Below are 99,535 nucleotides of genomic sequence, written 5' to 3'. Positions count from 1 at the left end.
TTTGATTGGGGATTTTTTTTTGCTTTGATGCGGGGTGCGAGAAGCGAAATTCAAGATTTAAAATTCAAAGTTCAAGATGCGGGGTGCGGGATCAAATTCAAGACTTAAAATTTAAGTTGGATGCAAGATTAAGGTTAAGATTTGCAATGCTGGTAGGAATGAAAGTCATAACTGGAAATACAAAAAAAAGTATAAAAAACAACCTTAACCACGCTTTTGATAAAAAAATGATAACGTCTCAGGCACCCATCATCCAACACCCAATATCTTGCATCAATCATTACCCATTACTCATCTCTTTTACGAGATTACTTTCACAGTAGTTCGCTACCCCAGCCCTGAAAGTTCTAGCTAATCAATAAAGAAATAATGGTTAATTAAGAAACTGTGAATGTATTCCTGTCAAATAAATGATAATGTCTCAGGCACCCATCATCCATCATCCATCACTCAACATCAATCATTACTTATAAAACTTTTGTTCTCAGAAATAAATATTATTCCTATCGCCTTTCCCTAGCCCTGATAACAGCGGAATCCTTTTTTGTCTTTGAGAAATAGGTAAATTATCTATAGGAGTCGGCAACAAAAAAGATACAACGGATAGCAGGAATCAGCTCCTAAGAGATCTCATTTTTATCTTTAAAATCTTGTTGAGTCTCTTGCTCCCAAGCCATTCATTTTTAATCCATATTTCCATTGGACGTACGCGAAAACCTGATAGAGTCTGTACTCAAACTTGATGCCGTATTTTTCTGCTGGATCATATTGTATTGATGATTCTATAACATTTCTGTAGCGACCTGATGTGAAGTAAGAATTCCATTCGGTGACGAGAAAGGTGTTTCTGTTTTTCAGATAGCTTTCAGTATACTGTGAGATTGGTTGAGCAATGGCGTTTAGAAAATAATCATACTGGGTATCAATTACTGTAAGTTCCCATTCTCCATCGTCATTTTTTTCCGGTTTCATTACCGATTCTTCGTCTGCTTTTTGTGGTTTGCTCTGAGTAAAATGACTAACCGGGAAAAGTGCGAATGCCAAAATAATTATTAAATTTTTCATTGTGATTCTTTTAAATAAATAAAGCACTCCAATAAGAGTGCCTTTTATGCTGTAAAATAAATTTTTTGTTAAGGTTCTTTTTGCAGAACTACAAAAGCGGGGAAGTGATCACTGTAGCCTCCCGTAAACTGGTCTCCATTCCAGGAGCGGAATGGATAGCCACGGTAATTTCCTTCTTTATTGACTAAATAGGGTGGTGCAAATACCTCCGTTTTGTACACAGAATATTCTTTGGTTACTTCTTTTGAAATAACATTTTGAGATACGATAATCTGATCAAATAAGTTTGGCGCATCCTGATAAGCTAAAGATGCCACCCCTTTTTTATACAAAGGATACATCAAATTAAGATAGGGAGTACTGTCGCTTAAATCTTTTACGTTGGCTTGAGCTTTTAGATTATTTTTCAGGCTTGAACTTACCGGATCGTCGTTGAAATCGCCCATTGCAAAAAGTTTTACGGTAGGATCCTCTGCTCTTACGCTGTCCATTTGCTTTTTAAGTAATTGTGCTGCTGCATTTCTTTTTGGAAGTGAAGCTGCCTCGCCGCCTCTTCTTGATGGCCAGTGATTCATAAAAACAGTGATTTTTTCGTTATCAAGAAGTCCGCTCACAACAAGAATATCTCTTGTATATTCTCTTTTTCCTTCCTCATTAAAAACCTTAAGTTCTTTTTTTACTGAATTGGTCACTTTAAATCTTTTTTTCTGATAAATTAATGCAACGTCAATTCCTCTGTAGTCATAAGAATTGTAATGAACAATTCCGTAATCATATTTAGCTAAAGTAGGATGTTTTACCAAATCTTCGATGACCTGACGGTTTTCTACCTCGATAAGACCTACCACTGCAGGGGCTGTTTTTGTATACTGCGCTCCCAATTCGGAGATTACTTTGGCTTCGTTGGCCAATTTCTGTCTGTACACTTTTGTGTTGTAGTTTTTCCCGCTTGAAGGTGTAAATTCGTCTGCTCCGCTTTGGTAACGTACTGCTTTTTTTCCTTTCAAAGATTCGTCATTCCAAACCCCTTCATATTTTTCTGATTCAAGAAATTTTATACTGTCTAAAGGAATGCTGCGATGAAAAGCAGGGTTTTTTATGTCTTTAGTTCCGTCTATATAATCCGCAGATTTTATCGTATCCCAAAGGTTTTCTACGTTTAGAAAACCTACTGTAGCAACTTTTCTAAGCTTTCCCTGCTGTGCAAAACTAAAGGTTGTGATTACCAGCATTAGTATGCTCAATGATTTTTTCATTATAGATATTACGTTTAATTAATGTGCAAATTTAAATTATTTTAAAACACTGCGTTTTAAATATTTGTAAATTTATACCGCAAATTTTTATGACAAGGTATACTGTATTATTAAAATTTAACAATGTTAAGAAAAAGTAACATTAAAATAATTTTTAAATAAATAATTTAATTAAATTTGTGCCCCCAAAAGTTTTTAACTATTTGAGAATTAAGCTAGAAAGTATTAAAAAAGTATATACATGTTTAAAAAGCTATCATTAGTCTCTTTATTTACTTTACTTCCCGCATCTTATTATTTTGCGCAGACCACAGTCTATGCATATCTGAAAGATGCCGATGGTAAGCCTGTCGAAAAAGCAGAAGTAGACCTTAAAGGGAGCGAAAATGATGTAACGGCAGACAAGATTGGATATTTTCAATTTGTAGATCTCATGCCGGGACATTATCAGGTGGTCATCACAAAACCAAACTACGAAACTAAGGTGGTAGATTTTGATGTGACCAGTTACGAAAAACGAAAAGATCTGGGTGTAATGGTTCTTGGTTCTGCTCTTACGGGTGCAGATCAGGGATTGGCAATCATCGACAGTGATGACGATGAAGATTCAAACAGCCAGGCATCTACAGTGGGACTTTTACAGTCTTCGCAGGATGTTTTCAGCAGAATTGCTTCTTTTGACTTAGGTTTCTACTGGTTCAGACCAAGAGGAATTGATGGGAGAATGGGAGAAAATATGTTGAATGGTGTTTCTATGGTGAAATCTGATAACGGAAACGTTGATTTCGGAAACTGGGGTGGTCTTAATGAAATTACAAGATACCCTGAAATCTCTCAGAATCATGCTCCTTCAGAATATGCCTTCGGTGGAAATTCTTCTGTAATTTACAAGAATACCAAAGCGAGTGAATACAGAAAAGGATTCCAGGGGACTTACTCAATCACCAACAGAAACTACAGAAACCGTTTTTCTTTGAGATATACTTCAGGGATGAGCAAGAAAGGTTGGGCATTCACTATTATGGGTGCAAGAAGATGGGCAGAAGAGGGGATTCAGGAAGGTACTTTCTATGATGCTTACGGAGCTTATCTTGGAATTGAGAAGAAGTTTAATGATAAGCATACGATGACTTTCAACTTCATTGGTGCGCCTTACAGAAGGTCAACTTCGAGCCCAAGTACACAGGAAGTTTATAATTACAGAGGTGTACATTACAATTCTTATTGGGGATATCAGGACGGCGAGCAAAGAAGTGAAAGAGTAAGAAGAGGCTTCCAGCCGATTTTGCAACTTCAGGATTTCTGGAAAATCACTCCTAAAACCAATCTTTGGACTTCAGTATCTTATCAGTTTGGTAAAGATAAAGGTTCACGTTTAGACTGGCAGAATGTTCAGAATCCTTCTCCAACATATTACAGAAACCTTCCGAGTTATTATGATTTTTTAAATCCGGATGCATCAGTTCCGATTCCTGGAGGGACTGATGGTACAACAGCACAGCAGGCGTTTACAACATCTTTAAATGCATGGCAGAACGGCGATGCTAATATAACTCAGATCAATTGGGACAGACTTTACAGAAGAAATATGTCTCAGGCACCTGGTAATTACTATGGTCAGATAGGTAAAAGAGCTTTGTACTATATGGTGAATGATGTAAGTGATGACAAAATTTTCAACGCATCTACTCACTTAACGCATAATTTTAATGATACTTCAAAATTCATTTTAAACGTTTCTTATCAGAATTACCGTACTGAGCAATACAGAGAGGTTAATGATCTTTTAGGTGCTGATTTCGTTTTAAACAGAGATCCTTTTGCAGCGACAAATCAACCTGGGAAGTCTGGATTATTTAACGAGCTTGATGATAATGTTGCGAAAAAAGTAGGTGATAAAATGACCTACGATTATATTTTCAGAAGACAGGAATTTAAAGTAAATCCTGGTTTTAAATTTACTTCAGGAAAGTTTGACGTATTTGTTTCTGCATTGGCAGGATATTCTTCTTCAAGCAGAGAAGGTCTTTTCAAACATTATTTATATAACGATTCTTACGGAAAAGGTAAAAACTACAACTTCTTAAATTTTGGTTTGAAAGCTCAGGCAATCTACAGAATGAACGGAAGAAACTTCTTCGTTTACAACGGTGCAATGTATAATCAGGCTCCATTCTTAGAAGATCTATTCTTCAACCCAAGGGTAAATGGTTCAGTTGCTCCAAATATCAAGAGTACAGTAGTAAATGCTAACGACTTAAGTTATGTAGTAGCAACACCTTTCGTTAAAATGAGACTTACAGGTTTCTTAGTTAATACCGAAAACGAAACTACAGTACAGAGATTCTTTGCAGATGGTCTTCCATTAGCAGGTGTAGATGCTGACGGTAATGCAACCAATGTGCAGAGTGCATTTGTAACGCAGGTAATGACTGATGTGAAAAGAAGAAATATGGGTGGTGAATTTGGTATCGATGTAAAAGTTTTACCTACACTATCTCTACAAGGGGTTGCAAGCTATGGTCAGTATACTTATCAAAATAATCCTAACGTTTACTTTGGTTCTGATGCTATTGGAGCTTTTGCAAATGGTCAGTCAAGTACAAATCTTGGTAAAGCTTATATAAAAAATTACAGACAGGGAGGTACTCCACAGCAGGCTTATTCATTAGGTTTAAGATACAATTCACCTAAATACTATTGGATTGGTGCCAACTGGAATTTTCTTGATGATAATTATCTTGATCCTGCAGCTTTGGTGCGTACAGAATCATTTGTTCAAAACGGTACTGCCGGAACACCTTTTTATGGTTTGACGAATGACGAAGTCAGAGACGTATTGAGACCAAACAAATTGCCATCAGCTCATTTCTTTAATGTAAATGCTGGTAAATCTTGGATTATTGGTAAATACTACGTTCTTATTTCTGCCTCAGTAAATAACGTATTTGATAATACTAAATACATTACTGGAGGATTTGAGCAGGTACGAAATGCTAAATTTGATACTTACCAAGAAGACTTTAGCAGAGAATACACTCTGTTTGCACCAAAATACTGGTACACACAGGGAAGATCATATTTTGTAAATTTACAGTTTAGATTCTAACATTAATTATTTTAAAAATTACGACAATGAATATAAAAAAATACTTAAGTCTGGTAACAGGAGTTGCGTTGTCTGCAATTGCTATTACTTCTTGTACACAAAAAGATGAGTGGGAAACTCCCCCTATCAATTGTGAAAATAAATTTCCTAATACAAATACTACTTTGGCAACATTTAAAGCATTGGCGCCAGCTTCGGGATATTTGTTGATTACAGATGATAAAATTTTCGATGGTTACGTTGTGTCTTCTGACGAAAGTGGAAACTTTTATAAAACAATTTCTATCCAGGATAAACCTGAAAATCCCACTGCCGGTATTTCAATAGAAGTTGATAGAGCAAGCAATTATGCAGATTTTCCAGTGGGATCACATGTTAGAATCAATGCAAGAGGATTAAGATTGGGTCTTGACAGAGGAACTGTGAAAATAGGTTCGGTAGATCCTACTTACAATATCGGTAGGATTCCTGCTTCACTTTTAAGCAGATATATTGCAGGTGTTTGTAACGGAAACGGTCTTGAAGTAGCTACAATCAAACCATTAGAGTTGGCTGATATTAATGCTGCTAAAAACGAACAATACATCAACATGTTGGTAAAAGTACCCTCAGCTCAATTTACAACCGGAGATCTTTTCCCTGCACCAAAAACTTTTATTGACTATGTAGGAGGTGCAGGAGTAGATACTGACAGAACTATTGAAGATGCTTCAGGAAATTCTGTAGTAATCAGAAACTCAGGGTTTTTCTCTGAAGGTTCTAAAAAACTTCCTACAGGAAACGGTTCAGCTACATTCGTAGTAAGTAGATACAATTCAACATGGCAAATGCTAATCAGAAATTCTGCAGATCTTAACTTTGGTGGTGCAAGAGTAGACTCTGCTCCTCCTAAAGGTGGAACTACAATTGCATTTTCTGGTACTTTCCTTGAAAATTTTGAGAGCTATTCAGCTACCAATCTTGAGGTATATCCTAAATATATAAATGATCCATTGGTAGGGAACAGATACTGGCAGTTGAAGACTTTCAGTGGCAATAAATACATCCAGCTTTCGGCAAATGCAGGTTCTGGTGCTTATGTTACTTACTTTGCTGTTCCAATTGATTTTACTGCAGCAAGTCAGTTCAAATTTGATGTAAATGTTGGCTTTTTTAACGGCAATGTTCTGAAAGTTTATACTACAACTAACTACACGGCATTAAGTGATATTTCTACTGCTACAAAAACAGATATTACATCTAGTTTTACTATTCCTCAGGCTCCGGCAGCAAATTACGGAGTATTAACTCCAGCTGGAACATATAATATTCCTGCTGCACTTACCGGAAATGGGTATATTCTTTTTGAATATTCAGGTAATGCATCTGGTGCATCTACTACAATTCAGTTAGATAACATTCAGGCTTTGTAATCAAGGAAAGATTTAAATATAATAAAGGAATCGTTCGAAAGAATGGTTCCTTTTTTTTGGATAATATTTGAGCTTGTTTAAATTTAATTTTAATAAAAATTTGAATACCTAATTTCTCGGATAAAATATGTTTAGTGCCTGATGAAATAATAATTAATGTTGTATTTCTTCTAAGTTAGTATTTATGAAATAGTAATTCTGCTGCAAGTCTCTCTATAATCATTTTTATTCAGATTAAAACATAAAAAAACCACTGAATACTCAATGGCTTTATAGTTTTAAAAGGGATATTAAAATTTAGAAATCAACTTCATTAACCTCTTTGCCACGTTGGAAGTTCATCGTTTTCTGACTTCCTTTGTAGGCGATGTTTACAAGATTGATCTGTTTCGGAAATGCTCCGAGTAAGATTGTATTCTTTATTTTAAGTGTATTTACATCCGAAACACCGTTCGCTTCAAAATATACCCAAACTGTTTCTCCGCTCACCTGACTCCCTGTAAAAGTGAGTGTTTTTGGTGATCCGTTGACGTACACATCGAAATTGTTATTTACATATTTCTTTACTTCAGCTTCAAATCCGGCAGTGTTTCTGTTGATCTTAATGGCATCAGAAATATGACCCGTATTTATTTTTGAGGTAAATTTTAATGTTTTACTGCCCTCGATATAATCTGCTTTGGTCATTGAAGAGTAAAAGTCAAAGACTGCGAAACTCATCAAGGAGAACAAAGCTAAAAATCCTGTTAAATATAAAATTTTTCTCATTTCAGTTAATTATTTTTCCGATCATTTGTGTTTGGTTTAAAATCTCAAATTATGTGCCAATCAGAAGTTTACGTTTACAGAATACTTGTCGTAAAAAGCTTTAATATGTGCAACAGCCTCATCAGCAGTGTCTACCACACGGTAAAGATCAAGATCAGGCTCAGAAATCATTTTTTCTTTAAGTAAAGTTTCTTTAAACCAATCTAACAGGCCACCCCAAAATTCAGAACCAACCAACACGATTGGAAATTTGCCGATTTTATTGGTTTGAATTAATGTTAAAGCTTCTGTAAGCTCGTCCAAAGTTCCAAAACCTCCAGGCATCACAATAAATCCTTGTGAATATTTGATGAACATTACTTTTCTCACAAAGAAATAATCGAAATTGAGAGAATACATTTTGTTGATATACGGATTAAAATGCTGCTCAAAAGGCAAATCAATATTTAAACCGATAGATTTTCCCTTAGCGTTGAAAGCACCTTTGTTTCCGGCTTCCATAATTCCTGGGCCGCCTCCAGTGATTACCCCAAAACCAATTTTCGTGATCTTTTCTGCAATTTCTACTGCCATGTTATAATATTTGCTCTCCGGCTGCAGTCTTGCTGATCCAAAAATAGAAACACAAGGTCCTATTTTCGCCATTTTTTCGTAGCCATTCACAAATTCCGCCATTACTTTGAAAACCATCCAGCTGTCTTTGGTAATGGTTTCATCCCAGGTTTTATCTTTCAGGCTGTCGTGCAATTTTGTTTCGTTGATATCCAATTCAGGGTTTTGTAAACTTTCGTCCCTGCTTCCTTCAATTCCCATTATTTCTTCTTATTTAAAATATTTTTCGGCTTCAATTACAGATTCCGGTCTTCCTACATCTATTAAAATGTTGTCATGCAAAAATCCGTGAATTTGCTCCGTCTGCATCAGATCGAGATATTCTTCCATTACTGAAAACTTTCCTGTCCTTTTGATTTTATCAAAAATTAATGGATTTATACAGTGAACTCCACTAAATGCATAAGGTTTGAACCCTTTGTTGAATTCAGCCAAACGCTGTTCTCCGGTTTGTATATTAAGCCATCCTCTCAGTACAAAATCATCATTAAAAAGCAGTTTTCTCGAGCTTTCTCTGTCTGATACCGCTAAAGTAGCAAAATCTTTCATCTTTTTGTGATATTCTACCAAATCATTGATGTTGATTTCCGTAAGAATGTCTGCATTCATGATGATAAAATCTTCTCCGTGATCTAAAAATCTTTTGGCAAAGACCAATCCACCGCCGGTTTCAAGAAGTTCTTCAGACTCATCAGAAATTTCAATGTTTGCCTTAAAATGATCATTGAATTTTAAAAAATCTACAATCTGATTTCCGAAATGATGTACGTTGATCACAAAATCATTGATGCCGAAACTTTGAAGATACTTAATATTTCTCTCCAAAAGTGAAACATCATTTACCTTAGCCAGAGCTTTCGGATGATGATCTGTAAAGGGTTTTAAGCGGGTTCCTTTACCTGCTGCAAAAATTAGTGCCTTCATTTTATGATTGATAAGTGATGATTGATAATTGATATTGGAAGTTTTGCATGATCATTCATAGATTATCAATCATCATTTATTATTTAGTTGATGTTGCTCGTCATGGTGCAGGCTTATTTCTACCTGTTCACCATATTTTTCTTCGATGAAATGAGCGATTTTTATAGCAGAATACACCGATCTGTGCTGTCCTCCTGTGCATCCGAAATTGATTTGGAGATTTTCGAAACCTCTTTCCAGATAATTATCAATATTAATGGATACTAGATTTTTGATTAATTCTAAAAACTGAGGCATTTCAGTTTTTGTTTCAAGATATTCCTGAACGCCGATGTCGTTTCCGGTTTGAATTTTATATTCTTCTACTCTTCCGGGATTTAAAATTCCCCGGCAATCGAAAGTGAAACCTCCGCCGTTACCGCTGTCATCTTTGGGAATTCCTCCCTTTTTGTACGAAAAACTGTGAATGTCTATGTGTAGCATGTCTTTATAATTTATGATTGATGAATGATTATTGATTTAAAAAAAATCATTCTTTACTTTAAAATTTGCTCGACGTTTGTCGTTCCGTAGGAATCTAACCTTATATCATGCTGAGATTCCTGCGAAATGAAAAGTGGATGTTTTTTATATTATTTAATTGAAACTTAATGGTTTATTATTTCTTCAATTTTAAATTTCATTCGCTCTGAATTCAATTGTCGGATTACATTTTTCAATTCAGGGTAATTTTTCATCTCTTCCCATCTTTCTGAGAATTCTGTGATGTTTTGAATTCCTTTTTCTAAGCTTGAGATGAAGTGTGATTTCCTCTGAACCAATCCTCTTAAACCATACGCTCCCAAAACCTGCAGAAATCTCATCATTTGAATTGGTTTTACCGAATTTTTTAGTTCAAGACTTGTTTCTTGATTGTCAAACTGATTAATGTAGAAATCAAGCATTTCATTTTTAAAATTCTCAGGGAAATTCGCTTTTGCCTGAAATAAAAATGAAATAACATCATATATCAACGGACCTTTCATTGCAGACTGGTAATCAATGAATGAAACTTTTTCTTCATCATTCACCATAATATTTCTTGCCTGAAAATCGCGTATCATCAAACCTTTTGGCTCAAGATTTTCGATAAGTCTTGCAATTTCTTTAAACTCTTTCAGCAAGGTTGATTTGTGATATTCCAGGTCGAGAACGTCTGCGATGAAGTTTTTGAAATAATACAGATCATGCATTACAGGAAGTTCATCGTAGCTTTCGTACTCAAAAGTTTGCGTGTAATCGATTTTGTCTTCAGTTTTAATTTGAAGTTTAAAAAGCTTTTGAAGTGTTTGCTTTACCAAACTTTGTACTCTTTCAGACAGACCTTCTTCAGCAATAATTTCAGATAAGGTTTTTGTTCCTAAAAACTCCTGAATGTAGAGCTTTCGGTCGTCCGAAACGGCAAAAATCTGAGGCGTATTTAAATTTGATTTCTGAAAAACATCTGAAAAATACAGAAAGGATTCGTTTTCTCTAAGATTTTCGTTGAAGGTAATAATATACTCTCCGCTGGGGTTTGAAGCCTTGAAATTAACCCTTGCAGAACCGCTTTGAGCTAAAATTGTAAAGTCATCTGCGGGCTGGCCGAAATGGTTTTCGAAAAAAGATTTTGCTTGTTCCTGAGTCATAATAAGGTAACAAATATAATGATTTACCGCCGAATATTTTATCTTTGTGCTATGCTAAAGGACTTTAAACCTGTACTCGGGATTCTGCTGCGTTTCATCATTATTTATGTGGTGTTTATTCTGGTGTATCAGTTTTATCTGAACAGTTTTCAGGCGGAAGGTCTTGATCCTTATTCGCGTATGGTTGCCGACCAAGCTATGTGGATTCAGAATAAGCTAAGCTACCCAACGCTCCTTTACAATGATGTTCCGAACGAGCAGGTGTGGTTTTTTGTAAAAGAAAAATATATCAGCAGAATGGTGGAAGGCTGCAACGCAATTTCCGTTATTATTCTGTTTATGGCGTTTGTTTTTGCATTTTATAAAGGAGTGAAGACATTTGTTTTTGCACTGGCAGGTTTTGTTTTTCTTTATGTGATGAATGTTCTGAGGATTGTAGGACTGAATATTGTTGTTAGAGATCATCCGCAGTACAGCAAGATTGGACATGACTACGTTTTTCCAGCGATTATCTACGGCTCAGTTGTAGTTCTTTGGATGGTTTGGATTAAATTTTTTGCTTTAAAGAAATGAAAGTTTTAAGCTGGTTTTTTGTTTTAGCAGGAATTGCGGGAATTGTTTCCGTAAGAATTTTTGAAGAGTCACTTTTCTATGATCCTTTTCTGAATTACTTTCACGACGCTACGAAAAATGCAAAGTTTCCGGATTTTGAATGGACGAAATTGATTTTAAGTCATCTCTTCAGATTTATTTTAAATCTTATTTCATCCTGCATTATCATTCATTTTATATTTAAAAATAAAAGCTGGACGGTTCAGGGAGCGATTTTGATCACGATTATTTTCGCCATCACTTTTCCGATTTATCTGTATTGTGTTTCAGACAGATTTGAAACCGGCTATCTTTTTTCTTTTTATATGCGACGGTTTGTGATACAGCCTTTGATTTTACTTTTGATTATTCCGCTTTTCTATTACAGAAATCAAATTTTGACACGAGAGCAATAAACATCTCTAAATTTCATTTAAATTTAAAGGTTTAAACTTGAGATTGGATGTTTAAAACTTATAGTTTCAGCCTTAAAACTTCTATTTTCACATGTAAAACTTTATTGTAGATGTATTATACTTAAAATTAAAACCTTAAAGCATTATTAAGGTAGTATAATACTTATCTTATGATGTATTCTGCTTTATTAGAGAATGTTTATACTTGTTTATTATAGTTTGAAATTTAGAAATATCGATATTGTATCTGTAATTTGTTTATTTTTAATTAATAATTAAATACAAATGGGCGACAGAAAATATCTAAAGGAAAGTGCATTTCCTTATCCACACATCGGAAATTTGGTCTACAGAGTGATGAGTAATAAACGGATTTCGAAGGCTGAACTGTCCCGAAGACTGGGCGTTTCTACTTCTACAGTTTCACAGTATGTTCAGCAGCCGTCACTTCAGTTCGGGATTTTGTGGAATATTGGCATTGCCTTGAAATATGATTTTTTAAATGAATTAACCAATTTTTATCCCTCAACAATTTCACTCAATGAAAAGTCTAAATTGGTTTTGGAATTAAATGAAAAGATCAGTAAAATTACAGATCTGGAAAAGGAGATTGAGATCTATAAAGCTGCATTAGCGATCAAAGGTTGAAAATTGTCTTAAATTATTTTTACAAAATAAATATTTGAATAATGAAAAAGTATCTTTCTACAATCAAGCTGTTTTGCACTTTGTCAATACTGTTTTTGCTTTGCGGATGCAGTATACAGACCAATATTTATGTGCAGAATCTTACGGATGAAATGAAAGTGGTTACCATCAAATACAAAAGAAAGTTTGCTGAAATAAAAAGACCTTATCGCGAATTGAAATATATTGACAGCATCGAGCCTGTAAAATTTTTTAAACCTAAGAACGAAAATAAGCTGAAAGTGCTCGAACAAAAAGTGAGTGATTCTATGATTGTTCTCAATTTACCATCAAGATCTACGAGCAGGATTGAGCAAACATCCAATTACAACTGGCATTCAACTATAGAATATGTAGAAATTGACGATCACACATACAGCGTAGAGGAATTAGACCAAAAATTAGGGAGTGTGAAGAACGGAGATCTTCTGAAAATTGAGTAGGTTTTTTTCTAAAATCATTTGAGTTCGGCTTAATGATGTGCTAATATGGTTCTGATAGCAATTGTGTCGGGCTTTCCTTAACGTCCGTTATCCCGAACTCAGGTTAAAAAATGTAAAAAAGTACTTCCGTGTTCCTAGCCCAGATCGCAGCGGATACCCCACAGCAAGCGTTGGGGAGTTGATGGGCCTCAGCGGTGGAGAGGGAAGGCGCGAGGAGTATGAGCGGAGAGCTGGAAATAGCTCCTAAAAAATCTACACAGACTTTGATATAATTGAAATGTTTTTATTTAAATAGTATGTTTGTCCACGCTCGTCACGTTTTCCGGCGTCCATTTTACGCGCTGTACGAAAGGTAATTCCCGCACAGGGCAGTCGAAGATCTGACAAACCGGACAGGAAATGGTTTTGCAGTCATCCATGTGAAAATTAAATTCAACGGTTCTTTTTGTGTTTCTTGCTAAGAGAAGAATTACTTTTTCCATCTCCTGATGGGCCTCACGAAGGCTGTAATAGTAGGGAAGTGTGATGTGTGCATCGATGTGAAGAGAGGAACCGAACTGCTGGATTTTCATGTTGTGAATGTCGATCCATTCGGTATGTCTGTTTTTTTCCAGAAGGTCGATGATGTTTTGGAGAAGTTCAGGATTTTGTTCATCCATAATCCCGCTCAGTGATTTTCTCACAATTTTGTAGCCTACGAAAATGATGTAAAAGCCGAATATCAGGGCAACGACAGAATCAATCCAGTAAATTTTGGTAAAATAAACGATGACCAAACTGATGACCACGCCTAAAGTCGTAATCGTGTCGGACTGTAAATGCTTGCCGGATGAAATAAGGACTAATGAATTTTCTTTTTCACCTTTTTTGATGGAAATATATCCTAAGATATAGTTGATGACAGCGGTGGCAGCGATGATGGCGATTCCCCAATCGATGCTTTTCAGAATTCTTCCGGTCACCAAACTGTTGATGCCTTCGTAGATGATCATGATTCCGGCAATGGCGATGAGGGCACCTTCAATTCCTGCGGTAACGAACTCCACTTTTCCGTGGCCGTAAGGATGATCTTCGTCTTTTGGTTTTGAAGCCAAATACAGGGAATACAGTCCCATGAAGGCACTGATGACATTCACGATGCTTTCCATTGCATCAGAAAAGACGGCGTCTGAATCTGTGAGTTTCCAGGCAATGATTTTTCCGACAAAAAGAACAATTCCGAAAACCGCGATGAGTTTCTGGAAGCCTATTTTGTCTTTGTTGTTGTTTATAGTTGTCATTTCTTCAATCTTGAATTCTTCATTTGCTATATTCTACCTGTTGGGTGCTTTGTAACAGGATTTCATCCGGTCCTTCTGTTGTTGGTGTGTTTGATAGGATTTTATCCTATCCTTTGTTAGGTCGTCCCTTTGGGACTTTTACAAGATGTTTTGTACGTAAGAAGCTAAGAGCCAAATGCCAAAAGCAAAAAGAATCTCAACAGAGATTCTTTTTTGTTAGCTTATACTAAGTTGTTTGCAACAAGGTATTCTGCAATCTGCACTGCGTTGGTAGCAGCTCCTTTTCGGAGGTTGTCTGCTACGATCCAGCAGTTGAGTGTTTTGGGCTGCGATGCGTCTCTTCGGATTCTTCCGACGAAAACTTCATCTTTTCCTTCTGAGTAGAGTGGCATTGGGTATTCGTTGTTTTTGACGTTATCCATTACAACCACACCTGGTGTTTCAGATAAGATTTTTCTTACTTCATCGAGATCAAATTCGTTTTCAAATTCGATGTTTACACTTTCAGAATGGCCTCCCTGAACTGGAACTCTTACTGCGGTTGCAGTTAAATTGAATGTATCGTCACCTAAAATTTTCTTAGGTTCTTTCATTAGTTTAATCTCCTCTTTAGTGTAATCATTTTCTGAAAATACATCACAATGAGGCAATGCATTTTTGAAGATTTGGTAAGGATACACTTTAGCAACAGAATCGTTGCCTTCAATTTCTCCATTCAACTGGTCTACGGCAGCTTTACCTGTTCCTGTTACCGATTGATAAGTAGAAACGATTACTCTTTTTAAGTCGTATTTTTTATTTAAAGGCCCTAAAACCATTACCAACTGAATGGTAGAACAATTTGGATTAGCAATGATTTTATCTTCTTTCGTTAAAACATCAGCATTGATTTCCGGAACGACTAATTTCTTGGTAGGATCCATTCTCCATGCAGAAGAATTGTCGATAACGGTAATTCCGGCTTCGGCAAATTTCGGAGCGTATTCCAGAGAAGTGTCGCCACCTGCAGAGAAAATCGCAATATCCGGTTTGGCAGCTATAGCGTCGTCGATGCTTACGATAGTGTAATCTACCTGTTTATACTTCACCTGTTTACCAATAGATCTTTCAGAAGCTACCGGAATTAATTCAGTTACAGGGAAATTTCTCTCTTCGAGAACTTTAAGCATCACTTGTCCAACCATTCCTGTTGAACCTACTACAGCTACTTTCATTGTTTTAATTAAAAAATTTAAAGATTAAAATATTTCAAAATTATAAACACTGTGCTTACAATTTTTAATTAAATTCTATGCTCCGAAGACTCTTGCCCAAGGGAACGCATATCCGAATAATGCAACAGCAATTAATCCCATTACCATGATGGCAATAGACATTGTTTCTGCTGTTTTTAATTTTTTGTTGACGATGGTCATTAAAACCGCCGCTACCAACATTGAAAAAGGATGTTCTACATACTGAAATCTCATGGCTGAGTTTTTCATTACTTCACCCATGTTTACACCTTGGTTAAAAAATGTAACCAATAAAATAATTCCCACCAAAAACTGAATGTGGAAAAACACCATGGTAAAAAGTGTTGTTTTTCTTAAAAACTTATTTACTTTACCGCTGAAGCCAAACATTGTTGCCAAAAGAGCGATAACGAAAAGAACTACAAAAAGGAGTTCTAAATATCCAAAACCTTGATGAGCTTTGATTAAAATGTGTCTAAAATCCATTGTTTATTTATTTCTAATTTTTCAAGCACAAAGATAACAAAAAAACCCAGCTGTGAGGCTGGGTTTGTATGTAATAAACTCTGAATTTAGAATTTGAATGCAACAGAAGCTGCCCAGGTTCTACCGAAACCGAAGTAAACAGTGTTTCTTGTATCTAAACCTTTATAGAAGTTTAAAGGGTTGTTGATATATGCATCATACTTTTGTTGTGCTGTAGTAGTAACACCTCCTGTAGTTGTAGTTGTAAAATCTGCAAGCTCACTGATGTGTGTTGAAGACTTACCGTCAGAAATGTAAGTAGTGTCAAGTAAGTTGTAAACGTTTCCTGTTAACACCAATCTCTGTCCGTTTCCAACTTTGAAAGAATAAGATATACCTAAGTCAAATAGATTATAGCTAGGATATTCTAAAGCTCCTTTCTGAGCATTTCTAGATATTGAACCGTCATTTCCTACCAAGTAATCACCATTAAAGTTTACAAGACCGTAGTAATTAGAATAGTAATTCCAGTTTGCAAAAACGCTCAGGTCTTTTACAGGCTTTAAAGTGAATCCCAATGCAGCTGTTGTTTGAGCAGCATCAGATACTTTTACATCATCAAATGCAAGAGTTACATCATTTTTGCCGTTAAATAAAATTGGAGTTCCATTCTCATCAAAAATATTTCCAGTAGGATTACCTTTATAACGCCAATCTCCTAAAGAGAACATACCGTTAAAGCTTAAATAATCAGTAACTTTTAAATTACCTTCAAATTCAACTCCCATGTGAACTTGCTGAATTCCTGTAACGTTTGCAAACGGTCTGTTGTAAACGTTTGTTCCTGTTGCGGGAAGAGAAGGGTTTATAGCAATACCAGGAAGGTTTGTAAATCTCTGATATCTGTCTTTCCAAGAAGTGTAATACAGGTTTACGTTTGCTGTAAACATTCTGCTTCTGAAACCGTATCCTAATTCTGCAGAAGCAATTTTCTCATTAGTTAACAATGGATTTACAATCTGCTGGCTGCCAGTTGCTCTACCGTCGCTTAATGGACTTGTTGGATTAGCTGTAATTCTTGAAGTCAATGGTGCGTTAAATACTGCGTTAAATAATGGTTGCTTAGAGTAGTACCCAACATTAGCAAATACATTGTGTTTGTCATCAATGTTGTAGTTAATACCTCCCTTTGCATTAAATCCGAAAAGGAATTTAGTATCAGTTTTAGTATTTACAGTTTGGCCTTGCTGTACTGTTACGCCATCTATGATCCAGTTATCAATTCTTGAATATCCCTGCTCTGAAGCAGAACCCTGAATAAATGCTGAGATTTTATCATTAGAATATTCCAATTGTCCGAAAACTCCACCCCAAAGAACTTCGCCATCGAAATTTCTATATGCGATTTGATTTTTGTCTTTAACAGATTTTGCAAAAGGATTTGCAGATGGAGCAGCATTTTGAACTAAAGTTACATCGTAACCTCCAGGTACATTCATGTTATCCTGCTCAATATACTTGGTGTTTCCCCACAAGTCTGTTAATACACCAGGGTGATACCCGTAGTAATATCTTAAATCAATACCTCCTGAGAAATTCCAGTTTTCATTAATTTTATGCTGGAAATTAGATAATAAACCGTACCAGTCGTGAGAATTAATACTTGCCCTTCTTGCAAGACCGTTTCCGGAAGCCTTAGTGATAGAACCGTTTCTTAGTACTACACCTGGCATTGTGTTATTAGCTCCAAAATCAGCAACGTTTCCACCTTGATTCCATCTTACGATATCATCAAATCTGATTAAACCATCAGCCGTTTTTGGAAGTGAATTAATATTGAAATTATTAATTCCTCCAATAACTCCGGTACCTCCACCTCTACCCCATGATCCGTAAAGAACTGAAGATAATTTTGATTTTTCAGATATTTTCCAATCCCAGTTAACAGATGCTACTGGTTTGCTATAGAAGTTAACAGATTGAGACATAATGTCGCCATCCAAGTAACCCCAGTTTGAGTTGTATCTTCTGTTTGGCTCATCTACACCATTTCCATATTTAATAAAGTTTGCAATTGAGCTTTGGAAGTTCTGCATGTGTTTCTGAGGAGCTCCTGTGAAAGTAAACTGGAAATCATGCTTCTCATTAGGCTGATAACCTAAAGCAAAGTAATAGTTATATGCTTCGAATTCTGATCCGTCAATGTAAGTTGAACCTGCAGTTCTAGACATTAAGAATGAAGTTGACCAACCTTTAGCTGATTTACCTGTGTTGTAAGAGAATAAAGTTTTTAAGTAACCATCGTTACCAACACCCACCATTACGTTTCCTTCTCTTTTCTTGTCAGCAGCTCTTGTCACAATGTTTACAGTTCCTCCTACAGAAGCAATTGCTAATTTAGAAGAACCTAAACCTCTCTGAACCTGCATCGCTGAAGTTACGTCTGAAAGACCTAACCAGTTACTCCAGTATACAGCACCATCTTCCATACCATTTACCGGTACACCGTTGATCATAACAGCAGTATTGTTTGTATCAAAACCACGAATATTCATACGGCCATCACCAAAACCACCACCTCCTTTCGCAGCATAAATTGATGGTGTTGATTTTAAAATTTCAGGAAACTCCTGGTTTCCTAATCTTTCAACAATTTGTGCTTCTTTAATTGTTGAAACAGCAACCGGAGTTTTTCTGTCTTTAGCAAGATCGGCAACACCAGTAATAACAACAGCTTCGATATCTTTCGAGCTTTCGTTTTTTACAGTGTCCTGTACCTGCTGTGCATAATAAACACTAGCTGTTGATAACGTGATCAAGACAGTTAATGTAGATTTGTTGATTAATTTCATAATCGTAGTAATAGTTAGAATTAATTTGATGCAAAATTCATAAAATTATTCGTATCTATTGTTAACGTAATGTTAATTTTTAACCAATCAAAATACTGTGCAAGCCTCTGTTTTTCAATATTATATAAAGTTTTTGAATTTTAACGTGAAAAAAATCATATTATTTAATTTTTAACAAATTAGCGATGTTTTTATTAAAAATGTAATGTTTTATTTAATTGCTTTCAAACTTAAATCTATATTGTCTGCCGAGTGGGTAAGGGCTCCGGCAGAGATGTATGTCACTCCGGTTGATGCAATTTCTTTTAATTGCTCTCTTGTAATTCCACCTGATGCTTCACTTTCGCAAACTCCGTTGATGAGTTTTACAGCTTTTTTCATTGTCGCAACATCCATATTATCAAGCATAATTCTGTCAACTTTTGCGTTGATGGCTTCCTTTACTTCATCAAGATTACGGGTTTCCACTTCAATCTTAAGTTTCTTCTTTGATTTTTTCACATAATCTTTCGCCATTTTTACGGCGTTGGTGATGCTTCCGTTGTAATCGATGTGGTTGTCTTTTAGCATGATCATGTCATATAAACCATATCTGTGATTTGTTCCGCCACCGATGGCAACTGCCCATTTTTCGCAAACTCTGAAATTGGGCGTTGTTTTTCTTGTGTCTAAAAGCTTGGTTTTTGAACCCACCAATCTGGAATCCCAATCCTGCGTTAAAGTCGCAATGCCACTCATTCTCTGCATGCAGTTTAAGACTAATCTTTCGGTAGAAAGTATGGATCTTGCACTTCCGGTAACGATAAATGCTACGTCGCCCACTTTTGCCAGCTCGCCGTCTTTGATGTAATTTTCTACTTTTAATTTTTTATCAAAAGTTTTGAAAATAATTTCAGCCAATTCAACTCCAGCCAGAATGCAGTTTTCTTTCACCAAAAGTTTTGCACTCTGCTGAAGGTCTTTTGGGATTGTTGACAATGTAGAATGATCGCCATCCTGAATGTCTTCCTCCAAAGCATTTTTGATGAACTGTTTTAAAACTTTATCGTTTGCGTAGTCTGGTCTTTTCATTATTGTAATTTTTTTAATTCATTTTCAACCTCTTCAATTGATGGAAGATGAGATTTGAAATTTTCGGGGAGTGTTTGTAAATCTAAAATTCAACGGATATTTTTCATTGCTTTTTTGCAGCATTTAAAAATTTACTGAAAATTCTACATTTCGATTTGAGAATTATTAAAAAATAATCAATTATGCCTGCACTAAATCTTTATTGTAAAATGCTCCTTTATTTTGAGTCATTTCCATAGATTGGGTGATAATTAAATGAGCAACTGTGGTTAAGTTTCTCAATTCTGAAAGTTGTGGTGACAAAATAGAGTAGTGATAAATTTCATCAACAGCGGCAGCGATTTCTGCATGTTTTTGCAATGCCATTTTCAGTCTTCGGTTGCTTCTCACGATTCCAACCAAGTCACTCATCATTTCCTGAAGCTGTTTTCTGAGGTAGGAAACAATCACCATTTCATCGATAATTTTCATTCCTTCTTCATTCCATTCCGGAACAGCTTTCAAATCATCGAAATCAAAATTGTTTTCCTTTAGTAATTCTATGGTTTTGATGGCGGCATTATGACCAAAAACCAAGCCTTCGAGTAACGAATTTGAAGCCAGTCTGTTCGCTCCGTGAAGTCCGGAATTGGTACATTCTCCAACAGCGAAAAGATTATTTAGAGAAGACTGTCCGTCTTTATCCACATCAATTCCACCCATTAAGTAATGGCACGCCGGAACTACCGGAATCAATTGTGTGAAAGGGTCAATACCTTCATCCTTACATTTTTTATAGATATTCGGGAAATGTTCCAGGAACTTTTCGTGGTTCATATCGCGGCAATCGAGACCAACGAATTCGTCTCCCGTAACTTTCATTTCGGCGTCAATCGCTCTTGCGACGATGTCTCTTGAAGCCAGTTCTTCACGCTCATCATATTTGTGCATGAATTTTTCGCCTTTTTTGGTTCTCAGTTTTGCTCCGTCTCCGCGAACGGCTTCGGAAATTAAAAACAACATCCCGTCAAGTTTGCTGAATAAAGCTGTCGGGTGGAACTGATAATATTGCATGTTGCTCACTTTACCTTTAGCACGGGCAACAAAAGCGATTCCGTCTCCGGTTGCGATAACGGGGTTTGTGGTGTTTTTGTAAACGTGTCCCGCTCCACCGGTGGCAACCAAAGTGATTTTCGAAGTGATTTTTTTTATAGATTTCGATTTTTCATCTAAAATATAGGCACCGTAGCAATTGATTTCACCTTCATTCAATTCTTTGCCAGGAACATGGTGTTGGGTGATGATATCGATAACGTAATGATGATCTAAAATCTCAATATTCGGGCTGCTTTTGGCGGTTTGAAGAAGAGCTCTTTCAATTTCAAAACCTGTGATGTCTTTGTGATGGACGATTCTGTTTTCGGTATGACCACCTTCTCTTCCTAAAGCAAATTCGCCGTTTTTCATATCGAAATTAGCGCCCCATTCCACGATCTCGTTAAATCTTGCAGGAGCTTCCCGAACGACCATTTCCACGACGTCTCTTTTATTTTCGCCATCTCCGGCACGCATGGTGTCTTCGATGTGTTTTTCGAAATTATCATTTTTAGAATCGGTAACTACTGCAAGGCCGCCCTGAGCGTACTTTGTGTTGCTTTCGTCTTCATCAGACTTGGTAACGATGATGATTTTGGCATCGGGAAACTGCTCTGAAACTTTTATGGCATAAGAAAGTCCGGAAATTCCCGAACCGATTACTAATACATCCGCTTTTATCATATTCTTGCTTTAAGACAGTCGTCTAAAATAATTAAATAAATTTAAACAATTTATCGTTGGGTTTTCTTACTTTTTTCATGTGCTGAAATTCGTCTTCATCAGATCTGTAGCCTAAAGCCAGCGTTACGGTTACTTTTTCATTTTCAGAATTGATATTTAAAATTTCTTCAATCAACTCCTGTCTGAAACCTTCCATCGGGCAGGTGTCGATATTTTCAATCGCTGCGGCATACATTAAATTGGCCAAAACAATGTAAGATTGCTTTTCTGCCCAGTTCAGAATATCATCATGTTCACGAGTGTTGAAATGTTTGGTAATGCTTTTTCTGAAAGGGTCTAAATTTTCAAGTGGATGATTGCGAACTTCGGAAATATGTTTAAAGTAGCCATCAAGATAAGCTTCTTCAACATTTTTTTTTGAAACTAAAACAATGAGATGCGAACAGGTAGAAATCTGTGACGGATTGTAAAAGGCCGGAATGAGTTTTTCTTTCATACCGCTGCTTTCCACGACCAAAATTCTGTAGGGCTGAAGTCCCTGCGAGCTTGCAGCCAGTTTTCCTGACTCGAGTATATTTAAAAGCACATCCTGTGGAATGCGCATTTCTGGGTTGAATTTTTTTACAGAATATCTTCTGCTTAAAGCTTCCAAATAATTCATATAACAAATTTAAGAATTGAATGCGAATAAACTGTCTTTTAAACGAATTATCTATTTAGAGCCTGTTTAAAATTTTATCGATTTTCAGATTAACATTCTTGAAATTAATCTTTGCTCAATTTTAATGCCCTTTTGAGCGTATTTTTCACTTCTTAATTTTGATTTAGCCCGCTAATCTGAAAATGTGAAGCAAAAAATTCATCTCAAAATAGCTATGAAAATTTTTTGAAATAAAATTTGAACAGTCTCTAAGAAATTGTCTAAACAAAAAAGCCGCTCCTTTTTAGAGGAGCGACTTCGCTAATTAAGTATGAAAAAAAATTATTCTCTGTTTTTCACCACGATCCATCCTGAGAATTTCACTGGTGTTCTGTTTTTGTTATTTTCTGTCCATGTTACAGAGTACCAATAGCTTCCTGTAGGAACTTTTCTTCCATTGGCAGTTCCGTCCCATTTGTATTGATTGGTTTTGTCTCCCTGATGGATTTTAGCACCATATCTGTCGTAAACATTGAAGATCAGATTAATCTTGTTTCCTAAGGCTGAATAATCAATATAATCGTTCATTCCATCAGCATTTGGAGTAATCACGTTAACAAGATTTGGTACAGTTACTACAACCTGAATCGGCTCACATAGATAAGCATCTCTTACATAAACTGTATATTCTCCACGGGCAATATTTTTAAATTCATTAGAATCCTGCCAATTGATATTGTCTAAAGAGTATTGGTATGGAGGTGTTCCTCCGGCAACATTTACAATGATGGTGTTGTTTGAAATTTCAACATAGTTAATTACCGGTTGATCAGAAGGGAAGATTTTTACCGTCTGAGTTACCCAGCAGTCACCTGTTTTTAATTTTACCCAGTAAGTTCCTACACCAACTCCGCTGATTGTTTGTGTAGTTGCTCCCGTGCTCCACTCATATCCGTCGAAACCAGTACCTGCATCTAATGTTGTTTTACCTTCAAAACAGATTACTTTATCTTTTAAAACCGTAGAATAAACAGGAGGAATAACCTGTAATGTAATTTTAGCAACTGCATAGCATTGATTATTGTCACTAACTCTTACATAAACTACTCCCGTAGGTGCAACGTAATTGTTGATTAATGTGATTTCATTCGTATCATTAATAGCATCTGTGAGTGATGGGTAGTAATTTTTAACAGTGCCAAGTTGTAGTGTTACAGATGGTGCAGTTAAATTGAAAGTTCCCATCGATGGATTGGTCTCAATTGAGCATGATCTGAGAGAAGCGTCATTTACAACTACAACAGGGTAGTGGTTTAAAGTTATTTTAGCATTATCAACACAGCCTTGAGGAGTAGTTACCTGTACATAAACTGTAGTTCCGTTTGCTGCCGGATATGCTGGCCAGTTCATTATTTCATTTGTTCCGGCATTCAGAGCAGCTAAAGTTGGGAAAAAGTGTTTCGTTACACCTTGTACAGTGGTTACTGCAGCATCATCAAGATTAAAAATTCCGACACCTGCATTGTTGTTGTTACATTCTGTAAGTGTGACATCAACTGCGTCAAAAGGTTGTGGGTTTAATACAATTCTTCCGTCTCCATTGTCGCAAAGTGTTGATGAAGGGTCACTTACGATTACTGTGATATTTGTTGGTCCTGTATATGTGAAATTCGTTGGATTGGGAATAGGAGTTCCACTTCCTGTTACATAATAAGTAATTGTGTAGTTTGCAGGATTGTTTACAAACTGTGATGCGTAACTTGTAAGATTTATTGCGCCATTTCCTGTGCTTGGATTTATACAAACGAAAGGAGTGATTGTATTGGTAAAGATTGGAACTTTATCTACAAATATTTTTACATTTTTAATAGATTGTCTGGCGCTTGCAGCTCCCGTTGCTGATGAGAATCCAAAATATCCTGTAGTCATACCGATTGCACCACCAGATGGAGCGTAAGATTGGTTGGTAATGGTTACGCCATCGATTTTGATGTGAATAAGCCAGTTGTTTGGATTTGCGGGATCGGTTTCGCCGTTTACTTCAACATGTTTATAGTTTGCGCCTACAAATGGTTGTGTAGGATTTAGATCATTTGAATGAAAAGTGCTGTTGGCGGTTGTGTTGTATTCAATATTAGGATTTCCTGCAGGTAGATTGTTGGTTCCGTACAATAAGTGTACTTTACTCATCTGTCCTTCTGTAGAATTATTGAAAATATCGAATGCAACCATTAATCCGTTGGCGTTGGCAGGAATTCCCAGTCCACCTCCGGAAGTAAATCCTGTAGGCGGATTAGAAAGGTACCAAAATGTCAATCCGTCACCTCTTCCATAAGCAGTGGTTCCGTTTCCGTCGATTCTAAAATCAAATTCAACTTTCCATTTATCGCAATATTTCAGATTGATAGGGTCTGAAAGCTTGATGGCGCCAAACTGGCTGGTCTGATCAGGTGTTAATCTGATGAAATCTGTGCTCACGATTGCTGCCGAAACAAGATCCCATCCGGTAGTCACTACAGGGTTTCCTGTAAGCTGATACGTCTGAGCTTTGTTAAGATTAAATAGAAAGAATGAAATGAGACTAAAAAATAATAAAGTTTTTTTCATTTAATTATTAGATTTTTGATTAGGTAAATGTATAGGTTTTGTCAAACAATAAATTGTCTGAAATAATTTTAAAGTATCAAATGTGTAGCTGAAGGGCCTCTTTCAATGGTACAGAGGCAGTAATAAAAATCACTCCTTGCGATAAGGAGTGATTTTTTTAGGGATTACTCCCTGTTTTTTAATAAAACCCAGCCGTTGTAAACAGTCTGTGTATTGTTTTTGTCGTTTTCGTTCCAAGAGATAGTGTACCAATATGTTCCTGTAGGAAGTTTTTTGTTGCCTGAAGTTCCATCCCATTTATAGTTTCTGATTTTGTCGGCCTCAAATTTCTTGTTGCCATATCTGTCATAAACAGTAAAGACAAGATTTTTTTTGTAGGCAAGTGCTGTATAATCAATCACGTCATTTACATTGTCGCCGTTCGGAGTGATAGCATTAACAAGATTTGGTACTGTTACCTGAATTTGAACTGGCTCGCAATCATAAGAGTCTTTTACAAAAATCTTGTTTTCGCCTCTTGGTAATCCCGTAAATACATTAGATGTCTGCCACGTAGTACCATTTAAAGAATACTGATAAGCCGGAGTTCCACCAGATACATTTACAGTAATTGTGTTGTTTGTAATATCTAAACTTGAAATTGTAGGGTTTCCGGCTGCTCTCACAGCAACAAACTGCATGGTAAAACAAGCTCCGGTCTGAAGTCTCACCCAGTAGCTTCCCACAGGAACTCCGCTGATTGATTGCGTCGTGGCACCAGTGCTCCATTCGTAGCTTGCAAATCCTGGTCCTGCATCTAAAGTGGTTCTGTCTTCTATACAGATTATTTTATCTTTTAAAACTGCTGATCTGGTAGGCGGTATTACTACTAATGTGATTTTTCTGATTACCCAGCAAGAATTCGTGCCCGTAATTTTCACATAAACAACTGAGTTTGTTGCATCATGGGTAGTAGGATCAGCAATAGGATTGGTATTAGTTATAGCGTTGTCTAATGTTGTATAATAAACTTTTGTAATCCCTGTTCCTGAAGAAACGTTTGCCGTTGTCAGGTCAAAGGTTCCTATTAAACCAACTTCGGTTTTAAAGCATGTTTGCAAAGTCGCATCTGTAGCTACTGGAAGTGGGAAGAAGGCTAATGTAATTTCAGCATTTCCTGTACAGCCTTGTGGAGTTGTTACTTTCACATAAACTTTCCCTGGAGCAGAAACATACGAAGCCGGATTGGTGATTTCGTTTGCATTATTATTCAGATCCTGAAGAGTTTTATAATATTTTTTTGTTGCTCCGGGAGTAGATGTTACTGCGGCCGATGTAAGATTAAATGTAGCTGTTGTTGCATAATTATTATTACATGTCGTCAACGTGACATTACTTGCGGTAAAATCTCCTAAAGCAAGTTGAATTCTTCCGTCCGCATTATCGCAAAGCAAACCTGCGTTATCCTTTACACGAACTATAATAGTTGTTGCTGCATTGTACTGAAATGTTGCAGGGCTTGCAATCGGTGTAGGATTCCCCAAAACAAAATAAGTGAATGTAAAGTTCGCTGGGTTTGCTACAAATTGATTGTTGAAAGATGTTAAATTCACTGTCGCAAAACCGGTAGTAGGATTAGGGCAGTTGGATTGTGAAATTGTAGGCTGAAGAATCGGAACTTTATCAGTGTAAATTTTTACATTTTTGATAGAATGTCTTGATCTGTTTCCTCCTGTTGAAGCCGAAAATCCAAAATATCCCTGCGTCATTGCTGCTGCTGTTCCAGATGGTACGAAAGGTTGGTTGCAGATTGTTGTTCCGTCAATTTTTATCTGAATGGTCCATCCTGTTGGACTTCCAGTGCTCACTTCCGCTGTTACTTCAACATGCTTGTAAGTCGTTCCCTGAAAAGGCATGGTTGTATTAAGATCTGGAGAGTGAAATGAACTTCCTGCTACATTGAAAAATTCAACGTTATTGTTATCGGTAGTGTTGGCAACCTGTCCGTATGCTACATGCACCTTACTCATTACCGCTGTAGTAGTGTTGTTGTAAGTGTCAAAACCTACAATCAACCCCACAGCATTTTGTGAAACACCTAGTCCTGAACCTAATACACTCGCAACTGGCGGGTTTTGAAGATACCAGAATGCAAGTCCGTCACCGTTTGCAGTTTGGTTTGAATCCATTCTGAAATCAAATTCTACCCTCCATTTATCACAGAATTTAAGATTGATCGGATCATTTAATCTAATTGAACCGGATTGGTTATTGGTATCGGGTGTAAGTTGTACAAATGCATCAGTACCGTTAACCTGTGTGGTAGTAGGTGCTACCATTGTCCATCCTGTGGTTACAACAGGGTTTCCGGAGAGCTGATATGTTTGGGATTTGAATAAAGCACTAAAACAAATGAGAAAAAGTGCTATATAAGACAATAGATTTTTATTCATATAAAAGGGAACTTTGGAATTCAGGCGTAAAGATATAAATAAAAAGTGTATATAATGAAAATATATTATTAAATTTATGATAAATGGTGATTATTTTTCAAAAAATAATAAAGAAGATAGCGAATTGAATAACAATCTATTTTTTCATTTTGATTCATTAAAAATAGTGGAAATAGGTTTCTATGTCTAAATTACTGTAAATCAGTGTGATTTAAATTTTAGAAAAGACCTCCGTTTTCTGGGTTTTCAAAGTTCGTATCTACCTCAAGATTTCCTCCTGCTGCGGCGGCAACCGCCAGCTTATCGCAAAGCTCGTTTTCAAAATGTCCTGAATGTCCTTTTATCCAATGAAATTTTGGCTGATAAGTATTGTAAAGCGGAATCATTCTTTTCCAGAGATCAGGATTTTTTACATTTTTCCAGCCTCGTTTTACCCAACCTGAAATCCAGTTTTGGTTAATGGCATCAGAAACATATTTGCTGTCTGTAAAGATATGAATGTCGTTTTCTGCTGACTTTAGTTTTTCCAGTGCGGTAATAACGGCAAGGAGTTCCATCCTGTTGTTAGTGGTTTTTCTGAAGCCTTTTGAAAATGTTTTCTGGTAATTTTTTTCAGGAACGCGCATCAGAATTCCGTAACCTCCTTTTCCGGGGTTTCCACTGCATGCTCCGTCGGTATAAATTTCGATTCTCAAAGTGATAGGTTGAGGCTGAGGTTAAGGTTGAAACTGTAATTTTCTCAATTAGATTTAAATCTAAACTAAATTTTAAAATTAAATTTAAAATGGAAAATCTTCTTCGTCGTCAAAATCATTCATAGATGAACCTGAAAGTTTAGAATTATCAGGCAAATCAAATGCTGCTCCCGGTTGAATGGTTGTTTTAATTTTTTCAAAACCGCTTGGCTCATTAAAATTATTTCCGGAATTCATATTGAATGCTTCTTCCACATCTCCGAATTTTGCAAAATGCTTCAGGAACGAAAGTCTTACGTCTGCCGTGGCACCGTTTCTGTGTTTTGCAATAATCAGTTCAGCCTGATTTTCTGTTGAGGTTTCAGCGCCTTCCTCGTCATTATCCCAAGTTGTGATTTTATAATATTCTGGTCTGAAAATAAATGATACAATATCGGCATCCTGCTCAATTGCTCCCGATTCTCTCAAATCTGAAAGCTGAGGTCTTTTTCCCGGACGGGTTTCCACACTTCTTGAAAGCTGTGAAAGTGCAATTACAGGAACGTTCAATTCTTTAGCAATTGCTTTTAATGATCTTGAAATCATTGAAATTTCCTGTTCACGGTTTCCGCCACCTTTTCCTCCGCCACCTGCGGTCATTAGCTGAAGGTAGTCTACCATTACCATCTTTACGCCATGTTGCATTACCAATCTTCGGCATTTTGCACGGAAATCGAATATAGAAAGTGAAGGAGTTTCGTCAATATAGAGAGGGGCATTTTCAAGTTCTGAAACGTTGGAGAACAATCTCTGCCATTCTTCGTCATCCAGTGTTCCTTTTCTTAATTTTTCTGATGAAATTCTGGTTTCGGATGCAATCATCCTCGTGATCAACTGTACAGATGCCATCTCCAGAGAAAATAAAGCCATGGGAATCTTATAACCAACAGCTATATTTCTAGCCATAGAAAGGATAAAAGCGGTTTTTCCCATCGCCGGACGAGCCGCAATAATAATTAAATCGGAATTTTGCCATCCTCCGGTTTCTTTATCTACATCTCTGAATCCTGAAGGTACTCCAGAAAGCCCTTCTTTGTCCTTTAAGGATTTAATAGTTTCAATAGCCTGTTTTACTAATGAGTTCGCAGTGTCAAAACCCTTTTTAATTGTTCCGTTTGTGATTTCGAAAAATGACTGTTCTGCCTTGTCTAAAAGTTCGAATACATCAGTAGATTCTTTGTAAGAAGAATCGATTACATTCGCTGAAACATTAATCAGGCTTCGAAGGATATATTTTTCGAGAATTACCCTTACATGATATTCAATATGTGCACTTGAGCTTACCCCCATAGTAAGTTCAATAATGTAATGGTCGCCACCTGCCAGATTCAGTTTTTCTTCTTTTTTAAGCTCCTGAATAATGGTCATAATATCTACAGGATGGTTTCCTTCATAAAGTTTTAAGATGGTTCTAAAGATGACCTGGTGTCTTGGGTCATAGAAAACCTCCGGCGTAAGAAGATCTATGGAGTGATCTAATCCTTTTTTGTCTATAAGAAAAGTTCCGATTACCAATCGCTCGAATTCTACTGCATTGGGAGGCATTTTCCCATCTGAAATGGAAAGCTCTCTGGCAAAGTTGCCCTGGGTAAGTGATGATAATGTTTCTTTCTGCGCCATAGTGCAAAGATAATTTTTTTAGCAATGAAATTATAAATACTAATCCCCAATTTAAAATGATAATATTCATAAAGCCTTTTGTTGTCGTGTTTTTGATGTTAATAAAAAAATCACCTTCAGTGTTTGAAGGTGATTTTTAAAATTTATGTAAAGAAATTTAATCTCTGTTTTTCACAAGAATCCAGCCACTGTACTTTGTCTGAGTTTTGTTTTTGTCATCCTCAGTCCATGTTATAGTGTACCAATAGGTTCCTGTTTCAATTTTCTTACCTCCGGAAGTTCCGTCCCATTTGTAGTTTCGGATTTTATCAGCTTCATAGATTTTGTTACCGTATCTGTTGTATACTGTAAATACTAAATCCTTTTTGTATGCTAATGCGGTGTAGTCTACCACATCATTTACATTATCTCCATTTGGTGTAATTGCATTCACCAAGTTCGGAACAGTTACTGTTACACTTACTGGCTCACAATCGTAAGAATCTTTTACAAATACTGTGTTTTCGCCTCTTGGCAAGCCTGTAAACACATTAGAAGTTTGCCAGTCTGTACCATTCAATGAATACTGATAAGCTGGGGTTCCTCCGTTTGCATTTACAGTAATCGTATTATTGTTGATGTCTAATGACGAGATAACCGGTGAATTGCTTGCATATACATTCACTTCCTGAAGTGTGAAACATTTTCCTGTCTGCAAAATAACCCAATATGCTCCTACAGGAACTCCTGTAATGCTTTGTGTTGTTGCTCCTGTACTCCATTCGTAGCTTGCAAAACCTGGTCCTGCATCTAAAGTTGTTCTGTCTTCCAGGCAGATAGTTTTATTTTTAAGAATAGCAGATTTTACAGGAGGTAGCACTTTTAGAGTAATCTTAGCAATGGCAAAACAAGAATCAGAATTAAATACTTTTACATATACATCTTTACTTGTAGAGGTGTAATCATTAAAGTTTACTATTTCGTTAACTCCAGCCAAAGCGTCTGCGGTGCTTAAATAATATTTCTTAGTAACGCCGGTTTGAGAAGTTACCACAGCGGTAGATAGATCAAACTTAGCAGTTGTAATGCCTGTTGTAATGAAACAAGATTCCAAAGTTGCATTAGTTACGGTTACCACAGGGTAGAATTGTAAAGTAATTTCACCATTACCAGTACATCCGTCAGCATTAATTACTTTTACATATACTTTCTTTTGAGTAGAAACGTAAGTGCCAGGATTAGGTATTTCGTTAGTTCCTGCTGTAAGATCTGCCATAGACAGATAATATTTTTTTGTAAATGTACCAGTAGAGTATACATTTGCAGAATTCAGATCATAAGTAGCCGTTCCTGCTCCGTTGTTGTTACAAGATAAAAGCGTTACGTTATTTACCGGAAGAGGAGGTAAAAATTGTAGTGTAATCTGTGCATTTGCGCTACAGCCTTCCAATGAAGTTACTTTTACATAAATTACTCTTGGAGCAACAGAAGTAAAACCTACAGGATTTGCGATAGGATTAAGATTCGCATTAAGATCACTCATGCTTAAGTAGTATTTCTTAATTGCTGTAGGGTCACCAAATACGGCCGCCGAGTTCAGATTAAATACACCTGTTCCCATACCGTTATAGTTACAGGCTGTAAGCGTGGCATTGTTTGCGACAATATTTCCCTGTCTGAATTTAAACTGACCTGTCAGGAAACATCCGTTCACAGGGTTGTTTGGATTGGTAGGATCCTGATATTTTAATCTGTAGTAATAAATTGTAGTCCCATTTACCATAGTGGTGGTAAGTGGCATGTCTCCTGTGATAGCATTGTTTGCAGTGTCGTGATAAGTTACAGTAAAGTTTTGATTTCCATTAAGGATTCCTGTGCTTAATGTTGTGAAATCGAACATCATCGGTAATGCACATTTCAAAATTTCATTTGGAAGTGCAGGGTTTGTTGCATTTGGAACTCCTGGAGTGATGAATGGGTTTGGAGTTAAAGTAGGATCGCTGAATGGCGATGTTAACGTCGCTGTACCTTCCCAGATTAATGAAAATCCTGCGTTTACAGCATTACTGAAGTTGTCAATAACCAGATAATAGGTTTGTCCTGGAGTAACATCCAGATAAGGCTCAAAATAATTTGAACCCGAATCTACCAATTCAAGACCTGTATTACCAGTTGGGCTTGAGCCTGCAAAGTTACATCTGATGGGTGGTCCCAGTGCTGCACAAGTTGCGTTAGCAGCATAAACAGCAAAATCGTAGTCAGTAGAGTTGATGTTAGCATCAATAGTAAAAGCCAATGTTCCGGCTGTTGCTACCGTAAAACTGTACCAAACAGAGAAGTTTTCATCATCAGAAAGACATCCGCCAAGATCTTCCAAAATATTTCCCGGACCGGATGGCGTGAAAGAAATGTTAGAATTTCCACAGACAGGAATAGCTGTAGGACAATCTGACTGCGAATAGAATAGTTGTGATGATATTAAAATAAAAAGGAGTAGTAATTTTTTCATTTTAAATTAAATTTTAACAAAGTTAATTAATTTTTACTTAAAGAGTTACGAATATGTAAAGAAAATAAAAGCCGCACAAGAAATGCGGCTTTATATTGTTGAATTGATAAATTATTCTCTGTTTTTTAACATTACCCATCCTGAAAATTTGATAGGTGTGCTGTTTTTATTGTTTTCGTTCCAGGTAACAGAATACCAGTAAGTTCCTGTAGGTACTTTTTTTCCACCAACAGTTCCGTCCCATTTGTAACCATTGTTTTTGTCTGCCTGATGAATTTTAGTACCATATCTGTCGAAGATATTCAGAATTAAATTCTTTTTGCCGGATAATGCGGAATAATCAATCACATCATTTACACCATCTCCGTTTGGTGTGATTACATTGATGATGTTTGGTACAACTACATTTACAATAATCGGTTCGCAGTCATAAGCATCTTTTACATAAACTGTGTGGTCCCCTCTGTTCAAATCTTTAAAAATATTTGAATCCTGCCAGTTATTGTTATCCAGAGAATAGCTGTATGCAGGAGTTCCTCCCACAGCAATTACCGTGATGCTATTGTTTGAAATTTCAATGTTGGAAATTACCGGTTGCTCAGAAGGGTATATCTTCACTTCCTGTTTTGTCCAGCAGTCACCTGTCTGTAATTTTACCCAATAAGTTCCCACACCTACACCAGAAATAGTTTGTGTAGTATCACCGTTACTCCATTCATATCCGCTGAAACCACTTCCTGCATCAAGCGTGGTTTTATCTTCCATACAGATAACCTTGTCAACTAAGACTATAGAATAAACGGGAGGTAGTACAATTAAAGTAACTTTAGCAACCGTATAACAACCGTTTGCGTTCATTACTCTCACGTAAACAACGCCTGTAGGAGCTGTGTAAGTTGCGAAATTAAGAATTTCGTTAGTCTGGTTAATGGCATCTGTTTCTGACGGATAATATTCTTTAGTCATTCCAGGATCTAAGTTTACCACTGCACTTCCAAGATTGAAAAGTCCTGTTGAAGGATTCGTTTCTATGAAACATGATCTTAGCGTTGCCTCAGTCACGGTTACTGTAGGATGGAATGCCAGTTTTATCTCAACAATCGTTACGCAATTAAACTCATTAGTTGCTTTCACAAAAACAGAACCTGCCGCAGCAGTGTACGCATAAGGAATTGTTATTTCACTGGTTCCAGCATTCAATGCTGCCATTGAAGGGTAATACTGTAATGTAAGATTAGGCGTTGCACCAATTGCCGCCGCAGTAAGATCGTAAGTAGCTGTCCCAGTATTGTTGTTACTACATTCGGTAAGCGTAACCGGAGTCAGCTGGAAAGATTTATCCAAGAAATTAATCGTATTGAATTCCCTACATTGATTTAAGAAACTCGTTGGCTGCGTCGGGTCTACATACGAAATTGCATAGGTGTATGTATTTGCAGTATTTATAATGATAGGAGCTGTGATGGCATTGATGTCATCTAAAGCATCTGTTGCAGATCTGTAATATTTAACAACAAAATTGGTATTGTTATTTAAGATCTGTGCAGATAAAGTAGAGAAATCAAATGTTGCAGGATTGCTGCAGATTGTGATTTCACCATCTTGGTTAGCGCCTGGTTCCAAAAATGGATAAGGCTGATAAACCTGTGCTGAATTATTATCAAAAGGAGTCAGTAGAGTTGCTGTTCCTCCGAATGATAATGAGAATGGTGCAACTGTAGGCGAGAAGTTATTTAGAAGTAAATAATAAACTTGACCTGGCAGCACATCAATATACTTTACAAAACCATCACCAGTTGCATTTTCTGTTGTATCTGTAGCTGTCATGTTCAAACCGGTGAGAGGGAAGAAAGCACTTGATGATCCAGCGTATGAACATCTTAACGGAGTCGCATTCACGTTGGCGCAGTTGTGATTGGGGCCATATAATGCCCAGTCATAGTCAATGCTGTTAGCACCTGGCCCGGTAGGTGTTATCACAAAAGTTAAAGTACCTGCAGTCTCAATACTGAAAGTTAACCATAGAGAATTACTTTCTCCAAAAAGACAGCCACCCGTTTCAGCTTCTTCCACATTTCCCACACCTCCCGGCGTAAGTGCAATATCTGAATTTCTACAGACTGGAATTGCACTTACACAGTCTTGCTGTGCAAAAATCAGTTGAGTAACGAGTAAAGTGAAAATTAATAGATATTTTTTCATTTTAATTAACGTTTTAATGTTAATCCGAAGATTATTTTGTTAAAGAAAGTAGCTGTTTTCCCCAGTTTGGAGCGGTTTCTGTTTCGAAATCTTTTGCGGCTTTCGCATACAGCTGAGCAGAATTCAGGTTTAAATCAGAAAATCTTGCAGCCATTCCCGCTTTCAATACAGTAAGTCTTGGGTTATCAGGTGATAAAGCTTCTGCTTCAGTAATGATTTTGAGAATCACCTCTTTATCTTTCTGGATGTCAGGTGAGTTGTTAAGTTGGATTCTCTGCAATCTTGCAAGGCCAACCAGAATTTTCACATCCGCATTGTCAGGCTGTGAACCTAAGATACTTCCAGCGTATTTTAATGCCAAAGCATTAGATTCAAAAAGAGATTGAGGAGTAGATTTTTTAAGTAAACTCTCGGTTTTCAAATATTGAGCAACGCCAGAATAATAATGTGCCTGCCATTTCTCTATAGTGGTTGATTTTGAAAATTTTGCAAATAGAGCATCATAGTCTGAAGCTTTTTTAGCAGAATTAATCATATCAATTTCACTTTCAGACTTTTTACCTGCGGTATTCTGGGCTGATATCCCGATTGATGCTACAAATATGTATAGAATGAGTAGGAATTTATTCATTTTTTATGTATATATAAAACAAATTTATATAAATTGACAGTACTGAACAAATTTTTCAAACGTTTATTTAAGAAATTGTTAATAAAAATCCCTTGCTATTGAAAAAAAATAACTTTTCTGCTCTAATATTGCATTTTTCTCAATTTTGGGTTTGTGCTTCCCACTAAAACAGCGATTAGCACGGTAAGACTTCCTCCTATAACTACAGATTTTACAGCTCCTAAAAGCTTCGCTGCAAGTCCACTTTCAAACTGTCCCATTTCGTTGCTGGACATGATGAATATTGAATTAACACTTAAAACTCTTCCCCGAATGTTGTCCGGAGTTTTCAGCTGTACAATAGTTCCTCGAATGACAACAGAAATCCCATCCAGCATTCCACTCATCACTAAAAATAAGAATGATAACCAATAATAATTTGAAAGCCCGAAACCGATAATACACAATCCAAATCCTGCTACGGCAACCAACAATATTTTACCCTGATTTTTTCTCAGAGGAACCAAAGCCAAAGTTGTAATGATAATCATTGAACCTATGTCTGATGCTGCATTTAATAAACCTAAACCATCTGCTCCCGATTTTAAAATATCAGTTGCAAAAACAGGAATCATCGCTACGGCTCCTCCAAAAAGCACAGCAAACATATCCAGATACAAAGCTCCCAGAATTTCTTTTGTTTTATAAATGTAAGAAACGCCTTCACGTATACTTTCCATTACTTTTACGCTGCCTTTTATATGTTCCGAAAACTGTTTGTTGAGCTGCCAGAAGAAGATGGAAGAAATAACAATTAAAATTACAACCGCTACAACCGTCCACTTAATTCCGTAAAATTCAATTAAAAAACCGCCTGCAGCGTGACCGCAAACTGATGAAATTAAAAATGTTGCCTGATTTAAAGTAATGGCATTGGGCAGATTAATTTGCTTCACGATTTTAGGAATCATAGACGGAACAATTGGTCCTATGAAAGCCCGTGCAATTCCTGTAAAAAAGATAACAGCGTAAATAAAATACGTGATTTGATGACCCGTAAAGTGAAGTTCGGATCCGTAAAATGCAGGGATCAGCAAAAGTCCAATCAGAAATACGTAAGCGTAAGTGCAGATGAGAAGCAGTTTTTTCTTTTCGTTGGTATCAATAACGTGCCCAGCGTACAAAGCACAACTTACCGCAGGAATTACTTCAGAAAGTCCGATAAGACCGATGGAAAAAGGGTCGTTTGTCAACTCATATACCCACCATCCCAACAGTGTGGCAAGCATTCTGAAACCCATAACGATAAAAAATCTTCCGGTAAGAAGATTTCTGAACTCAACATTTTTCAATGTCTGCAGCGGAGAAAGTGAAATCATATGCAAAAGTAGCCCTAAAAATTAATTTAGAGCTACTTATATATTATTTTAAGCTAAATAAAGCTAAAATTTAGTTTTTGTCTGCTCTGTTTGAACTGATCACGATTGCTGCTACTGCTGCTGCGCCAATTACCACGGCACCACCCGTTACTCTTGCAACAGAACGGTCTTTTACAGATGCAATTGCACTTTTCGGGATGGTAACTTCTGTACTGTCTTTTTTGCCTTTCGTACCTACGATGTTATCGCCAACAATGTTTTTGAAAAGGATTTTTTCTTTTGCTGAACCGTCTTTTTTCTCAACGATGTAGATTTTCCCGGTTTTAAGATTAGAATAATTGTTTTGAGAAATATCTTCGCTATACTTTGTAGTCGCACATGATGAAATCACGAATAATGATGTAAGCAGAGAAGATTTTATTAGTACAGATGCTCTCATTTTAATTTTTTAGTTTTCCAAATTTATAATTTTTTTCGAATATATCTTTTCGGAATTGAAAAAATGTGACTATAATTTATAAATTTCAAGTAAATCTGCCAGTTTTCTGTCATTCGCAAGTCTCGGAATTTTATTTTGACCACCCAGTTTGCCCTGAGATTTGGCATATTCATTAAAAGCACTCTTTTTAAGTTTTGAAATTTTAAGCTTCTGCAGAATATTTCCGGAGATTAAATCATCGTAATACGAATTTCTGTTTCTGAGCTGAATATCTAATTCTTCTTTAAATAAATCTAAATCTTCAGGCTCTTCTTCGAACTCTATAAACCATTCATGATAAGGAAGTTCGTTTTCTGCATTCACCTGTGGAGCAAGATGGAACTCTGTAATTTTTGACGGATATTTTAAAACAGTCGATTTTAATGCTTCTTCCACTTCAAAAGCAATAACGTGCTCGCCAAAAGCTGAGGTGAAATGCTTTGTTCTCCCACTCACCAAAATTCGGTGTGGATTCTTATCAATAAATCTCACCACATCGCCAATAGAATAAGCCCAAAGACCTGAATTTGTGGTTAAAATTAAAGCGTAATCTTTGTTCAATTCCACATCTTTTAAAGTTAACCTTTCTGCATCAGGTTTTCCATATTGTTCCAAAGGGATGAACTCGTAAAAAATACCGTGATTGGTCAAAAGTAAAAGTCCGTCTTTGGTGTAATCATCCTGAAAGGCAAAAAATCCCTCCGATGCCGGAAATGTCTGTACAATATCTACATTTCCTCCCAAAAGAAATTCCATTTTATCTTTGTAGGGTTCATAGTTGACACCACCAGTGACAATCAGTTGAAGATTTGGGAAAAGCTGTTTTATTTTTTTACCGTGCTTCTCGGTAAGTTTTTCAAAATACATCACGAGCCAAGGCGGAATTCCTGAAATCAAAGTCATGTTTTCATGCTCGGTTTCTTCCACGATTTTATCCACTTTGGTTTCCCAGTCTTCAATAAGGTTGGTTTCCCAGCTTGGTAATCTGTTTTTCTGAAGGTAATTCGGGATGTGATGCGCCACAATTCCCGAAAGTCTGCCGGTTTTAATACCAAAAACCTCTTCCAGTTCAGGACTTCCCTGCAGGAAAATCATTTTTCCGTTTACGAAATCAGCATTATTTTTTTTGGCAATATAATGAAAAAGTGCACTCTGAGCACCTTTTACCTGAAAAGGCATTCCTTCTTTAGAAATAGGAATGTATTTTGATCCTGAAGTTGTTCCCGAAGTTTTTGCGAAATATTCAGGCGTTTCTGGCCAGAGAATACTTCGCTGCCCTTTTTTTACCTTTTCAATATAAGGTTTCAGATCTTCATAATCGTTGATTGCTACTTTGTCCTGAAAATCTTTGACGGTTTTAATGTCTTCAAATTGATGACTTCTTCCAAAAAGCGTTTTTTCGGCCGCTTTTATAAGGGATAACAGTAATTCTTCCTGCAGTTTTTCTGCATTTTTTTTAAAATTTTCAGTTTGCGAAACGTGGCGTTTTGCCCAGGCTAAAGCAATATTTTTCTTCAGGAAATTTAGCATGGTTCAAATTTATAAATAAAGCGATAATTTTTGAAGATTTTATTTCAACAAAAAACCGGAGAAAATCTCCGGCTTTGTAGAATCTGATTGTCAGATGACAATTTATAGCTGATATTATTTGTTTTGTTTGTATCTCTTGTCTGGCGTACCGTCTTTTTTCAGTTTTTGATTTTCCTTAAACCTTTTGTCGGGTGTGCCGTCCTTTTTCATTTTAGCAGCGGGTTTAGCGGCAGGTTTTGCTTCTGTTGCTTTTACTGCTTTTGTTGTTTTCTGTGCTGCTTTTGTTGCTGGTGCTACTTGCTGAGCCTGTGCAACTCCTAATCCGATGATTAAAGATAATGCTGTGATGAATTTTCTCATTGTTTATATGTTTTATGATACTCAAATGTAGCTAAAAATTGCAGATGTTTTGTTTAAAATTAAACTTTAACTAAAACTTATAAAAGCTTAAAAATAAATAAACCTGCCTCCTTCCGGAAACAGGTTTAAACTAAATTGTGTTTTTTGAATTTACCTTGTGCAATCGGCTGTCCAGGTATTGCCGTCTTTGCTGTACACGATATTCAAATCGTTGTTGTCGATTCTGATGTAAACTAAGGCATTCGATCCTACCATTACAAGTGAATTATCCCCTGTTTTTTGAAATTCCAGTCCATTCAGATCCGGAATTCCGTTGCTGAATTTAAAATTATACTTAGTTCCGCTGGCAATTTTGGTTACAAATACGCTCCCGTCATTGGTGTTGATATTGGTAGAGCCATCACTGTAAGAAACGCTTCCTTTGTAGGTTCCTGCGAAGAAATCGTTGTCTGCCGGGTCGTCGTCATCTCTACAAGAAGATAAACTCAGAGCTGTAAATAAAACGAGCATTAATGCTCCGAAAATTTTCATAAAATTTTTCATACTACTTAAATTGTTTGGTTAGACTAAGTTCTTTTCCAAACGATGTGCCGAAGTTAAAATTACAGTGTTGTTTTTAACTAAATTTTGTGATAATTGGGTTAATTTTAGAAATACTGAACTGATAATTGTTTTTTGTTTTATTTTAAATAAAATTCAGTGGGCTAATTTCTTTTGATTTTCTGTTGCCCTATTTCTTCACAGTAATCTTGAAATTCTGTATTAAAACTCCGTTTTTATCTGTTAGATTGAGCATGTAGTTTCCATTTTGAAGCAGATTTTCGAGATGTAAAGTATGTTCGTTCGTTTGTGATTTCAACAGGGATGTTTTAAAAATCATTTTTCCGGATAAATCAAAGATACTTAAGGTGTAATTTTCTTTACCAAATAAACCTCCCCGAAGACTGAAATTTCCATTGTTAGGATTATTAAAGAGTAGTATTTTATAGTTTTTTGAAGTTTCTGAAGTGCTTAAAGCTTTTAAATTAAATTTCACCAGATAATTCATATATTTTTTGGTGGTTGGTGAAATAGCAGGATAAGGATCTGTATAATTGGGCTGCGTGCTTCCTGCTGTAGCAAAACCTGTAGAAGATACGGTGTCTCCATAAAGATATAAAGATGTGTCTTTAACTGCAATATTAAAACCCTGATCTGAAGACTGTCCTGTGCCGCCATAATAAGAAGTCCATTGCAAAACACCATCAGAATTAAATTTAGAGAAAACAAGATTAGTAGAAGTGTTGATATTTTGCTGAGGCAGTTGCTGATGAACGTTTGGGGTAGATAAATTGTTGCTGAAACCCCAAACCTGTCTGCAGACAAAAATGTCATTCCCGGAAAGTGCCATTGGCTGGTGAGAGCCCTGTGCTAAATCCCATGCTGTTCCGCCGATGTAGGTGCTCCAGATTCTTGCTCCGTCATGACTGAATTTTGTTAAGAAAACATCCATCGGGCTCGTATTCTGTGGTTTGTGGCTGCCTGCTGTACCGTAAAAATTTGGAGTCGCATTGTTGCTTTGGTAGGTTTCATCTCCCAAAACATAAAGACCAGATTCATTCACTTCTATTTTTCTTACAGAATTACTTCCTGTGGGATTTGCGTAGTAAGTTCCCCAGGTTCTGCTGCCGTTATCAGCATTTATTTTCATGAGTGCAAAAGAGGATTTTACAGATTGAAATGCGTTTGAAGTTGGGATTACTACTTGGTTGGTTTGTGGTATTGCAGTGACGCCAAGGTACACAGAGTCACCAAAGTGCTGTATTACAGAAGAAAAACCAGGATAAAAAGTTCCCCACAGTTTTTGTCCGTTTGGGTTGAGTTTTACTAAAAATCCGCTGCCGAGATTTCCATTGGAAACCATGTACTGAAAATTGTCTTGAAATGCGCCTGGTGTACCAATATTTAAACCATTATTAGTGTAACCTGAAATGTAAACATTCTGGCTTTCATCAGCTATGATTCTCGATGCGGAAGGAAGATAGGTTGCCCACACAAAATTGTCTGCAGCATCATACTTCGCCAAAGCATAATTGCCAGAGCTGGTAAGCCATGTTCCCGGAGTAATTGTTATGGGCGAATTTGGACTGTCAATTTCATACTGGAAATATTTGTTATCTTGATTATCGATAAACATCAATTCTTTGGTATATGTTCCTGGATTATTTGTTTGATACTCATTAAACTGATAAGATGAAAGTACTCCCGTGGTGCTGAATTTTGCGTAGAAATTTAGGGTAGAGTAGCTGCTTGGTCCGAATTGAAAAGTCTGTCCGCCACCGAGACTGAACTGTTGATAATACGATTCCGGATATCCTGAAATGGGAGCTACATAGCCTTTGGTGTAAATATTATTCTGAGAATCAAAAAAGATTGCCTGCCCATTGAATATTGATGCGTAACTTCTGCCGCCTATAGGTCCCAAATACGTTCCCCAGGCTCTTTCGTACTCAAAGTTGCTTTGTGCTTTTCCCAGAAAACTTATTACAATACAGAAGATTAATAGTAAATTTTTCCTCATATAAATCACTGTTTATTGTAAAATTACAAATAATAATCAGAAAAAATTACGAAACATTCAGTTTAATTATTTTTTTGAATATATTTAAGAAATTGCTTTGCAGAAACCACAAAAAAAACGGTTATTTCTAAACGTTTGATTTAATATTTGAAATGTTGTAAAAAAAAACGAATTTATTCAGCTCGTTTTCCCATGATATTCAATCTTACTCCCACATTTAAATACAACAACTGTGATCTGGAATAATACTTATTGAGCTCACTGTCTTTAAACTCTACCAGAGAATTATAAAAATAAATTTTAGGAGCAGCAAAAACTTCAACAACTTTGTTCTTAGAAAATTGATAAGAAATCTCACTTCCTAATAAAAATGCAGCAGCAGTTTCTCTGTATTCATCTTCAATATATGGAGATTGGTTACTGAGCCTCATGATTCCGGCTCCTATTTGGCCCTGTACATTTAATCCGTTTTTAAATGGATATTTATAAAGCAAATAACCTGAAAAATTCGTAAGTCTGGGTTTTTCCAAATCACCGTAAATACTTTTGTTCTTTACCTCAGAAAATGCTTGGCTTAGTTCCAGACCAAATCCCAGGTTTGTCTTAAAAACAGTCTGAAAAGTAAGTCCGAAGCCGAAGAAGTTTTTTACACCGTCTTTCAGGTAATTGTCGCCCATTGGAGTTACGCTTACAACATTAATTCCCAAAGATGGCTGCGGTTTTTGACCAAACGACAGTGCAAAACAAAAAACTGCGATTGAAAGTAAAAATCTTTTCATTATTTAATGGTTATGTTTGAGAATTTCACGTGCTGAAAATTTTCCGGAAGAGCGATAGATAAGGAATCTTGATCAATGTAACAATCTTGTGAATCTGTCGAGAAACTGAGAATTTTTCTGCCTAAATATAAGTACACTTGCTGACCGACTTTTGGTGCACCAAGCTCGAAGTTTCCATCGTTTTTTGTGTTCCCTTTTGATGTCGGATAAGAATAAGTTTCGAGAGAAACCGGCAATGTGCTTACAGGTTGGCCGTTGGAGCTTACTTTTCCTTCCACAAAAACTCTTGAACTGTTTATATAATCTTCTTCACAGGAGATAAGTGCCAGTAAAATTAGTGTTATAAAGATAAATTTAAAATTCATAGGAAATATTTTTACTAATGTAATCTTAAATGTTTAAATCTCAAAATCGTGAAGATGAATTTTTGTTCAATATTAAATTGCGTATTTTTGTAGCAGATTACGATTTCAGGAACAATTCTTGAAATCGCTTTTGTCGTTCATACTACAATTACTATGCAGCTAAAAAATATAGATAAAGTACTTCTCCCTTCTTTGTTGAAAACTGAGTTTGGGAAAGATATTTTCACGGCTTTAGAAAAAGAAAATCACATTTCTGTAAAAGGTTTTGCCGGTTCTGCCGCTTCTCTTTTTGCAGCAGAGCTGTTTCACATCCAAAAAAAAACCATTCTTTATATAATAGATGACAAAGAAGATGCGCTTTATGTAAATACCGAGATGGAAGATCTTTTGGGTAAAGAAAAAGTGCTTTATTTTCCTGCAACTCATCTGGAGCCTTATCAGGTTGAGAAAACGCAGAATGCCAATCTCGTTCTCCGCACCGAGGTTTTAAATAAAATAAATGCCGGCAAATATCCGAAAGTGATTGTCGCTTACGCCGGAGCTTTGTCTGAGAAAGTTTTAAGAAAAGAAGATTTCAAAGCCATTTCACATCATATAAAAGTAGGTGATCAGCTAGATTTTGATTTTGTGGATGAATTGCTCAATCATTATCAGTTTAATCAGACCGATTTCGTTTCCGAGCCCGGCGAATTTTCTGTACGTGGTGGAATCGTTGATGTTTTTTCCTACTCCAATGAAAAACCTTACAGAATAACTTTCTTCGGAAATGAGGTGGAAAATATCAAAACTTTCGACATCGAAACCCAGCTCTCGGTCTCAAAAGTGGAGAGCTTTCAGCTGGTTTCAAACATGAATTTTTCTGTTTCGGGAACTAAAGTGTCTTTGTTGGAAATTTTACCGTCAGAAACTTTTATTATTTCTAAAAATCTGGAGACTTCAAAACTAAAGCTCAAAAGTTTCTACGAAAAAGCATTAGAGAAATATGAAACTTTAAGCAAAGATATTTCCCATCGTACGCCGCAGGAATTATTTATTTCAAATGAAGATTTCTTTTTTGAATATAAAAAGTTCCGTACAATAGATTTTTCCAGCAATGTAACATCCGACATCCCGCATCAGGTATCCATCGTTTATAATCAAACGCCGCAACCTTCATTTCACAAAAATTTCGAGCTTCTTGTTGAAGATTTAGAGGAAAAAGAAACAGCAGGTTACGATATGTGGATCTCATTTTCCGGCGATAAACAGAAAGAAAGACTGGAATCTATCTTTGAAGATTTAGGAAGAGGCGACTCCGGTAAGCGTGAAATTAAATTTAAAAGTTTCAAATCTGAACTTCATGAAGGTTTTGTAGATCCCGATAATAAGATTTTGGTTTATACAGACCATCAGATTTTTGACAGATACCAGCGGTACAAAACAAAAAATTCTTTTGCTAAATCTGAACAGTTGACACTGAAAGATTTGATGTCATTAAAAGTTGGAGATTACATTGCTCACATCGACCACGGAATCGGAAAATTTATGGGTCTTGTAAAGGTAAACAATGATGGGAAAGTGCAGGAATGTTTTAAACTGACTTATAAAAACGGCGATCTTTTATATGTCAGCATTCATTCGCTTCACAAAATTTCAAAATACAATGGTCCCGACGGAAGAGAGGTTGTTTTGAGTAAACTCGGTTCTCCAGCCTGGAAATCTTTAAAACAAAAAACAAAAGCGAAAGTAAAACAGATTGCTTTTGATTTGATTAAACTCTATGCACAAAGAAAAACAGCCAAAGGTTTCTCGTATTCGCCTGATTCTTACCTTCAGAATGAACTGGAAGCGAGTTTTCTTTATGAAGATACTCCCGATCAGGAAAAAGCAACCATCGATGTGAAAAAAGACATGGAAGCAGAAACCGTGATGGATCGTCTGATTTGTGGCGATGTAGGTTTTGGTAAAACGGAAGTTGCGATTCGGGCTGCTTTCAAAGCGGCTACAGATGGGAAGCAGGTGGCTATTTTAGTGCCGACAACTATTCTTGCATTTCAACATTACCGAAGTTTTAGGGAGAGACTTAAGGATTTTCCGGTTAATATTTCTTATTTAAACCGTTTCAGAACAGCAAAACAGAAATCTGAAACTTTAGCTGGATTAAAAGAAGGAAAAGTAGACATTGTTATTGGGACACATCAGTTGGTTTCAGACAAGGTGAAATTTAAAGATTTAGGACTTTTAATTATTGATGAAGAACATAAATTTGGGGTTGCTGTAAAGGATAAACTCAAATTGTTTAAATCAAATGTTGATACCTTAACGCTTACAGCAACTCCAATTCCTCGAACTTTGCAATTTTCTCTGATGGCAGCGCGTGATCTTTCCGTAATAAAAACCCCGCCGCCTAACCGACAACCGGTGGAAACACACATGGTTGGTTTTGATGAAGAATTGATTCGTGACGCAGTTTCGTATGAACTTCAGAGAGACGGGCAGGTTTATTTCATCAACAACAGAGTTGAAAATCTGAAAGATATTGCAGGTTTAATTCAAAGACTGGTTCCCGATGCGAGAGTAATTACCGGACACGGTCAGATGGATGGTAAACAGCTCGAAAGTAATGTTCTTGATTTTATGGAAGGGAAATATGATGTTTTGGTTTCTACAACCATTGTAGAAAGTGGTGTAGACGTTCCGAACGCCAACACAATTTTCATCAATGATGCACAGCGTTTCGGTATGGCAGATGTGCACCAGATGAGAGGAAGGGTAGGACGAAGCAACAGAAAGGCTTTCTGTTATCTGATCACGCCGCCTTTGGATATGATAACGTCGGATGCCAAAAAAAGACTTGAAGCAATTGAGCAGTTTTCAGATTTGGGAAGCGGTTTTCAGATTGCGATGAAAGATTTGGAAATTCGTGGTGCCGGAGATCTTTTGGGTGGCGAGCAAAGTGGTTTCATCAACGAAATGGGCTTTGAAACCTATCAAAAAATGATGCAGGAAGCTTTGGAAGAACTGAAAGACGACGATGAATTCGGAAGTTTGTTTGAAAATGAGGAAGACCGTCAGAAATTATTTAAATCTGTAAAAGAAGTCAACATCGAAACCGATTTAGAATTGATGTTGCCGGATTCTTATGTGTCAAGTACCGAAGAAAGATTGCTGCTCTATCAGAAATTGGCAGATATAGACAATGAGAAAGACCTTGAAAAATTTGAAACAGAGTTGATTGACAGATTCGGGAAACTACCGAAAGAAGTGATCAACTTACTAAAAAGTGTTGCTTTGAAATGGCTCGCCGCAGAAATAGGCTTCGAAAAAATTGTTATGAAAAACGGGATATTCCTCGGGTATTTCCCATCAAATCCTCAGGATAAATTTTATCAGACCGAGAAATTCAGAAATATAATTTCTTACCTAACCCAAAATCCAGCTCAGGCTCAGTTAAAAGAGAAAGCGGGTAAGGAGGGGAATAATCTCATGATGCGGAAGGATAAAGTGAAAAATGTAGATGAGGTAAATGTTTTACTGAAAGCAATTCTTGGAAGCTAAAAATACCGACAGATAAAAAATCTAAAAATTCGTTTTTAGATTTTTTTTATTAATAATACCATATAAGTTCTTTACTATTGAAAATAATTTATATTTGTTATGAATTAATTAAAAACTTATGACTAAAAACAATTTTATTACCGGATTGGCAACATTGCTTCTCGGTTTTCTTTTTTCATGCGATAATACTACCGCAGATCCCATCAACAACAGCCTTAACAATCCCAATAATCCAGGAAGTAGTGGCGGGACAGCACCTACAATTTTAGGTCCGCGGATTCTGCACAAAATTACTGTGAATAACGAAACCAATCAGGAATATGTAACCACCGGAACGACTCTGGAGAAAGCAATTTTCAAGGAATCAAGCGGTCCAAATTCATTTCTTATCGGTAGAGTGACTTACACCTCAGGTAAAATTTCAAGAGTGAAATTTGAGCAGGAAGTCAACGGTGCTGTACCTGCAAACGGCTTGTCTTACGAATACAATATCACATACGATTCAGGTGGTAAAATCAATTACACTACCTGCATCACGATGGCGGGAACAATGCCCAGCTTCAACAGTGAATACACTTACACCTACGATGGCTCGGGGAAAATGACAAAAATTGTTGAAAAGAAAAAAGCTGGAAGTACCTACACTCATTTCACAAATTATACGTTGACAAATACCGGAGACAACATCACAAAGGTAGCCACGGAAATGGGAATGACAAGTCCCACAGGCGTTCCGGATATGTCCTCGGTTGTTGCAAATATTTCATATAATTTTGATGGCTACGACACCAAAATTAATCCTTACACTACATTACCAAGATCATTTTTTGTAGCATGGAGTCTGTTGCATCCGGCCAATTTTTCATCACTGTCAGCCAACAATGTGACGAGTTTTACTGTAGTAAATCCTTCTCCAATGCCGTCAATTCCGGGAGCTTACACTTATCTGTACGATTCTCAGAATTATCCGGTTTCTGATCAGGCTCAATTTCAAAAGTATATTTACAAAGCTTTGTAGATAATTTTTTAACAAAAAATCAAATTTGTCGATTAAAAACCATGTCGGTTTTTTTCAAAACCAAGTCTGACTTAAGTGAAATTTAGAATAATTAATCCATATATTTAATTGTAAAACTGTCTCGTAAAGGCAGTTTTTTTATTGCTTTTTTATGAAGCATTTTTTGATTTTTTGATGTGAAAAAAACAAGTGTTTTTCGTTAAAATTTTCAAAATTTTGTTAATTGTGTTTTTAGGAATTGATAAGAAAATGATAAGGTTGCGCTACTTTTTGGGAAATATTTTGATGTTAAATTATCGAATAACTGATAAAAATCATGTTTTATTTTAAAATTTGCACAAAAATAAATTGTTGAAAATCAGTTTTTTAAAAATTATTTTTAGCTTAATGTTAAAAAATATTAAGATTATATTAAAAAAAGTTTAATATAGAAAACGGAAAAATTGAGCCAAACGTGCAATCGATTACGCATCAATTTTTTAGTGATTTTTAAGATAAGAAATTTGTGAAGTAGCTAAGCTCAAATTACTTGTCGAAATAGCAAATTTTAACTCACAAAAACTCTAATCAATTATGTCATTTGAAAAACTAACAGGATCTGGCTTTCTGGTTCGTAAGAAGCTTGCTGTTTTGTTTCTTTTTTCTTCTGCAGTAGTATTTGCGCAGCAAGGCAAAGAGGTAAGCGGCAAAATCACGAACGACAAACAGGCGGCAATGCCCAATGTGACTGTAAAAGAAGAAGGAACCGAAAACACTGCAACCACAGATGCGGAAGGTAATTTCATCATTACGCTTTTGAAAGACCAATCATCACTTTCTGTAACTACTGATGGGTTTCAAACTCAAACAATTCCTGTAGATAACCGCAGTTTCATTGCAATTCCATTACAGGAAGATAAGACAAAAAATATTGAACAGGTAGTCATTGTAGGCTATGGAAGTGTAAAAAAGACGGACCTTACAGGTTCAGTAAACACGCTGAGTGCTGATAAAATTGTAGAAAGAAATACAACGAGCCCGCTGGAGGCAATTCAGGGAAGTATGGCAGGTGTGAATATTTCTGCAAACTCTGGAAGAGTGGGAGATGGTTTTAAAATGACCATCAGAGGAAGCAACTCTTTGATCTCTTCAGGAAACCCTTTGTACGTTGTAGACGGTGTTCCGACAGATAACATCGACTTTCTGAACCCTCAGGATATTGCCAGACTGGATGTTTTGAAAGATGCGTCTTCAGCGGCAATTTACGGTTCCAGAGGTGCGAGTGGTGTTGTTTTGGTAACCACAAAAAACGGAGCTACAGCAAAAGGAGGAATCAATGTTTCACTGGAAACTTCTTATGGTATAAGAACTGCGGCACGTCTTCCAAAAATGATGAGTGGTTCAGAATGGTGGAATTTTCATCAGGCAGCTTATCTAAATGCGTCCCCAAACACGATGACTCCGGCAGCTTTGGCAACTTTGGCAGGAAATCAAAGTCCGCTTTTGGTACAGAGAGCCAACAACGGATATAATTTCGATTGGTACGATGCGGTTTTACAACCCGGAGCGATGCAGAATCATTACATCAATATTTCCGGCAGGTCAGAAGGTGGTTTAGGATATAATTTATCTTTCGGTGCACAGGGAAATGACGGTATCATCGATAATGATTCAAACGATAAATACACTTTCAAATTAGGTTTAAACCATAAAATCAACAGTAAATTTACTACTGGTGCCAACTTAACGGTTGCAAGAACGATTACAGAATACGGAAGTGATTTGGCGATGAGGTCGGCATTCAGTTTCAGTCCGTTGATTTCTCCTTATGCAGTGGATGCACAAGGGAATGACATTGAAGGTCAATTGTTTTTGCTTCCCGGTAAGCTTACTTATCCTGACGGAAGCTGGGCAATCAATAAAACGAGTACGATAAACCCTTTGTTTGAAATTGCAAATTCAAGACAGACAGAAAGAATCTGGCAGGCTTTGGGAAATGTATTTTTCCAGTATCAGCCAAAAAAATGGTTGTCATTTAAGACTACATTCTCCGGAGGTTTCGCAAACAGTACATTTGGAATTTCTAATTCAGCACAGACCAATGCGGGAATTGCTCTGCTCGGTAAAAATTCTGCATCTGTAGCAAAAAATGAAAATTTTAATTATACCTGGGATAATCAGATTGATTTAAAACATACATTCAATGAAACTCACGACGTAAGCGTTTTATTATTACAGAGTTTATATTCTAATACTGACGAGTTTTTCTACTCTTATGCCAACGGAATGCCTTTCGACATGGGTATCTACAGCAACGGCTTTGGTTCGCCAACAAGTTTTCAATTAAGAGATCCTGCACTTACTCCACCTTATATGAAAAGAACGTTGAATTCTTATGCAGTGCGAGTAAACTATGGATTTAGAGATAAATATTTGCTGACAGCATCTTCAAGATGGGACGGCTCTTCAGTTTTGTCTACAGATAATAAATGGACGGTTTTCCCTTCCTTAGCTCTGGGTTGGAAAATTAAAAAAGAATCTTTCCTTGAAAATATCAAAGCTATTTCTGATTTAAAACTAAGAGCAAGTATCGGTTATACTGGAAATGACAACGTTGCTCCTTACCAGTCATTAGCTCTTTTGGATCAGCAAACATTTTATGCAAATAACAATACATTGGTTCCAGGATTGCAAACCTCAAGTCTTTCTAACCCTAATTTGACCTGGGAGAAAACACGAGAATTGAATTTTGGATTAGATTTCGGCTTCCTGAAAAACAGAATCACCGGTACCGTTGATGTCTATGACAGACTTTCTGAAAATCTGATCTACAGACAACAACCACCAGCAGAAGTGGGCCACAAGATTACTTATGCCAACGTAGGATCAGTGAGTAACAAAGGGGTTGAGGTTTTATTAACTACTAAAAATATTAAAAGCAGCCTTGTAAACTGGGAAACGACATTCACTTATACTAAAAACGTCAACAGATTAGAATCAATTTATGGTCAGGACAGAGTAAGTGATATTGGGAACAATTTGATTTTAGGATCAAGTTTAAATCCTAATTACAACTATGTTTTTGATGGAGTTTGGCAGGAAAGTGAAGCTGCTCAGGCAGCTGCTTACGGGATGGCTCCGGGACAGGCAAGACCAAAAGACCTCAATGGGGACGGGAAATTTAACGCCAACGACAGAACGGTTATTGGCAGTTCAGTTCCGAAATGGCAAGGGAGTTTTTATTCAAGACTTACCGTTGGTAAATTTGATTTCAATTTCTCCGTTATTACAAGTCAGGGACAAACCGTGTTGAGTACATTCCACCAAAACTTTGCTGACGTATCAGACAGAGGTCGCCAAAAAATGGCAATGGAATATTTTGTACCAACCAACAGTGCGGGTCTTGCATCTAATGCCAACAACAGCAACCCGAGACCGGGACCTGTAGGAACTGGAGCAGGAGCCTTCTGGGGAACTGGTTTTGGGTATTACAGAGACGCCTCTTTTACAAAAGTGAAAAATATCTCTTTAGGTTATACGTTTGATACAGATTTCCTTAAAAGAATAAAAATGAGCAGTCTGAGAGTATATGTAAACGTTTTAGACCCATTTGTATTTACGAAATTTGACGGATACGATCCGGAATGGGCAGCTGCCAATATGGGCATCAACAGACCTGCCGCTATAACAACTCAATTGGGATTAAGTGCTAAATTTTAATTAAAAAAATCATGAAAAAAATAATATTAACTTTAGTTTTTGCCACTTCACTTTTCAATTCGTGCAGTGACTATATAGAAGAAGAAAGTTTGGCTTTTGCACCTGCTGACGAAGCTTTCAGAACAGCTGCAGGATATCAGCTTCTTGTAAATTCCAATTATGCCTGGCTGAAAAGTATTTATGGAGGCGATCCATGGCTTTTTGTAGCCGGAACAGATATGTATGCAGAAGGAAGAACTCCGGAGCCAGCGGGTTTGAGTCAATATACGCAACTTATTCCTGCTTCTGAGGGCGTGGATCAGTTGTATATGTCTTGCTATCAGTTGATTCAGTCTGTTAATAAGACTGTTTATTATTCAACACTTACAGAGCAGACACCTTCTGTACCGGCAATGGTTGGAGAGGCAAGATTTTTGAGAGCCAACGCTTATTTTCTGATGGTACAAACCTACGGAGGGGTTCCGATTGTAGAAGACAATTTTGTAACGCCGGTTTTACAGTTTAACAGGAATACTGCGCAGGAAGTTTATACCTATATTATTAAAGAATTAGAGGCGTCTCTGGCTGCTGTCACTACAAACACTTATGCTACCAGCGGAAGAGTAAATAAAAAAGCAGTCAATGATCTTTTAGCCAAAGTATATCTTACCAGAGGTTATGAAACTTTCGGTTTATCTTCAGATTTTGCAACCGCAGCTACTTATGCAGATGCAGCAATTGCCGGACAGGCATTAACAATGACTCCGGCACAAATGTTCTCTCCCGGAAATGCAACTGAACTGGGTCCAGAAACGATTTTTTCGGTACAGTACGATTTGGCATCAACCTCTACATCTCCTAATACTTTAGGAAACAAACAATTTTACTTTTACAGTTCGTACCTTGGTGGTGCGGAAACTAATGGAAGTGCGCCTTTAAGAAGTTACAATCTCTGCCCTACAAAATATGCGATTGATTTGTTTAAACAAGGCGATTTGAGATGGGAAGCTACTTTCATGAATGTAGTTTACGAGAAATATTACGATTTCTTCAGGGTAGCAGATAAATCGACACTTAAAATTAAACATTTTTATGAGCCAAGTTGGTACACTGCCGCAGACAAAACAGCTTGGATGACTGCTAACGCTTCAAAATTGGCAACAGGTTTTGTTTATCATGACAAAGGAACGTATGATGCAGCTTATACCTTAGTTAAAAACTTAGATTATCAGACGATTCCTGTGAAGAAGTTTGATGATCCGGCTACAACTACACCGGCAAGTACCGGACCTGTAAGTACAAGAGATATTATCATTTCCAGATTGTCTGATACTTATCTGATTGCTGCTGAAGCTTATTTGAAAGCTGGTAATCCGGGTGTAGGTCTTACAAGATTGAATGCTGTGAGAGCAAGAGCGGGAGTTCCTGCTGCCACACCTGCAGAATTTAACATCAGCTATATTCTTGATGAAAGAGGAAGAGAAATGCTTGGCGAATACAACAGGTGGTTTGACCTGAAACGTACAGGAACTCTTGTTGCAAGAGCAGTTCAGTACAATTACAGAATTACAAGTGCTTCTCAATTTAATGGAAACGGTGGAAATCAGAAAATTTTAAGACCAATTCCACAAACGGTTTTAGATTTAAATCAAAATAAAAACTTTCCGCAGAATCCTGCTTATTAAAAACTTTTATATAAATTGATTATTGAAGAGACTGTCTGAAAAGCAGTCTCTTTTTTTTGATTAGATGAAATTTTTTTAAATATTTTGAATCAATTACCGCACTTATATCCAAAATTCTTTAAATTTTCGATATTATTTTGTGACAATCTGAATAAGAAAGTGTTTCTTATGTAAAAAAAAATTATATTTGTGGAAAAATAAGTAATCTCATTAAATATGAAACAACTTTTCTATTTTATATTGCTGGTTGCAGGTTTGTCTTCTGTACATTCTTGTAAGGATTTGGTAGATGAAGAGGGAAACCCGCTTGTCGACCTTAACGAAAATTCTGGTCTTATAGGGCCAAGATCTTTATTCAGAGAAATTACAAATGCTGATACCATCGCAGAATACCGTTACAACGGTCTTTTGGTTTCTAAAGTTCTTACTAAAGGAAAATATACGAGATCTGTAACAGATTTGATGTGGAGTGGTGATAAAATAAGCAAAATCACGTTCTACGGATTTTTAGATGAAAATAAAGACGGCGCTTTGGATGCCGACAGTGTTGCCTACACACAGTTGCTTACTTACGGAGCTGGTGGCAGATTAACCATCATCGCAGAAAACAGAATCAGTTATGTGAAAAAAATTCCAACAGGAGGTACAGTGCCTGCTTTACCTTGGGTGGTTGATAAGAAGTTTAAAAAACTTTACAACTTAGAATATGCTACAGGAACAGACAAACTGAGTAAAATTACCATGAGAAATGGTGAGGAAGTTACAGGGGTACCTTTCGATTACAATTTATATTCAGTTTCAAACTATACTTATTCTGGTGATAATATTGCTACAGTGACAAGAGACTACGGTACAATCACCGCAGGAACTTTTGGTACACCTACAGAAAAGTATAAGTATGACTACTTTACTTTAGATACGCAGATCAATCCTCACACATTATTGCCGTTTGCTTACAAAATCTCTCATTTGCTTTCTACGAGAGTGAATGACGAGAAAAGTCACAGTCTTTCGATCAACAATCCTAAAAGAATGACGATTACAGATATGATGATGCCTATTCCTTCGCCAATTGTATTTACAACCAATTATGCGTATGATCCTCAGACGTATATGACGCAAGGTTTCGGTATTAATTATATCTACAAGCCTCAATAAAAACCTGGTTTTTACAAGATAACAGCCTCATCTTTTTTAAGATGGGGCTTTTTTATTTTTAAAAATTTAATTTTGCAAAAAAAATAGAATGAAATACCTTATCGTAGGATTGGGAAATAAAGGAGCTGAGTACGAAAACACCCGCCACAATATTGGTTTTAAAGTAGCTGAAAAAATTGCAGAAACATTAGAATCATCATTCAACACCGCCAATTTTGGCTGGATAGCAGAAGGCAAATATAAAGGAAGAAAAGTGTTTGTTTTGAAGCCCGACACTTATATGAATCTCTCCGGAAATGCCGTAAAGTACTGGATGCAGAAAGAAAATATCCCTTTGGAAAATGTATTGATTGTTACAGATGATCTTGCATTGCCTTTCGGAACTTTAAGAATGAAAATGAAAGGTTCTGATGCTGGTCATAATGGTTTAAAAAACATCAACGAAGTTCTTCAGACTCAAAATTACGCTCGTTTAAGATTTGGAATTTCTGCAGAATTTTCTGAAGGCAGACAGGTAGATTATGTTTTAGGAACCTGGAATACAGAAGAATCTGAAAAGCTCTCTGAAAGAATAGAGAAATTTTCAAAAACGTGTTTGTCTTTTGTTTTTGCAGGAATTGGCAATACAATGTCTTCTTTCAATGGTAAGTAATAAAACAAATTCGGCCGGAAGCAAAGTTTCCGACCGAATTTTTCTTTAAAGATATTTTCTTTTTTATAACCAAGAAACAACACCTGTCTCTACATCGTAGTTGGCGCCAACAATCTTGATTTTACCGTCTTCTTCAAGCTTTTTCAAGGTTGAACTTTTCTTACGGATGTCTTCAATTGCATTTTTTACGTTATGCTGATTCAGTCTTTCAAGCAGAGCTGCATTAGCAGAAGAGCGTTCTTCGCCATCTTCAATAATAGTCTTAATGATAGGATCAAAATGATCAATTAAGTGATTCAGATTATCCATTCCCATAGGTTCAATTTTCGCAGAATCAAGACCGCCTTTTAAAGCTCCGCATTTGGTGTGACCTAAAACGACAACCAATTTAGAACCTGCTACATTACAGCCAAATTCCATAGAGCCTAAGATGTCCTGATTTACAAAATTTCCGGCAATTCTGATGCTGAAAACATCTCCTAAACCTTGATCGAATATTAATTCAGCAGAAGTACGGCTGTCAATACAGCTTAAAACTACTGCAAAAGGCCACTGTCCTTCTCGCGTGGCGTTTACCTGCTCCAACAGATCTCTGTTTGCTTTCAAGTTTCCTACAAATCTTTTGTTTCCTTCCTTTAAAAATTCTAATGCTTTTTCAGGAGTAATTGTAGACTGCGTTTCTGACGTATGTGCTTTCATGCGATTTTTTATTTTTTGAATTATTATTAAAATTAAAATTTATTTATGATGAGCTTACATTGCTCTTTTATGATCGATAACGATGTGAGAATCTTCGTCGGTTTCGTAATCTCTGTACGAGGTTTTAAAACCTAAAAGTTCCACGTTAATATCTTCTTCTTTTGCCCTGATATTGGCAAAATCCTGTATCATTTCAAGTACATCGGTGGCAATATAAGATGTTCCTCTTGCATCGATGATTAATGTAGAATTGGGTTTGATGTTTTTCAATGTCTTTTTAATGGCTGCTTTATTTAAAAAAGATACTTCTTCTGCCAGTTTCATTGTAATTCCGTCTGCATCGTTCAGTTTTTCTTTGCTTAAATAATAGGCACGTTTCATATTTCCCTGAAGAATGTAGAAAACTGAAATAGCCAAACCAATTCCTACACCTTTCAGCAAATCCGTTGCCACAATTGCAATTACCGTTGCCACAAATGGGATAAACTGGAATTTTCCGAGCTTCCAGAAGTGCTTAAAAGTTGCCGGTTTTGCCAATTTATATCCAACTAATAATAAAACAGCAGCAAGCGTTGCAAATGGAATTAAATTTAAAATTACTGGAATTGACAGCACGCAGGCCAATAATAAAAACCCGTGAATGATTGCGGAAAGCTTTGATGTTGCTCCTGCGTTTGCATTGGCAGAGCTTCTTACCACAACAGATGTCATCGGTAAACCGCCGATAAATGAGCTTATAAGATTTCCTATTCCCTGAGCTTTCAGTTCTAAATTGGTGTCTGTAATTCTTCTCTGCATATCCAGACGGTCGGAAGCTTCTATACAAAGTAAAGTTTCAATGGACGCAACTACCGCAATTGTGGCTCCCGTAAGCCAGACTTTCCAGCTCAAAAAGCCGTTAAAATCTGGTAGTGTTACATAGCTGCTGAATTCATCAAGACTTTTAGGGACAGGTAAAGAAACCAAATGCTCTTTGCCGATGGCCAGAGAACTTCCGGTCATTTTAAACAATTCATTCAGTACAATTCCTACTACTACTGCAACCAAAGCTCCGGGAAGCATTTTCATTCTTTTCAGAAATGTAATTTTGTCCCATGCCAAAAGCAATCCGATGGAGGCCACGGTAATGATAACAGCACCGGGATGTACAGCTGAAAGTAACTCTGTGAAATAGTTGAAGTTGATTCCGTTTGAAAACAATGTTTCGTTCCCTTCGTAGTCTTTATCAAATCCTAAAGCGTGGGGAATCTGTTTTATAATGATAATAATTCCGATGGCGGCTAGCATTCCTTCAATCACGTTATTCGGGAAATAATTGGAAATACTTCCGGCTCTTACAAAGCCCAAAACAAGCTGAATAATCCCGGCGATAATTCCTGCACAAAGAAACAGCTCAAATGCTCCCAAATCGGTAATTGCCGTTAAAACTATCGCAGTAAGACCTGCCGCCGGCCCGGAAACAGAAATGTTTGAATTACTGATAGAGCCAATAACCAGGCCTCCAACAATACCAGCGATAACACCGGACAGGGGTGGAGCTCCCGATGCTAAGGCAATTCCTAAACAGAGAGGAAGCGCTACTAAGAATACAACGAGTCCCGAAGGGAAATTCTCCTTGATTCCTCCAAATAATGATTTAGATTTTCTCATGACAGCAAAAAAATACTTAGTTGTAACTGATTGATTTTTAGTTAAGAATTTTAACTAAAATCTTCAGGATAAAAATTGGAAATTAATTTTAAAAAGCACATCTATTCAACATCAAATTTGATATGAATATTTGTTAATCTGTATAAAATTAAGCTTCCGGAGGCGGAGAAAATATGGTGAGAAAGGGAGAAAGATGGCAGGAATCATCTAATAAAACAAATGATCTGCGCTCGAGATTGGGCTCGAAAAATTTTAGAAAATCATGTACATTTAAAGTCTTAGGTAAAGTCTTTTCGTAAACAGTAAATGATGAGTAGTGAGAGTGGGTTTCTTCTTCGTTCAGGATTACATTTGTTGTCTGCAGTTTCCATCCACAAATCGCAGCGATGCTTGGCAAGGCTGTAAAGTTTAGGATAAACAGTAATGTAATGATACTCCAGAATTTCATTCACTCATTTTTTTAGAAAGATTAATTCGTCTTTCTGCTCATTACCCAGTCTGAACCTGTAAGATTGTAGATTTTTTGAATGTCTTTCAGAATTTCTTCAAAATCAATCTCCAAATCAATAATTTTACCTGTCCTAAGGTCAAAAACCCAGCCGTGAACAACAGGATATTCCTCAAGAATATACCTTTCCTGTACACAAGCCATTTTAATTACGTTGATGCACTGCTCCTGAACATTGAGTTCTACAAGCCTGTCATAACGTTTATTCTCATCATCAATAGAATCCAGTTCGCTCTGATGCAATCTGTACACATCTCGGATATTCCTCAGCCAAGGATTCAAAAGTCCTAAATCCTGAGGTGTCATCGCAGCTTTTACACCGCCACAATTGTAATGTCCGCAAACGATAATGTGTTTTACCTTCAAATGTTCTACCGCATATTGAATCACCGCAGTTGAACTCATATCTAAAGTGTTCACCACGTTGGCAATGTTTCTGTGAACAAAAACTTCACCCGGTTTTGCTCCCATGAGCTCTTCTGCCGTTGCTCTGCTGTCTGAACATCCTATATAAAGATAATCTGGGTGTTGAGTTTTGGCAAGATCTTCAAAGAAATGCGGATTATCTGCAACTTTAGACTCAACCCATCTTTTGTTGTTTTCAAAAATAATTTCGTACGAATTTTTCATCAAATTAAAATTTTAGTGGCTTGTAATTATTTATTTCGTTTAAATTATTTTTAAAATCAATAGACTGAATCGATAATAATGCAAAAATATCAAATTTGCTGAATTGTCAATCTTTTTTAACAAAGTTTAATAATGTAAAGATATGATAAAATTCAGCTTTATATCCTATTGTTTATGTATCCTTCTGTGGCATTTCCGTTAGGATAAATTTTTGCTGGATTTCCCGCCACCACCGAATTATCGGGGACATCAAAATTCACGTATGCATTCGGAGCGACCAATACATTGGTTCCGATGCTTATTTTTCCTACAATTACTGCGTTAGGGCCTATCCAAACCTGATTGCCGATTACCGGATATCCTTCATTTTTACCTCTGTTTTGTTGCCCGATGGTTACACCTTGAGCAATATTGCAGTTTTTTCCGATTTTCGTTTTGGGATTAATGACGAGGCTTCCCCAGTGACCAAGATAAAATCCTTCTCCAATCTCTGTTTCAGGGTAAATCTGGAAACCATATTTAATCTGGAAATGACGGAGAACAATTCTCCAGTACAATCCTAAAACAGGTGTCTTGCTGTATTTTTGAGCTTTTCTTAAAATGTAGATAAAATGTAGATTTGGATTCAGACATTTAGCCCAAATCTGAAAAGTCGAAAGCCATTTTCCGCTTTCCCGGTAAAAATCTTTTTGAATAGTAGAGTAGTGATCAGCCATAAAACAAATGTAGAAAAATCTGATTCAGTTTTAAAATTACAATTTATTTACAATTCATCGAGTACAGTTGCAATTTTCTGAACCGAATTTTCAAGACTGAAAGGCATTTCTGCCTGACTGAGTTTTGAAAGATAGGAGTCGAAAAATGTTTTGTCTGTAATGGCGGTTTTCATTCCTTCGTAAATTCCGTTTTCAGAATTTTCTACAATCAAGCCTAATTCTCCATTATTCAGCATTTCTCTCACACCTGAAACGTCGGTAGCTATAATTTTCTTTTTTAAAGTTATCGCTTCAAACAGAACTGTCGGAAAGCCTTCATATCTCGAACTTAAAATATAAAAATCTGCTTTTTTAAAATAAGGATAAGGATTGTCTGTGAAACCAAGCATCGTTGCAGTGTCATCAACATTAAGTTCAGTTTTCAGGTTTTTGATATTTTCAAAATCGTAACCGTCACCCACGATTAATATTTTATGTTGAAAACCTTCATCTAAAAGTTTTTTGTGCACTTTCAGAAGTCTGTCGAAACCTTTCTGAGGAAAAACGGTGCCTACTGAAATAAATGTCGGTGCGGGATGCGGGTTGCGGGATGTGGGAAGAGAGATATTGGATGTTTGATTAGAAAAATTGTCTGTAATTTCATTATCTTCCATCTTCCATCTTCCATCTTCTATCTTTAGACTTCCATCTTCCGACTTCCGGATAATTTCCTCGGTGTCCAAAGGATTGTAAATCTTTACAATTTTCTGTTTCTCAGTTTCATTTTGAGCCAAATCTTTAAAAAGTTTCTCAATTTTTTCTGAAATCACCATGATTTTATCAAATCCAAAAAACTTTTTGATTTCCACATCCGTGTAACCTTTTACCTGAGAAAGATCGTTGTGAATCCAGACTATTTTTTTAGATGATTGTAACGGAGAATTTAAAATTTCGTCCCGCATCCCATGGATGGCTGCAAACTCAATATCGTATTTTCTATTCTGAAGTTTCCCTTTGTAAAGAAGATTTGGAAATTTGTTTAAAAGCTTCTGATAAACCACTCTCGCCGCTTTTTTAGGAAAATCCTGAAGTCGGTTGGTGGTAATCATTTCGCCTTTATTCAGATAGATAATATTAATCCAAGCCGGGACATCTTTCAGATATTTTCCTGAATATAAATTTAAAAGAAGATCAATTTCATATTTATCCTGCGGAAGATTTTTAAGAAAAGTAACCAGTACTTTTTCTGCTCCGCCGTGACGAAGGGAACCGATTCTGATGAGGATTTTTTTCTTTTTCATTTTTTCGTGTTGGTGTTTTTCTATTTCCTTACAGATTATTTTTTCACAGCTTTGTAAGTGTAAGGAAGATTTGCTTTAATATGCGCTTCCAGCAAATGTCTTGTAGGTTCGAGCTCCCGTGGATACATTACATTATTGGCAAGAAGCTTGTCGCCATATTCTTCAATCGTACAGATGAATTTCGCAGGAACACCTGCAAAAACACTTCCTTTGGGCATCGATGTCGTAAGAATTGATCCTGCGCCAAGAATACAGTTGTCCTGCATTTCAACGCCCGGCATAATGATGGTGTCTGCACCAATGAGACATTGTTTTCCTATTTTTATTCTTCCGAAAGTTCTTACATCTTTATATTTTTCAAAAAAGTGCAAAGCATTCTGTCCGCCGTCATGATTTACAAACCTTATATTGTTCGAGAACGTGGTTTCATCTCCAATCTCGATTAAAAAAGGCTCAGTACCAAACTCCGGAACTTCTACAAATCTCACATTTTTACCTACTTTCAGTCCTTTTGAGATACATACTTTTAAATATATCCTTTGAATCATAAACTGATATGATGTGTGGAGTTTGAGAATTAGACGGTATAAAAAAAGCATTTTCTAATTTTTTGTTAAGTTAAGAATGATATTTTCAACAGCATCAAAAATCTGCTGACTGTCGAACTGTTTTTCAATATCAACCAGATTTTCTCTGATTTTTTCAATGTAACCAGGTTCAGTCATAAATTTTTTCATTGCAGAATACATTTCATCTGTTTCATAATTGATGAGGTAGCCGGTTTTTTCGTGGGTAATCATTTCTGGAATGCCACCAACGTTGGTTGAGATGATAGGTTTCTGCAAAATCAAGGAATCGGCAATAATTAAAGGCCAGCTTTCTGATTCTGATGGTAAGATGAAAAAATCAGCATTTTTTACGTAAGGATAAGGGTTGAGCAATGAACCTAAAAACTCAAAACTTTCTGTTACGCCTAAATCATTGGCTTGCTTTTTTAAATTCGACATTTCTTCACCGTCGCCGATAACGGTAATCTGATGGTCAAAAGCATCTTTCAAAAGTCTTGCATGAGCTTCCATCAATTTATGAAACCCTTTCCTGCTGTGAAGTCTTGCAACGGAAACGAAGATGGGTTTTGAAGGAAATTCAGGTTTAAATTCCTGTGCTTTCTTTTTTAATTCTTCAATAGGAATGGCATTTCGAACGACTTGATTTTCAGGAATACTAAGATTCGGATAAGTTTCAATTAAAATGTCTTTTGTCTGTTGAGATCCGAAAATAAAATAATCAAACTGTGGAATCTGCTTTAATATTTCAGGAACAAGCGGTTGAAGTTTGGGTAAAGTAATGTCTGAATGAAACCATCCGATTTTTTTTGAATTTTTGTCTGATGAGTTTAAAACAGCCCCAAAAGTAGCGTAAGTGGGAGCAATTTCGATATCGAACTTATCTTTTAAAACAGCATCGGCAACTTGCGGATTTTTCTGTGCCTTATCGAGTTTAAGTTTTCTTTTGGCAAGCTGAAGTTTCTGAATTACACTGTTTTTAGACATGTTCTCGCGACCCTCACCAATAAAGACTTTTCTTACATGTGCCGGGATTTCATTTCGCAACTCGCCCTGATTGATGTTTAGACAAATCGTCATGTCGAATTTTTCTTTATCAAGACCATTCAGCATGCTGAGAATTACTTTTTCCACACCGCCCATTTCCATGGAACGTTGCCTGAAAAGTACTTTTGTTTTCTTATTTTCATTCATCATAGAGTCATTTATTGGAACATGATCTTCAGCTTTTTAACTATTCTGAAAGAGATTGAGTTTTGATATTCCAAAAGATCATAAATTTCTTTCGGATTAGAATAATGTTCAGGAATTTTTTTACCGTTAATGGTTTTTAATCCTCTTCGTTTCATCGCATTGAAAATCACTTTTGCGAAATATTCTCTGGATTTCGGGAGATTTTCATTCTGAGAAATTCCTCCGGAATGTGTTCTGTACAAATAGTTGGCTTCATCAATGAATTTCACTTTACCCTTCTCGTACATTTTTAAGTATAAATCCTGATCTTCAGCAATTTTCATATCAGAATTTATCTTTTCTGTCTGATTGTAAATTTTCTTTCTAAAACACACGAAATGAACCATGTGCACCGGGCAGTTGAAAAAATAAGGATCGTCATTTACCACCTGCATTCCTGATTTGAATTTCTCAATCGGGTTGAGATTTTCATCGCATTTCATAAAGCTGGAGTAGGTGAGGACGGTTTTTTGATCTTTTTTAAAAACATCAACTGCAGATTGTAAAGCGTTGGGAGTAATCGCATCATCAGGATCTACAAAACCACAAATATCGCCGTCTGCCAGCTCAATAAGCTTACTTTTGGTAATGCCTACACCGCTGTTTTTTTCATTTTTAAAAGTTTTAAAACGGGAATCGTCTTTCACCAACTCAGAAATAATTTCTAGAGAATTGTCTGTAGAAGCATCATCCAGAATGACAGCTTCCCAATCTGTAAAGGTTTGAGCCATAATAGAATGGTAGCAGTCTTTAAATAATTTTCCGTTGTTGTAGTTGGCAATAAGGATCGAAAACTTCATGATGAGGGAGGCATCTTTATGTTAATAAATTTTCACAAAGATAAATAATCTGTTCAATCTGATAAAAATCTTTATTTTTGCACCATTAATACAAACACTGTGAGCGAAATAACTAGAGTTCTCAAGACTTTCATAGGCTATGCCAAACGTCCTGATCTTTATCCCGAATTAGGCAGAAAAATAATCAAGAATATTTTTAACCGAAACAGCGCGTTTAAAGGTAAAGAAAAGACGAACCTTTGGGCTTCGCAAATTGCTGTGAACCAAAAAGATGCGGTAAAAAAACTTTTTAATATTGATTTTAAGTCTTTTTCAGAAAGATATCCTCAGGAATTTCAAAAAGCTTTAGAAGTACAAAACAGTTGCCCAATAAAAATGGGTGGTGCAGGAGCTTTGGAGCTTTTGTACAGTGCATGTGAATATACTCAGGCAAAGGCGGTTATAGAAACCGGAGTTGCTTATGGCTGGAGTTCTTTTGCCACACTGACATCTTTACAAAAAAGGAACGGAACTTTGTACAGTTCTGATATGCCTTATTTAGGGCAGAACGGCGACCAGTACGTAGGTTGCGTAGTTCCGGAAAATTTAAAAGCCAACTGGAAACTTTTTCGCCATGCCGACCGGGAGTCTTTACCTAAAATTTTAAAGGAAAGCGGCGAAATCGATGTGGTACATTACGATTCCGACAAATCCTATGAAGGAATGAAATGGGCTTATGAAACACTTTATCCAAGATTAAGAAAAGGAGGTGTTTTTATCTCAGATGATATTAACGACAATTCGGCTTTCCAGGATTTTTGTGAGCAGGAAAAAATTGTTCCTACTGTGGTAGAATTTGAAGGGAAATTTGTGGGAGTTTTTGTAAAGTAAAAATAACAGGATCTTCCATGAGATCAGTATTGTTTCTGCAATAAATTGTAATTTATGCTCTTTAATTCTATAGGCTTTCTGATATTCTTACCAATAGTATTTGTTTTGTATTGGTTTGTTTTCAGGCAAAAATATCAGCTTCAGAACTGTCTTTTGCTTTTGGCGAGTTTTTATTTTTATGCCTGCTGGGACTGGAGGTTTCTTTTCCTTTTGATCTTTTCTATAGCCTTGGACTATTTTTCTGCTATACAGATTGACCGGAGCTCCACAAAATCAAAAGCCAGGTTTTGGCTTATTTTAAGTATAGGAATAAATCTGGGTTTCTTAGGTATTTTCAAATACTACAATTTTTTTATTGAAAGTTTTTCAGAATTATTATCAGGCTTTGGATTGTCTGGGAATGTCTGGTTGATAAGCATTGTTCTCCCTGTAGGGATTTCATTTTACACCTTTTGCGGCTTTCCAGAATTATATCTACACCGATGGAAATCATATGTACAAAGAATCTTCCAAAATATTTTCTGCACAGATAGCCGACTCAATTTTACAGGACAGGAAAGGTTTAAAATAAATCTCTTCTATAATGAATATTATACAATCCAGATCTCACCATTCTGTAATCAGTAAATAGATACTTCAGAATCAAAAGCCATTTTTTTGCTGTGGGAGAGTTAGCAATCTCGTAACTTTTATAGGTTCTGTTGATGTGTAATCTGTATTCTTCAGAGATATTCTCCTCTTTTTCAGCCCACTCTTTAAGTTTTCTCCAGTAAAGAATTTTTGTGGTAGAAGGTTTTGTCTTTTTGGTTTCAACCTGCGTAATTCTGTTGCTTTCGTGAATTCCCCTTATGGCTATTGCTTTATCATTGATTCCTGTGTAAAGTTGAAGATAGAATGCCAGCCTGATTGTAAATTCGGTATCCTGATGTAAGCGCAGTGATGGCTCAAACAATTTGTCCATTTTTTCAAGTGCAGATTTTCTAATGGTCAAAGTATCAAGATGTATCAGTCCGAAACTTCCCCGTAAATTCATTTGTCCCGGGCAAACATCTTTTGGGTCAGCCTTTTTGTAAACCGTATCGAGTTTATCCTGATAAATGTGATAATATTGTTTCTTTGCTTTTTCGGTATAATAATGAACGCCTAATGCACCGTAAACGCCTTCCACTTCAGAGTTTCTAAACAGTTCTTTTTCAGCATCAAACCGATTGGGCAGATAGTAATCATCAGCATCTAAAAAAGCAATAAAATCACCAGTGGCTTTTTCTATTCCTAAATTTCTGCTCGCACCTGCACCGTGATTGGCTTTGTCCGGATGTTGGAACAGTTTCACTCTGTCGTATTTCTGTTCCAGTTTTTCGCAAACCTCCAAAGCGTTATCTGGTGATTGATCTTCAACCACAATAACTTCAAAAACCTCATCAAACTCAAGCGCAGATTCTATGGCTTGTGTAATGTACTTTTCAGCGTTGTAAACGGGTATAACAACAGAGATTTTCATAATTTTAAATAATAATTTTAAAGATAGAACTTAATTTTAAAATGATCTGATAAATGAATGTAGAATTGAGATAAGTCTGCGAATCCATCACAAAACCAGGAATTGCCAAGGTAAAAAGGAGAATCAGTAAGCCTGATTTTTCTGTAGTGAAAACAGAAGAATTCAGGAAAAAAGAATCTTTGATTTTCAATGAATTATTAATCAGATTAATCCATTGGTCAGAAATGAAAAGATAAGCTGCAATAGAAGTTGAAGACCAGAAAAAGATCCATCTTCCATAATCACAACCTAAAATAATAAGTGGGACAATGGTACAAAACTGAAGTAATGCAATGATAAACAGAAATTTTCTCTGCTTTAAAAGATCTTTATTTTTATTCTGGAATGCAGCTAAATTCACGATCAGATAAAATACACAGACAACAATAATCAGCCAGATCAACGGAGGAAATAAAAATCCGTTTTCGGTAAAAGCTTTACCCTGAGCAAAGGCAATTCTGATATTAAATTCCAAACTCCAGGATAGAGAAGTAACAGAATTTTCAACTGATTTGTCTCTGATATTCCAGGAATCTAAAATTGCATTGGAAACTTCATGGTTTCCTTTAAAAAAACAGACCGTAAAAAAGACTACAACAGGAAGTAAGAAATAAAGATAATTACCAAATTTTTTATTCGAAACTTTTCCTTTAATGATAGTTAAAAACAGCAGAACAGGAAAAGTGATAAAAAACAGAGATTCATGAATTAAAATTCCGATTGAAAAAATAAGACTTGAAATCCACTGAAAATATTTCTTTTCCAAGATGAATGTTTTCAGTGAAAGGACGAAAAAAAGCACAATTAAAATATCTTTTCTCACCCAGTTTCCGGAAAAAACAGGAGACGCCAAAAGCAGAACAGAAACACTGATGAAAATTGGAATATTCTTTTTTAAACTACCTTTAATGAAAAAAATCAGATATAATATTAAACATAAAAGACAAATAAAAATGACAATTGAATAAGGTTGAAAATGAAAGAAATCACTCAAAAAATAAATAATCTGACCTAAAAAACCACGTCGCACAAAACCACCTTCATAGTTAATGAGAAGCTCGGTAATATTCCAGCTGTCAAAACGAAAACCTTCGGTCAAATCTTCTGCAATCTTCCAAATAATAATGATTAGCTGAATGAAGAACAGGGTTTTAAAAAGCTTGTCTGATTTTAAAAATTTCATTTGTAATTAAGTTATTAAATCTTAATATTCTCTGAAATGTAAACTGCAAATAATGTTCTTCTTAAAATCTGTAGGTTACTGAGCTTCATTGTTTTTTAAATAAGTAAATCGATATCTGGTTTTTAATATTTCCGGTGTTTTTAAAATGGTCAAAAACAGATCTGCAAATTTTTCCAGACCGCTTTTACGTGAAAGGTCAAAAGATTTATACTGTAAGAGTATTCTTTTTCTGAATTTCGCACTTATTTTTTTCTCTTTTGACCATTGATAAAGAGAATTCCAAAGAAGAAACTGTCGCTCGTTATATTGTTTGGAATATAGTTTTATTTTCGTAATCCTGTTATCGTCATGTACACCTCTCACAGCGATGGCTTTGTCAATAACTCCGGTTTTAAGATGACAGTGATAGGCAAGTTTTGTTATGAAATCAGAATCCTGATGTACCCTCAGGTCTTTATTAAAAAAAATGTTTTTGGAAAGCAATGAAGAACGTTTTACCGTCAAAGTATTCAAATGGAAAAAAGTACCGAATGTTTTTGCTGTAAAACCGAGAAGTCCTTCAAAAACTTCTTTTCCTTCGGCCTGATATTGAACTGTCGTTAATCCTATGTTTTTAAATTTTTCTTCAAATTCAGCTTTGCCTTTTTCAGTAATAAATTCAATTCCTAAAGCTCCAAAAACGCCTTCAATGTTTTCATTTTTAAATATTTCCTTTTCTGCATCAAATCTGTTTGAAAGATAGTAATCATCAGAATCTAAAAATGCAATAAATTCAGCAGTCGCCTTTCTGATTCCTAAATTTCTGGTTTCTGCAGCTCCGTGATTTCCTTTGTCTGAGTGCTGATAAAGTTTTACACGGGAATCTTTTTTTAAAAGATTCAGACAAATCTGCAATGAGTTATCTGTAGAGCAATCATCAATTAAAAGTATTTCTTTTACCTCATCAAAAAATAAAGCAGAATCTACCGCTTTCTCCAAAAAAGCTTCTGCATTGTAAACAGGGATGATTACTGAAATATTCATGCTCTTGTATAAATTTCTCTTAGTTTTTTTGAAAACATCTCCGGGTTGTGCTCATTGGCAATACGTTCTGTACTTTTTTTAGATTTTTGTGCAAGCTGATCCGGATTTTGAAAAATATTAATCAGGATGCTTTCCAGTTGTCCGGTAATAGAAGATTTTAAATGGCTTACCTGTTCTTCTGTAAAATATAAAGCCTGTTTCAAATGGTTTTGCGGAAGATGAATCAACCAGCCGCATTCATTATTATTAATTTCCGGCAGAGCCCGTATGTCGGTTGTAATTACAGGTACTCCGGCTGCCTGCATTTCAAGCACAGAAAAACCATAAGTGTCAGACCATGTTGGGAGTATTCCCACGTGAGAATTTTTTATCAGATTTAATACCTCATCATTTGGAATATCTTGATAAAGGTTCACCCAATCTTCTTTTTTGATCAATTGTTTAATGTCGGCAATCTGCTCTTCCGTTACCTTTGTTACGTAATGATCTCTTTTGAATGATGTGATAATGGTTAATTTGAAATTAAATCTTTGATGAAGATTTTTAAAAGTTTCAAACATTTCTGCTCCTCCTTTTCTATGAAATTCATTGCCTACAAAAATAAAATGAAGAGTCTTATTTTTTTTATAAAATTCTTCACTGTTTCTTTCAATAATTTCCTGTGGTGGGTGCAGAACAAAAGTTTTATCTGTTACGCATTTTGCAAACTTGGGATAGTTCTTCAGCAGGTTTTGCATGATGGCAAGATTACAGTCTGAAATTGAAATGATCCCGAGACAGTTTTTTTTGCAGATTTGTGCCAGTGCTTTCTGTGTCTTCTTATTTTTATTATGGTGCGGTTCTGTATGTTGATGATCATTCTTGGTTTCTGCAAATCTGGGAACCAGGGTTTCAAAAGTAGTCACCCATTTTTGCCCTGAATAGTTGATATCATTAAAAAGATGCAGAATGTCAATCTTCGGTTTTTGATAAAAAAAATATTGCCCCTCATGATTCATCTTTTTCTTCACAACAATATTTTTTACCGTTGAAAGTGTATGAAATAAATTGTTATTTTTTCTAAGCAGTACATACTTTCCGCCTTCAATTTTATTGAGAATGTTCCTTATAACGGGATAATCTGATGCTGTTATTCCTATCTTCATATGTTTGTGTTGTTTTTAAACCACAACGCTAAAATGAGTAAACTCCAGTGTTGAGAGTCGTGATTAAGTTTTTTCTGAACCTCATCATAATTAAGATAACTAAAGATTGCACTGTTTCTGTTATTCAAAAGTTCTTTTGAAAGGTCGCAAAGTTCTTCCTCCTTAAACCATTCACTTACCCAGGCGCCAAAACCATTTTTTCCTCGCTTCGCAATTTCTTCTGTCCACATTTGGGAATAGGCTTTTCTTAAGATGATTTTATCTTCGCTTTTATTCACCTTATATTGCCATGGAAGGCTAATACAGAATTCTGCAAAATCGATATCCAAAAACGGAATTCTTACCTCCACAGAATTATGCATCGAAGTTCTGTCGCCTTTCAGCAGCATGTTTCCGGGAACATATTTTTCGAGGTCGATTTTCATCAGATCATTAAAATCTTTTCCGTTTGGTTCAAAACTGAAATCCTGACCGGGAATTTCCTCAGAGAGTCCCAAATTTTTTATTTCGGATGAGGTGAAGTAATTTCTTACTTTATTCTGATGATAATCAACGGTATCACTGTATTGAGCACGGTGAAGTCTTTCAGAACCTATATTTCTGAATCTATTGGCCAAAAGGAACATTTTCGAAAGATAATTGGGATAAAATCCTTTCTGAGAGATATCGATGTTGTATTTGTAAAAAGAATATCCACCAAATAATTCATCGCCCACATCGCCGGAAAGAACCACTTTCAGATTTTTTGAGGCTTCTTTAAAAATAAGATGGGTGGGAAGTAATGAAGAATCCATCAGGGGTTCATCCATGTAAGAATAGACTTCCTGAAGGGTTTCGGATATTTTTTGTTTTTTATCTAAAAGAATGTGATGATCGGTTTGGTATTTATCTGCAATCGCTTTCGCATAAGGCATTTCGTTTAAATCACCATTTTCATATCCGTAGACCAGAGTTTTTAGATTTTTTTTATATTTTGATGCAACCGCCACAATAGTGCTGGAATCTAAACCGCCCGAAAGAAATGAACCAACCGGAACATCGGCAACAAGTTGTTTCTTTACCGCATTATCCAGCAAATATCTGAATTTCTCAATACTTTCATCCAGACTCAACGTTGAAGTTTCAGTCGGAATTGTCCAGTAAGGCTTTGTTTCAATCTTCCCATTTTTCAGAATTAAAGTATGGGCTGGTTTCAGATTAAAAATATTTTTATAAATGGTTTTATGCGGATGAATGTATCCGTTTTTGAGGTAGTAAGCAAGCTGAGCTTTGTCGATTTCTGGCTCTACCAATCCTGATGCAATGATCTGCTTAATTTCTGATGCAAAAATAAATTCTCCGTTTTTTCCTGTTGCGTAATAAAATGGCTTTTCACCAAACCGGTCTCTTGCGCAGAAAAGTTCCTGTTTTTTTTCGTCCCAGATTGCGAAAGCAAACATTCCCGGAAGTTCTTGAATAAGCTTTTCCTGCTTTTTCTGGTACATAGCGAGAATCACTTCTGTATCGGAACCGCCTTTGTAAGGATAATCAGAATATTGAGATTTTATTTCGAGATAGCCATAAATTTCACCATTCAGAACAATGCATTCGTTTTTTGTGGACGAAAACATGGGCTGTTTTCCGTTTTCAGAGAGATCAATAATCGAAAGTCTGCGGTGCCCCAATGCAGCGTGGTCGAAAAACTCGTGGTCTGCAGAATCGGGACCGCGATAGGTGATGACATCGGTCATTCTGCCAATTTCTTCAGTGTAATTTCGGGCGTTGGGTGAGATGATTCCGGCTATTCCGCACATAATTTTACGAATTTAAGTATTTAAAAATTATTTCATTAATCACTTGAGCTTTATTTTATCCCTCAGTTTCATCGTGGGTATTTCAAAATATTTGTAAATCAGCAACGCTCCAATCAGCGATGTTGACCAGTAGAAAGCATTTTTGATAACTACCGACGAAACAGAACCGTCAAAACAATCAGCCAAAATGACATCAATGAAGAGTTTCTTGATCAGAGAATAGTGAATCAGATATAATGAGTATGAGATTAAACTGATGTATGTTACAGCATGAGTCAAAGTGTTATTTTTTTTCACTCTGTAACTGCTCATAAAAGGTAACATCAAAAAAATTGAAGTACAGAGTAGAGGATAGTAAATATTCGAATAGTAAAAACTCTGGATGGAATATTGTTCCGAATAAAACTTCCATATCAATATTAAAATCATTCCCAAAATCAATGACGCTTTTCTGTATTGAGTCCAAAAGTTGAGGTAATAATAACTGATATACGCTCCGATAACACCATACATTAAATTATCCATTCTCATGATGACCACTCTTCGGTAATCTCCCATTTCATGAAGCTCACCGTTGGTAAACATGTAAAGGCGGAGAAACGTCGAGAACAAAAGCATAGACACCGACAGAATAATCAGAGATTTTTTTAACTTGATTTTAAACAGGTTAACGAAAACAAACAGCAGTAAAGGAATACTGATGTAAAACCATTCTTCGACACTTAAACTCCATGACTCACCAAAAAAAGAGTCATTACTTTTTACAAGATTCTGGCAGAAAATAAGAACAGGAAGAATTGCCCTCAGCGGAAATCCTTCGATAAAAATCTTACTCAAGACAGCTAATATAAAGACAAAGAAATAGTAATTAGGTAGGGTTCTGAACCATCTTCTGATCCAAAAGATAAAAAGCTCTGACCTTCCAAAACCTTTTTTTTCAACTGATGTTATGAGAATATGCCCTATTAAAAATCCGCTCAACACAAAAAATATACATACTCCATCAAAGTAGAAGAGATTGATAAATTGGTAAAATTCAAGAGGAAGAATGGATGCACTGTGGCTGAAAACGACAAAAAGAACAGCAAGCATTCTCAGCAGGTCTAATCCAAAAATTCTGCGGTCATCGATATCTAGTTTAAAGAAATTTATTACCTTCATTATAATAGTGGCGAAAGTCAAAAGATGGCGTTATTGAAAATTGTTAAGTCTCTGGTTTGGCGAATTACAGCAATCAGTCAATAAATACATTTTTAAAACAATCCATCACTGGATTTGGCAGAAACTTTTCGTACAGTTTTTTCGCAGATAGATTTAGGTCTGCATCCAAAATGATGTCGCGAAGATCTTTTTTATCCTGATAATAATATGCCTGATTTTCCAGTTGCTTAATGTGTGCTTTTTCCGGAGAATCTGCAAAAGTGATCACCGGTTTTCCTTTTACGGCAAATTCTGCCACTGTAATTCCAAAAGTTTCACCTCTCTCTCTGGCATGCAAAAGAGCCATGCAGGTATTGATGAATTTTTGTTTGTAAACCACATCAGAGCTTGGTGGCAGGAAGATGATATTGGGTTTTGCAGATTTCCACCATTTTTCTTTGATAAAAGAATCTACGCCCATAAAGATAAAATAGATGTCTTTGTATTTGGAGGCAATTTTTTCTACCGTTTCCTGCACAAATTTTATATTGAAGCTTTGGCCTCCTCCATGATAGCCGAAGACCTTTGCGTTTTTAGGGATGTTCAGCTCTGCTCTCAGGTCGTCATGAACTTCATTTTCAAAGTTAACCATATGCGGAACGAATGGAGCTTTACCTTGTGACATTTCCTCGCTGAGCCATTCTGAAACGTAGGCATATACATCTCCGTGGGGTTTGTAGAATTTAAAAATATTGTGAATACAGGATTTACATTCTTTTGTATCTACAATATCCGGATCACCGTTTTTGATGGCGTAAAAAAGATCAATATTGTTCTTTTGGATAAAAGAATTTACTTCAGAGAAATCTTCGTAGGCTATCACTTCAAATCTTCTAGTAAACTTGTCAATTCCCAATTGATGGTTGGTTTCCAATGTTTTGTTGTACATGATTATAGATTCATTACCGAGATATTTTTCGTTAAAATCTGCATAGTCGTACAGCGCCATAGAAGTACCGCGGTAATTGAGCTCGTTTTCGTGGAAAAGAATTTTCATTTGATGCTTTTATTTGAAGAGGGTTTTTAATCTTTTTACAATTTTAGTGAAAATATTCTTTTTGGGATATTTTTTCAGGTCGTTATGGGTGAAAAGACCTTCTCCCTGAGCTATTTTAAAGTTTTGCTTTACCCACCATGAGGCGATGTTTCTTTCAAAGGAAACAGATTCTCCGGCAAAGGGCAGAATAGTTTCCAGTAAGAATTTTTTATTAATCAAAAACGGATTATTCGTCCAGTTGGCCCATCGGGAAGTCGTTACAAACTCATCGCCGTCTTTTTGGATTTTATCAGGAAACCTCTCTGCGGGATCCAGCCAATGAAGCGATTCCAGAAGGTGGGGAGATGTACACTCATGCCAGTCGTCATAATAATCGAGCTCGTTGCCTTTGTGATCCATTGAAAATAACGGGTGCCCGGGAGTTTTCCGGCTCCGGAAACGTACTACATCATAACCGTTATGAATCTTTTGCAGACCACTGTTGATTCGGTTGTAAGTAGTTGATTTTGTTTCAATAAGCTCCCAATCGTTTTCCAAAAAAAGAATCTGGTCAAATGAAGCATTTTCAGCAAGCAGTTTTATGCCATTGCCAATTCCTACGTTTTCCTCCAGACCAATATATTTTACTTTAAACCTTTCAGCAATAGCTTTATCAGTGTCTGACACATTTTGAAAAAGAATCACAATATCTTCAGACAAGTCTAAAAGACCATTCTTTTGGTAAGATTTCAAAGTGTTGATTAAAGTTTTTGTATTGTCCCACGAAAGGATTCCGATACTTATTGGCAGTTTGTTCATTTAACTATCTAATTTCTGTTTTGAACATTCTCCATCAGGTCAACTACTTTTTTAGTGTAATTTTCCCAAGTCTGATCTTTTACTAAGTCGTGCGCTCTCATACATAATTTTGTATAGCTTTCTTCATCCATGATAAGAATGCTGCGGATGCTCTCCACAATGGTTGGGATGTCAGTATTCTGAAGATAGACGCCAAAGTCATTTTCTTCTCCGTAATCCAAAGCAAACGCATCATAAGGTTTTATGATAATGGGTGTATAGTAAAACATGCACTCAATAGTACTGGAGTATGCAGCCCAAATCTCCGAAGGATTGACCAAAATTTTGGTATTGATAAGCAAGTCGTAATATTGTTTATTTTGCTCGGGGACGCCCTTGTCTAGATAATCATGACATATAATATTGCGATCACTCTCTTCCAGCAAGAGCCTGTGTTCCGGAAGATTAATAAAATTGAGCCTCAGTTCGGGAAATTCTTTCTGTAAAATTCTAAATGCCTGTACTAATTTTCTTGCACCTAATAAATATTTTGCTGACCCAATGAGAAGTAGGTCAAATGATTTGTTTTTACGGGCTAAAATCTCTTGTGGGCTAGGTTTATTAAAATTGATATCGTTTACCACATTAGTGTCCAGATGAGACACTTGTTTGCCATGGCGCTCTGTTATTAATTTTTGGGCATCCCGAAAAAGAGATATCACTATTTCAGATTTATTAAAAGCTAAGTTTTGGTATCCGATAAACCATTTTTCAAAGAAATAAGGTTTTCTATTTAGTCTATCCAAGATAATCATATCATAACTCCAGTCGTGCAGAATTAAAGACGGTACTTTGTTGAATTTATTATAAAAATCGAAGCTTAAGAAAATTACGAAATAAAGATCCGGATGACTTTTGATTGCTTTTTTAATTTTCTTATAAGCTATTCTTCTCGATAAAGGCGTTTTTATGAAACTGTATTGTTGCGTAGGGAAAAACCGGGACAGAATTCTACCCGGATACTTGTCCCATAAGGCTTCATATTTTCCGTTAGGAGAAATGTCGAGTCGTAAAATTTCAAAACCTTGATCAATCAGGTTTTCAGAAAAAAGAAACGGAACATTAGACCAAGCCTTAGGAGATGAAGAATCTCCGTAGCACACGAAAAGAATTTTTTTGCTCATTTAGTTTTATTTAAATATTTAAAAAAGGATGGGGAGCATGTAAAATTTTCTGCCTATGCTCATGTATTTCCTGTAGCTGGGGTAGAAAATAACCCATCATTTCACGCTGTTCAATACGTTCTTTGGTATAGCCTTTTATAAAAAATTTGTAATAATCCCTGATGAGTTTCTTTTTTTCCCGTTTCTGATCAAAAACTAGAGCAGGATTCATAAACTGTGCTTGTTTTTGCAATCGTAAAGAAAGCCATTTTTCTTTATAAGCTTCATCTGCATTTTTACTTTTATAGCTTTGTATTGTATCGTGAACGACACGGCTATTTGGGCAAAGTATAATTTTTTTCTTGCGAAATAATACGCGGTTTACATAATCATAATCTTCACCGTAGTGGAAATAAAAAGGATTAAAGCCTCCGACTTCTTCTACAGTTGATTTTGGAAGAAACCAGTGTGCAGCATTCACAAAATCGATTTCGTACCAAAGACTTTGTTGGTCAAAATAAAGATCAGAAAGCAGTCTGTTGGTTTTTGCGTATTTTCCCAGATAGTTTTCAAAATGGAAATCCAGTTTCTTTTCGCTTCCATCCAGATGCATAGGGCTTAAGATACCAATTTCTTCTTTGTTTGGGTAGCTGTTGTAAACATCGAGTAATTTTTGAATAGAGTCTTCATAAATCCATGCATCCTGATTCATGAGATAAAAAAAATCTGCACCTTGCTTATAAGCTTTTTCTATTCCGATATTGTTGGCCTTTCCAAAGCCTAAATTTTCAGAAGATTGTGTAAAATCTACTTCCGGAAAATTATTTTTTATATAGTCCTGAGTGCCATCGGTAGAACCGTTATCCACCACAATTGGATGTACGGGTACAGAAGATTTCTGCAGACTGCTGAAACATCTTTCTGCCCATTTCATGGCATTGTAGGTGACGATGATGATGTATATTCTAGACATTTTATTCTTGTGATTTTATAATGGGAAATTTAGCTGCGTAGTATTTTTGGTATCTAAAATACCGCAGATACATTTTTGCTATTTGAGGATAATAGCGATATTCAATTTTTTGGATAGGTATAAATGGCAATGTTTTTAGCATGTTGAGAACTGTAATTCCGTTAAACCTGAAATAGGAAAAAACAAAATTTTCAAAGCGTTCAAACTCTAAAGCCTTATCAATGCTTTTCTGAAATTGATAGCCTTGTTTTTTTCTCACTTGTATATTATCATGAAAACATTTTTTGTCTGCTCCACCTAAAGAGAAATGTTCTAACAGAATATCATTTATTACATAGTTATCATATTTTTTTGCTACACCTAAACTGATATCCAAATCGTATCCATGAAATCCTTTTAGATTCTCATCAAATAAAAATTGTTGAAATACCTTTTTTTTAATCCCCATAAATAAACCATCAACTCCATACACCTGTTGTTTTCTTTTTTGGGTATAGTTTAGCAATTCTGCCTGGCTGCCATCTTTATTATTTTGTATGAGATACATAAATTGATACTTCGGATTTTTTACAAACCAGCCACAAGGTATTTGGGGAACATAATTTGAACCGGCAAGTCCTACTATTCCCGTATCTTGGTTGCTGAGGTGGTCAATAAGTATTTCTCCCCAATTATTTGTATGGAATAAAATATCTTCATGCAGAAATAAATAGTAATCATACCGGGCTTTTTTTGCACCCATATTGTAAGCTTTACTAATTCCCATGATGCCGGGATTCTTAATCTGTATAATTTCATATTCAACACCACAGGTCTTCTCAATGTTTTTTACCAAAGCATTGTAAAAGTGATCCTGATATGAAGAAATAATAATAGATAACATTTTTTCTGCAGTGTCTTTTATTGCGAAATGTATTTTCGGGTTACTTTTTCCAGGTATTCTTTTGGAGATTGATGTCTGAAAAAATTGTGCACAACGGCTTCAAAATCTACCATATAAAAACAGCCTTCTTCTACGGTCTCATAAACTGCAGTCATGTTTGTTTGTGATTCCAGGGAGGCAATCATTTCTTTTAAACTGTAGGCGTGCGGATATGAAAGGCTAATGGTTTGATTATTAAGTTCTGGCAGATATAGATTTAAAAACTGAGGAATATCTTCAATATCGATAAGGATTCTTTTTGCTTTAGAATGAATACTAAAAAGCTCTTTGTGAAGGATTTTAGTTTTTAAAAAATTAAATAATGTGTTAGGATTACCTCCTTTTCCGATTATATTTCCTATTCTGATAATTAAATAGCTATCGCTACTTCTTTTTATATATTCTTCAATATCAAGTTTATGCAATACGTAAGGGCTCTGTAGTTTTGAATGATCATGGATACTTAAAGTTGAAAAGTATACCATCTTCTTCTCAGGATGTTTTTCCAGATTATTTTTCAGAAGATTAAATTCTCTTTCAAACTCTTCGTTTCTGGTTTCCAAAGAATTTGAGACTCCTGAAGCAAAGAAAAGGATGTCTTCAGCGTCAATGTTTTTAAGAGAATTTGCAATAAGTCCTGAGCCTATGATCATTTTTGTGTTTTAGATTAAAAAAGATTATACAAAGTTATGGTTTTGTTTTTTATAATTAAATTTTTGTATTACCGTGTGTTTTGTCCATTTGAGCAGAGAATAGAGCTTTAAGGGATGAATGGTAAACTTGGCAAATATATTTGAATAGCAGTAGCCTATGGCGGCACGATAAAATTGAGTTTTTGTCATTACAGTTGAGTAAGACATTAAAGTATAGTAAAAGTACATATTGAGCCGGTTTTTACTATACTCTTTACCATGTTTTCTGATATAAGGTACTATCGCAAAATCTTTTTTCATATCCTCATAACGTACATTTTTAGAGAGACTTGCAGAAAACTGTCTGTAGGTACTCAATACATCAGGTAGCACTTTTACTTTGCCAAAACATCCGGCCAATAGGTATAGGCAGCGATCTGCTGAAATGATGTTTGCAGGAAAACCTTCTTTCAGAATTTCTTTTCTGAAAAAAAATGTCGAGGTCTGAAAAATCATTGGATCTGTAAGGTTTTTACTGGAAAGCTCTTTGCCTAAATGTGATGAAAACCTGTGGCTTTCTCTTTTGGTATCCTCATAGATAACTAGTGAGTCTCCTCCTACTGCAGAAAAATTCGGGTGGCTCTCAAGAAAATCAAACTGTTTTTGGAGCTTGAGCGGATCCAGAAAATAATCATCACCGTCTAAAACGGCTATGTACTTTCCGCATGCTTTCTCAAAAGAAAACAAGGTGTTTTTTACATACCCCAAATTCGGAATATTCTTAAAGTATTGTATTTTGCTGCCCAGAGGATGTCCGTTTTGTACTTCAGCAACTTGTTGTTCGGTACCATCCGGAGAGTTGTCGTTGCATACAATAATTTCAAAACTTCCGCTAAAGTTCTGCTCAAGAATACTTTCAAGACATTGCTTAATGTATTTTTCGTGATTATAGGTGGTGATGCAGATGCTTACGTCCATATTTCGAGGTGCTTTTTAGTATTTAAACAGATCTGTAAAATGTAAATCTAAATATTGATGACGAATACACTGCAGTATATATTTTTTTCTTTCTAAAAATGAGAGAGTCAGCAAATACCTATTTCTGTTTTCAATAAAAATCCGGTAAAGAGATGTTTTCTGGACATCCTCATCCGGATATAGCTGTTTATATTTTTTGATGGCTAAAATTGACGGTCCAACAATTCTGTGAAAATCAGACTGTACTTTAGCTTCTGTCTTTTTTTCAGGATCTTTAAAAGCTTCACGAAGACCGCAAACCTGCTCTTCATGCTGACGGTACTGGGATAGTCTTGCCGGGATAAAGCCCAAAACGCCTTTAGCGGAAAGTTTCTGAGCGATAAAATAATCATGGGCAATCTCAAAATTATTCAACTGATACTTCATTAAGGCCGACTGTCTCATGGCTAATGCACAACCCAGCACAAAACTTCCTAAGACCTGCTGCTGGATAAAGAGGGTTTCGCTTTTAATATTCTCAGTTACAAATTCGTAGGAGATTTGCTTCCAGTTAAGGTATGATGGCTCCAGCGTTTTTTGGTTGTAGTCTATAAGTTCAAGATCATTAAAAACTCCGTCGTAATGTGGATGATCAAGGAAAAAATTTTTGGTAGACTCAATTTTATTTTCACTCCAAATATCATCCTGATCGCTGGTGATAATTACATCCTTTGTACAGGAATAGATTGCTTTTTCAAAATTTTTGAAATAACCCAGATTTTTCTCATTAACAAGAATCTTAAACAGATCGGGATTCTGCAAATCATAATGCTCCAGAATTTCCATAGTGCGGTCTGTAGAGCCGTCATCACAGATTACAATCTCATCTGCTTTCACGGTTTGCGAAAGAATACTGTCCAGTTGTTCGGCGAGATATTTTTCTCCGTTATAGGTACAGATGGCTATGGATATGGTCATCGTCTGAAGAATTTAAAAATTTTGTCAATAATTCTGTATCTTTTGCTGTTCAATTTTTTTTTTAGGTTTTGATTTTCCGCATACAGTTTTTCATTTTTTCTGTATAATGTCTGAAAACTTCCCAGCTGATGAGTGAAAAATGCTATATGTTTTTTATAAATAATATTTTTTGAGAATAGCACTTTTGCACTTGCATCTGCGGATTTTAAATCCTTGATCATTGAAGCTTCTTTAATTCTGTAGTAAAAGCAGATTTCCGGTATTTTATACACTTTGTCGCCGTTTTTCAGAATTGATATCCAAAAATCCCAGTCTTCCCAACCAAAGACTAAATTTACATCATATCCTTTGGCCTCCACCCAATATTCTTTTTTAAAAAAAGCTGTACAAAAAATAATATTCTCTACAGCTAACGCTTCTGTACTATAGTCCTGAAGTATAAGTTTGCCGCTTTCGCTACCGAATTTTTCTGCTTCACAGTATATAACTTTATACTCTCTGTTGAATTGTTTTGAGGCAAGTTCTAAGTATTTGCTGCTTATTTTGTCGTCCGCATCCAGAGGCAGAATCCATTCTCCATTTGCTATTTCAATACCGAAATTTCGGGCAGATGACAATCCTCCGTTTTCTTTTTTTAAATATTTAAAACGTGAGTCTTTATTTGTCCATTTTTTAGCACCTTCTTCAGTGTTATCCGGCGAGCCATCATTAACAATGATACATTCCCAGTTTTGGTAGGTTTGATTGAGCACAGACTGCAGACATTCGTCAAGATACTGCGCTTGATTGTAGCAGGGAACGATGATGGAGATTAAAGGCTGGTTCATACCGTGTTTTTCGTTGCAAATATAGTTAAAAATCTAGCAGTTATATGACTTGATTTAGTGTGTTCGTCCTACATTTCACAAAGATTATTATCGTATAAAATTTTTATATTTTAACATTCTTTCCTCTACATAATTCCATGACAGATACGCAAATATATAGGTTAACGGAATGCTTACTAAGGTAAGTTGTAAGGGTGTCAAAATAAAAAAGTTCATAAGAGATTGCTGAATGATAAAACCATATATGTAGACACCATACGAAATGTCTCCTATATTTTTGCTCAGTGTATTAATAGGTTTAGTAGATAGAGAACCAACTAGTAAAACTAATATGGGCAATACAAACGGAGAAATATATTGGTAAATATTGAGGATTAACGAAAACAATATAGTTATAAAGAGTACAATTCTTATTGTAAGCATATTAATTTTTTTTAGATCAAAAAAAGTTAAAAAACTTCCTGCTATAAAGCAATAAGCGAGTCTGTAAAATTCAGATGAGCGCAGAGATATTATATGGAAATACTCATTAAAAAATGAACTTTGAAAAAGCTTTAAGTAGTATAATATAATACAGAGCGTTCCTAAAATAAAACAGGAAACCATTTTCTTCCGTACAAAAAAAAGAAATGAAAGAACTATATACATCGTAAACTCGTAACTTAAAGACCAAAGACTACCGTTAATTGCATTTGGATATGGATTGTTTTTAAAAACTCCAGGAATCATATATTTTACTCCATAAAGAGAAAGGCACCCTACTGCATACTCCCAATATCCTTTAATAGTTGATGTTAGGTGATTGCCCATATAGAGAAAAGGAAAAAGGAATAATGTAAAAACCATCAGTACAATGAGAGCAGGATAGAGACGCAAAAGACGTTTCCAAAAATATCCGAACCATGTTTTACTTCGCTTAAGACTTTCAAAAATAAAATATCCGCTGAGGATAAAAAAACAGTCTACAGCAAGACTCCCGAAATCTAACTGCCCTTTAGTGTAAATCATTAAAATCTCTGTATTTCCTGTAAGAGGATACGAGTGTGAGAAAATAACTGCTGAGGCGAGCAGAAGTCTGATGAAATCAAAATTATTATTACGGTCAATCAAATTTTTGTTCATGGTATAGTACTTAGGCTTTATTAGTTTTTGTTTGACAATGAGCAAATGTCTTTAATGCTTCCGTATAATATTTTCTGCTACGATTCAATTATTATATCTAAAATATTTTTTTAATGTGTAAATCAATGTTTACATCATACCATGTTTTTAACGGCCAAAGATATTAAAAATCTAACATAGAAGCGGAGTGTTACAATGTTTTAACCTCTTGTACGGTTTGATATTAAATGTCTATCCCAACGTAAAAGGGCTTTGGGAATCCAGGCAAGGGGAGTAGCCTTATTGATTGAGGGGTTGAATCCGGTTTTGAAGTAGGCATACCCCTTTCGAAGGGACTATTCCCAGTAAGGAAATGGGGTGACGGTACTTTTGAAAAGGGGTGCCACCCTTTAGTAGTGGGCAAAGGGACTTCACAAATAGATGGAAAGGTGTTTTGAGATTTACCAAAAAACTGCCTCAGAATTCTGAGGCAGTGTGTATGAGATTTGTTGATTTAGAATATAATCTTCTTTTTCGTTTTCATCTTCATTGTTCTCCTTCTTGGCTTTAGGATCCATAATAGTTCCTGTGGAGGGATTGATGAAAAACTGCTGCATATCTTCATGAAGAAATGCAGTTCCGGGTACATTTTCTCCAGACAAATATTTTACATTTCTGTAAAACGGGATAATTGTCGTGATACAAAAGCGTCTTTGTATCCGAAAGCTGTTCCATTACAGAAGACTACCATTGAAATAAAAAAAACGTGATGTAAATCACTTTTTGAGGTTTATTTTATTGTGTTAAGTATATGTTTTTTAGTGTTTTTTTGAGCTCGTAGAGTGGTTGTGATGTCGGTTTTTTTCCACATATTATTTTATGGAATAATTACTGAGAAAAATATGCAGAAAATCTGCATGTGAAATTTTTTTATAAAGACAGTAATTTTGGTTAACTGACAGTTTGATGAGTTTAAAGTTCATCATAGTTTTTAAAAAGACCCAGCCATTTGCCTAATTTCAGCCATTTTGAATTTTTAAGTCTGTTTCTAAAAGCAATATGTAATATGTTTTTATTTTTTTCGTTATCAAACAGCTTTCTGTCGGCGTATTGTTTTATAAACAGTTGTTCTATGTTGAGGTTTCGGCGTTCTGCCATTTTGATCATGACTACCCAATGCCAAAACAATGCTTTTTCTGAATTTTGGTTAGTTGAAATTCCGCCATCGTGAATTCGATAGAGGTAAAGATTTTCGTTAACATGTATTACAGGTGCAATCTCGCAAATTTTCATATACCAGTCTTTATCTTCAGCAATTTTTAAAAAAGGGTCAATACCAGAGGTTTGTAAGTAGATATTTTTTTTAAAGGTTACGAAATGTGAAATTTCACCTTTAAAATTGTAATAGTCTTCATTAAGTTGTGAGATTTGTTTTGCCTGATGTGCATACTGAGGATTTAAAAATTCATCACAGAATGTGAAATTGGAATAAACCAACCCAACGTCAGGGTTTTTCATATGTTTATCTAAAATGATTTCTAATGTCTGAGGCTCTATGGCATCATCAGGATCTAAAAAGCCACATATCTCTGAATTGGCGTACTCTATTAATTTACGCTTTGTAAAGCCAACACCTCTGTTCTCTTTGTTTTGGTGAACTTTGAAACGGGAATCATCCTTAATTAATGCATTAATCAATTCCAGAGAATTATCGGTAGAACAGTCATCTAAAACCACAACCTCCCAATCTGATATTGTTTGTGCAATAATACTGTTGTAACAGTCTTGAAAGAATCTGCCGTTGTTGTAATTGGCGATTAAAAAGGTGAATTTCGGAAGTGAATTTTGCATCTGCGTCAGTTTAAATTTTTTTTATCAATCTTATCAGTTTATTCTTTATCCTTTCCTTAAGGCTGATTCTAATATTTTTAATATCAGTTTCTTGTTTAGGTACCTTATCCAAATCTCTTTTGAAGTTTTCAAAATTATTACTTCTTAGCTGTTCCCGATAATCATTGTAGATTTTCTGTACAATCTCATTATTAGGGAATTCTGAAAATGGTAATCCAGGGATAATGTTAATCAGGTCAAAAAATCTGAATCTTGCAAAATGAAAAAATACTAATTCTGTGTTTCCATTTATTATGTAATTTTCCTTAATATTTTTGGATATAATTCTTTCATTGTCGATATTCCAGTATGCAACATTATAGCCTAAGTCTTGAAGAATACACAAACTGTCTTTAAATAGAATCGGTACTAAATTTAACCATGTCTGGTCGCAGTATAAACCCCTTGGATAGTCAATAATACAGTGGTTTTCCAGCATTCTTTTCCACCACTGAATAAATTTTTGTCCTTCCTGATTTTTCTTTATTGCAAAAAAACCAGCGTTGAACGTACCATAAGTAAGAAATGATATATTTTTTGAAACCTCATCTTTAAAAGGAGCGGGCAGAGTAATGTGAGGTGTTAAAATAATTGACGATGAAGGATCATGTGTATTTTCAAGCAGCGTTAATACCGTAGTCAGCTTTGAAAACAGATAAATATCGGCATCAAAATATAAAACTGAATCTATGTCGACATTATTAAAAAAAAATTCTGAGTAGTATGGCTTTAATGCACATGCCATGGAAAAATCATCATATTTCTGTCTTAATTCATCGTAAATATTTTTGTTCAGTTGATCAGGATGAATAAAAGAGTAAGAGGATGGATACATATCATTATTGCTTAGGTCAATAAGTTCTCCAGGTTTACTGAATAAGCATATCGAGAATTTAATCTCTGGATGTATTTCTTTGAAGCTATCTGCAATTGTTTTAGCCTGTGGGAGATAGTTTGCACTGATGATTGTGAATGCTGTAGCTGCCATGCTATTGATGTAACTTTTTAGATAAGAATGATTTAATAAGATACTTTCTGTACGTCACAGGAAATGTTTTTATTAGAGCAAAATTTTTAAAAGAATTAAAAATGTTTATTTTATGTAGAAAATCAGCTAGTATCCATTGATGTTTTTCGGCTTTCCAATGAACGTCATAATTGTCTTTGATATAATCTAAATTTATAAAATATTCTTTATACCGATTTCTCTCTTCTTCCATACTTTTCTTACTCCTTGTGGTATTAGGATGTTGTCTAAATAAATTCAGTGGTTTAGCATGAAAATAGAGATTGCCTTTTTCCAATAATTTGATCCAGAAAAGCCAATCTCCGGCATATTTCATTTCGCTGATCTTATCGAAAATGCTAAAATCTAAAGATTCTTTTTTAAACAATACGGCACTTGCATTTGGTATTGTATTTTTCCAAAATAAAAATTGTGCTATTTCTGATTTTCCATCATTATAAAAACTGCTGTGCCAATCTCGCGGACCTATATCATAAGCCCAATCCAATAAGCCAATCTCTTTAGAATTTTCATTTATTAATACAGAAGCTGAATATGCTAGCGTAATATTTTTGTAAACGGATATTTGGTTAAGTAACTCTTCCAAAAATGTTGGTTTAGCTATATCATCACTTTCTGCCAGCCAAATCCATTGTCCCGAAGCAAGACTTAATCCTTTTTTCCACTGTTTAAAAGTGCTGCCAGAGTTTTTTTCGTTGAACAATATATGAGTTACATTTTGATGACCTCTGTATTTTTCAATAATTTCTCTGCTACCGTCTGTAGAGCAATCATCAAGAATAATAATCTCAAGATTTTGATATGTTTGCTGCAATACCGAATCTATCCTTTCATTTAAAAAAGAAGCATGATTGTAGTTTGGAATAATTACAGAGATTAGTGGAGGCATTTAAATTTATGTTAATCTTTTGTAATGGTAGAAAAAATGCTTTTAGTCTTCTCTAAATATTGGGTTCCCCATTTCATGTCAGGTTCCAAATGATTCCCTTCAGCCCATTCATTCCATGCGTTTATAAAAATAAACTTGTTATCAGTTTTTACTTTTTTGTAAGTTTCAACGATATATTTTAACCAATCAGCATAAATTTCGGGTGTAGAGTCATGAAAAATTGTAGCACTTTCACGTCTTCTGGCGCTGTTATCCCACCCTGGTGTAATGCAGGGATAATTATTTTCAGATATCTGCAGATGCTTTTTTGCATTTGCTGTATAATCGGCGTAATTGTAAACCGTATGATCTACAAAAGGAAGTTTTTTATTAAGATATTTTGCTTTTATTGAATCAAGTTTAGAGTGCTCAAATCTGGGAGGGGTAATTCCAAAATTGGGTTCGAAATTAACTACTGCATCAAAAATATTTTCGTGATCTACAAAAGAAAAATTGTTCATATATCCTATGTACAGTTCCATTCCAAATTCTATATTTGCAATATCTCTCCATCTTTCAACTGTCTCTTTAGCGTTGGGAAGTAATGATGGTCTATAGAGCACAAAGAATGGCTTGTCTTCTACTCTAATGTAACGTTTGTCAGAAAAAACATTTTTACAAAGGAAACGAATGTGCTCAATGTCATCTTCAGCTGAGTATTTTTGTTCAATTAAAACCTCTTGGTCTAAACCATCCCATCTTCTGGTCCAGTTTTCATTAGCCCAACAATACATGAATGGGAAATCTTCTCGTTTGTTTTCAAGAATTCTATCTAATGAATTACGCATCAGACGCAGTCCATTAAACCAATAATGATAGTAGCAAAAGCCATATATCCCATACTCTTTTGCCATTTCTATTTGTGCTATTCTGGCTTCTTCCAATCTGAGATCATAGAATCCTAAATCACTTGGTAGGTGTGGTTGATAATGGTTTTCAAAGTAAGGTATCGCTTTTGATACGTTAGTCCATTCTGTAAAGCCTTTTCCCCACCATTTGTCATTTTCATGAAAAGGGTGGAACTGAGGAAGATGGATAGCAATGGCTCTAATGTTCATTATTTGTAGATTCTTTTAAGTAAAATGAATAAAAACTCTCTCATTGAAGAGTTCTGCTTTAAATAAGATAGTGGTAAAGCTTGATAGCCATATTTTAGAAGGAGTTTTATGCGGTTTTTTGCGAATAATTGATCAGTTAGAGAATCACTTAGGCCTCCTTCTGCATAATTTGCAACAACCACATCCACATATTTTTTCTTTATTTTTCTATTAAAAAAAATTTGAATATTGAATGCATAATCAGCTAAGATTTTATAATGCAAATCATACAATCCAAATTTTTTGAAAATAGAATTACTATAGAAAATTGCCTGATGACCAATATTTTGAGTAATCATTTTCTCAGGAGTGAAAATGCCATCATATTTCTCTCCGTATTTTTTAGAATTGATATTACCATACACAAATTCTACTTCCTTATCTAATCTAATAGCTTCAGAAATGACCTGTAATGTAGTTTCATCAAATAAGGTATCGTCACTTCCTAAAAAATATAACCATTTGCCCGAACTTTTACTAATTCCTTTGTTCATTGCATCATATACACCGTCATCTTTTTCAGAAAATACTTTTATTTTAGGATGAGCAAAAGATTGTATGATATCCAGAGTTTTATCCTTGGAATTACCATCCATAATCAATACTTCGAAATCACTGAAAATTTGTGATAACACACTATTTAAAGTTTGCGAAATGGTATCTTCGGAATTATATGTTGGTATTATTATAGAGAAAAAAGACATAATTAATTACTTTCAGCTGAATTAGACCACTCGTCTGCAAGAGATACTTATTTTAGACAATTTTGCATAGATTATAAAATATTTTCAGATAAAATCTGAAAGTAATATTTATATTCAAGTATGAGTAAATTTTTAGAATTGATATTCTAAAAAAAGTTTAGAAATTATTTAATTTTTTTATAAAGATAGCATCAGCTTGTAAAACCTTATTGTTTATGGGTGAATAAAGCTGATCATAATTTCCCACATATTCAAACCCTAAATTCTGTATTTTTTCGTAAATCGTTTGAAATCTTGGTTGACCTTCGTATAAATCGTAAAAAGAGACTTCGGAAATAATCATTGCGGCATTTGCTATTATATTCATTCCTCCATCAATAACTTTATCTTCAAATCCCTGTACATCTAATTTAATTAAGTAAGGAGTTATGAGATTGGCGCTAGACAAAACATCATCTAGTCTTTCAATATTAATTTCAATAGGTGTTTCTTTTCTTGCAAAATCAAAATGATTTTTATGCTCCGTCATTTTTAATATAGATGAACTGTCTGAGTATTCATTCAAATTAAATTGCATGGTTCCGTTACTATCCCCTAAAGCCAAATTATATGATTCGAAGTTTTTATCATTTTTAAAATTTTCCAATAATTTTTGATAAACATCCGGGATTGGTTCGAATGAAATAATCTTTGCTTCCGGAAAGACCTTTCTTATTTTCTGAGCAAATTGTCCAGTATTCGCTCCAATATCAATAATTGTTTTAAAATCATATTCTTTCAACCACTGATGATTTTGTTGGAATATTTTTTCCTGTTGCTCAGCAGCTGCCAGCTCTCTTAAACGATTGTCATCAGGATTGGGAGCAGGATTATTTTTGATGTTGAGTATTTTTTTTACTATTTTTTTTATGATCATCAGTGTTACTCTTTATATGTTTGGTTTGTATCTGAGGGTCGTTTTTAGCAATCAAAGCAGCTTATCAGTAAATATGTTACTTAAAAAGTGACTTAAAAGCTTCCCATTTAGATTGTTTTACATAAATAATCTCTGGTTTTTTCTCTTCAAATGTAAATCTTTGACTAAATTTTTTCTGCCAGTCCTTATTTATTAATGGTTTAACGTCTTGAGGAACAGACATAATAACGTCGTCTTGGATTGTTGTAAAGTTATTTGGGAAAAGGTCTTTTAAGTTCGCAAATACTTCATCAATTAATGGCCAGTCTTCGGCATTATGAGGTGGTGGTAATGGACCTAAAAAACATCTTGCGTCATCAATAAAAATGATAGGATCTTCTAAGTCTTTTAATGCTCTAAGTTCATCCAATAATGGGCATTCAGCATCTTTTCCGCCGCCTCCCATGCACCAGTGACCATCAAGCCAGAAAAAAGCTCTTCCATTAATCTTCGGTGCAAGATCTTTTAAAGCATATTTACTGTCTCCTACAATAAATTGGATGTTTTTGGGGCAGTCTGGATTTGATGCTGTTTTTTTACTTATTTCTTCATCAATTTCGATGGTATAAACATTCTTAAAATGTTCTGCTGCCCAAAATGCAGTGCCTCCCATAAAAGTTCCAGTTTCCACAAAATTTTTGATATCAACTTTTCTGATTATTTCTAATACTATATCTTTTGGTATAGAAAAATTTATTATTCCCATTGTTATATTCTATAAATATTATGATTCGCTCCACTTACAATCTAAAAACACACAGCCGTAGTCTAAGCCTTCGTACGATTGCATAGTAGATCCTGTTTCTTCTATAGTGAAATTTACAACATCTTCCATAGCAAAGTATATGGCTCCATTGGGCTCTCGCAATGCGACAGTAATTTTATATGTGTTTGGTACTAAAATTCCCTTTGGTATTTGACAGATAATTTCCTTTTCATCAAACTTTGTGTCAAAATCAGAAAGATTAATTTGTGTTGAAAATACATTTCGTTCTCTTTGGTCCGAAACTCTTAAGCCTAATATGCATTTATTTTGCTTTTTTTTATCTAAATTAATTTTGAATTGTACTGCAATTGCTTCAGTAAAATTAAAGCTGTTCTTTTTATCTTTATTATGGTCAATTAAAGCAATTTCTTTTATTGTATTTTGCCCTAACTTATTAACGAAGACTCCTGTAGCAGATGATCCCATTGCTATGTATGAATCTATAGAATCTTTAATCAGACCATTATGTACAACTTTGCCGTTTTCCAATACTATTCCTTTGTTACAAAGTGTATTTACAGCTGCCAAGTTATGACTTACAAACAAAATCGTTCTCCCTTCTCCCTTCGTCACATCACCCATTTTCCCCAAACATTTTTTCTGAAACTCTGCATCTCCTACCGCTAAAACCTCATCTACAATCAGAATTTCAGATTCTAAGTGAGCGGCAACAGCAAAAGCAAGACGCACATACATTCCCGAAGAGTATCTTTTTACAGGCGTGTCAATATATCTTTCCACACCTGAGAAATCTACAATCTCATCAAATTTTCTTTTGATTTCTTTTTGAGACATTCCTAAAATTGCTCCGTTCAGAAAAACGTTCTCGCGGCCGCTCATTTCCGGATGAAAACCTGTGCCTACTTCCAATAAGGAAGCAATTCTGCCCTTGGTGTATATTTTTCCGGTAGTCGGCTGGGTAACTTTGCTTAAGATTTTCAGCAGTGTAGATTTTCCGGCACCATTCCGGCCGATAATACCCACGGCATCTCCCTGTTCTATTTCAAAGTTAATATCACGCAACGACCACACGTAATCCGAAGATCCTTTTGATGTCCTGTCATTGGCTTCACCAATTTTGAGGTAGGGATCTTCTTTGCCCCGTACTTTGTGCCAGAAACGGTTGAGGTCATGGGTAATCGTTCCCGTTCCTACCTGCCCGAGTCTGTACTGTTTTGATATGTTTTCTGCTTTTAACGCAAGCATAGTTTTTTAGATTTTAGATTTAAAATTCAAGATTTAAAATTCATAGAGTAAAAAAAAGTGGTTGAAGAGTATAATGATGTTTTGTTAATTTTTACTGCCCATAATTCATTACTCATTACCCATCATTCATTACCTACAATTTAAACCGTGTCTATAAATGATTTTTCAGATTTATTGAAAATGATAAGACCGCAGAATAATATGAAGATGATAAAGGTAAAACTGATCAGCAGTCTGGCCATATTAAAATCTCCTGAACCAATGAAGCCATATTTAAAACATTCAAATATCGGTGTCAGAGGATTGAGATCTGCGATAAAACCGTAGCCGCCTAATTTCTGTTTCACTAAAGTTGTCGGTAATATTACGGGAGTAAACCACATAAATAAACTCACGCCAAAACCTAAGAGAAGCGATAGATCTCTGTATTTGGTAGTAAGTGACGAAAAAATCATTCCAAGACCCAAAGAGAATATTGCCAGGAAAATAATAAGTACAGGAGAGAAAAGTGCCCAGTAATTAGGCTGTACTTCACCTTTGTAGATAAAATATCCCAATACACCGAAAAACAAAACCAGCTGAATGCTTAAGCGCATAAAGCTTGAGATAATGGTGGAAATGGGCGTAACCAGTCTCGGGAAATATACCTTTCCGAAGATTCCTGCGTTACCTGTGAAAACACCGGACACACTTAGCATCGTAGTGCTGAAGTAGCCCCACAGTGTGTTTCCTGCCAAATAGAACAGAACAGGCGGAATACCATCGGTTGGTAAGCTTGCGATGTTTCCAAAGACAAGTGTGAAAACTATGGTCGTTAAAATTGGGTTGATAAAAAACCAGAGTGGTCCTAAGATTGTCTGTTTAAATGAGGATATAAAATCTCTTTTCACAAACATAAAAACGAGGTCCCGGTATTGCCAGACTTCTCTTAAATTAAGCCGGAATAAAGAATCCTTTGATTCAATTACATCTGTCCACTGTTGTTGTGGTTCATTCATTAGAGGGAATTTTTGTTGCAAATTTAGGTATTAAGAGCGAAGTATAAAATTAAAAAACTAAACTCTCTTCTTTAAATCTTTATTAATCAGTGCTTTTGTGTCGTATGTGTTTTAGCGGATCAGCTTCTTCAGATACTCACCATAACCGCTTTTACCATATTTTACTGCTGTTTCCAAAAGTTTTTCTTCATTAATGAATCCGTTTCTGAAAGCAATTTCTTCAATACATCCGATTTTGAAATCCTGTCTTTTTTCGATGACTCTTACGAACTCTGAGGCGTCGTTTAAAGAATCAAAAGTTCCTGTGTCTAGCCATGCTGTTCCTCTATCGAGTACGCCTACTTCCAGTTTTCCTTTGCTGAGGTACACATTGTTCACATCGGTGATTTCCAGTTCGCCTCTTGGGGATGGCTGGATGTTTTTGGCAATTTCCACTACTTCGTTATCGTAGAAATACAATCCCGGAACAGCGTAATTAGATTTAGGGTGAGCAGGTTTTTCTTCAATAGAAACAGCTTTTAAATTTCCATCAAATTCTACAACGCCATATCTTTCGGGATCGGCAACGTGGTATGCGAAAACAACGCCTCCATCGGGATTGGTTTTGTTTTTAAGCAATGTTCCCATTTCGGATCCGTAGAAAATATTATCTCCCAAAACCAATGCTGCGGCATCATTTCCGATAAACTGTTCGCCAAGGATGAAAGCCTGCGCTAAGCCGTCAGGACTGGGCTGAACTACATATTCTATATTACAGCCAATCTGCGAACCGTCACCTAAAAGTTTGATAAAACCCGCCTGATCGTGCGGTGTAGTGATAATTAAAATATCTTTAATCCCCGCCAACAACAAAGTGGATAGTGGATAGTAAATCATTGGCTTATCGTAAACCGGCATCAGTTGCTTGCTTACGGCGATGGTAAGAGGGTAGAGTCTGGTTCCGGAACCTCCGGCTAATATTATTCCCTTCATTTTTAATACGTATTACACGAATTTTATCGAATTACACGAAGTTTCGTTTTGGTTAAAAATTATTATTCTTTTGTGTTTTAAAGATTTTTCACCAAAATTGATGAGTAAACCTAATTTTTTATGAGTTGCTTTCAGATAGTTTAATGTCTGTTTAGTGAAATTGTCGTGAAGAAATGATACAGATTTTATCTCTAAAATAATATCATCATAACAAACAAAGTCAGCTTTGTATTTTTTATCTAATTTCTCGCCGTTGAAAAATAAATCAAGCTTTACTTCCCGTTGATGAGGAATATTATTTTTAATAAATTCCTTTTCCAATAACTCTGCATAAACTGCTTCCAAAAAACCGAATCCCATATTGGAATGAATATTCATACAAATTCCGATAATCTTATAACTTTCTTCCTTATATATGATTTTATCATCCATTCGTTCGAGAAATTCGTTAGAAATTCGTGTTAATTGGTATATTGCGAAGCATAATATTTTTGATAATCACCGGATGTAACATTCTCCAGCCATTCGTTGTTTTCCAAAAACCAGTCAATAGTTTTTCCTAAACCTTGCTCGAATGTTACCGATGGTTTCCAGCCTAAATCTTTATTTAATTTGGTAGCATCAATGGCATAACGCTTATCATGGCCTGGTCTGTCTTTAACGTAAGTAATCAGTTTTTCTGAATGTCCTGCAGGATTTCCCAGCTTTTCATCCATTTGCTTGATTAATTCTTTTACCAAATCAATATTCTGCCACTCGTTGAAACCTCCGATGTTGTAGGTTTCTCCGGTTTTAGATTCATTAAAAATTTGGTGAATAGCTTTGGCGTGATCGATAACGAACAACCAGTCTCTTGTATATTTTCCGTCACCGTAGATTGGTAAAGGTTTTTCATTAATAATATTTGAAATACAAAGCGGAATCAGTTTTTCAGGGAAATGATTCGGGCCATAATTATTCGAACAGTTGGAAAGGATGAATGGCATTCCATATGTGTTTCCATAAGCTCTTACCAAATGGTCTGAAGCTGCTTTTGATGCAGAATAAGGAGATTGCGGATCATAAGGCGTTGTTTCTAAAAAGAATCCTGTTTCCCCCAAACTTCCATACACTTCGTCTGTGGAAACGTGGTAGAAAAGGTTCTTTCTGGGCTCATTCGGAAATCTTCCGTGGGTGTGATCCGGGTTTAAAGTCCAGAATTCAATGCAAAGATTCAATAAATTTGCTGTACCGTTTACGTTTGTATTGATGAATGCATTTGGGTCTGTGATACTTCGGTCTACATGAGATTCAGCCGCTAAATGTACTACTGCATCCGGATTATATTTTTCAAAAACCTTTCTTAACTCTTCAGGTTTAGTAATATCTGCTTTTTCGAAAACATAATTAGGCTCATTTTCGATATCTTTTAGATTTTCAAGATTTCCGGCGTACGTTAAAGCATCAAGATTGATGATGGTTGATTCCGGATTATTCTTTACAAACTCTCTTACAACGTGTGATCCGATAAAACCGGCTCCTCCGGTGATGATAATGTTTTTCATGTTTGTACGCTTTTTTACAGGGCTTCACCTGCCTGTTTTATATAGAACCTTTCGGGTTCTAAAAATTGTTTAATCTTCTGTTTTCCATAGGTTTTACCTACGGCTACTGATGTTAAACCCTGCCGGGTTCTAAAAATTGTTTAATCTTCTGGTTTCCATAGGTTTCACCTACGGCTACTGATATTGAACCCTGCGAGGTTCTAATTGTTTAATGCAATTCTCAACAGCTAAGGAGTCAAGCAACTCTATGGTTTCATCAAAAATATTCGTCTCTCCATTCTCTGCATTCACCCTGGCTCTTTTTACTTTTGCCTTGGCTCTTTAACCAACAGTCTTTCTACCTATAGATTTATAGAAGAAACCATTCTGCTCAGGGATTTCCAGAGGGAACATATTTCTACCGTCGAAAATTACTTTATTGTTCATTTTCTTAGCCATCAAACTGAAATTAGGATTTTTAAATTCAGGCCATTCTGTTGCGATAAATAAGGCGTCTGCACTTTCCAATGCATCATACATGGTGTTGGCGTAAGATATTTTGTCACCCAAAAGCTTTTTTACATTGTCTTCTGCGATTAGATCGTAAGCCACGATTTCAGCACCTTTTTCCAGAAGGAGTTTTATATTGTCTAAAGAAGAAGCTTCTCTGATGTCGTCTGTGTTGGCTTTAAAAGCAAGTCCCCACATCGCAATTTTCTTTCCTTGAAGGTTTCCTCCGAAATATTTTTCAATTTCAGATACCAAAATTACTTTCTGTGAAGTATTTACATTTTCGGTAGCCTCTAAAATCTGGAAATTGAATCCATCATCTTTCCCAGATTTAATCAAAGCCTTCACGTCTTTAGGAAAACAGCTTCCGCCATATCCGATTCCGGGGAAAAGAAAACGGTGCCCAATTCGATCGTCGCTACCCATACCAAGTCTTACTTTGTCTACATCGGCACCTACTTTCTCGCAGTAGTTGGCGATTTCATTCATAAAAGTAATTTTTACCGCTAAAAATGAGTTGGATGCGTATTTCGTCAGTTCAGATGATTTCTCATCCATAAAAATAATAGGAATTCCGGTATTGGTAAACGGCTGATAGATTTGAGCCATAATGTCTTTCGCTTTGTCTGAGCTGGATCCTACAACCACTCTTGCGGGGTTCATAGAGTCTTCTACCGCAAAGCCTTCACGCAAAAATTCAGGGTTGGATACTACGTCAAAGCTGATATTTGTTTTTATAGAAATGGTTTCTCTCACTTTATCAGCTGTACCCACGGGAACGGTACTTTTATTTACGATAACTTTATATTCCGTCATCATTTCACCAATATCATTGGCTACTTTCAAAACATAAGAAAGATCGGCAGAGCCGTCTTCACCCGGTGGAGTAGGCAGTGCAAGGTAAATTACCTCGCTTTTATCCATAGCTTCCTTTAGATTGGTAGTGAAAAACAGCCTTTCAGACTGAATGTTTCTCAGGAACATTTCTTCAAGATTCGGCTCGTAGATTGGGACGATGCCCTTCTTCATGCCTTCTACTTTATTTTCATCGATATCTACACAGTACACCGAGTTTCCCAGTTCTGCAAGTGTGGTTCCGGTAACCAAACCTACATACCCTGTTCCTACTATCGTAATATTCAAAATTGTATGTTTTTTAATAAATTTCCCACAAAAATACTAAAAATTGTAGAACGGTCTTTTAAATTAGTAATAAGTTAATCATGTTCATTTGTAATTTTATTGCTAAAACTTCTACTACAGATATTATAGATTGTTTAGTTTCTTATTTGTGAATGAGAGATTCAGATTATAGTAAGTTCTTTTAAAAATATCTGTTATGCAGTTACCGTAAAAATTAAAATCTGTTTTGTCTATTGCTTATTATCATAATTTGCCTCAAAATCATCTAATAATTTATTTCCAATTACACTTTTCTTGAGTTCATTCATAAGCTTTTTCACAATCATTATCATTTGATCTGCTTTATCCTTATTGATTTTTGCTAGCTGATGATGTATTGTCATATGATAATCAACAAATTGGAAAGGATCTGTAAAAAACTGCTCAAGCAGATAGTCATACTTGAGTATCTCTTTATCGGCGTAGATACACAGCTGCCACAGTGATTTGCTGGGTAAGTAATTTGGCAAATAGTAGGTTTTTACAAATATGAAGGTTCTGCAAAAAGACAGGAAGAATTGAGAGAATATATTAGGTATTCCCTGGTAGTTTCCTGTATAGCCTTCCAATAATCTTTTAAATTGCAAGGCACTTTCAAGGGCAATCTTATAGTGAAAATACAGGTCATTGTGTTGTGGGTGATGGGGCATTTGCCAATGCGGTTCTGGATGATATTCATCGGTGGAATAGACAAGATATTTAGCCTGCATGATAAAGGCAAAGAAACTCTGGTATTGATAAAGATTCTTTTGGATCCAATATCGGTTATGACTGATGAGCAAAAAGCCATATTTTTCACCAAAGATACTCTTCAAAGACTGATTGACAGATTTCAGTTTCTCATTGTTTAAATTACTCCCTACCAAAAGTAAATAGTAGGTTGTTATTTCTCCATATACTGTCTGATGAAAACTATAGATCTGTTCTAATTCTGTAAAAGTCAGAATTTTATTGACAGCCTGTTCAAGTATTAAATCTTTCGGATACTCTTTTGGAAAAATTATATTTTGCTCGGCATTGCAAATCTTCTCACATTGGTTTTTAATCAGATATTTCAATTCATGTAAACGGACTTCGATCAATGTAAACAGTGAATCCTCAATATTACGTAATGATGCGAACATTTCCGTATCGTAAATTATATCATCTCCTTCAATTGCCTTTTTTGCTTTGGTGAATAGTTCAGTAATGAAAAATTCTTGCTGATTTTTTCTCACAAAATAGGATTTAAGTTGCGGAATGTAAATGATTAAATTATTTATTCTTTGATTCAGATCAATATTACTCGTCCTGTTTCCCGTGTACAGGTCTTCCAGATATTCAAGATCGTATTCAATAATTTCTTCAAAAAAAGTAAAAACACTGTTATATGAATCCTCCGAAATAAGCCTTTCACTCTGCGTCCGACGAATCTCGTGATCGTGGTGAAAAGCGTCTTCATAACGGTTGAATTTCTTCTTGTATTTTTTCCAAATCCTATCTATCAAAATTGATGATCTTAAGTCTTCATTTTGATAGATTATTGAAGATCGCTGGCAATGGTACTCTATGAAAGGATGACCTTTTGACAATTGATATTCTAATCTTGAATAATCAATGAAATAAAAGTAAACATCATACTGATCTCTATATTCTTTCACCCATCTTCTTGAACGCAATTTCGCTACATCTGCAAATTTATTGAGCTCAATCAAAATGTGTGATCGAGTTGATTGCTTTTCTTTCTTATAGATTACCTGACCGATGGAATAATCCCTAACAATTTGCTCTAGTGTATTTTCAATAAACTCATTGGCGAGAATTGAAAAAAGAGATTTATTTGGTGTTTTCATAGCTGAAGGTTTTTAGATTCAAAACCACTATCATGATAAATAAAGATAGCCTCAATAAATAAACGAACCAAGGCAAACCACACCATCATATCAATATGTTCATCCATTTCGGGATCGTTGTCAAATCCTATGGTCTGTTTTAAAACAAAATCAGGATCTTTCACTTTTTCCTGATACTTCTCAAAATAATCAATTCCAACAATTGATAATGTCAGAAGAAACAATTCATTGATACATTTCTCAGAAGTAGTTGAATTGATAATATACTGAGCACTATTAAAATTATCCACTTCATTTGTTGCGGATTTGGATTCGACGGAATTATTTGATTTGTCATCGAAATAAAAATGAATGAGCAGTAATATGCAGGACATCAATCCTACCGTCTTGATATCCTGCCTGCTTGCATCTTTGATCTCAATCTTTCCTGATAGCAATTTCTTTAATTTGTATTCTTTAATCAAATCCGGATAGCTATCGAGCAGTCCTGTAAGTCTGGGATTATTCAGTTGATCAAGTAATCTAAATATCCCAATTTCAAGATCTTTTCCTTGAGAATTCTGAACCATAATATTTAATGCGATTTCAGCTTGTTCTTTTGTTTGTACAAGTTGTTTCTCTTTACTAAAGGGTGTGTTATTTTTCATATTAATAATTTTATCTTTAGTAAAGTTGAAAAAGGGATAAGAGATATTCTATTCAGATAAAGGATATATTATGCAGAATTCGTAGTTACTTCAACAATGTCATTAAAATTGATGGTCTACTTGATCTTCTTACCTGGGTGAATAACCTATGTCTATTGGGAATAAAATATCCGTTGAAAAAGATATTTTACAGTATAATTTTTTAACTTTACAATTTAGACATTAACAGAAATGGCTTTATCTTTAAGCCTTTAAAATTTTGATAATCGCTATGGAACAGAAAATACATCAGGGAAGAAACGTGAAACGCTTTAGAGAAATGCTTGGAATCAAGCAGGAAGCTTTGGCTTTTGACTTGGGCGAAGAATGGAATCAAAAGAAAATTTCTTTGTTAGAGCAAAAGGATATTATAGAAGATGACCTGTTGAAAGCAATTTCAAATGCTCTTAAAATCCCTGTAGAGGCTTTTCAGAATTTTGATGAACAAGCTGCAATAAATATTATTGCTAACACTATTACCAATAATGATAATGGCGCTGTTTATAATCATAATCCAGTATTTCAACCTATTGATAAATTAATGCAATTGCACGAAGAAAAAATTGCTTTGTATGAAAGAATGCTGAAAGAGAAGGATGAAATGATTGATAGGCTTGAAAAGCTTATCAACAAATAAAATATTAGTAATTCGGGATAATTACTTTTTCATTTTCATAGTAAAGGCTCAATTGTAAATTGAGCCTTGTCATTTCGTAATTATAATATCAGAAAATAACATTTTGTAAAATTTGGTAAAAATCCAAACTTGCCTTGCGCAAAGATTTGTATTTAGTGAACTTTTAAATTAATTAACATCTTTTAAGTGGACGAAAATTTCGAGAAAACAGAAAATTTAAATCAAGAAAAGACTGATTTAGATACCATAATCGTAAAGAAGGAATTTTGGATAAGTCAATGGGAAAATTTAATAAAAAATTTTCTAAAGAGGTCGTATGGTTTATCGCTTTATAGTCCGCATATCTTAATTGATGATATAATTACTGAGATAAATGAAAATCAGTTTAGAAACATCGAAAATAGAAAATACTTTTACGACAAATTAGATAAATACTGTAAAGAAGATCAGATAATCAAGGATAATCTAGGCGCTCTATTCAAAATTTTAAGAGCAAACTTCAACACAGATAAAAATAATCTAATTTTAGAAACCTGCCTAAATATTAAAAAACAATTTGCTAGCGGAATATATTTTGATAAAAATGTACAATTATTAATAAATCTTATTTGCAATGAGACGGCATTAAACCCTGAAATTATAAATAATACAAAAAATGTTTCTCAGTCAATAATAGTAGAATTGCTCAAAAGAGGATATGTTTTAGAAGATATTAGAGGATTTGCATCAAATATATTTGATACTTATAAAGAGCAAAAAGAGATTTCTTTTTATCAGATATCAACTAAATTTCCACATAAAATACATTTCGAAGATTATGGTGTTGTAAATCGAGATGAATATTATAAACAAATAAAAAATAGTGTAAAAAATCTCACACTAGAAATGAGAATCTGGGCATTATCAAATTATTTTTATAAAGAGCGGAAAAAGGTTCATTACTTATTTGTTGTAGAGGGTTTAAAAGGTTCAGTAAATATTGAAGTGGGGAAAGTCACTCTATACTCAATCGATCAAAGAAAATTTATAAGTAGTGATAGGCAATCTGAGGAAAATTTACTCCTCATGTCTAAAAATAAAAATTATTCTAAAAATGTTGTTATTGCGGCAGTTGAAGTTGAATATCTTTTGCCAAAGTCATCTTTGATTGATGCATTGAATATTCTTGAAAATATTTTGGACTTAATCAGTTGTCATTATAAAACTAAAACATCATTAGAAATTGACACTACAAAATATATCGTTGTTGAAAATGGACGCAGTATAAGTTCGAGTTGGTCAAGAAATAAAAAAGATAAATTCATTAACAATGAAGAAGCGCTAAATTTAGAAGATTTATCAGAAAAATTTATAGAATTAAATAATTACAGCAAATTTTTAAATAAATCAACCTTAAATATTGCGAATTCAAGATTAACAAATGCTATTCATTGGTTTAGTAAAGGAGAGCAGACGTTTCGACTTGAGGATAAAATGTTAAATTACTGGATTGCAATTGAAAATCTTTTCAATTTAGAATATGATATTAAAAATGATATATTAAATAAAAATTATTCTAAAATTCAACTCATTCAAGAAATAATTGTTTCTAATGAAGTTCAAGGATTGGTATTTCAATATGGTTGGGATCTTTATCATACGTATAGTCATTTAATTCTTAACAATTTACGGCCAAATTTTTCCTTAGAATTAATTAAGAAATCAAATTTATCATCCGATAGTGGCCAACGTATTTATTTGAAAAAATTTATAGATAGCTTAGATCAGCTAAAAGAATTAGAAGAAGATTTATCAATAAAACTGGAGATTGAAAATGTTCAAGACTTTTATCTTAACAATCACAAAATATTGAAGATTTTAGATGAGCAGAGTCAATCGATTAAAGATGATATTTTGATGATTTACCGTTTCCGAAACTTAATTGTTCACAATGCGCATTTCGATAACGCACTCTTGCCGTATTATGTATGGAAAGTTCAAAAATATTCTGGAAGTCTGATACGAAATCTAATTAAACAGTGTGCTTTGGAGGAAAAGACTTTATCAGCCCACGTAATTAATATATTTCTACGGAAACAGGAATTGTTGAAAAATTTAGAAAATAAAGACTTTCAAATATTGAAGTAACTAAATTTAACTTAGGAATTCAAGGTTTTTGTTAAAAATAATGTTTATGCGATATAATTATTTTTAAAAGAAAAAAAAGCCCTTTCACAATTGTTTCAAATTTTAATAAGCAATTTTATCAATAAAAATACGACCTGTAACTTATGTGGTTTTTTAGACTATTTCACAGCTTTTTTTCAAGTGTAGATAGTGCGTAGATAAAGGCATGA

At 35.4% G+C, this 99,535-nt stretch carries 85 protein-coding genes; 15 read left to right on the top strand and 70 right to left on the bottom strand.

The genetic code is table 11. The annotated features are described in order from the left end of the window. Window positions 1–642: 642 nt before the first annotated feature. Both AC2A1G_RS19420 and AC2A1G_RS19415 read right to left on the bottom strand, forming a co-directional pair. Complete coding sequence (locus AC2A1G_RS19420; RefSeq protein WP_484048533.1) at window positions 643–1,065, bottom strand: DUF6146 family protein; 423 nt, start codon at window positions 1,063–1,065, stop codon at window positions 643–645. A gap of 68 nt (window positions 1,066–1,133) precedes the next feature. Beyond that, window positions 1,134–2,321, bottom strand: coding sequence for an endonuclease/exonuclease/phosphatase family protein (locus AC2A1G_RS19415; RefSeq protein WP_484048532.1), 1,188 nt, complete (start codon window positions 2,319–2,321; stop codon window positions 1,134–1,136). 241 nt (window positions 2,322–2,562) lie between these two features. Between AC2A1G_RS19415 and AC2A1G_RS19410 the strand changes: the two genes are divergently transcribed. Together AC2A1G_RS19410 and AC2A1G_RS19405 are read left to right on the top strand one after the other, a co-directional pair. Further along, window positions 2,563–5,430: a carboxypeptidase regulatory-like domain-containing protein gene (locus tag AC2A1G_RS19410; protein ID WP_484048531.1), complete on the top strand. Its 2,868-nt coding sequence runs from the start codon at window positions 2,563–2,565 to the stop codon at window positions 5,428–5,430. Window positions 5,431–5,456: 26 nt separating this feature from the next. Next, window positions 5,457–6,842: a M949_1556 family lipoprotein gene (locus AC2A1G_RS19405; RefSeq protein ID WP_484048530.1), complete on the top strand. Its 1,386-nt coding sequence runs from the start codon at window positions 5,457–5,459 to the stop codon at window positions 6,840–6,842. A 297-nt stretch (window positions 6,843–7,139) separates the two neighbouring features. Here the strand turns inward: AC2A1G_RS19405 and AC2A1G_RS19400 are convergent, their stop codons facing one another. The 5 genes from AC2A1G_RS19400 to AC2A1G_RS19380 all read right to left on the bottom strand — a co-directional run bounded on the left by AC2A1G_RS19400 (window position 7,140) and on the right by AC2A1G_RS19380 (window position 10,813). Then, a complete protein-coding gene (locus AC2A1G_RS19400; RefSeq protein WP_484048529.1) occupies window positions 7,140–7,610 on the bottom strand; it encodes a DUF6702 family protein in 471 nt (156 codons plus the stop codon). Window positions 7,611–7,670: 60 nt separating this feature from the next. After that, on the bottom strand, window positions 7,671–8,423 hold the full coding sequence (locus AC2A1G_RS19395; RefSeq protein ID WP_484048528.1) for an LOG family protein: 753 nt from the start codon (window positions 8,421–8,423) through the stop codon (window positions 7,671–7,673). A 9-nt stretch (window positions 8,424–8,432) separates the two neighbouring features. Beyond that, window positions 8,433–9,146 (bottom strand): nucleotidyltransferase family protein, encoded by a 714-nt coding sequence (locus tag AC2A1G_RS19390; RefSeq protein WP_484048527.1) that lies wholly within the window; start codon window positions 9,144–9,146, stop codon window positions 8,433–8,435. Between the two features lie 72 nt (window positions 9,147–9,218). Further along, a complete protein-coding gene (locus AC2A1G_RS19385; protein WP_484048526.1) occupies window positions 9,219–9,629 on the bottom strand; it encodes a RapZ C-terminal domain-containing protein in 411 nt (136 codons plus the stop codon). 164 nt (window positions 9,630–9,793) lie between these two features. Then, window positions 9,794–10,813 (bottom strand): aminoglycoside phosphotransferase family protein, encoded by a 1,020-nt coding sequence (locus AC2A1G_RS19380; protein WP_484048525.1) that lies wholly within the window; start codon window positions 10,811–10,813, stop codon window positions 9,794–9,796. 51 nt (window positions 10,814–10,864) lie between these two features. Between AC2A1G_RS19380 and xrtF the strand changes: the two genes are divergently transcribed. The 4 genes from xrtF (at window position 10,865) to AC2A1G_RS19360 (ending at window position 12,950) form a co-directional block, all read left to right on the top strand. Further along, window positions 10,865–11,386 carry an exosortase family protein XrtF gene (gene xrtF, locus AC2A1G_RS19375; protein WP_484048524.1) on the top strand — a complete coding sequence of 174 codons (522 nt, stop codon included), beginning with the start codon at window positions 10,865–10,867 and terminating at the stop codon, window positions 11,384–11,386. Next, window positions 11,383–11,820, top strand: a complete 438-nt coding sequence (locus AC2A1G_RS19370; RefSeq protein WP_484048523.1) for an exosortase F system-associated membrane protein — start codon at window positions 11,383–11,385, stop codon at window positions 11,818–11,820. The genes xrtF and AC2A1G_RS19370 overlap by 4 nt, the downstream gene beginning before the upstream one ends. Window positions 11,821–12,105: 285 nt before the next feature. Next, the gene (locus AC2A1G_RS19365; RefSeq protein WP_484048522.1) at window positions 12,106–12,468 is read left to right on the top strand and encodes a helix-turn-helix domain-containing protein; all 363 of its coding nucleotides are present in this window, start codon (window positions 12,106–12,108) and stop codon (window positions 12,466–12,468) included. Between the two features lie 41 nt (window positions 12,469–12,509). Then, a complete protein-coding gene (locus AC2A1G_RS19360; protein ID WP_484048521.1) occupies window positions 12,510–12,950 on the top strand; it encodes a hypothetical protein in 441 nt (146 codons plus the stop codon). 287 nt (window positions 12,951–13,237) lie between these two features. Here the strand turns inward: AC2A1G_RS19360 and AC2A1G_RS19355 are convergent, their stop codons facing one another. From AC2A1G_RS19355 to AC2A1G_RS19250, 22 genes are all read right to left on the bottom strand, one after another. Next, entirely contained in the window at window positions 13,238–14,230 is a 993-nt protein-coding gene (locus tag AC2A1G_RS19355; RefSeq protein WP_484048520.1) for a cation diffusion facilitator family transporter, read from the bottom strand. 221 nt (window positions 14,231–14,451) lie between these two features. Then, a complete protein-coding gene (locus AC2A1G_RS19350) occupies window positions 14,452–15,444 on the bottom strand; it encodes an aspartate-semialdehyde dehydrogenase (RefSeq protein WP_484048519.1) in 993 nt (330 codons plus the stop codon). Window positions 15,445–15,519: 75 nt separating this feature from the next. Then, complete coding sequence (locus AC2A1G_RS19345) at window positions 15,520–15,951, bottom strand: hypothetical protein (RefSeq protein ID WP_484048518.1); 432 nt, start codon at window positions 15,949–15,951, stop codon at window positions 15,520–15,522. Between the two features lie 86 nt (window positions 15,952–16,037). Further along, window positions 16,038–18,782: a TonB-dependent receptor gene (locus tag AC2A1G_RS19340; RefSeq protein ID WP_484048517.1), complete on the bottom strand. Its 2,745-nt coding sequence runs from the start codon at window positions 18,780–18,782 to the stop codon at window positions 16,038–16,040. Window positions 18,783–18,992: 210 nt separating this feature from the next. Further along, window positions 18,993–19,853 (bottom strand): carboxylating nicotinate-nucleotide diphosphorylase, encoded by an 861-nt coding sequence (gene nadC / locus AC2A1G_RS19335; protein WP_484048516.1) that lies wholly within the window; start codon window positions 19,851–19,853, stop codon window positions 18,993–18,995. 180 nt (window positions 19,854–20,033) lie between these two features. Continuing rightward, window positions 20,034–21,611 (bottom strand): L-aspartate oxidase, encoded by a 1,578-nt coding sequence (gene nadB, locus AC2A1G_RS19330; protein ID WP_484048515.1) that lies wholly within the window; start codon window positions 21,609–21,611, stop codon window positions 20,034–20,036. A 31-nt stretch (window positions 21,612–21,642) separates the two neighbouring features. Then, the gene (locus AC2A1G_RS19325) at window positions 21,643–22,272 is read right to left on the bottom strand and encodes an NAD(P)H-dependent oxidoreductase (protein ID WP_484048514.1); all 630 of its coding nucleotides are present in this window, start codon (window positions 22,270–22,272) and stop codon (window positions 21,643–21,645) included. A 321-nt stretch (window positions 22,273–22,593) separates the two neighbouring features. Next, the gene (locus AC2A1G_RS19320; protein ID WP_484048513.1) at window positions 22,594–24,858 is read right to left on the bottom strand and encodes a T9SS type B sorting domain-containing protein; all 2,265 of its coding nucleotides are present in this window, start codon (window positions 24,856–24,858) and stop codon (window positions 22,594–22,596) included. A gap of 164 nt (window positions 24,859–25,022) precedes the next feature. Then, a complete protein-coding gene (locus AC2A1G_RS19315; RefSeq protein ID WP_484048512.1) occupies window positions 25,023–27,290 on the bottom strand; it encodes a T9SS type B sorting domain-containing protein in 2,268 nt (755 codons plus the stop codon). 218 nt (window positions 27,291–27,508) lie between these two features. Next, on the bottom strand, window positions 27,509–27,985 hold the full coding sequence (rnhA, locus tag AC2A1G_RS19310; RefSeq protein WP_484048511.1) for a ribonuclease HI: 477 nt from the start codon (window positions 27,983–27,985) through the stop codon (window positions 27,509–27,511). An 84-nt stretch (window positions 27,986–28,069) separates the two neighbouring features. Then, window positions 28,070–29,644, bottom strand: coding sequence for a replicative DNA helicase (dnaB, locus tag AC2A1G_RS19305; protein WP_484048510.1), 1,575 nt, complete (start codon window positions 29,642–29,644; stop codon window positions 28,070–28,072). A gap of 157 nt (window positions 29,645–29,801) precedes the next feature. After that, window positions 29,802–32,132 carry a T9SS type B sorting domain-containing protein gene (locus AC2A1G_RS19300; protein ID WP_484048509.1) on the bottom strand — a complete coding sequence of 777 codons (2,331 nt, stop codon included), beginning with the start codon at window positions 32,130–32,132 and terminating at the stop codon, window positions 29,802–29,804. 111 nt (window positions 32,133–32,243) lie between these two features. Further along, window positions 32,244–34,334, bottom strand: a complete 2,091-nt coding sequence (locus AC2A1G_RS19295; RefSeq protein ID WP_484048508.1) for a T9SS type B sorting domain-containing protein — start codon at window positions 34,332–34,334, stop codon at window positions 32,244–32,246. Between the two features lie 31 nt (window positions 34,335–34,365). Next, window positions 34,366–34,965 (bottom strand): hypothetical protein, encoded by a 600-nt coding sequence (locus AC2A1G_RS19290; RefSeq protein ID WP_484048507.1) that lies wholly within the window; start codon window positions 34,963–34,965, stop codon window positions 34,366–34,368. Between the two features lie 122 nt (window positions 34,966–35,087). Further along, complete coding sequence (locus AC2A1G_RS19285) at window positions 35,088–36,323, bottom strand: MFS transporter (protein WP_484048506.1); 1,236 nt, start codon at window positions 36,321–36,323, stop codon at window positions 35,088–35,090. A 70-nt stretch (window positions 36,324–36,393) separates the two neighbouring features. Further along, window positions 36,394–36,762, bottom strand: coding sequence for a hypothetical protein (locus AC2A1G_RS19280; RefSeq protein ID WP_484048505.1), 369 nt, complete (start codon window positions 36,760–36,762; stop codon window positions 36,394–36,396). A 69-nt stretch (window positions 36,763–36,831) separates the two neighbouring features. Next, window positions 36,832–38,331, bottom strand: coding sequence for a GH3 auxin-responsive promoter family protein (locus AC2A1G_RS19275; RefSeq protein ID WP_484048504.1), 1,500 nt, complete (start codon window positions 38,329–38,331; stop codon window positions 36,832–36,834). A gap of 114 nt (window positions 38,332–38,445) precedes the next feature. Continuing rightward, entirely contained in the window at window positions 38,446–38,691 is a 246-nt protein-coding gene (locus AC2A1G_RS19270) for a hypothetical protein (RefSeq protein ID WP_484048503.1), read from the bottom strand. A gap of 150 nt (window positions 38,692–38,841) precedes the next feature. After that, the gene (locus AC2A1G_RS19265) at window positions 38,842–39,222 is read right to left on the bottom strand and encodes a hypothetical protein (RefSeq protein ID WP_484048502.1); all 381 of its coding nucleotides are present in this window, start codon (window positions 39,220–39,222) and stop codon (window positions 38,842–38,844) included. A gap of 199 nt (window positions 39,223–39,421) precedes the next feature. Then, on the bottom strand, window positions 39,422–41,251 hold the full coding sequence (locus AC2A1G_RS19260) for a T9SS type A sorting domain-containing protein (protein ID WP_484048501.1): 1,830 nt from the start codon (window positions 41,249–41,251) through the stop codon (window positions 39,422–39,424). Window positions 41,252–41,424: 173 nt separating this feature from the next. Further along, window positions 41,425–42,030: an outer membrane beta-barrel protein gene (locus AC2A1G_RS19255; protein WP_484048500.1), complete on the bottom strand. Its 606-nt coding sequence runs from the start codon at window positions 42,028–42,030 to the stop codon at window positions 41,425–41,427. Continuing rightward, window positions 42,030–42,395: a hypothetical protein gene (locus AC2A1G_RS19250; protein ID WP_484048499.1), complete on the bottom strand. Its 366-nt coding sequence runs from the start codon at window positions 42,393–42,395 to the stop codon at window positions 42,030–42,032. Before AC2A1G_RS19250 ends, AC2A1G_RS19255 begins: the two co-directional genes overlap by 1 nt. 153 nt (window positions 42,396–42,548) lie before the next feature. Here AC2A1G_RS19250 and mfd point away from each other — a divergent pair, with 153 nt between their 5' ends. The 6 genes from mfd (at window position 42,549) to pth (ending at window position 54,123) form a co-directional block, all read left to right on the top strand. Beyond that, a complete protein-coding gene (mfd, locus tag AC2A1G_RS19245) occupies window positions 42,549–45,932 on the top strand; it encodes a transcription-repair coupling factor (protein ID WP_484048498.1) in 3,384 nt (1,127 codons plus the stop codon). 118 nt (window positions 45,933–46,050) lie between these two features. Next, on the top strand, window positions 46,051–46,950 hold the full coding sequence (locus tag AC2A1G_RS19240; protein WP_484048497.1) for a hypothetical protein: 900 nt from the start codon (window positions 46,051–46,053) through the stop codon (window positions 46,948–46,950). Between the two features lie 573 nt (window positions 46,951–47,523). Then, on the top strand, window positions 47,524–50,649 hold the full coding sequence (locus AC2A1G_RS19235; RefSeq protein WP_484048496.1) for a SusC/RagA family TonB-linked outer membrane protein: 3,126 nt from the start codon (window positions 47,524–47,526) through the stop codon (window positions 50,647–50,649). An 11-nt stretch (window positions 50,650–50,660) separates the two neighbouring features. Then, a complete protein-coding gene (locus tag AC2A1G_RS19230; RefSeq protein ID WP_484048495.1) occupies window positions 50,661–52,313 on the top strand; it encodes a RagB/SusD family nutrient uptake outer membrane protein in 1,653 nt (550 codons plus the stop codon). A 216-nt stretch (window positions 52,314–52,529) separates the two neighbouring features. After that, window positions 52,530–53,471 (top strand): hypothetical protein, encoded by a 942-nt coding sequence (locus AC2A1G_RS19225; protein ID WP_484048494.1) that lies wholly within the window; start codon window positions 52,530–52,532, stop codon window positions 53,469–53,471. 88 nt (window positions 53,472–53,559) lie between these two features. Then, on the top strand, window positions 53,560–54,123 hold the full coding sequence (gene pth / locus AC2A1G_RS19220) for an aminoacyl-tRNA hydrolase (protein WP_484048493.1): 564 nt from the start codon (window positions 53,560–53,562) through the stop codon (window positions 54,121–54,123). 63 nt (window positions 54,124–54,186) lie between these two features. Here pth and AC2A1G_RS19215 read toward each other — a convergent pair whose 3' ends face one another. From AC2A1G_RS19215 to AC2A1G_RS19175, 9 genes are all read right to left on the bottom strand, one after another. Further along, window positions 54,187–54,822, bottom strand: coding sequence for a carbonic anhydrase family protein (locus tag AC2A1G_RS19215; protein ID WP_484048492.1), 636 nt, complete (start codon window positions 54,820–54,822; stop codon window positions 54,187–54,189). Between the two features lie 54 nt (window positions 54,823–54,876). Then, on the bottom strand, window positions 54,877–56,472 hold the full coding sequence (locus tag AC2A1G_RS19210) for a SulP family inorganic anion transporter (RefSeq protein ID WP_484048491.1): 1,596 nt from the start codon (window positions 56,470–56,472) through the stop codon (window positions 54,877–54,879). Window positions 56,473–56,620: 148 nt separating this feature from the next. Further along, window positions 56,621–56,920 (bottom strand): hypothetical protein, encoded by a 300-nt coding sequence (locus tag AC2A1G_RS19205; RefSeq protein ID WP_484048490.1) that lies wholly within the window; start codon window positions 56,918–56,920, stop codon window positions 56,621–56,623. Between the two features lie 21 nt (window positions 56,921–56,941). Beyond that, window positions 56,942–57,610: a carbonic anhydrase gene (locus AC2A1G_RS19200; RefSeq protein ID WP_484048489.1), complete on the bottom strand. Its 669-nt coding sequence runs from the start codon at window positions 57,608–57,610 to the stop codon at window positions 56,942–56,944. 158 nt (window positions 57,611–57,768) lie between these two features. Next, entirely contained in the window at window positions 57,769–58,326 is a 558-nt protein-coding gene (locus AC2A1G_RS19195) for a serine O-acetyltransferase (protein ID WP_484048488.1), read from the bottom strand. 47 nt (window positions 58,327–58,373) lie between these two features. Beyond that, the gene (locus AC2A1G_RS19190; protein ID WP_484048487.1) at window positions 58,374–59,606 is read right to left on the bottom strand and encodes a glycosyltransferase; all 1,233 of its coding nucleotides are present in this window, start codon (window positions 59,604–59,606) and stop codon (window positions 58,374–58,376) included. 35 nt (window positions 59,607–59,641) lie between these two features. Further along, window positions 59,642–60,205: an acyltransferase gene (locus tag AC2A1G_RS19185; protein WP_484048486.1), complete on the bottom strand. Its 564-nt coding sequence runs from the start codon at window positions 60,203–60,205 to the stop codon at window positions 59,642–59,644. Between the two features lie 3 nt (window positions 60,206–60,208). Then, window positions 60,209–61,366, bottom strand: coding sequence for a glycosyltransferase (locus AC2A1G_RS19180; RefSeq protein WP_484048485.1), 1,158 nt, complete (start codon window positions 61,364–61,366; stop codon window positions 60,209–60,211). A gap of 11 nt (window positions 61,367–61,377) precedes the next feature. Continuing rightward, window positions 61,378–62,205: a glycosyltransferase family 2 protein gene (locus AC2A1G_RS19175; RefSeq protein ID WP_484048484.1), complete on the bottom strand. Its 828-nt coding sequence runs from the start codon at window positions 62,203–62,205 to the stop codon at window positions 61,378–61,380. Between the two features lie 99 nt (window positions 62,206–62,304). Between AC2A1G_RS19175 and AC2A1G_RS19170 the strand changes: the two genes are divergently transcribed. Next, entirely contained in the window at window positions 62,305–63,075 is a 771-nt protein-coding gene (locus tag AC2A1G_RS19170) for an O-methyltransferase (RefSeq protein WP_484048483.1), read from the top strand. A gap of 562 nt (window positions 63,076–63,637) precedes the next feature. Here AC2A1G_RS19170 and AC2A1G_RS19165 read toward each other — a convergent pair. From AC2A1G_RS19165 to AC2A1G_RS19010, 32 genes are all read right to left on the bottom strand, one after another. Then, entirely contained in the window at window positions 63,638–64,576 is a 939-nt protein-coding gene (locus tag AC2A1G_RS19165) for a glycosyltransferase family 2 protein (RefSeq protein ID WP_484048482.1), read from the bottom strand. Window positions 64,577–64,580: 4 nt separating this feature from the next. Further along, window positions 64,581–65,798 carry a hypothetical protein gene (locus tag AC2A1G_RS19160; RefSeq protein WP_484048481.1) on the bottom strand — a complete coding sequence of 406 codons (1,218 nt, stop codon included), beginning with the start codon at window positions 65,796–65,798 and terminating at the stop codon, window positions 64,581–64,583. A gap of 75 nt (window positions 65,799–65,873) precedes the next feature. Beyond that, window positions 65,874–66,821: a glycosyltransferase family 2 protein gene (locus AC2A1G_RS19155; RefSeq protein WP_484048480.1), complete on the bottom strand. Its 948-nt coding sequence runs from the start codon at window positions 66,819–66,821 to the stop codon at window positions 65,874–65,876. Beyond that, window positions 66,818–67,966 (bottom strand): glycosyltransferase, encoded by a 1,149-nt coding sequence (locus AC2A1G_RS19150; protein ID WP_484048479.1) that lies wholly within the window; start codon window positions 67,964–67,966, stop codon window positions 66,818–66,820. The genes AC2A1G_RS19155 and AC2A1G_RS19150 overlap by 4 nt, the downstream gene beginning before the upstream one ends. Next, window positions 67,963–69,759: an asparagine synthase (glutamine-hydrolyzing) gene (gene asnB, locus AC2A1G_RS19145; RefSeq protein ID WP_484048478.1), complete on the bottom strand. Its 1,797-nt coding sequence runs from the start codon at window positions 69,757–69,759 to the stop codon at window positions 67,963–67,965. Before asnB ends, AC2A1G_RS19150 begins: the two co-directional genes overlap by 4 nt. Window positions 69,760–69,798: 39 nt before the next feature. Then, window positions 69,799–70,920, bottom strand: coding sequence for an acyltransferase family protein (locus AC2A1G_RS19140; RefSeq protein ID WP_484048477.1), 1,122 nt, complete (start codon window positions 70,918–70,920; stop codon window positions 69,799–69,801). A gap of 73 nt (window positions 70,921–70,993) precedes the next feature. Beyond that, window positions 70,994–71,956 (bottom strand): glycosyltransferase, encoded by a 963-nt coding sequence (locus tag AC2A1G_RS19135; RefSeq protein WP_484048476.1) that lies wholly within the window; start codon window positions 71,954–71,956, stop codon window positions 70,994–70,996. 9 nt (window positions 71,957–71,965) lie between these two features. Next, complete coding sequence (locus tag AC2A1G_RS19130) at window positions 71,966–72,754, bottom strand: glycosyltransferase family 2 protein (protein ID WP_484048475.1); 789 nt, start codon at window positions 72,752–72,754, stop codon at window positions 71,966–71,968. A gap of 8 nt (window positions 72,755–72,762) precedes the next feature. Further along, a complete protein-coding gene (locus AC2A1G_RS19125) occupies window positions 72,763–73,917 on the bottom strand; it encodes a glycosyltransferase family protein (protein ID WP_484048474.1) in 1,155 nt (384 codons plus the stop codon). A gap of 10 nt (window positions 73,918–73,927) precedes the next feature. Continuing rightward, window positions 73,928–74,869 (bottom strand): glycosyltransferase family 2 protein, encoded by a 942-nt coding sequence (locus AC2A1G_RS19120; RefSeq protein ID WP_484048473.1) that lies wholly within the window; start codon window positions 74,867–74,869, stop codon window positions 73,928–73,930. Window position 74,870: 1 nt separating this feature from the next. After that, window positions 74,871–75,752: a glycosyltransferase gene (locus AC2A1G_RS19115; protein WP_484048472.1), complete on the bottom strand. Its 882-nt coding sequence runs from the start codon at window positions 75,750–75,752 to the stop codon at window positions 74,871–74,873. Window positions 75,753–75,769: 17 nt separating this feature from the next. Beyond that, window positions 75,770–76,444, bottom strand: a complete 675-nt coding sequence (locus tag AC2A1G_RS19110; protein WP_484048471.1) for an NAD-dependent epimerase/dehydratase family protein — start codon at window positions 76,442–76,444, stop codon at window positions 75,770–75,772. A 24-nt stretch (window positions 76,445–76,468) separates the two neighbouring features. Beyond that, window positions 76,469–77,401, bottom strand: coding sequence for a glycosyltransferase family 2 protein (locus AC2A1G_RS19105; protein ID WP_484048470.1), 933 nt, complete (start codon window positions 77,399–77,401; stop codon window positions 76,469–76,471). Between the two features lie 15 nt (window positions 77,402–77,416). Then, window positions 77,417–78,358, bottom strand: coding sequence for a glycosyltransferase (locus AC2A1G_RS19100; RefSeq protein WP_484048469.1), 942 nt, complete (start codon window positions 78,356–78,358; stop codon window positions 77,417–77,419). Beyond that, a complete protein-coding gene (locus tag AC2A1G_RS19095) occupies window positions 78,355–79,185 on the bottom strand; it encodes a glycosyltransferase family 2 protein (RefSeq protein WP_484048468.1) in 831 nt (276 codons plus the stop codon). Before AC2A1G_RS19095 ends, AC2A1G_RS19100 begins: the two co-directional genes overlap by 4 nt. An 87-nt stretch (window positions 79,186–79,272) precedes the next feature. Then, window positions 79,273–80,307 carry an acyltransferase family protein gene (locus AC2A1G_RS19090; RefSeq protein WP_484048467.1) on the bottom strand — a complete coding sequence of 345 codons (1,035 nt, stop codon included), beginning with the start codon at window positions 80,305–80,307 and terminating at the stop codon, window positions 79,273–79,275. A gap of 440 nt (window positions 80,308–80,747) precedes the next feature. Then, window positions 80,748–80,948 (bottom strand): hypothetical protein, encoded by a 201-nt coding sequence (locus AC2A1G_RS19085; RefSeq protein WP_484048466.1) that lies wholly within the window; start codon window positions 80,946–80,948, stop codon window positions 80,748–80,750. Between the two features lie 310 nt (window positions 80,949–81,258). Further along, window positions 81,259–82,137, bottom strand: a complete 879-nt coding sequence (locus AC2A1G_RS19080) for a glycosyltransferase family 2 protein (RefSeq protein ID WP_484048465.1) — start codon at window positions 82,135–82,137, stop codon at window positions 81,259–81,261. A 10-nt stretch (window positions 82,138–82,147) separates the two neighbouring features. Beyond that, window positions 82,148–83,164 (bottom strand): hypothetical protein, encoded by a 1,017-nt coding sequence (locus AC2A1G_RS19075; protein ID WP_484048464.1) that lies wholly within the window; start codon window positions 83,162–83,164, stop codon window positions 82,148–82,150. A gap of 1 nt (window position 83,165) precedes the next feature. Beyond that, window positions 83,166–84,092 (bottom strand): glycosyltransferase, encoded by a 927-nt coding sequence (locus AC2A1G_RS19070; RefSeq protein ID WP_484048463.1) that lies wholly within the window; start codon window positions 84,090–84,092, stop codon window positions 83,166–83,168. Between the two features lie 11 nt (window positions 84,093–84,103). Further along, on the bottom strand, window positions 84,104–85,189 hold the full coding sequence (locus AC2A1G_RS19065; RefSeq protein WP_484048462.1) for a glycoside hydrolase family 99-like domain-containing protein: 1,086 nt from the start codon (window positions 85,187–85,189) through the stop codon (window positions 84,104–84,106). Further along, entirely contained in the window at window positions 85,189–85,932 is a 744-nt protein-coding gene (locus AC2A1G_RS19060; RefSeq protein ID WP_484048461.1) for a glycosyltransferase family 2 protein, read from the bottom strand. The genes AC2A1G_RS19065 and AC2A1G_RS19060 overlap by 1 nt, the downstream gene beginning before the upstream one ends. A 157-nt stretch (window positions 85,933–86,089) precedes the next feature. Then, window positions 86,090–86,848 carry an FkbM family methyltransferase gene (locus tag AC2A1G_RS19055; protein ID WP_484048460.1) on the bottom strand — a complete coding sequence of 253 codons (759 nt, stop codon included), beginning with the start codon at window positions 86,846–86,848 and terminating at the stop codon, window positions 86,090–86,092. Window positions 86,849–86,924: 76 nt separating this feature from the next. Then, window positions 86,925–87,593, bottom strand: coding sequence for a class I SAM-dependent methyltransferase (locus AC2A1G_RS19050; RefSeq protein WP_484048459.1), 669 nt, complete (start codon window positions 87,591–87,593; stop codon window positions 86,925–86,927). Window positions 87,594–87,611: 18 nt separating this feature from the next. After that, entirely contained in the window at window positions 87,612–88,859 is a 1,248-nt protein-coding gene (locus AC2A1G_RS19045; protein ID WP_484048458.1) for an ABC transporter ATP-binding protein, read from the bottom strand. 140 nt (window positions 88,860–88,999) lie between these two features. Then, on the bottom strand, window positions 89,000–89,857 hold the full coding sequence (locus AC2A1G_RS19040; RefSeq protein WP_484048457.1) for an ABC transporter permease: 858 nt from the start codon (window positions 89,855–89,857) through the stop codon (window positions 89,000–89,002). Between the two features lie 111 nt (window positions 89,858–89,968). Next, window positions 89,969–90,829 (bottom strand): glucose-1-phosphate thymidylyltransferase RfbA, encoded by an 861-nt coding sequence (rfbA, locus tag AC2A1G_RS19035; protein WP_484048456.1) that lies wholly within the window; start codon window positions 90,827–90,829, stop codon window positions 89,969–89,971. Between the two features lie 12 nt (window positions 90,830–90,841). Next, window positions 90,842–91,261 carry a GxxExxY protein gene (locus AC2A1G_RS19030; RefSeq protein ID WP_484048455.1) on the bottom strand — a complete coding sequence of 140 codons (420 nt, stop codon included), beginning with the start codon at window positions 91,259–91,261 and terminating at the stop codon, window positions 90,842–90,844. Window positions 91,262–91,290: 29 nt separating this feature from the next. Further along, window positions 91,291–92,373 carry a dTDP-glucose 4,6-dehydratase gene (gene rfbB, locus AC2A1G_RS19025; RefSeq protein WP_484048454.1) on the bottom strand — a complete coding sequence of 361 codons (1,083 nt, stop codon included), beginning with the start codon at window positions 92,371–92,373 and terminating at the stop codon, window positions 91,291–91,293. 321 nt (window positions 92,374–92,694) lie between these two features. Further along, window positions 92,695–94,005: a UDP-glucose dehydrogenase family protein gene (locus AC2A1G_RS19020; protein ID WP_484048453.1), complete on the bottom strand. Its 1,311-nt coding sequence runs from the start codon at window positions 94,003–94,005 to the stop codon at window positions 92,695–92,697. 230 nt (window positions 94,006–94,235) lie between these two features. Beyond that, on the bottom strand, window positions 94,236–95,876 hold the full coding sequence (locus AC2A1G_RS19015) for a hypothetical protein (RefSeq protein ID WP_484048452.1): 1,641 nt from the start codon (window positions 95,874–95,876) through the stop codon (window positions 94,236–94,238). Next, the gene (locus AC2A1G_RS19010) at window positions 95,873–96,523 is read right to left on the bottom strand and encodes a hypothetical protein (protein WP_484048451.1); all 651 of its coding nucleotides are present in this window, start codon (window positions 96,521–96,523) and stop codon (window positions 95,873–95,875) included. Before AC2A1G_RS19010 ends, AC2A1G_RS19015 begins: the two co-directional genes overlap by 4 nt. Before the next feature lie 271 nt (window positions 96,524–96,794). Between AC2A1G_RS19010 and AC2A1G_RS19005 the strand changes: the two genes are divergently transcribed. Next, window positions 96,795–97,199: a helix-turn-helix domain-containing protein gene (locus tag AC2A1G_RS19005; protein WP_484048450.1), complete on the top strand. Its 405-nt coding sequence runs from the start codon at window positions 96,795–96,797 to the stop codon at window positions 97,197–97,199. A 186-nt stretch (window positions 97,200–97,385) separates the two neighbouring features. After that, window positions 97,386–99,326, top strand: coding sequence for a hypothetical protein (locus AC2A1G_RS19000; RefSeq protein WP_484048449.1), 1,941 nt, complete (start codon window positions 97,386–97,388; stop codon window positions 99,324–99,326). Window positions 99,327–99,535: the final 209 nt, after the last annotated feature.

This window comes from Chryseobacterium sp. HNCC26DJ240 (genome assembly GCF_057180485.1).
Note: the sequence above shows the minus strand (reverse complement) of the source record. Positions and strands in the feature narration are given on the sequence as shown.

What these genes read in the sequence shown, in the direction of transcription:
- AC2A1G_RS19200 (WP_484048489.1), bottom strand. Translation starts at nt 57,610, where the DNA reads ATGAAAAATTCGTACGAAATTATTTTTGAAAACAACAAAAGATGGGTT.
- AC2A1G_RS19405 (WP_484048530.1), top strand. Translation starts at nt 5,457, where the DNA reads ATGAATATAAAAAAATACTTAAGTCTGGTAACAGGAGTTGCGTTGTCT.
- AC2A1G_RS19215 (WP_484048492.1), bottom strand. Translation starts at nt 54,822, where the DNA reads ATGAAAGCACATACGTCAGAAACGCAGTCTACAATTACTCCTGAAAAA.
- AC2A1G_RS19175 (WP_484048484.1), bottom strand. Translation starts at nt 62,205, where the DNA reads ATGAAGTTTTCGATCCTTATTGCCAACTACAACAACGGAAAATTATTT.
- AC2A1G_RS19230 (WP_484048495.1), top strand. Translation starts at nt 50,661, where the DNA reads ATGAAAAAAATAATATTAACTTTAGTTTTTGCCACTTCACTTTTCAAT.
- AC2A1G_RS19160 (WP_484048481.1), bottom strand. Translation starts at nt 65,798, where the DNA reads ATGAAATTTTTAAAATCAGACAAGCTTTTTAAAACCCTGTTCTTCATT.
- pth (WP_484048493.1), top strand. Translation starts at nt 53,560, where the DNA reads ATGAAATACCTTATCGTAGGATTGGGAAATAAAGGAGCTGAGTACGAA.
- AC2A1G_RS19300 (WP_484048509.1), bottom strand. Translation starts at nt 32,132, where the DNA reads ATGAAAAAATTACTACTCCTTTTTATTTTAATATCATCACAACTATTC.
- AC2A1G_RS19080 (WP_484048465.1), bottom strand. Translation starts at nt 82,137, where the DNA reads ATGCAAAATTCACTTCCGAAATTCACCTTTTTAATCGCCAATTACAAC.
- dnaB (WP_484048510.1), bottom strand. Translation starts at nt 29,644, where the DNA reads ATGGCGCAGAAAGAAACATTATCATCACTTACCCAGGGCAACTTTGCC.
- AC2A1G_RS19370 (WP_484048523.1), top strand. Translation starts at nt 11,383, where the DNA reads ATGAAAGTTTTAAGCTGGTTTTTTGTTTTAGCAGGAATTGCGGGAATT.
- AC2A1G_RS19005 (WP_484048450.1), top strand. Translation starts at nt 96,795, where the DNA reads ATGGAACAGAAAATACATCAGGGAAGAAACGTGAAACGCTTTAGAGAA.
- AC2A1G_RS19275 (WP_484048504.1), bottom strand. Translation starts at nt 38,331, where the DNA reads ATGCTAAATTTCCTGAAGAAAAATATTGCTTTAGCCTGGGCAAAACGC.
- AC2A1G_RS19120 (WP_484048473.1), bottom strand. Translation starts at nt 74,869, where the DNA reads ATGTCTAGAATATACATCATCATCGTCACCTACAATGCCATGAAATGG.
- mfd (WP_484048498.1), top strand. Translation starts at nt 42,549, where the DNA reads ATGCAGCTAAAAAATATAGATAAAGTACTTCTCCCTTCTTTGTTGAAA.
- AC2A1G_RS19420 (WP_484048533.1), bottom strand. Translation starts at nt 1,065, where the DNA reads ATGAAAAATTTAATAATTATTTTGGCATTCGCACTTTTCCCGGTTAGT.
- nadC (WP_484048516.1), bottom strand. Translation starts at nt 19,853, where the DNA reads ATGAAAAGACCAGACTACGCAAACGATAAAGTTTTAAAACAGTTCATC.
- asnB (WP_484048478.1), bottom strand. Translation starts at nt 69,759, where the DNA reads ATGTGCGGAATAGCCGGAATCATCTCACCCAACGCCCGAAATTACACT.
- AC2A1G_RS19380 (WP_484048525.1), bottom strand. Translation starts at nt 10,813, where the DNA reads ATGACTCAGGAACAAGCAAAATCTTTTTTCGAAAACCATTTCGGCCAG.
- AC2A1G_RS19110 (WP_484048471.1), bottom strand. Translation starts at nt 76,444, where the DNA reads ATGATCATAGGCTCAGGACTTATTGCAAATTCTCTTAAAAACATTGAC.
- AC2A1G_RS19030 (WP_484048455.1), bottom strand. Translation starts at nt 91,261, where the DNA reads ATGGATGATAAAATCATATATAAGGAAGAAAGTTATAAGATTATCGGA.
- rfbB (WP_484048454.1), bottom strand. Translation starts at nt 92,373, where the DNA reads ATGAAAAACATTATCATCACCGGAGGAGCCGGTTTTATCGGATCACAC.
- AC2A1G_RS19190 (WP_484048487.1), bottom strand. Translation starts at nt 59,606, where the DNA reads ATGAAAAAGAAAAAAATCCTCATCAGAATCGGTTCCCTTCGTCACGGC.
- AC2A1G_RS19155 (WP_484048480.1), bottom strand. Translation starts at nt 66,821, where the DNA reads ATGAATATTTCAGTAATCATCCCTGTTTACAATGCAGAAGCTTTTTTG.
- AC2A1G_RS19150 (WP_484048479.1), bottom strand. Translation starts at nt 67,966, where the DNA reads ATGAAGATAGGAATAACAGCATCAGATTATCCCGTTATAAGGAACATT.
- AC2A1G_RS19115 (WP_484048472.1), bottom strand. Translation starts at nt 75,752, where the DNA reads ATGTTATCTATTATTATTTCTTCATATCAGGATCACTTTTACAATGCT.
- AC2A1G_RS19390 (WP_484048527.1), bottom strand. Translation starts at nt 9,146, where the DNA reads ATGAAGGCACTAATTTTTGCAGCAGGTAAAGGAACCCGCTTAAAACCC.
- AC2A1G_RS19075 (WP_484048464.1), bottom strand. Translation starts at nt 83,164, where the DNA reads ATGGCAGCTACAGCATTCACAATCATCAGTGCAAACTATCTCCCACAG.
- AC2A1G_RS19395 (WP_484048528.1), bottom strand. Translation starts at nt 8,423, where the DNA reads ATGGGAATTGAAGGAAGCAGGGACGAAAGTTTACAAAACCCTGAATTG.
- AC2A1G_RS19265 (WP_484048502.1), bottom strand. Translation starts at nt 39,222, where the DNA reads ATGAAAATTTTCGGAGCATTAATGCTCGTTTTATTTACAGCTCTGAGT.
- AC2A1G_RS19240 (WP_484048497.1), top strand. Translation starts at nt 46,051, where the DNA reads ATGACTAAAAACAATTTTATTACCGGATTGGCAACATTGCTTCTCGGT.
- AC2A1G_RS19210 (WP_484048491.1), bottom strand. Translation starts at nt 56,472, where the DNA reads ATGAGAAAATCTAAATCATTATTTGGAGGAATCAAGGAGAATTTCCCT.
- AC2A1G_RS19285 (WP_484048506.1), bottom strand. Translation starts at nt 36,323, where the DNA reads ATGATTTCACTTTCTCCGCTGCAGACATTGAAAAATGTTGAGTTCAGA.
- rfbA (WP_484048456.1), bottom strand. Translation starts at nt 90,829, where the DNA reads ATGAAGGGAATAATATTAGCCGGAGGTTCCGGAACCAGACTCTACCCT.
- AC2A1G_RS19415 (WP_484048532.1), bottom strand. Translation starts at nt 2,321, where the DNA reads ATGAAAAAATCATTGAGCATACTAATGCTGGTAATCACAACCTTTAGT.
- AC2A1G_RS19070 (WP_484048463.1), bottom strand. Translation starts at nt 84,092, where the DNA reads ATGCCTCCACTAATCTCTGTAATTATTCCAAACTACAATCATGCTTCT.
- AC2A1G_RS19345 (WP_484048518.1), bottom strand. Translation starts at nt 15,951, where the DNA reads ATGGATTTTAGACACATTTTAATCAAAGCTCATCAAGGTTTTGGATAT.
- AC2A1G_RS19105 (WP_484048470.1), bottom strand. Translation starts at nt 77,401, where the DNA reads ATGGACGTAAGCATCTGCATCACCACCTATAATCACGAAAAATACATT.
- AC2A1G_RS19195 (WP_484048488.1), bottom strand. Translation starts at nt 58,326, where the DNA reads ATGGCTGATCACTACTCTACTATTCAAAAAGATTTTTACCGGGAAAGC.
- AC2A1G_RS19270 (WP_484048503.1), bottom strand. Translation starts at nt 38,691, where the DNA reads ATGAGAAAATTCATCACAGCATTATCTTTAATCATCGGATTAGGAGTT.
- AC2A1G_RS19355 (WP_484048520.1), bottom strand. Translation starts at nt 14,230, where the DNA reads ATGACAACTATAAACAACAACAAAGACAAAATAGGCTTCCAGAAACTC.
- AC2A1G_RS19290 (WP_484048507.1), bottom strand. Translation starts at nt 34,965, where the DNA reads ATGAATAAATTCCTACTCATTCTATACATATTTGTAGCATCAATCGGG.
- nadB (WP_484048515.1), bottom strand. Translation starts at nt 21,611, where the DNA reads ATGATAAAAGCGGATGTATTAGTAATCGGTTCGGGAATTTCCGGACTT.
- AC2A1G_RS19400 (WP_484048529.1), bottom strand. Translation starts at nt 7,610, where the DNA reads ATGAGAAAAATTTTATATTTAACAGGATTTTTAGCTTTGTTCTCCTTG.
- AC2A1G_RS19090 (WP_484048467.1), bottom strand. Translation starts at nt 80,307, where the DNA reads ATGAACAAAAATTTGATTGACCGTAATAATAATTTTGATTTCATCAGA.
- AC2A1G_RS19140 (WP_484048477.1), bottom strand. Translation starts at nt 70,920, where the DNA reads ATGAAGGTAATAAATTTCTTTAAACTAGATATCGATGACCGCAGAATT.
- AC2A1G_RS19250 (WP_484048499.1), bottom strand. Translation starts at nt 42,395, where the DNA reads ATGAATTTTAAATTTATCTTTATAACACTAATTTTACTGGCACTTATC.
- AC2A1G_RS19060 (WP_484048461.1), bottom strand. Translation starts at nt 85,932, where the DNA reads ATGTCTTTTTTCTCTATAATAATACCAACATATAATTCCGAAGATACC.
- AC2A1G_RS19165 (WP_484048482.1), bottom strand. Translation starts at nt 64,576, where the DNA reads ATGAAAATCTCTGTTGTTATACCCGTTTACAACGCTGAAAAGTACATT.
- AC2A1G_RS19180 (WP_484048485.1), bottom strand. Translation starts at nt 61,366, where the DNA reads ATGAATGAAAATAAGAAAACAAAAGTACTTTTCAGGCAACGTTCCATG.
- AC2A1G_RS19015 (WP_484048452.1), bottom strand. Translation starts at nt 95,876, where the DNA reads ATGAAAACACCAAATAAATCTCTTTTTTCAATTCTCGCCAATGAGTTT.
- AC2A1G_RS19055 (WP_484048460.1), bottom strand. Translation starts at nt 86,848, where the DNA reads ATGATCATAAAAAAAATAGTAAAAAAAATACTCAACATCAAAAATAAT.
- AC2A1G_RS19065 (WP_484048462.1), bottom strand. Translation starts at nt 85,189, where the DNA reads ATGAACATTAGAGCCATTGCTATCCATCTTCCTCAGTTCCACCCTTTT.
- AC2A1G_RS19350 (WP_484048519.1), bottom strand. Translation starts at nt 15,444, where the DNA reads ATGAAAGTAGCTGTAGTAGGTTCAACAGGAATGGTTGGACAAGTGATG.
- AC2A1G_RS19280 (WP_484048505.1), bottom strand. Translation starts at nt 36,762, where the DNA reads ATGAGAGCATCTGTACTAATAAAATCTTCTCTGCTTACATCATTATTC.
- AC2A1G_RS19095 (WP_484048468.1), bottom strand. Translation starts at nt 79,185, where the DNA reads ATGAACCAGCCTTTAATCTCCATCATCGTTCCCTGCTACAATCAAGCG.
- AC2A1G_RS19385 (WP_484048526.1), bottom strand. Translation starts at nt 9,629, where the DNA reads ATGCTACACATAGACATTCACAGTTTTTCGTACAAAAAGGGAGGAATT.
- AC2A1G_RS19260 (WP_484048501.1), bottom strand. Translation starts at nt 41,251, where the DNA reads ATGAGGAAAAATTTACTATTAATCTTCTGTATTGTAATAAGTTTTCTG.
- AC2A1G_RS19130 (WP_484048475.1), bottom strand. Translation starts at nt 72,754, where the DNA reads ATGAACAAACTGCCAATAAGTATCGGAATCCTTTCGTGGGACAATACA.
- AC2A1G_RS19235 (WP_484048496.1), top strand. Translation starts at nt 47,524, where the DNA reads ATGTCATTTGAAAAACTAACAGGATCTGGCTTTCTGGTTCGTAAGAAG.
- AC2A1G_RS19410 (WP_484048531.1), top strand. Translation starts at nt 2,563, where the DNA reads ATGTTTAAAAAGCTATCATTAGTCTCTTTATTTACTTTACTTCCCGCA.
- AC2A1G_RS19315 (WP_484048512.1), bottom strand. Translation starts at nt 27,290, where the DNA reads ATGAATAAAAATCTATTGTCTTATATAGCACTTTTTCTCATTTGTTTT.
- AC2A1G_RS19040 (WP_484048457.1), bottom strand. Translation starts at nt 89,857, where the DNA reads ATGAATGAACCACAACAACAGTGGACAGATGTAATTGAATCAAAGGAT.
- xrtF (WP_484048524.1), top strand. Translation starts at nt 10,865, where the DNA reads ATGCTAAAGGACTTTAAACCTGTACTCGGGATTCTGCTGCGTTTCATC.
- AC2A1G_RS19100 (WP_484048469.1), bottom strand. Translation starts at nt 78,358, where the DNA reads ATGACCATATCCATAGCCATCTGTACCTATAACGGAGAAAAATATCTC.
- AC2A1G_RS19325 (WP_484048514.1), bottom strand. Translation starts at nt 22,272, where the DNA reads ATGAATTATTTGGAAGCTTTAAGCAGAAGATATTCTGTAAAAAAATTC.
- AC2A1G_RS19185 (WP_484048486.1), bottom strand. Translation starts at nt 60,205, where the DNA reads ATGCTTTTTTTATACCGTCTAATTCTCAAACTCCACACATCATATCAG.
- AC2A1G_RS19010 (WP_484048451.1), bottom strand. Translation starts at nt 96,523, where the DNA reads ATGAAAAATAACACACCCTTTAGTAAAGAGAAACAACTTGTACAAACA.
- AC2A1G_RS19255 (WP_484048500.1), bottom strand. Translation starts at nt 42,030, where the DNA reads ATGAAAAGATTTTTACTTTCAATCGCAGTTTTTTGTTTTGCACTGTCG.
- AC2A1G_RS19360 (WP_484048521.1), top strand. Translation starts at nt 12,510, where the DNA reads ATGAAAAAGTATCTTTCTACAATCAAGCTGTTTTGCACTTTGTCAATA.
- AC2A1G_RS19045 (WP_484048458.1), bottom strand. Translation starts at nt 88,859, where the DNA reads ATGCTTGCGTTAAAAGCAGAAAACATATCAAAACAGTACAGACTCGGG.
- AC2A1G_RS19365 (WP_484048522.1), top strand. Translation starts at nt 12,106, where the DNA reads ATGGGCGACAGAAAATATCTAAAGGAAAGTGCATTTCCTTATCCACAC.
- AC2A1G_RS19135 (WP_484048476.1), bottom strand. Translation starts at nt 71,956, where the DNA reads ATGAAAATTCTTTTCCACGAAAACGAGCTCAATTACCGCGGTACTTCT.
- AC2A1G_RS19340 (WP_484048517.1), bottom strand. Translation starts at nt 18,782, where the DNA reads ATGAAATTAATCAACAAATCTACATTAACTGTCTTGATCACGTTATCA.
- AC2A1G_RS19050 (WP_484048459.1), bottom strand. Translation starts at nt 87,593, where the DNA reads ATGGGAATAATAAATTTTTCTATACCAAAAGATATAGTATTAGAAATA.
- AC2A1G_RS19205 (WP_484048490.1), bottom strand. Translation starts at nt 56,920, where the DNA reads ATGAAATTCTGGAGTATCATTACATTACTGTTTATCCTAAACTTTACA.
- AC2A1G_RS19225 (WP_484048494.1), top strand. Translation starts at nt 52,530, where the DNA reads ATGAAACAACTTTTCTATTTTATATTGCTGGTTGCAGGTTTGTCTTCT.
- AC2A1G_RS19295 (WP_484048508.1), bottom strand. Translation starts at nt 34,334, where the DNA reads ATGAAAAAATATCTATTAATTTTCACTTTACTCGTTACTCAACTGATT.
- AC2A1G_RS19125 (WP_484048474.1), bottom strand. Translation starts at nt 73,917, where the DNA reads ATGAGCAAAAAAATTCTTTTCGTGTGCTACGGAGATTCTTCATCTCCT.
- AC2A1G_RS19320 (WP_484048513.1), bottom strand. Translation starts at nt 24,858, where the DNA reads ATGAAAAAAACTTTATTATTTTTTAGTCTCATTTCATTCTTTCTATTT.